104 protein-coding genes, 1 tRNA gene and 1 pseudogene (2 of these 106 cut by a window edge) are annotated in these 113949 nt (G+C 71.3%); 52 read left to right on the top strand and 54 right to left on the bottom strand.

Annotation, left to right across the window (positions count from 1 at the left end; all coding sequences use genetic code 11):
- The 4 genes in view from ACIBF8_RS03040 to ACIBF8_RS03025 are tightly spaced (at most 40 nt apart) and all read left to right on the top strand, a layout consistent with a single transcriptional unit that may run on beyond the window.
- Nucleotides 1–978, top strand: partial view of a LuxR C-terminal-related transcriptional regulator gene (locus ACIBF8_RS03040; protein WP_396780637.1) — the final stretch only. 1701 nt of this gene lie to the left of the window's left edge; only the last 978 of its 2679 coding nucleotides appear in the window; its start codon lies beyond the left edge, outside the window; it ends in the stop codon at nt 976–978.
- Between the two features lie 16 nt (nt 979–994).
- On the top strand, nt 995–2281 hold the full coding sequence (locus tag ACIBF8_RS03035) for a nicotinate phosphoribosyltransferase (protein ID WP_396780636.1): 1287 nt from the start codon (nt 995–997) through the stop codon (nt 2279–2281).
- 37 nt (nt 2282–2318) lie between these two features.
- Complete coding sequence (locus ACIBF8_RS03030; protein ID WP_396780635.1) at nt 2319–2900, top strand: isochorismatase family protein; 582 nt, start codon at nt 2319–2321, stop codon at nt 2898–2900.
- A gap of 40 nt (nt 2901–2940) precedes the next feature.
- On the top strand, nt 2941–4188 hold the full coding sequence (locus ACIBF8_RS03025; protein WP_396780634.1) for an MFS transporter: 1248 nt from the start codon (nt 2941–2943) through the stop codon (nt 4186–4188).
- Nucleotides 4189–4662: 474 nt separating this feature from the next.
- On the opposite strand, the gene ctaD is transcribed toward ACIBF8_RS03025, so the two are convergent.
- Nucleotides 4663–6420 (bottom strand): cytochrome c oxidase subunit I, encoded by a 1758-nt coding sequence (gene ctaD, locus ACIBF8_RS03020; RefSeq protein ID WP_396780633.1) that lies wholly within the window; start codon nt 6418–6420, stop codon nt 4663–4665.
- Between the two features lie 130 nt (nt 6421–6550).
- Nucleotides 6551–7657, bottom strand: coding sequence for an FAD-dependent monooxygenase (locus ACIBF8_RS03015; RefSeq protein ID WP_396780632.1), 1107 nt, complete (start codon nt 7655–7657; stop codon nt 6551–6553).
- A 301-nt stretch (nt 7658–7958) separates the two neighbouring features.
- Between ACIBF8_RS03015 and ACIBF8_RS03010 the strand changes: the two genes are divergently transcribed.
- Nucleotides 7959–9080, top strand: coding sequence for a cellulose binding domain-containing protein (locus ACIBF8_RS03010; protein ID WP_396780631.1), 1122 nt, complete (start codon nt 7959–7961; stop codon nt 9078–9080).
- Between the two features lie 161 nt (nt 9081–9241).
- On the opposite strand, the gene ACIBF8_RS03005 is transcribed toward ACIBF8_RS03010, so the two are convergent.
- From ACIBF8_RS03005 to ACIBF8_RS02995, 3 genes are all read right to left on the bottom strand, one after another.
- On the bottom strand, nt 9242–10207 hold the full coding sequence (locus ACIBF8_RS03005) for an N-acetylmuramoyl-L-alanine amidase (RefSeq protein WP_396780630.1): 966 nt from the start codon (nt 10205–10207) through the stop codon (nt 9242–9244).
- Complete coding sequence (locus ACIBF8_RS03000; protein WP_396780629.1) at nt 10207–10359, bottom strand: hypothetical protein; 153 nt, start codon at nt 10357–10359, stop codon at nt 10207–10209. The genes ACIBF8_RS03005 and ACIBF8_RS03000 overlap by 1 nt, the downstream gene beginning before the upstream one ends.
- Nucleotides 10360–10484: 125 nt before the next feature.
- Entirely contained in the window at nt 10485–11273 is a 789-nt protein-coding gene (locus tag ACIBF8_RS02995) for an aldo/keto reductase (RefSeq protein WP_396780628.1), read from the bottom strand.
- Between the two features lie 94 nt (nt 11274–11367).
- Between ACIBF8_RS02995 and ACIBF8_RS02990 the strand changes: the two genes are divergently transcribed.
- Entirely contained in the window at nt 11368–12408 is a 1041-nt protein-coding gene (locus ACIBF8_RS02990) for a DNA polymerase ligase N-terminal domain-containing protein (protein WP_396780627.1), read from the top strand.
- A 14-nt stretch (nt 12409–12422) separates the two neighbouring features.
- The gene (locus tag ACIBF8_RS02985) at nt 12423–13613 is read left to right on the top strand and encodes a threonine synthase (protein ID WP_396780626.1); all 1191 of its coding nucleotides are present in this window, start codon (nt 12423–12425) and stop codon (nt 13611–13613) included.
- 38 nt (nt 13614–13651) lie between these two features.
- On the opposite strand, the gene ACIBF8_RS02980 is transcribed toward ACIBF8_RS02985, so the two are convergent.
- From ACIBF8_RS02980 to ACIBF8_RS02970, 3 genes are all read right to left on the bottom strand, one after another.
- A complete protein-coding gene (locus ACIBF8_RS02980) occupies nt 13652–15451 on the bottom strand; it encodes a glycoside hydrolase family 15 protein (RefSeq protein ID WP_396780625.1) in 1800 nt (599 codons plus the stop codon).
- A gap of 48 nt (nt 15452–15499) precedes the next feature.
- Entirely contained in the window at nt 15500–15892 is a 393-nt protein-coding gene (locus ACIBF8_RS02975) for a cupin domain-containing protein (RefSeq protein ID WP_396780624.1), read from the bottom strand.
- Between the two features lie 379 nt (nt 15893–16271).
- A complete protein-coding gene (locus tag ACIBF8_RS02970) occupies nt 16272–17150 on the bottom strand; it encodes a sulfotransferase domain-containing protein (RefSeq protein ID WP_396780623.1) in 879 nt (292 codons plus the stop codon).
- A gap of 91 nt (nt 17151–17241) precedes the next feature.
- Here ACIBF8_RS02970 and ACIBF8_RS02965 point away from each other — a divergent pair, with 91 nt between their 5' ends.
- Nucleotides 17242–18306 (top strand): beta family protein, encoded by a 1065-nt coding sequence (locus ACIBF8_RS02965; protein ID WP_396780622.1) that lies wholly within the window; start codon nt 17242–17244, stop codon nt 18304–18306.
- Between the two features lie 9 nt (nt 18307–18315).
- Here the strand turns inward: ACIBF8_RS02965 and ACIBF8_RS02960 are convergent, their stop codons facing one another.
- Nucleotides 18316–18597 carry an adhesin gene (locus ACIBF8_RS02960; protein ID WP_396780621.1) on the bottom strand — a complete coding sequence of 94 codons (282 nt, stop codon included), beginning with the start codon at nt 18595–18597 and terminating at the stop codon, nt 18316–18318.
- Nucleotides 18598–18790: 193 nt separating this feature from the next.
- Nucleotides 18791–19864, bottom strand: coding sequence for an NAD(P)-binding domain-containing protein (locus tag ACIBF8_RS02955; protein WP_396780620.1), 1074 nt, complete (start codon nt 19862–19864; stop codon nt 18791–18793).
- Between the two features lie 139 nt (nt 19865–20003).
- Between ACIBF8_RS02955 and dacB the strand changes: the two genes are divergently transcribed.
- Nucleotides 20004–21587, top strand: coding sequence for a D-alanyl-D-alanine carboxypeptidase/D-alanyl-D-alanine-endopeptidase (gene dacB, locus ACIBF8_RS02950; protein WP_396780619.1), 1584 nt, complete (start codon nt 20004–20006; stop codon nt 21585–21587).
- Between the two features lie 45 nt (nt 21588–21632).
- On the opposite strand, the gene ACIBF8_RS02945 is transcribed toward dacB, so the two are convergent.
- The 3 genes from ACIBF8_RS02945 to ACIBF8_RS02935 all read right to left on the bottom strand — a co-directional run bounded on the left by ACIBF8_RS02945 (nt 21633) and on the right by ACIBF8_RS02935 (nt 23760).
- The gene (locus ACIBF8_RS02945; protein ID WP_396780618.1) at nt 21633–21962 is read right to left on the bottom strand and encodes a hypothetical protein; all 330 of its coding nucleotides are present in this window, start codon (nt 21960–21962) and stop codon (nt 21633–21635) included.
- 113 nt (nt 21963–22075) lie between these two features.
- Nucleotides 22076–23014: a hypothetical protein gene (locus tag ACIBF8_RS02940; protein WP_396780617.1), complete on the bottom strand. Its 939-nt coding sequence runs from the start codon at nt 23012–23014 to the stop codon at nt 22076–22078.
- A gap of 152 nt (nt 23015–23166) precedes the next feature.
- The gene (locus ACIBF8_RS02935; protein ID WP_396780616.1) at nt 23167–23760 is read right to left on the bottom strand and encodes a pentapeptide repeat-containing protein; all 594 of its coding nucleotides are present in this window, start codon (nt 23758–23760) and stop codon (nt 23167–23169) included.
- A gap of 98 nt (nt 23761–23858) precedes the next feature.
- Here ACIBF8_RS02935 and ACIBF8_RS02930 point away from each other — a divergent pair, with 98 nt between their 5' ends.
- Entirely contained in the window at nt 23859–25091 is a 1233-nt protein-coding gene (locus ACIBF8_RS02930) for a serine hydrolase domain-containing protein (RefSeq protein ID WP_396780615.1), read from the top strand.
- A gap of 258 nt (nt 25092–25349) precedes the next feature.
- Here ACIBF8_RS02930 and ACIBF8_RS02925 read toward each other — a convergent pair whose 3' ends face one another.
- Nucleotides 25350–25814 (bottom strand): PPOX class F420-dependent oxidoreductase, encoded by a 465-nt coding sequence (locus tag ACIBF8_RS02925; protein ID WP_396780614.1) that lies wholly within the window; start codon nt 25812–25814, stop codon nt 25350–25352.
- Between the two features lie 42 nt (nt 25815–25856).
- A complete protein-coding gene (locus tag ACIBF8_RS02920; RefSeq protein WP_396780613.1) occupies nt 25857–26495 on the bottom strand; it encodes a DUF6642 family protein in 639 nt (212 codons plus the stop codon).
- Nucleotides 26496–26798: 303 nt separating this feature from the next.
- On the opposite strand from ACIBF8_RS02920, the gene ACIBF8_RS02915 reads away from it, so the two are divergent.
- Entirely contained in the window at nt 26799–27587 is a 789-nt protein-coding gene (locus ACIBF8_RS02915; protein WP_396780612.1) for a D-Ala-D-Ala carboxypeptidase family metallohydrolase, read from the top strand.
- 101 nt (nt 27588–27688) lie between these two features.
- Here the strand turns inward: ACIBF8_RS02915 and ACIBF8_RS02910 are convergent, their stop codons facing one another.
- The 3 genes from ACIBF8_RS02910 to ACIBF8_RS02900 form a co-directional block, all read right to left on the bottom strand.
- The gene (locus tag ACIBF8_RS02910) at nt 27689–28099 is read right to left on the bottom strand and encodes a hypothetical protein (RefSeq protein WP_396780611.1); all 411 of its coding nucleotides are present in this window, start codon (nt 28097–28099) and stop codon (nt 27689–27691) included.
- A 133-nt stretch (nt 28100–28232) separates the two neighbouring features.
- A complete protein-coding gene (locus tag ACIBF8_RS02905) occupies nt 28233–28946 on the bottom strand; it encodes a response regulator (protein WP_396780706.1) in 714 nt (237 codons plus the stop codon).
- Complete coding sequence (locus tag ACIBF8_RS02900) at nt 28925–30172, bottom strand: sensor histidine kinase (protein ID WP_396780610.1); 1248 nt, start codon at nt 30170–30172, stop codon at nt 28925–28927. Before ACIBF8_RS02900 ends, ACIBF8_RS02905 begins: the two co-directional genes overlap by 22 nt.
- Nucleotides 30173–30304: 132 nt before the next feature.
- Between ACIBF8_RS02900 and ACIBF8_RS02895 the strand changes: the two genes are divergently transcribed.
- Genes ACIBF8_RS02895 through ACIBF8_RS02880 form a run of 4 tightly spaced genes read left to right on the top strand, consistent with a single transcriptional unit; the run spans nt 30305 to nt 33343 of the window.
- Nucleotides 30305–31201, top strand: coding sequence for an ABC transporter ATP-binding protein (locus ACIBF8_RS02895; protein ID WP_396780609.1), 897 nt, complete (start codon nt 30305–30307; stop codon nt 31199–31201).
- Nucleotides 31198–31995, top strand: a complete 798-nt coding sequence (locus ACIBF8_RS02890; RefSeq protein WP_396780608.1) for an ABC transporter permease — start codon at nt 31198–31200, stop codon at nt 31993–31995. Before ACIBF8_RS02895 ends, ACIBF8_RS02890 begins: the two co-directional genes overlap by 4 nt.
- A gap of 2 nt (nt 31996–31997) precedes the next feature.
- A complete protein-coding gene (locus tag ACIBF8_RS02885; RefSeq protein WP_396780607.1) occupies nt 31998–32747 on the top strand; it encodes a hypothetical protein in 750 nt (249 codons plus the stop codon).
- Nucleotides 32748–32779: 32 nt separating this feature from the next.
- Nucleotides 32780–33343, top strand: a complete 564-nt coding sequence (locus ACIBF8_RS02880; RefSeq protein WP_396780606.1) for an SOUL family heme-binding protein — start codon at nt 32780–32782, stop codon at nt 33341–33343.
- A 1-nt stretch (nt 33344) separates the two neighbouring features.
- On the opposite strand, the gene ACIBF8_RS02875 is transcribed toward ACIBF8_RS02880, so the two are convergent.
- From ACIBF8_RS02875 to ACIBF8_RS02865, 3 genes are read right to left on the bottom strand one after another with little or no spacing between them, the layout of a single operon-like run.
- A complete protein-coding gene (locus ACIBF8_RS02875; RefSeq protein ID WP_396780605.1) occupies nt 33345–33698 on the bottom strand; it encodes a hypothetical protein in 354 nt (117 codons plus the stop codon).
- Complete coding sequence (locus tag ACIBF8_RS02870; RefSeq protein ID WP_396780604.1) at nt 33695–36124, bottom strand: FtsX-like permease family protein; 2430 nt, start codon at nt 36122–36124, stop codon at nt 33695–33697. The genes ACIBF8_RS02875 and ACIBF8_RS02870 overlap by 4 nt, the downstream gene beginning before the upstream one ends.
- Nucleotides 36118–36879 (bottom strand): ABC transporter ATP-binding protein, encoded by a 762-nt coding sequence (locus ACIBF8_RS02865; protein ID WP_396780603.1) that lies wholly within the window; start codon nt 36877–36879, stop codon nt 36118–36120. The genes ACIBF8_RS02870 and ACIBF8_RS02865 overlap by 7 nt, the downstream gene beginning before the upstream one ends.
- 168 nt (nt 36880–37047) lie before the next feature.
- On the opposite strand from ACIBF8_RS02865, the gene ACIBF8_RS02860 reads away from it, so the two are divergent.
- From ACIBF8_RS02860 to ACIBF8_RS02850, 3 genes are read left to right on the top strand one after another with little or no spacing between them, the layout of a single operon-like run.
- A complete protein-coding gene (locus tag ACIBF8_RS02860; RefSeq protein WP_396780602.1) occupies nt 37048–38205 on the top strand; it encodes a sensor histidine kinase in 1158 nt (385 codons plus the stop codon).
- Nucleotides 38202–38870: a response regulator gene (locus ACIBF8_RS02855; RefSeq protein WP_396780601.1), complete on the top strand. Its 669-nt coding sequence runs from the start codon at nt 38202–38204 to the stop codon at nt 38868–38870. The genes ACIBF8_RS02860 and ACIBF8_RS02855 overlap by 4 nt, the downstream gene beginning before the upstream one ends.
- Nucleotides 38871–38901: 31 nt before the next feature.
- A complete protein-coding gene (locus ACIBF8_RS02850; RefSeq protein WP_396780600.1) occupies nt 38902–39444 on the top strand; it encodes a DUF1697 domain-containing protein in 543 nt (180 codons plus the stop codon).
- A gap of 45 nt (nt 39445–39489) precedes the next feature.
- Here the strand turns inward: ACIBF8_RS02850 and ACIBF8_RS02845 are convergent, their stop codons facing one another.
- Nucleotides 39490–40467 (bottom strand): MBL fold metallo-hydrolase, encoded by a 978-nt coding sequence (locus ACIBF8_RS02845; protein WP_396780599.1) that lies wholly within the window; start codon nt 40465–40467, stop codon nt 39490–39492.
- A 153-nt stretch (nt 40468–40620) separates the two neighbouring features.
- Nucleotides 40621–41535 (bottom strand): serine hydrolase, encoded by a 915-nt coding sequence (locus tag ACIBF8_RS02840; RefSeq protein ID WP_396780598.1) that lies wholly within the window; start codon nt 41533–41535, stop codon nt 40621–40623.
- A gap of 52 nt (nt 41536–41587) precedes the next feature.
- On the opposite strand from ACIBF8_RS02840, the gene ACIBF8_RS02835 reads away from it, so the two are divergent.
- From ACIBF8_RS02835 to ACIBF8_RS02825, 3 genes are all read left to right on the top strand, one after another.
- Complete coding sequence (locus ACIBF8_RS02835) at nt 41588–42553, top strand: LysR family transcriptional regulator (protein ID WP_396780597.1); 966 nt, start codon at nt 41588–41590, stop codon at nt 42551–42553.
- A 100-nt stretch (nt 42554–42653) separates the two neighbouring features.
- Nucleotides 42654–43505: an aldo/keto reductase gene (locus tag ACIBF8_RS02830; RefSeq protein WP_396780596.1), complete on the top strand. Its 852-nt coding sequence runs from the start codon at nt 42654–42656 to the stop codon at nt 43503–43505.
- A 58-nt stretch (nt 43506–43563) separates the two neighbouring features.
- Complete coding sequence (locus ACIBF8_RS02825; RefSeq protein ID WP_396780595.1) at nt 43564–43905, top strand: hypothetical protein; 342 nt, start codon at nt 43564–43566, stop codon at nt 43903–43905.
- A 66-nt stretch (nt 43906–43971) separates the two neighbouring features.
- On the opposite strand, the gene ACIBF8_RS02820 is transcribed toward ACIBF8_RS02825, so the two are convergent.
- On the bottom strand, nt 43972–44502 hold the full coding sequence (locus ACIBF8_RS02820; protein ID WP_396780594.1) for a nuclear transport factor 2 family protein: 531 nt from the start codon (nt 44500–44502) through the stop codon (nt 43972–43974).
- Between the two features lie 130 nt (nt 44503–44632).
- Between ACIBF8_RS02820 and ACIBF8_RS02815 the strand changes: the two genes are divergently transcribed.
- Nucleotides 44633–45667 carry a DUF5937 family protein gene (locus ACIBF8_RS02815; protein ID WP_396780705.1) on the top strand — a complete coding sequence of 345 codons (1035 nt, stop codon included), beginning with the start codon at nt 44633–44635 and terminating at the stop codon, nt 45665–45667.
- A 230-nt stretch (nt 45668–45897) separates the two neighbouring features.
- Nucleotides 45898–46884 (top strand): aldo/keto reductase, encoded by a 987-nt coding sequence (locus tag ACIBF8_RS02810; RefSeq protein WP_396780593.1) that lies wholly within the window; start codon nt 45898–45900, stop codon nt 46882–46884.
- Between the two features lie 25 nt (nt 46885–46909).
- Here the strand turns inward: ACIBF8_RS02810 and ACIBF8_RS02805 are convergent, their stop codons facing one another.
- Nucleotides 46910–47425, bottom strand: coding sequence for a GNAT family N-acetyltransferase (locus ACIBF8_RS02805; protein WP_396780592.1), 516 nt, complete (start codon nt 47423–47425; stop codon nt 46910–46912).
- Nucleotides 47426–47558: 133 nt separating this feature from the next.
- On the opposite strand from ACIBF8_RS02805, the gene ACIBF8_RS02800 reads away from it, so the two are divergent.
- The 3 genes from ACIBF8_RS02800 to ACIBF8_RS02790 are packed head-to-tail and all read left to right on the top strand — an operon-like array spanning nt 47559 to nt 50007.
- Nucleotides 47559–48113, top strand: a complete 555-nt coding sequence (locus tag ACIBF8_RS02800) for an NADPH-dependent FMN reductase (protein ID WP_396780591.1) — start codon at nt 47559–47561, stop codon at nt 48111–48113.
- Nucleotides 48114–48139: 26 nt separating this feature from the next.
- Nucleotides 48140–49153 (top strand): ATP-binding cassette domain-containing protein, encoded by a 1014-nt coding sequence (locus tag ACIBF8_RS02795; RefSeq protein WP_396780590.1) that lies wholly within the window; start codon nt 48140–48142, stop codon nt 49151–49153.
- Nucleotides 49150–50007 (top strand): ABC transporter permease, encoded by an 858-nt coding sequence (locus ACIBF8_RS02790; protein ID WP_396780589.1) that lies wholly within the window; start codon nt 49150–49152, stop codon nt 50005–50007. The genes ACIBF8_RS02795 and ACIBF8_RS02790 overlap by 4 nt, the downstream gene beginning before the upstream one ends.
- Before the next feature lie 170 nt (nt 50008–50177).
- Here the strand turns inward: ACIBF8_RS02790 and ACIBF8_RS02785 are convergent, their stop codons facing one another.
- Nucleotides 50178–53759 carry an AAA family ATPase gene (locus tag ACIBF8_RS02785; protein WP_396780588.1) on the bottom strand — a complete coding sequence of 1194 codons (3582 nt, stop codon included), beginning with the start codon at nt 53757–53759 and terminating at the stop codon, nt 50178–50180.
- 169 nt (nt 53760–53928) lie between these two features.
- On the opposite strand from ACIBF8_RS02785, the gene ACIBF8_RS02780 reads away from it, so the two are divergent.
- From ACIBF8_RS02780 to ACIBF8_RS02765, 4 genes are all read left to right on the top strand, one after another.
- Nucleotides 53929–54381: a helix-turn-helix domain-containing protein gene (locus tag ACIBF8_RS02780; RefSeq protein ID WP_396780587.1), complete on the top strand. Its 453-nt coding sequence runs from the start codon at nt 53929–53931 to the stop codon at nt 54379–54381.
- Nucleotides 54374–54742, top strand: a complete 369-nt coding sequence (locus ACIBF8_RS02775) for a DUF4180 domain-containing protein (RefSeq protein ID WP_396780586.1) — start codon at nt 54374–54376, stop codon at nt 54740–54742. Before ACIBF8_RS02780 ends, ACIBF8_RS02775 begins: the two co-directional genes overlap by 8 nt.
- Nucleotides 54743–54992: 250 nt before the next feature.
- Nucleotides 54993–55775, top strand: a complete 783-nt coding sequence (locus ACIBF8_RS02770) for a hypothetical protein (RefSeq protein WP_396780585.1) — start codon at nt 54993–54995, stop codon at nt 55773–55775.
- Between the two features lie 184 nt (nt 55776–55959).
- A complete protein-coding gene (locus ACIBF8_RS02765; protein WP_396780584.1) occupies nt 55960–56841 on the top strand; it encodes a fibronectin type III domain-containing protein in 882 nt (293 codons plus the stop codon).
- A gap of 196 nt (nt 56842–57037) precedes the next feature.
- Here ACIBF8_RS02765 and ACIBF8_RS02760 read toward each other — a convergent pair whose 3' ends face one another.
- Nucleotides 57038–58144 carry an FAD-binding oxidoreductase gene (locus ACIBF8_RS02760; protein ID WP_396780583.1) on the bottom strand — a complete coding sequence of 369 codons (1107 nt, stop codon included), beginning with the start codon at nt 58142–58144 and terminating at the stop codon, nt 57038–57040.
- 219 nt (nt 58145–58363) lie between these two features.
- On the opposite strand from ACIBF8_RS02760, the gene ACIBF8_RS02755 reads away from it, so the two are divergent.
- From ACIBF8_RS02755 to ACIBF8_RS02725, 7 genes are all read left to right on the top strand, one after another.
- Entirely contained in the window at nt 58364–58882 is a 519-nt protein-coding gene (locus ACIBF8_RS02755; protein ID WP_396780582.1) for a flavoprotein, read from the top strand.
- 121 nt (nt 58883–59003) lie between these two features.
- The gene (locus tag ACIBF8_RS02750; protein ID WP_396780581.1) at nt 59004–60464 is read left to right on the top strand and encodes an XRE family transcriptional regulator; all 1461 of its coding nucleotides are present in this window, start codon (nt 59004–59006) and stop codon (nt 60462–60464) included.
- Between the two features lie 23 nt (nt 60465–60487).
- A complete protein-coding gene (locus ACIBF8_RS02745; RefSeq protein ID WP_396780704.1) occupies nt 60488–61381 on the top strand; it encodes a phosphotransferase family protein in 894 nt (297 codons plus the stop codon).
- A 110-nt stretch (nt 61382–61491) separates the two neighbouring features.
- Entirely contained in the window at nt 61492–62181 is a 690-nt protein-coding gene (locus ACIBF8_RS02740; RefSeq protein ID WP_396780580.1) for a DUF4433 domain-containing protein, read from the top strand.
- The gene (locus ACIBF8_RS02735) at nt 62178–63257 is read left to right on the top strand and encodes a macro domain-containing protein (protein WP_396780579.1); all 1080 of its coding nucleotides are present in this window, start codon (nt 62178–62180) and stop codon (nt 63255–63257) included. The genes ACIBF8_RS02740 and ACIBF8_RS02735 overlap by 4 nt, the downstream gene beginning before the upstream one ends.
- A gap of 103 nt (nt 63258–63360) precedes the next feature.
- Complete coding sequence (locus ACIBF8_RS02730) at nt 63361–66447, top strand: DUF3427 domain-containing protein (protein WP_396780578.1); 3087 nt, start codon at nt 63361–63363, stop codon at nt 66445–66447.
- 181 nt (nt 66448–66628) lie between these two features.
- Entirely contained in the window at nt 66629–67165 is a 537-nt protein-coding gene (locus ACIBF8_RS02725) for a hypothetical protein (RefSeq protein ID WP_396780577.1), read from the top strand.
- 202 nt (nt 67166–67367) lie between these two features.
- On the opposite strand, the gene ACIBF8_RS02720 is transcribed toward ACIBF8_RS02725, so the two are convergent.
- Complete coding sequence (locus ACIBF8_RS02720; protein WP_396780576.1) at nt 67368–67673, bottom strand: multiprotein-bridging factor 1 family protein; 306 nt, start codon at nt 67671–67673, stop codon at nt 67368–67370.
- A 151-nt stretch (nt 67674–67824) separates the two neighbouring features.
- Here ACIBF8_RS02720 and ACIBF8_RS02715 point away from each other — a divergent pair, with 151 nt between their 5' ends.
- A complete protein-coding gene (locus tag ACIBF8_RS02715; RefSeq protein ID WP_396780575.1) occupies nt 67825–68253 on the top strand; it encodes a VOC family protein in 429 nt (142 codons plus the stop codon).
- Nucleotides 68254–68275: 22 nt separating this feature from the next.
- On the opposite strand, the gene ACIBF8_RS02710 is transcribed toward ACIBF8_RS02715, so the two are convergent.
- From ACIBF8_RS02710 to ACIBF8_RS02700, 3 genes are all read right to left on the bottom strand, one after another.
- Nucleotides 68276–69502: a hypothetical protein gene (locus tag ACIBF8_RS02710; RefSeq protein WP_396780574.1), complete on the bottom strand. Its 1227-nt coding sequence runs from the start codon at nt 69500–69502 to the stop codon at nt 68276–68278.
- A 103-nt stretch (nt 69503–69605) separates the two neighbouring features.
- The gene (locus ACIBF8_RS02705; protein WP_396780573.1) at nt 69606–70139 is read right to left on the bottom strand and encodes a hypothetical protein; all 534 of its coding nucleotides are present in this window, start codon (nt 70137–70139) and stop codon (nt 69606–69608) included.
- A gap of 45 nt (nt 70140–70184) precedes the next feature.
- Nucleotides 70185–71336 carry a hypothetical protein gene (locus ACIBF8_RS02700; protein WP_396780572.1) on the bottom strand — a complete coding sequence of 384 codons (1152 nt, stop codon included), beginning with the start codon at nt 71334–71336 and terminating at the stop codon, nt 70185–70187.
- 145 nt (nt 71337–71481) lie between these two features.
- Between ACIBF8_RS02700 and ACIBF8_RS02695 the strand changes: the two genes are divergently transcribed.
- Both ACIBF8_RS02695 and ACIBF8_RS02690 read left to right on the top strand, forming a co-directional pair.
- Complete coding sequence (locus ACIBF8_RS02695; protein WP_396780571.1) at nt 71482–73047, top strand: gluconokinase; 1566 nt, start codon at nt 71482–71484, stop codon at nt 73045–73047.
- Between the two features lie 133 nt (nt 73048–73180).
- A complete protein-coding gene (locus ACIBF8_RS02690) occupies nt 73181–74554 on the top strand; it encodes a serine hydrolase (RefSeq protein WP_396780570.1) in 1374 nt (457 codons plus the stop codon).
- A 6-nt stretch (nt 74555–74560) separates the two neighbouring features.
- On the opposite strand, the gene ACIBF8_RS02685 is transcribed toward ACIBF8_RS02690, so the two are convergent.
- The 7 genes from ACIBF8_RS02685 to ACIBF8_RS02655 all read right to left on the bottom strand — a co-directional run bounded on the left by ACIBF8_RS02685 (nt 74561) and on the right by ACIBF8_RS02655 (nt 82668).
- A complete protein-coding gene (locus ACIBF8_RS02685) occupies nt 74561–75319 on the bottom strand; it encodes a MerR family transcriptional regulator (protein WP_396780569.1) in 759 nt (252 codons plus the stop codon).
- Between the two features lie 49 nt (nt 75320–75368).
- Entirely contained in the window at nt 75369–77624 is a 2256-nt protein-coding gene (locus ACIBF8_RS02680; protein ID WP_396780568.1) for a putative bifunctional diguanylate cyclase/phosphodiesterase, read from the bottom strand.
- Nucleotides 77625–78012: 388 nt separating this feature from the next.
- Complete coding sequence (locus ACIBF8_RS02675) at nt 78013–78246, bottom strand: zinc-ribbon domain-containing protein (protein WP_091393870.1); 234 nt, start codon at nt 78244–78246, stop codon at nt 78013–78015.
- Nucleotides 78247–78409: 163 nt separating this feature from the next.
- Complete coding sequence (locus ACIBF8_RS02670; protein ID WP_396780567.1) at nt 78410–79279, bottom strand: SRPBCC family protein; 870 nt, start codon at nt 79277–79279, stop codon at nt 78410–78412.
- Nucleotides 79272–79829 carry a helix-turn-helix domain-containing protein gene (locus ACIBF8_RS02665; RefSeq protein WP_030490876.1) on the bottom strand — a complete coding sequence of 186 codons (558 nt, stop codon included), beginning with the start codon at nt 79827–79829 and terminating at the stop codon, nt 79272–79274. Before ACIBF8_RS02665 ends, ACIBF8_RS02670 begins: the two co-directional genes overlap by 8 nt.
- 101 nt (nt 79830–79930) lie before the next feature.
- Nucleotides 79931–81274 (bottom strand): class I SAM-dependent methyltransferase, encoded by a 1344-nt coding sequence (locus tag ACIBF8_RS02660; RefSeq protein ID WP_396780566.1) that lies wholly within the window; start codon nt 81272–81274, stop codon nt 79931–79933.
- The gene (locus tag ACIBF8_RS02655; protein ID WP_396780565.1) at nt 81271–82668 is read right to left on the bottom strand and encodes an FAD-binding oxidoreductase; all 1398 of its coding nucleotides are present in this window, start codon (nt 82666–82668) and stop codon (nt 81271–81273) included. Before ACIBF8_RS02655 ends, ACIBF8_RS02660 begins: the two co-directional genes overlap by 4 nt.
- 93 nt (nt 82669–82761) lie before the next feature.
- On the opposite strand from ACIBF8_RS02655, the gene ACIBF8_RS02650 reads away from it, so the two are divergent.
- Nucleotides 82762–83232: an aminoacyl-tRNA deacylase gene (locus ACIBF8_RS02650; RefSeq protein WP_396780564.1), complete on the top strand. Its 471-nt coding sequence runs from the start codon at nt 82762–82764 to the stop codon at nt 83230–83232.
- 65 nt (nt 83233–83297) lie between these two features.
- On the top strand, nt 83298–84029 hold the full coding sequence (locus ACIBF8_RS02645) for an RICIN domain-containing protein (protein WP_396780563.1): 732 nt from the start codon (nt 83298–83300) through the stop codon (nt 84027–84029).
- A 19-nt stretch (nt 84030–84048) separates the two neighbouring features.
- Here ACIBF8_RS02645 and ACIBF8_RS02640 read toward each other — a convergent pair whose 3' ends face one another.
- Nucleotides 84049–85404, bottom strand: a complete 1356-nt coding sequence (locus ACIBF8_RS02640; RefSeq protein ID WP_396780562.1) for an MFS transporter — start codon at nt 85402–85404, stop codon at nt 84049–84051.
- Nucleotides 85405–85423: 19 nt separating this feature from the next.
- Here ACIBF8_RS02640 and ACIBF8_RS02635 point away from each other — a divergent pair, with 19 nt between their 5' ends.
- A complete protein-coding gene (locus ACIBF8_RS02635) occupies nt 85424–86413 on the top strand; it encodes a GlxA family transcriptional regulator (protein ID WP_396780561.1) in 990 nt (329 codons plus the stop codon).
- A gap of 336 nt (nt 86414–86749) precedes the next feature.
- Here ACIBF8_RS02635 and ACIBF8_RS02630 read toward each other — a convergent pair whose 3' ends face one another.
- The 7 genes from ACIBF8_RS02630 to ACIBF8_RS02600 all read right to left on the bottom strand — a co-directional run bounded on the left by ACIBF8_RS02630 (nt 86750) and on the right by ACIBF8_RS02600 (nt 94331).
- Nucleotides 86750–87214 (bottom strand): hypothetical protein, encoded by a 465-nt coding sequence (locus ACIBF8_RS02630; protein WP_396780560.1) that lies wholly within the window; start codon nt 87212–87214, stop codon nt 86750–86752.
- A gap of 28 nt (nt 87215–87242) precedes the next feature.
- Nucleotides 87243–89195 carry a VWA domain-containing protein gene (locus tag ACIBF8_RS02625; protein ID WP_396780559.1) on the bottom strand — a complete coding sequence of 651 codons (1953 nt, stop codon included), beginning with the start codon at nt 89193–89195 and terminating at the stop codon, nt 87243–87245.
- Between the two features lie 2 nt (nt 89196–89197).
- On the bottom strand, nt 89198–90658 hold the full coding sequence (locus tag ACIBF8_RS02620; RefSeq protein ID WP_396780558.1) for a magnesium chelatase: 1461 nt from the start codon (nt 90656–90658) through the stop codon (nt 89198–89200).
- Between the two features lie 242 nt (nt 90659–90900).
- Complete coding sequence (locus tag ACIBF8_RS02615; protein WP_396780557.1) at nt 90901–91551, bottom strand: response regulator transcription factor; 651 nt, start codon at nt 91549–91551, stop codon at nt 90901–90903.
- Entirely contained in the window at nt 91548–92792 is a 1245-nt protein-coding gene (locus ACIBF8_RS02610; RefSeq protein WP_396780556.1) for a sensor histidine kinase, read from the bottom strand. Before ACIBF8_RS02610 ends, ACIBF8_RS02615 begins: the two co-directional genes overlap by 4 nt.
- 55 nt (nt 92793–92847) lie before the next feature.
- Nucleotides 92848–93345 carry a hemerythrin domain-containing protein gene (locus ACIBF8_RS02605; RefSeq protein ID WP_396780555.1) on the bottom strand — a complete coding sequence of 166 codons (498 nt, stop codon included), beginning with the start codon at nt 93343–93345 and terminating at the stop codon, nt 92848–92850.
- A gap of 5 nt (nt 93346–93350) precedes the next feature.
- Nucleotides 93351–94331, bottom strand: coding sequence for an aldo/keto reductase (locus tag ACIBF8_RS02600; RefSeq protein WP_396780554.1), 981 nt, complete (start codon nt 94329–94331; stop codon nt 93351–93353).
- A gap of 70 nt (nt 94332–94401) precedes the next feature.
- On the opposite strand from ACIBF8_RS02600, the pseudogene mgrA reads away from it, so the two are divergent.
- Nucleotides 94402–95396: pseudogene (gene mgrA, locus ACIBF8_RS02595) on the top strand (L-glyceraldehyde 3-phosphate reductase).
- 27 nt (nt 95397–95423) lie between these two features.
- Here mgrA and ACIBF8_RS02590 read toward each other — a convergent pair.
- Entirely contained in the window at nt 95424–96344 is a 921-nt protein-coding gene (locus ACIBF8_RS02590) for a lytic polysaccharide monooxygenase (protein ID WP_396780553.1), read from the bottom strand.
- 124 nt (nt 96345–96468) lie between these two features.
- Here ACIBF8_RS02590 and ACIBF8_RS02585 point away from each other — a divergent pair, with 124 nt between their 5' ends.
- From ACIBF8_RS02585 to ACIBF8_RS02555, 7 genes are all read left to right on the top strand, one after another.
- Complete coding sequence (locus ACIBF8_RS02585) at nt 96469–96591, top strand: 50S ribosomal protein L36 (protein ID WP_030490864.1); 123 nt, start codon at nt 96469–96471, stop codon at nt 96589–96591.
- An 814-nt stretch (nt 96592–97405) separates the two neighbouring features.
- Entirely contained in the window at nt 97406–99154 is a 1749-nt protein-coding gene (locus ACIBF8_RS02580) for a carbamoyltransferase N-terminal domain-containing protein (protein WP_396780552.1), read from the top strand.
- Nucleotides 99144–100469, top strand: a complete 1326-nt coding sequence (locus tag ACIBF8_RS02575) for an MFS transporter (protein WP_396780551.1) — start codon at nt 99144–99146, stop codon at nt 100467–100469. The genes ACIBF8_RS02580 and ACIBF8_RS02575 overlap by 11 nt, the downstream gene beginning before the upstream one ends.
- On the top strand, nt 100459–101679 hold the full coding sequence (locus tag ACIBF8_RS02570; RefSeq protein ID WP_396780550.1) for a hypothetical protein: 1221 nt from the start codon (nt 100459–100461) through the stop codon (nt 101677–101679). The genes ACIBF8_RS02575 and ACIBF8_RS02570 overlap by 11 nt, the downstream gene beginning before the upstream one ends.
- 49 nt (nt 101680–101728) lie before the next feature.
- Nucleotides 101729–102694: a hypothetical protein gene (locus tag ACIBF8_RS02565; RefSeq protein ID WP_396780549.1), complete on the top strand. Its 966-nt coding sequence runs from the start codon at nt 101729–101731 to the stop codon at nt 102692–102694.
- Nucleotides 102687–103991, top strand: a complete 1305-nt coding sequence (locus ACIBF8_RS02560; RefSeq protein ID WP_396780548.1) for an acetyl-CoA carboxylase biotin carboxylase subunit family protein — start codon at nt 102687–102689, stop codon at nt 103989–103991. Before ACIBF8_RS02565 ends, ACIBF8_RS02560 begins: the two co-directional genes overlap by 8 nt.
- A gap of 90 nt (nt 103992–104081) precedes the next feature.
- Nucleotides 104082–104342 (top strand): YciI family protein, encoded by a 261-nt coding sequence (locus ACIBF8_RS02555; RefSeq protein ID WP_396780547.1) that lies wholly within the window; start codon nt 104082–104084, stop codon nt 104340–104342.
- A gap of 97 nt (nt 104343–104439) precedes the next feature.
- On the opposite strand, the gene ACIBF8_RS02550 is transcribed toward ACIBF8_RS02555, so the two are convergent.
- The 6 genes from ACIBF8_RS02550 to ACIBF8_RS02525 form a co-directional block, all read right to left on the bottom strand.
- Nucleotides 104440–104550 carry an LPXTG cell wall anchor domain-containing protein gene (locus ACIBF8_RS02550; RefSeq protein ID WP_396780546.1) on the bottom strand — a complete coding sequence of 37 codons (111 nt, stop codon included), beginning with the start codon at nt 104548–104550 and terminating at the stop codon, nt 104440–104442.
- Nucleotides 104551–104643: 93 nt separating this feature from the next.
- A complete protein-coding gene (locus ACIBF8_RS02545) occupies nt 104644–106566 on the bottom strand; it encodes a DUF5010 domain-containing protein (protein ID WP_396780545.1) in 1923 nt (640 codons plus the stop codon).
- A 204-nt stretch (nt 106567–106770) separates the two neighbouring features.
- On the bottom strand, nt 106771–109935 hold the full coding sequence (locus ACIBF8_RS02540; protein ID WP_396780544.1) for a glycosyl hydrolase family 95 catalytic domain-containing protein: 3165 nt from the start codon (nt 109933–109935) through the stop codon (nt 106771–106773).
- 419 nt (nt 109936–110354) lie between these two features.
- Nucleotides 110355–110981 carry a tyrosine-type recombinase/integrase gene (locus ACIBF8_RS02535; protein ID WP_396780543.1) on the bottom strand — a complete coding sequence of 209 codons (627 nt, stop codon included), beginning with the start codon at nt 110979–110981 and terminating at the stop codon, nt 110355–110357.
- 45 nt (nt 110982–111026) lie between these two features.
- Nucleotides 111027–111099 (bottom strand) — tRNA-Ala (locus ACIBF8_RS02530).
- An 88-nt stretch (nt 111100–111187) separates the two neighbouring features.
- A complete protein-coding gene (locus tag ACIBF8_RS02525; RefSeq protein WP_112582369.1) occupies nt 111188–111778 on the bottom strand; it encodes a YqgE/AlgH family protein in 591 nt (196 codons plus the stop codon).
- 322 nt (nt 111779–112100) lie between these two features.
- Between ACIBF8_RS02525 and mdlC the strand changes: the two genes are divergently transcribed.
- Nucleotides 112101–113696, top strand: a complete 1596-nt coding sequence (gene mdlC / locus ACIBF8_RS02520) for a benzoylformate decarboxylase (protein WP_396780542.1) — start codon at nt 112101–112103, stop codon at nt 113694–113696.
- A gap of 26 nt (nt 113697–113722) precedes the next feature.
- On the opposite strand, the gene ACIBF8_RS02515 is transcribed toward mdlC, so the two are convergent.
- On the bottom strand, nt 113723–113949 hold the final stretch of the coding sequence (locus tag ACIBF8_RS02515; protein WP_396780541.1) for a hypothetical protein. The gene runs 727 nt beyond the window's last position; the window shows 227 of its 954 coding nt (coding positions 728–954); the start codon falls outside the window, past its right edge; its stop codon occupies nt 113723–113725.

Raw genomic sequence — 113949 nt, 5'->3', positions numbered from 1 at the left:
GAGTTCGCCGACCTCGCCGGAGAGGGCGACTTCCGCCTCGGCACCGGCTATCTCGCCATTCTCCAGGCGTACGCGGCCCGGCTGCGGGGGCACAGCGACGCGGCCCTGCGGGCCTCCCTCGGCGCCTGCGCGGTGCTGGCCACGAGTCGGGTCTACGCGGGTCTGGCCCAGGCCGAACGCGCCCAGTCGGCGGCGCTACGCGGTGACGCCGCACAGGCGGCTGCGGCGATGGCCGAAGCCGACCGCACCCACGCGCCGGGCATGGCGGTGCTCTACCCGTGGCTGGAGCAGGCGCGGGGCGCGTCGCTGGCCGCGTCGGGTGACCTGCCGGGCGCGGTCAAACACCTTGGCGACCTGGTGGATCGGCTGCGCTCGGACGGTTTCGCCGGGCACGAGGTGCACGTTCTGCACGACCTCGTCCGACTGGACCAGGCGGGCATGGCGGTCGGGCCCACCTGCTCCGACGGTGGCCGGCGCACGGTCGCGCAGCGCCTCGCCGAGCTCTCGGAGCGGGTCGACGGGGTGCTACCGCCGCTGTTGGCCCGGCACGCCCGCGCCTCGGTGACCGACTCCTCCACCGATCTGCTCGCGGTCGCCGACGACTACGCGGCCCTGGAGTTGACCGTGTACGCCGCCGAGGCCACCTCCCAGGCCGTCCAGCGGTTGCGCCAGCAGCACTCGGCTGCGGCCAACGACGCCCGGGAGCGCCTCGCCGGATTGTTGGGGCGCTGTGACCTGATCCGGACACCGGCGCTACAGGCGGGCGCGCCGGTGCTCACCGAACGGGAGTGGCAGGTGGCCCGGCTGGCGGCGCACGGTGCGCCCAGCCGGGCCATCGCCGAACGGCTCTACCTCTCGGCGCGCACGGTGGAGAACCACCTCCAGCGGATCTACGCCAAGCTCGGCGTGACCGGCCGGGCCGAGCTGTGGGCGGCGTTGCGCTCGATCCCGGGCCACGACGGCGGTGACGCAGGCTGAACCTTAGGCTGGGCCGGTGAGCACCCACCGCCCCGCACTGCTGACCGACCACTACGAGCTGACCATGGTCAGCGCGGCACTGAAGGACGGCACCGCCGACCGCCGCTGTGTCTTCGAGGTGTTCAGCCGCCGGTTGCCGAGCGGCCGCCGGTACGGGGTGGTCGCCGGGACGGCCCGGCTGATCGAGCTGATCCGCGACTTCCGGTTCGACCCCGCCGAGGTCGAGTTCCTGCTGCGGACGGGAGTGGTCGACGAGACGGCGGCGGCGTGGCTCACCGACTACCGCTTCACCGGCGACGTCGACGGGTACGCCGAGGGTGAGCTGTTCTTCCCCGGTTCACCGATCCTCGCCGTCTCCGGCGGCTTCGCCGAGTGCGTGGTGCTGGAGACACTGGTGCTGTCCGTGCTCAACCACGACAGCGCGGTGGCCGCTGCGGCGGCCCGGATGGTGACCGCCGCGCGGGGCCGGGCTCTGATCGAGATGGGCTCGCGTCGGGCGCACGAGGAAGCGGCGGTGGCCGCCGCACGGGCCGCGTACCTGGCCGGGTTCCGGTTCACCTCCAACCTCGCCGCCGGTGCGCGCTACGGCATCCCGACGGCGGGCACGGCGGCGCACGCGTTCACCCTGCTGCACGACGACGAGCGGGCGGCATTCGCCTCGCAGGTCGCCACGCTGGGCAAGGACACCACGCTGCTGGTCGACACGTACGACATCAGCCAGGGCATCCGCAACGCGATCGCGGTGGCCGGACCGGAGCTGCGGGCGGTGCGGATCGACTCGGGCGACCTGGCGGTGATCGCCCAGCAGTCCCGGGAGTTGCTCGACTCGCTGGGCGCCACCGAGACCAAGATCATCGTTTCCGGTGACCTGGACGAGTACGCGATCGCCGCGCTGGCCGCCGAACCGGTGGACATGTACGGCGCTGGCACCGCCGTGGTCACCGGCTCCGGGGCACCGACCGCCGGGCTGGTCTACAAGCTGGTCGAGGTCGAGGGCCGTCCGGTGGTAAAACGCTCCGAGCACAAGGCGACCATCGGCGGCCGGAAGGTCGCGGTCCGCCGGCACAAGCCGACCGGCACCGCCACCGAGGAGATCATCGTTCCGCAGGGCGTTCCGGATCGGCAGCCCAACGACCGCATGCTCCAACACTCGTACGTGGTCGCCGGTGAGCCGGTGGCGCTGCCCACCCTCGACGAGTCACGGGAGCACCTGCGCGAATGCCTGATCTCGATACCGTGGGAGGGGTTGAAGCTCTCGGCCGGCGACCCGGCCGTGCCGGTCACCGTCGTACCCGCCGACTGAGCCTTCCGCCCGATCCGATCCCGAAGGGAGACGCCCGATGGCCAACGCGCTGATCATCGTGGACGTGCAGAACGACTTCTGCGAGGGCGGCTCGCTGGCCGTCGCCGGCGGTGCCGGGGTGGCCGCCGGCATCTCTCGCCTGCTCGCCGCGGAGCCGGACCGGTGGGCGCACGTGGTCGCCACCAAGGACTACCACGTCGATCCGGGTGCCCACTTCGGCGACCCGCCGGACTTCGTGGAGTCCTGGCCCCGGCACTGCGTGGTCGGCACCAGCGGTTCCGAGTTCCACCCGGAACTGGACACCGCCCGGGTCGAGGTGATCTTTCACAAGGGCGAGCACGCCGCGGCGTACTCCGGTTTCGAGGGGCACGCCGACGACGGCGAGTGCCTGGCCGACTGGCTGCGCCGGCACGACGTGGACCGGGTCGACGTGGTCGGCATCGCCACCGACCACTGCGTCCGGGCGACCGCGTTGGACGCCGCCCGGGAGGGTTTCGCCACCACCGTGCTGCTCGAGTTGACCGCCGCCGTCGCCCCAGCGACCACCGACGTGGCCCTCCGGGCGATGGAGGGCGCCGGGGTGATCCTGCACGGTCAGCCTGTGATCAGGGCCGCATGAGGCAATAATTGGTTGGCCAAAGGGCCGCCGCCGGTCAAGGATGTCGCCGGAGGTACGGACCCACGTGAACATGAAGCCTTACCGGCGGGCACTCGCCCTGCCCGGCCTGCGGTCGCTGCTGCTGGTCGCCGTCCTCGCCCGCATCCCGCTCACCGCGACCGGGGTGACGCTGACCTTCCACGTGGTGCTCGACCTTGATCGGGGCTACGGGGCCGCCGGCCTGGTGGGTGCGGCCGTGACTGTGGGCGCGGCAATCGGCGGACCGCTGCTCGGCCGACTGGTGGACCGGCGTGGACTGCGCCCGGTGCTGGTGCTCACCGGGATCGCCGAGGCGATCTTCTGGTCCACCGCGCCCACGCTGACATACCCCGTACTCCTGCCGGCCGCCTTCGTGGCCGGCTCCCTGGCGCTGCCCATCTTCTCCGTGGTCCGTCAGTCGATCGCCGCGCTGGTCCCCGAGGACCAACGCCGCCCGGCGTACGCCCTCGACTCGATGTCGGTGGAGCTCTCTTTCATGATCGGCCCGGCGTTGGCGGTGGCCCTGGTCACCGCGATCTCGGCGCAGACCACCATGTATCTGGTCGGTGGCGGCATCGTCGCCGCCGGGATTGCCCTGTGGCTGGTAAATCCGCCGATCCGCGGGGCCGCCGAGCCCCCTGGCCCGCAGCGCCGGGTGCCGCGCCGGGAGTGGCTGACGCCCCGACTGCTCGCCGTGCTGGCGCTCAGTGCCGCCGCGACACTGGTGCTCGGTGGCACCGACGTGGCGGTGGTCGCCGTCCTGCGGGCCAGCGGCGAGGTCGGCTGGACCGGTGCGGTCCTGGCCATCTGGGCGGTCGCCTCGCTGGCCGGCGGTTTCGCCTACGGGGCGGTGCACCGCTCGTTCTCCCCGCTGGCGCTGACCGCCGCACTGGCCGTGTGCACCATTCCGGTCGGGCTGGGCGGTGCGCACTGGTGGCTGCTGTGCCTGGCGCTGATCCCGGCCGGCGCGCTCTGCGCACCGACCATCGCGGCCGGCTCGGACGCGGTCAGCCGCCTGGTCCCGGCCGAGGTACGCGGTGAGGCGATGGGCCTGCACGGCTCGGCCGTCACCGTCGGTATCGCGGTCGGCGCCCCGCTCGCCGGCGCGGTGATCGACGCCAGCGCGCCACTCTGGGGTTTCGTGGTGACCGGCGCGCTCGGCGCACTGGTCACCCTGGTGGTGCTCCCGATCGAGCTGCGCCGCCGCCGCACCGTCGACGCGGCCACCCCGCCGCCCGTCGAGGCCGACCTGACCCCCGCCGTCCGCTGACGGCCCGCCTACGCGGCGCAAGTGAACGTCGCGTCCACGCCGGTCCCGCGCGGCGCTGTGACCGCGGCGGCGGCACGCCGGAGCGCCCCAGCTCGGGGGAGCAGCCTGCGCCGGCGCGGGCTGCTCTGGACCGGGGTGCTCTGCCCCGAGCGGGCGAAGCGATCTTCCATCGGAGCAGCCGGGCTAGACGGAGCCAGGCCAGGCCAGGCATACCTGCTGATGAGCGACATAGCCCCGAATCCGGGCCGGACCACAATGCCACGCCGGGCCAAGACCGGGCCGGGCCAAGACCGGACCGAGCCCAAGGACGCCGAGCCACACCGGGGCACGCCGCTAAAGCCAGCCGCCGGCACGCGGCGCGTGGAGCGGCCGGGACGAGGCGAGACGCAGGAGTGACAGTGCGCTGGACATGGCGACGGGCGCCGCTCCCGGTGGTCCCGGGGACGGCGCCCGTCGTACTGCTGAGGTCGAGCGTCAGTGCCGGTCGAGGTCGCTGGCGGTGTCCTCGCGGTAGCTGGCGCCGCCGTCCGACTCGCTGGTGAGCGGCTTGGCGCCGCCCTCCGGCGGGCCGGCCAGGCTCTGGCCGGCGGCCAGTTCGGGGAACTTCATGTCGAACGCCGGCCGCTCGGAGCGGATCCGCGGCATCCGGTCGAAGTTGCGCAACGGCGGCGGGCTGCTGGTCGCCCACTCCAGCGAGTTGCCGTGACCCCAGGGGTCGTTCACCTCGACGACCGGGCCGGTCTTGTACGACTTCCAGCAGTTGTAGATGAACGGCAGCGTCGAGATACCGGTGATGAACGCGCCGATCGTGGAGATCGTGTTCAGCGTGGTGAAACCGTCACCGGGCAGGTAGTCGGCGTACCGACGGGGGAAGCCCTCGGCGCCGAGCCAGTGCTGCACCAGGAACGTGGTGTGAAAACCGATCATGGTGAGCCAGAAGTGCACCTTGCCCAGGCGCTCGTCGAGCATCCGGCCGAACATCTTCGGGAACCAGAAGTAGATGCCCGCGAACACCGCGAACACGATGGTGCCGAAGAGCACGTAGTGGAAGTGTGCCACCACGAAGTACGAGTCCGACACGTGGAAGTCGATCGGCGGGCTGGCCAGCAGCACACCGGTGAGACCGCCGAAGAGGAAGGTGACCAGGAAGCCGACCGCCCAGAGCATGGGCGTCTCGAAGCTGATCTGGCCCCGCCACATGGTGCCGATCCAGTTGAAGAACTTCATACCGGTCGGCACGGCGATCAGGTAGCTCAGGAAGCTGAAGAACGGCAGCAGCACCTGGCCGGTGGCGAACATGTGGTGCGCCCAGACGCTCATGGAGAGCGCGGCGATCGCGATGGTCGCGGCGACCAGACCCTTGTAGCCGAAGATCGGCTTGCGGGAGAAGACCGGGATGACCTCGCTGATGATGCCGAAGAACGGCAGCGCCACGATGTACACCTCGGGGTGCCCGAAGAACCAGAAGAGGTGCTGCCAGAGCATCGGCCCGCCGGTTGCCGGGTCGTACACGTGCGCGCCGAGGATGCGGTCCGCGGCGAGCGCGAACAGCGCGGCGGCCAGCAGCGGGAAGACCAGGATCACCAGGAGGCTGGTGACCAGGATGTTCCACGTGAAGATCGGCATCCGGAACATGGTCATGCCGGGCGCGCGCAGGGTCAGCACCGTTGTGATCATGTTCACCGCGCCGAGGATGGTGCCCAGACCGGAGATGGCCAGACCCATGATCCACATGTTGGCGCCGACGCCGGGCGAGTGCTCGACGCTGCTCAGCGGCGCGTACGCGAACCAGCCGAAGTCGGCGGCGCCACCCGGGGTGATGAACCCGGCGGTCGCCATCGTCCCGCCGAACAGGTACAGCCAGTAGGCGAAGCTGTTCAGCCGGGGGAAGGAAACGTCGGGCGCGCCGATCTGGATCGGCACGATGTAGTTCGCGAAGGCGAACACGATCGGCGTCGCGAAGAACAGCAACATGATCGTGCCGTGCATCGTGAAGAGCTGGTTGTACTGCTCCGGCGACAGGAACTGCAGCCCGGGTCGGGCCAGCTCAGCACGCATGACCAGGGCCATCAGGCCACCGATCATGAAGAACACGAACGCGGTGACCATATACATGATCCCGATTTGCTTCGCGTCCGTGGTTCGCAGCAGCCGCGCGATGGCCGACCCCTTGACCGGCTCCCGGACCGGCCAGGGCCGGGTCACGACCGGCTTGGGTGCGACGGTGGTCACGAGTGGCCTCCGGTTCTCGGTTGTCCCGCTCGGCACACGCTGGTTATCGGCGGGCCGTCATCCGCAAGGAGGATAGTCCCCGGCAGGTCGCAGCGCCGCGTGGGGTGGCGTGACACGATCTACAACGGGCCTACAGCGGGCCGAGCAGGAGCCGGTAGTGCTCCCCGAAGATCCGGTCGCCGCGTCCGCGCAGCAGCGGGTCGCGCAGCGCCGGCGGCACGTCCCTGGTCCGGTTGCGGTCCCGGGTCCGGTCGCGCACCCATCGGGTACGCGGACGGCGACGACTCTCGTACGCCACGAGCGCGGCCTCCACGCTGTTCGCGGCGCGCAGCGACTCGGCCAGCACCACGGCGTCCTCCAACGCCATGGCGGCGCCCTGGGACAGCGTGGGCGCGGTGGCGTGCGCGGCGTCGCCGACCAGCAGGATGCGACCCCGGTGCCAGCGGCCCAACTCCACCTCGTCGGTGATCCCGACGTGCACCTCGTCGAGCGCCGCCAGCACCTCGGGCACCGGCCCGCGGTAGTCGGCGAAGAGGTCCCGCAGCCGGGCCAGCGGGTCGGCGGGCTCCTCGGTGCCGGCCTCGTCGGCGTACAGGTGCAGTCGCCCGGCACCGATCGGCACCATCAGGAACCCGGAGCGCTGCCCGAGCAGCGCGGTCCACTCGGTGACCGGTGGGCCGTCGCGCAGGACCGCCCGGTAGACGACCTGCCCGACCGGGCGCGGCGGCCCACCGAGCGCGGCCAGCGCACGGACCGAGGAGCGTGGCCCGTCGGCGCCGATGACCAGGTCGTACTCCGCGGTGGTGCCGTCGGTGAAGGTGACGCCGACCGCGCCCGGGAGCAGGTCCAGGGTGCGGACCTCGGCGCCGTGCCGGACGGCGCCGCCGGCACCACTGAGCAACACCCGGTGCAGGTCGGCCCGGGGTAGTGCCCGACACTCGCCGACGCCGGCCCAGAGGGCGTCGAGGTCGACCTCGCAGAGCTGCGCGCCCGCGGCGTCGAGGAACCGCTGCCGGTGGATCACCTGCCCGATCGGCCGGACCGGGTCGTGCAGGTCGAGCCGGTGCAGTGCCCGGGCGGCGTTGCCGGGCAGGTAGAGACCGGTCTCGGTGGACTCCCCCGGCGGCAGCTTGTCGGTGACGTCGGGCCGGAAGCCCGCCAGGCGCAGCGCCCGAGCCACGGCCAGGCCGGCGATGCCCGCGCCGACGACGAGGATGCGCAGGGGGGAGCCACCCATGGTGGTGTACGCCTCCGGAGGGGGAGCGGAACGCGTTGGAGGCAACACGCTACTCGGAGCTATTGCCCCACGCCAGGCCCCAATCGGCCGTCTCGGCGGCGCTCGTCGGCGTTTCGCGGCGCTTAGCTGGCCGTCGGGTGACAGCCGTCCGGCGGGGGCATGGCAATCCTCACAATTCGCCAGTTTGACGCATGCGGTTGCGCCTTAGTTTCAACCATGTAAATGTGTCGTTGAGCGTGGGAGCGCTCCCGCACCATCCCACCACATCCGGCGCCCGGCACGCGCCGAGTCAAGGAGCGTCATGAAACGTCAACTTCGGGCCCTGGCCGCCGCCGGGCTCCTCCTCACCAGCTCACTGGTGGCCGTGGCCCTCGGCGGCAACGCCTCCGCCGACACCCTGATCTGCGAACAGTACGGCTCGACCACCATCCAGGGCCGGTACGTGGTGCAGAACAACCGCTGGGGCACCACCGCTCAGCAATGCATCAACGTCACCAGCAGCGGCTTCGAGATCACCACCCAGAACGGGAGCAGCCCCACCAACGGGGCGCCCACCGCGTACCCCTCGGTGTTCTTCGGGTGTCACTACACCAACTGCTCCCCCGGCACGAACCTGCCGATCCAGGTGAGCCAGATCAGCAGCGCCACCAGCAGCATCTCCTACCGCTACGTCAGCGGCGCCACCTACAACGCGTCGTACGACATCTGGCTGGACCCGTCGCCCAAGCGGGACGGGGTGAACCAGATGGAGATCATGATCTGGCTCAACCGGCAGGGTCCGATCCAGCCCATCGGCTCGGTGGTCGGCACGACGAATCTGGCCGGCCGCACCTGGGAGGTCTGGCGGGGCAGCAACGGCTCCAACAACGTCATCTCCTACGTCGCGCCGTCGGCGATCTCCAGCCTGAACTTCAGCGTGCTGGACTTCATCAACGACACCCGCAACCGGGGCGCGATCACCAACTCGTGGTACCTGACCAGCATCCAGGCCGGCTTCGAGCCCTGGCAGGGCGGCGTCGGCCTCGCGGTGACCTCGTTCTCGGCCAACGTCAACGGTGGCGGTAACCCCACCACCCCGCCCCCGACCACGCCGCCGCCGGGTGGTGCGGGCTGCGCGGTGAAGTACACGGCGAACTCGTGGAACAACGGCTTCACCGCCGACGTCCAGATCACCAACACCGGCTCCAGCGCGATCAACGGCTGGACGCTGAACTACAGCCTGCCCAGCGGGCAGACCGTCACCAACGCGTGGAACGCCACGGTCAGCCAGAGCGGCTCCGCGGTGACCGCCCGAAACGTGGGTCACAACGGGTCCATCGCACCTGGAGGCACGGCCAGCTTCGGCTACCAGGGGACGCTGAACGGGTCGTACTCGTCCCCGAGCAGCTTCTCGCTCAACGGGGCGACCTGCTCGCGTAACTGAGCTGTCGTGGGGGCGCGACCACACGGTCGCGCCCCCACCACTCAAAAGATCCACTCGGGTTCCTTGAAGTCGGGGCATCCTCGTGCGTGGGACACCCCGACTTCCGGAAAGCCGAGTCGATCAAGCCGGGGCGGCGCGTCGAGCCGGGGCGGGCATCGAGGTCAGACCCGGGTGAGGCGTACGGCGTCGGCGATGACCAGGCCGGTGGTGTTGCTCCACCGGCTCACGCCCACCCGGTTGGCGTCGCCCGCCGGCAGCGTGAACGTGCCGAGGATCCGCCACTGCCCGCCGGTCGCCCGCTGGTCGACGTAGACGGTCTGGTTGCCGCTGCTGGTGGCAACGATGTACGGGGTGGCGCTGTTGTAACCGCTGTTCGCCGGCCACCAGGCCTCGACCCGGTAGCTGGCGGTGGCCGGGACGTTGAACCGGTACCAGGCGACGTCGCTGGCGGCGACCGGGTCGGCGTACCGGTAGTCGGCGCCGTAGCGCTGACTGGAGTACGACGACACCCCCCAGTTGGCGCTGGCGGTGAACCGGCCGGAGGTGGTGTTGTCCACCGTGGAGGACCAGGCGGTGCCGCCGCCGGCCATGCGCGCCGCCACGTCGGCCCGCATCACGTTCAGGTCGATGAAGGACGGGTCGATCTTTCCGGTGGTGCTGGTCTCCCGGTGGCCCCGGGCGTAGCTGCTGTCCCGGCCGAGGCGGGTGAGCACGGCGGCGGTGGCGGCGAGCGACGCGTTGTACTGCGCGGCGGTCATCTCCTGGTTGACGCCGTTGTAGTCGATCTCCCACCCGATCATCAGGGTGTTGCCGTCCCCGGCCGGGATCGGCCCGCTGCCGCCGCTGACCCCGGCGTGGTTGCACCGGCCGGCGGAGATGACGTGGAAGACACCGTTGTAGTCGACGAGTGCCTGGCACAGCGGCCCCGGCAGGTCGGACCGGCCGTTGATGCAGATGCCGAGCGCCGGGTGCGGGTTGCTGGCGCTGGACGTCGAGGCGGTGTGGTGCCAGAGCACCCCGATCGGGTCGAAGGAGCCGGGCCGCATCCGGTTGAGCCAGTCTCCCTCGACGACGACCTGGACCCCGGCGGCGCGCAGCACGTCCACCAGCCAGGGAATCGTGGCCATCAGGCGTCCTGGATCAGGTCGGCGAGGCACTCGGCCTTCGGCGCGGCGCTCGCTGCGGCGGGTCGGGCGACGACGGTCAGCGCGGCGACCATCAGGGCGGGGATGCCGAGCACCCCGCGGCGGCGTAGACGGATGGATGGTGATCGGGTCATGGCGATCCTCCAGCGACGGGGGCACGAACGGATCGACGATCGTGATGACGGGGACGCTATACCGTCACATGCGTCGATGTCGATACCCTTCACCGCCAAGGCAGGTGCTGAAGGATTTCGCCGATTCAGGCGTTGCCGAGCGCGTCTATGTCGCGCATCTCCTCGGCGGTCAGCGAGAAGTGGAAGACGTCGAAGTTGGCGGTGATCCGCTCCGGCGTCACCGACTTCGGGATCGCCACGATCTCGTGGTCGATGTGCCAGCGCAGCACCACCTGCGCGGGCGAGACACCGTGCGCCGCTGCGATCCTGGTCAGCACCGGGTCGCTGAGGTCGCTGGTCTTGAACGGGCTGTAGCCCTCCAGCACCACTCCCCGGTCGCGGTGCTCGACGTGCCGCTGCCGGTCGTACAACGCCGGGCTCCACTCGATCTGGTTGACCGCCGGGTTCTCCTCGGTCGACTGGATCAGCTCGTCGATCTGCCCGGTGCTGTAGTTGCTGACGCCGACCGCCCGGGTCAGGTTCTCGTCGCGGGCGGCCAGCAACTCGCGCCACAGCGGGATGCTGTCCGTCGGCGACGACGGCGGCCAGTGGATCAACCAGAGGTCCACGTGGTCGACACCGAGCGCCTCCAGGCTGGCCTCCAACGTCGCGCGCTCCTGGCCCACCCGGTTTGGCGGGAGCTTGGTGGTGATGAAGACGTCCTCGCGGCGCAGACCGCTCTCCCGCACCGCCCGGCCGACCTCCCGCTCGTTGCCGTACACGGTGGCGGTGTCGATGTGCCGGTAGCCGGTGTCGAGCGCGGCCAGCACGGCGTCGTAGCCGGCCCGGCCGGTGGCCTGCCAGGTGCCGAAGCCGAGCAGGGGCATCCGCACGTCACCGGGGAGCAGGACGGCGGGCTGGTCGGTGAGGTCCATGTGCTCCGTTCTACCCCGCCGAGCCTGCTGCCGCCGAGCGAACCGGACACCCCGGCGCCCTGCGCGATGGTCCGGTTTGCCGGAGAATGCGGGTGTGACCGACCGGCTGGAGGAGTACCGCCGACGACGGGACGCGGCCCGGACACCCGAGCCGGTGCCGGAGGGTCCTCCGGCGGCCGGCCCCGACGCCGCCCGCTTCGTCATCCAGCAGCACCACGCCCGCAGCCTGCACTGGGACCTGCGCCTGGAGCGCGAGGGTGTGCTCGCGTCCTGGGCCGTGCCACGCGGGCTGCCGCGCGACCCGGGCCGCAACCACCTCGCCGTGCACACCGAGGACCACCCGATGGAATACCTCGACTTCGCCGGCGAGATCCCCGCCGGCGAGTACGGCGGCGGCCGGATGATGATCCACGACCGGGGCACCTATCGGTGCGAGAAGTGGCGCGACGACGAGGTGATCGTGACGCTCTCCGGTGAGCGCACCGCCGGCCGCTACGTCCTCTTCGCCACCGGCGGGCGGGACTGGATGGTCCGGCGTATCGACCCCGCGCCGCCGGACTGGACACCGATGCCCGACCTGGTCCGACCGATGCACGCCACGCCCGCCGCCCGGCTTCCCCGCGATCGCGCGGAATGGGGGTATGAGCTGCGCTGGGACGGGGTCCGGGCGATGGCGTACGTCTCCGGCGGGCGGCTGCGGCTGCTCTCCGAGACCGACGAGGAGATCACCGGCGGGTACCCGTGGCTGCGCGCGATGGCCGAGGCGCTCGCGCCCACCGAGGCGGTGCTCGACGGTGTGCTGGTCCGCATCGACGCGACCGGGCGGGTCCGCCCGATCCGCCCGGCCAGCGGCAGCCGGGTTCCCACCGGCGCCCAGTACCTGGTCGTCGACCTGCTCTGGCTCGAGGGCGTGAGCAGCGCCGATGTGCCGTACGCGCAACGCCGGGAGCTACTGGATGGGCTGGCCTTGGCCGGTGGGCACTGGCAGACTCCGCCGTGGTTCCCGGGCGCGGGCGACGAGGCCCTGCGTGCCGGGCAGGAACAGGGCCTGCCGGGCGTGGTCGCCAAGCGACTGGACTCGGTCTACGAGCCAGGGCGGCGCAGCCGGCACTGGCTGAGCATCGACGCGGTCTGACGGCGAGGAGCGACGTGTACCTGACCCACCTGGACTGCCCGCGCTGCGGCAAGGAGTACGCGGCCGATCGGTTACAGAACCTGTGCGAGTGCGGGTCTCCGCTGTTGGCCCGCTACGACCTGCCGGCCGTGGCGAAGGCGGTCACCCCGGAACGTTTTCCGTTGCGCCCGGCCGACCTGTGGCGTTACCGGGAGTTGCTGCCGGTCGCCGACCCTCGGCACGTCACCACGCTGGGCGAGGGCTGGACGCCGCTGCTGCGCGCCCCGGCGTACGGCGCCGAGATCGGCATCGCGGACCTGATGGTCAAGGACGAGGGGCTGATCCCGACCGGCTCGTTCAAGGCCCGGGGCGCGGCGGTCGGCGTGAGCCGGGCCCGTGAGCTGGGCGTCGAGCGCATCGCGATGCCCACCAACGGCAACGCCGGGTCGGCCTGGGCCACCTACGCCGCGCGGGCGGGGATGGGCGCGACCATCGTGATGCCGTTGGCGGCACCGAGCATCTGCCGACGCGAGTGCGTCGCCGCCGGGGCCGACCTGCGTCTGATCGACGGGCTGATCGGCGACGCCGGGCGGCGGGTGGCCGAGCTGATCGCGGAGTCGAACGGGGCGATCTTCGACGCCGGCACGCTGCGCGAGCCCTACCGGCTGGAGGGCAAGAAGACGATGGGGTACGAGATCGTCGAGCAGCTCGGCTGGCAGGTGCCCGACGTGATCATTTACCCGACCGGCGGTGGGGTCGGCCTGATTGGCATCCACAAGGCGTTGCACGAGCTGCGTGAGCTGGGCTGGGTCGGCGACAAGCTGCCCCGGCTGGTGGCGGTGCAGTCCACCGGCTGCGCGCCGATCGTGCGGGCGTTCGCCGCCGGTGAGGATCGGGCGCAGCCGTGGTCGGACGCGCACACGGTGGCGTTCGGCATCACCGTGCCGGCGCCGCTGGGCGACGAGCTGATCCTGACGGCGCTGCGGGAGTCCTCCGGCACGGCCGTGGCCGTCGACGACGCGGACATCCTGGCCGACCTGCGGGACTTCGCCGCCCGGGAGGGGCTGCTGCTCTGCCCGGAGGGGGCGGCCTGCCTCACCGCGGCACGGCAGCTGCGCGCGGGCGGGTGGATCCGGGCCGGCGAGCGGGTGGTGGTGCTCAACACCGGCGCCGGTCTGAAATATCCGGACACCATCGACGTCTCCGACGTACCCCTGGTGAGGTGAGACGGCACCCCCCCGGCCCGGGACGGTCCGCCGAGCAATCAGTAGCTGTCCGGCTCGGTGATCCGCCAGGCCGCGTTGATCAGCCCGATGTGCGAGAGCGCCTGCGGCATGTTGCCGAGCTGCGTCCCGGTGGACAGGTCGATCTGCTCGCTGAACAACCCCAGGTCGTTGGCGTACCCGACGACCTGCTCGAACAGCGCCTCGGCCCGCTGCTGCTCACCCGTCATCACCAGGCACTCCACCAGCCAGAACGAGCACAGCAGGAAGCCGGCCGGATCGGTCGTCCACCGCCGCAGCAGCCCACCCTCGGTGCCCAGCTCGCGTTCGACCATCGCGATGGTCGAACGCATCCGCGGGTCGGTGGCCGGGAGGAAGTGCGTGACCGGCAGGGCGAGCACCGAGGCGTCCAACTCCGCGGACCCGAACGCGCCGGTGAACGCCCCGATCCGGTCGTTCCACCCCTCGCGCAGCACGGTGTCGCGAATCTCGTCGCGGATCCCGGCCCAGCGGCGCGGGTCGGCCCGATCGCCGAGCCGGTCGGCGAGCCCCACCGCCCGATCCATGGTGAGCCAGCACGCCACCTTGGACGACACGTAGTGGCGCTCCTCGTCCCGGGTCTCCCAGATACCGCGGTCGGGCAGGCGCCACGTCGAGGCCACCTGCTCGGTCAGCCCGAGCACCATCTCCCGCAACTCGTCCTCGAACCGCGCGCCGAGGTAGTCGCGCAGCCGCCACACCGCCGACATCACCTCACCCGGCACGTCGAGCTGTCGCTGCCGCCAGGCGTCGTTTCCGACCCGCACGGGCCTGCTGTCGCGATAGCCGCGCAGGTGGTCGCAGTGGTGCTCGGAGACGTCGCGCTCGCCCTCCAGCCCGAAGAGCACCGGGACGGGCTCATCGCCGAACCGGCCGATCGAACGGGTCGCCCAGGCGAACAGCCGGGACGCCTCGTCCGGGCAGGCCGCCACCCAGAGCGCCCGCATCGTCAACGAGAAGTCCCGCAGCCACGAGTAGCGGTAGTCGTAGTTACGGTCGCCGCCGATCCGCTCGGGCAGCGAGGAGGTCAGCGCCGCCGCGACCGCGCCACTGCGGGCGTACGTGAGGCCGGTCAGCACCGTCGAGCTGTGTTTGACGAGTTCGGGATAGCGGCCGGAATACCCGTGCGCCTCCCGGAACGCCTGCCACGCCTGTGTCGTCTCGGCGAGGGTGGTCAGCGGGTCCATCCGGGCCGGAGGGTCGCCGTACGCCTCGCCGAAGGCCAGGTCCATCCCGATCACCTGACCGGCGGAGACCTCGAACTCGTGGGTCACCCGGTCGGTGCCCGCCCGCAGGTGCAGGCCCCCGGCGCGCAACATCAGCACGATCGGACCGGCACCGGCCAGCACCCCGCCGTCGGGCTGCTCGTGCAGGTACGGCGTGAGCAGGCCGTACTCCGGGCGGGGCGCGAAGTCCAGTGCCATCCGCACCCGCCCGGACAGCCCCTCGACCACCCGGATCAGCACGGCGGGTGAGTTCTTGCCCAACTCGTGGGCACGGGCGCCGACCTCGGCGGCGAGGGCATCGACGACCGCCACGCTGCCGTGCGGGGTGTGGTGCACCGTCCGCAACACCAACGTGTCCGGCAGGTACGCCCGCTTCACCCGGTAACCCGGGCCACCGACCCCGACCGGCGCCAGCCGGAAGTGCCCAGCACCCGGGTCGAGCAACCGCGCGAACACCGACGCCCCGTCGAACCGGTGCGGGCACCACCAGTCGACCGAGCCGTCCTTGCCGACCAACGCCCCTGAACGGGAGTCCGAAAGGAACCCGTAGTCGGAGATCGGCGGCTGCTGCTCCACCCGCCGGGGGTACCCGCATCGGCCCGGATCAGGCCGCCGCCGAACGGATCACTCGGTCGGCGGCTCGTCCTCGCCCGCCGCCTCGGCCGCGTCGGCCTCCTCCTTGGTCCGGTGCACGGCCTGGTCGGCATGCTCCGGAGGGCCGTAGACGGTGTACAACACCAGCGGATTGGGGCCGGTGTTCACGAAGTTGTGCTTGGTGCCCGCCGGCACCACGACCAGGTCACCCGCGGCGACCTTCCGCTTCGCACCAGCGACCCGGGCCTCGCCGACGCCACTGACGAAGGTCAGGATCTGGTCGATGTCCTCGTGCACCTCCTCGCCGATCTCGCCGTCGGCGGGGATGGTCATGATGACCAACTGGGTGTGCTCGCCGGTCCACAGCACCCGCCGGAAATCCGGGCTCTTCTCGGCGACAGTCGCGATAGTGAAATGCTCCATGCCCACGTTCATACCCCGTTCGGCAGCGCGCCACGCCGGGCCGGCAGTCGGTGCGGCATGACGCCGGGACTCGCGAATGGTGGAATTCCTCACGGTCGGTGGGTTTGGATCCGCCCCGGCCGGGGATCGAGAACACGGACCGGCACGAAGGGCCGGTCGAGCCAGGTCCCCGCCGGCGTACCGCCGAACGGCTGCGATGGTGGGAGACGGCCAGAGCGCGGCGACGTTCCGACCACTGTCGAAACGGCGCCGCGCGCTCGTGTGGACCGGGCCGGCGGCAACGCCCACGCCGCGATCTTGCACTTCCTGTCCTGAAATAAGGGGCATCTCACGCGTATCGGCAACCGAAGCTGCAAGATCGGCGCGAACGGTTGGGTTGCTAGCGGTGTAGCCAGGTGAGCAGGTCTGGGGGCGCCAGAGTCGCTGTCCGCGCCTCGTAGCGGGCTCGGGCGGCCCCATCCAGCAGGTCGCGGCCCTGGCCGGAGGCACCCTGGCGAAAGAACGCCTGCCGGTCACGGAACACGCCGAGCGTGTCCGGGGCGAGCCGGTCGGCGCGCTCCCGCATCCGACCGAAGGTGGCCGCCTCCACCAACTCCGACCCCGGGGCCGGGAGCCCCCACCGGTCGGCGAGTCGGCGCATCTCCCCGCCCAGATCGGCCAGCAGGTCGTCATAGTGCACCAGCTCGACGTTCGGCTCGTGCCGACGGGTCCACGCGTCACTCAGGTGCATCAGCACCCCTGGTAGCGAATCCAGCTCGGCGCGCGGGTCCACCTCCCGGTCGACCCAGCTCGACAGCCAGCGCTCGACCGGAGGGCGCGCACGGGGCGGCCCGGCCGGGGCGGGTTGTCCGGTCAGTTCGGCGAGGCGGGCCCGGTCCAGGTTGGCGGCCTGGTGATAGAGGGAGACCGCCAGGTCCAGCGGGTGCCGGGCCACCACCACGTAGTGCACCCGGGGATCGATCGGCACTCCGTCCAGCGGGGTATGTGTCTTGATGAACCGCCGGTGTGGCTGTGCGGCCAGCCGGCCGTACACCGCGTCCCGCGACTCGACCAACCAGTCCAGCCACGGCGACAGCTCGGTCAGCGGCGCCGGCAGCTCAGGGGTACGCAGCACCAGCAGCGCACAGATCATCTGCATCCAGGTGGTGCCGCTCTTGGACCGGGTGCTGATCACGATGTCGCCGGCCCGGAACGGGAACCCGGTCCACCGGGCGCTGTCCTCGTCGTCGGATCGGTAGCGGTGAACTGGCGTGCGCATCGAAGGATGGTAGTCACCGAGCCGACAGTCGAGCAGCCAAATTCCGACCTACATTCCTGTGACACATGCACATGCCTGGCTAGATTGAAGTATGGTGCCCGCCCACGGGGGCCGGGCGGAACCGGTCTACCGCCCCATCCTCGCCAGCCGACGGGGCGAGCTGGAGGCCCTGAGCCACCTCGACCCCGCGTACGCCGCACTGGTCGCCCCGGTACTGGAGATCAAGGCGTTCGATCGATCCACACTGGACGCTGTCCGTCGCCTGCCAGCCGGGCTGCTGCCCGCCGTCGACGTCAGCGCGCTGCCCGACGCCCCCGAGGCGGAGCTGACCCGCTGGGGCGTACCGGTGGTGCCGGTGATCGGGCTCGCGGAGAGCGACCACCGGCTGATCGTGCACGGCGCGGCAGCGCGGGCGTACGGCCGGCGGGCGCTCATCCGGCTGCGGGCCGGCCTGGACCGGGCGGGGCCGGACGCGAGCACCACCGCCGTGGAACGCATCTGGCGGTTCACCGACCTCGCCCCGGAGGAGTGCGACCTGCTGGTCGACGCGGGGGACGTGTGCTGCCCGGCCGACGTGCGGGCCGCCGAGCCCCGGGTGCGCCATCTGCTGGACTGGGCCCGCCGGCACGCCTGGCGATCGGTGACGGTGGCGGCGGGCGGGATGCCGCCCACGCTGTCCCGGCTGCCCACCGACGAGCCGATCCAGCTGGATCGGTGGGACTGGCAGCTGTGGCGACGACTCGCCGACGCCGGGGTCGACTATGGCGACTACGGCGTCCATCCGGCCGCGCCCGGCACGGGTGACCCCGGGGACCGGTTGCCGACCGTGCGGTACACCGACGACGGACGTTGGTGGGTCTACCGGTGGGCGCGACGCGGCGGCCGGGGCGACGACCGGTTCGCCGACCTGTGTCGAACGCTGGTGTCGGCACCGCACTGGCCGAGCGCCGGGGCGGCTTTCTCCTGGGGTGACCACGAGTTGCTGCGCCGGGCCCGCCGGGGCGCCGGCGCAGGCTCGGCCGCCAACTGGACGGCGTGGAGCACCTCGCACCACCTGGCGTACGTGCTGGCCACGCTGCTGCATCCGAGCGGCGGTGGCACGCCGAGGTGGCACCCCGGGCAGGGTCCGCCGCAGCGGGGGCGATCGCTGCGGTGAGCCCGTGGGCTACTGCTTCTCGGTGAAGCCGAACTGGATGATGCCCTCGTCGTCGACGGTGGCGTCCACCGAGGCGTCGCCGAGCAACTCGGCGGCGTCCTCGTCCAGGAAGATCCGGGCGCCCTGGTTGTCGACCACCCGATCGCCCTGCACCGGCTCGGGCACCAACTCCACGGTGAGCGAGCCGGCCTCGGCGTCGGCGGCGATGCGCACCCCGCCGTCCTGGGCGACGTCCTGCTGGTTGGCGAGGTCACGGATGACGAGCACGGCGTTATCGGTCATGGTGAGCATCGGTGGAACTCCTCGTGGATTCTCGGCTCGCGGTCGGATACCGCACGGACCGGACAGTCGGCCCGCGTATGAGCACACGTGGGAGGCGACAGGAGGGGCGAACGGTCATCGCCGTCGCATCGAATCGGGGCAGCTGACAGCCCCGTCACCTCCACCGTGCCCGCTGGCGGACCATCCGTCAAATAGATCCAGGTCAGTGGAGAGCGGCGGCCGGGGCCAGCCAGGCGCGAATCTCGTTGACCGCCGCGCGGCCGGCCCGGTTGGCACCGATCGTGCTGGCCGACGGGCCGTACCCGACCAGGTGAATCCGCTCGTCGGCGACCACGCGGGTGCCATCCATCGTGATACCGCCGCCCGGCGCGCGCAGGCCCAACGGGGCGAGATGGTCGATGGCCGCTCGGAAACCGGTGCACCAGAGGATCACGTCCGCCGGCACGAACCGCCCGTCCGCCCAGGCCACCCCGTCGGGTGTAATCCGGTCGAACATGGGTAGCCGGTCGAGGACGCCACGCTCGCGCAGTCGGCGTACCTCCGGGGTGACCGGCAGGCCGGTGACCCCCACCACGCTGCCCGGCGGGCGGCCGGCCCGGACCACCTCGTCCACCCGGGCCACCGCGGCGCGGCCCAGTTCCGGGCCGAGCTTCGCTTCGGTGAACGTCGGCGGCCGGCGGGTCACCCAGGCGGTGGCCGCCGCGACGGTGGAGACCTCGCCGAGCAGTTGCACGGCCGAGGTGCCGCCACCGACGACCACCACCCGCAGGCCGGCGAACTCGGCGGGCCCCCGGTAGTCGGCGGTGTGCAGCTGCCGTCCCCGAAACGTGGACCGGCCCGGATAGTGCGGCCAGAACGGCCGCGTCCAGGTGCCGGTGGCGTTGATCAGGGCACGGGCCGTCCAGGTGCCCTGGTCGGTGTGCACATCCAGCCGCCCGTCGGGGCGCGAGCGGACCGCGCGGACCCGCACCGGCCGCCGCACCGGCAGGTCGAAGGTTTTCTCGTACGCGGCGAAGTAGGCGCTGACCTGCTCGGCGGCCGGGCGTTGTGGATCGGCGGGCGAGAGTGGCAGCCCGGGCAGGTCGTGGAAGCCGTGCACCCGGTCGAAGACCAGCGTCGGCCAGCGGTGCTGCCAGGCGCCGCCGGGCCCGACGTCGCCGTCGAGGATGACGAAGCCGGTGCCGGGGAGGAAGCCGGTGCGGCGCAGGTGATAGCCGGCGCTCAGGCCGGCCTGCCCGGCACCGATCACCACGACGTCCGCGGAGTGGGTTTCCACGTGGGGTGCAACGCCCCGGAGGTGGCCGGTGTGCCCGTCCCCGACCGTCGCGCCGATCACACGCAGCGGCTGGCCGCGACGGCAATATCTTTCGTCCGAGGATCTTCTCTGGCGAATATCTCCGTGGCAGCATCAGCACATGCATCGCCGTCACTTTCCCCGAGCCCTCGCGCTGCTCGCACTGGTCGCCACCGCGGCCACCGCCGGCGCGCCCGGTGCCACGGCCGAGTCGCCCACCCCCGCGACGACCCAGCTGCACGCCACCATCGACACCATCCTCGCCGACACCCGGCTGGCCGGCGCGCAGGCGTCGGTGGTCGTGGTCGACACCGGTACGGGACAGACGCTCTACGACCGCAACGGTGACCGCCGCCTGGTCCCGGCCTCCAACACGAAGCTGCTGACCTCGACGGCGGCCCTTGAGCTACTCGGCCCGGGGCACCGCTTCACCACCGACGTACGCGCCAGTGGCAAACGCCGCGCCAGCCTGCTCTCCGGCAACCTCTACCTGCGGGGTGGAGGTGACCCGACCATGCTCGCCGCCGACTACGACGCGCTCGCCGCACAGGTCGCCGCCGACGGCGTACGGGTGGTCACCGGAAATCTGATCGCCGACGACACCCGCTACGACCCCACCCGTCTGGGCCCGGACTGGACGTGGGACGACGAGCCCTACTACTACGCCGCACAGGTCTCCGCGCTGACCGTTGCCCCGGACACCGACTACGACGCGGGCACCGTGATCGTGCACGCGACCCCGGCCGATCGGGCCGGTGCCCCGCCGGTGGTCAGCACCACCCCACCCACCGGATACGTCCGCATCGACAACCGCGCCCAGACGGTCAGCGAGGGTGAGACCTCGATCTCGATCGAGCGCGAACACGGTGGCAACACCGTCGTGGTGACCGGCCAGATCGCCATCGGCGACGAACCCGCTAGCGACTGGGTGACCGTCTGGGAACCCACCGGTTACGCGGCCGACGTGTTCCGGGCGGCGCTGCACCGACACGGCGTCCGGGTGCTCGGCCGGACCGTGCTCGGCCAGCCCACCCCCGAGACGGCCCACCCGGTCGCCCGGCACGACTCGATGAGCCTGGGCGAGCTGATGACGCCATTCCTCAAGCTCTCCAACAACGGGCACGCCGAGGTGTTGACCAAGGAGATCGGCCGGGTGCTCTCCGGATCGGGCACCTGGACGGCCGGGCTCACCGCGATCAGCGAGTACGTCGCCGACACCGGCATGGACACCGGGAGGCTGCGCCAGCGGGACGGCTCGGGGCTGTCCCGACGCAACCTGATTCCGGCGGCGGAGTTCGTCGACCTGCTGAGCGCCGTCCGCACCGAACCGTGGTTCGCCACCTGGTACGCGGCGCTGCCGATCGCCGGGCAACCCGAGCGGTTCGTCGGTGGCACCCTGCGCAGCCGGATGGCCGGCACACCGGCGGCGGGCAACGTGCACGCCAAGACCGGCAGCCTGACCGGTGTCTCCGGGCTCTCCGGCTACGTCACCAGCGCCGATGGTCGCCTGCTGGCCTTCTCCATCCTGCTGAACAACTACCTCACCGCGTCGGTCAAGTCGCTGGAGGACCAGATCGCCGTGGCCCTGGCGGGGTACCGGGAGGGCGGCGCGTCGACGGCGCGGTTGGCACCGCCGGCCGTACCGGAGACGCCGCGCACTCCGGAGGGCGTCGAATGCTCCTGGGTCAAGCCGATCACCTGCTGAGTGGGGGCCGGGAGGCGCGGTTGCGCCTCCCGGCCCGGCGGGCGTCTAGGCCGGACGGTCCGGTGGGGGGACCACCGCCGTCGGGTCGCCACGCTCGATGAGCGCGGCGATCTCAGCGGCCCGCAGCCCGCGTAGCGCCAGCACCCGCGTGCCCCAGCGGTGCAGGCGACACGGGTGCGGGCTGGCATCGTTGCGGCAGACCACTCCCCCGGACCACCGTCGGGGGGCGTGCACCACCACCGCCCGCACGGCGAACTGGGTGTCCTCGCCCGTGACGTAGGGCGGCAGAGGGATGTCGCGAAGACCCTCCCCAGACGCTTCACCGACGCCGGACGAAGCGGCACGACGGACGCGGTGGACGGTGCTGCTACTCATCTCCGCTGCCTCCACACTGGATGGTCGGATGGGGACAGCAGAAAGTTACGACGCCTTCGGCCCTCCGCGACGGACAAACTGTCCCGCTGTGCGGGCACGCAGCGATCGGTCGGTCAGCGCACCGTCACGGCCTGGAGCCCGACGTTGCCGCAGTGCGGCGTGAAGACCTTCTCAACGGTCCACTTCAGCAGCAGCCGGGCACCCTTCGGCAGGGTGAAACGGATCGTGAACTGGGCACTCTGACTCGTGTAGGGGTCTTCCAGTCGAGCGGTGCTGGCCGGCCCACCGGTGGACAGCCGCGCCTCCAGGAGGCCCCGAGCCATCCAGATGCCACCGTAGAGCTGGACGGTGCGCGGCGCGCCGCTGCCGGCGATGGCAAGACTGAACCCGTTGCCGGCACCGCAGGTGTAGACCCCGTTGGAGCTGCCGTGCGTCGACCGCTCCGGTGCGCCGTCGGACCAGCGGACGTACTCCTGGTTGCCGTCCCAGGCGACGCGCTTGCCGGCGCCACCCCCGTCGATGATCTCCCCGGAACCGGCGCGCTTGCGGATCGTCGATCTGCCGCCCCGCTCCCCCCAGTGCACCCAGTCCCGGGTGCCGACGGCGGTGAGATCGACGGCGGCGGGCATCTCGCCCCGGGTCACCGACAGCGCCGGGGAAGCGGGCTTGACCGGCGGCGGTGCGGGTGCGCTGGTCGACGGCGTCGGGTCCGGCGAGGGCGGGCGCTGGCGCGGACGCAGGCCGGGCGTAGCCGGCCCCGCCTCGCCGGTGCGCCCATCTGCGGCCGGGAGAGCGGGGGTACGGGCGGCCTCGGCGGGCGCGCCGCCCGGACCCGCCTGGTCGTCGCCGGGCTCGGGACCGGACCGGGTGCTGAGGTACGAGATCAACACCACCAGGCAGGCGAGTACGGCGACGCCCTCCACCGCCCAGCGTCGCCGCTGTCGGGAACGCGCGACGCGGCGCAGCACGCTGCGGGTCTTCCCGGCGGTGATGGCACGCGGACGGTGCCTCGGCTGCGCATCGCCAGCCCGCGCGCGGTCTTCGTCCGCCACCGACCCCTCCAACTCCACCGCCCGGCCGTCATGGACCGACGCGGAGCGCAACGTCCACTGTGGTCCGATTCACGTTCGCACGGGCTGGACGACACGCTAGATCCGGACTGCCGGACGTGTCCAGCCCGCAACCGGACGCCGCGTCTCTCGTCTCAGCCGATCCGGAAACCGAGCAACTGCGCGATGACCACGGCCTGCTCGACGTCGATGACGGCACCGGCCCGCTCGACGACCGTCGGGTCGAGTGCGGTGAGATCGCTGCCCCGCAGGTCGGCGCCGCCGAGCCGGACGTTGGTCAGCTGCGCGCCGGAAAGATCGACGCCGGTGACGGTAGCGCCCGTCAGGTTGGCCCGGGTCAGGTCCACCTCGCGCATGCGTACCCCGGTCAGTCGGACGCCGCGCAGGTCGGCACCGGGCAGCGCGGCGAACGACCAGTCGCCGCCGTCCACCGTCAGCGGGCGCAGGTCGCACTCGCTGAAGGTGCTGCCGACCAGCTTGCAGCCGGTGAACTCGGCCTCGAAAAAGTTGCACCGCCGAAAGACGCAACGGGTGAAGGCGGAATCGACGTGCCGGGAGGCGTTGAACGCCACGTTGCCGAACGTGCACCCGGTGAAGACCGCCCCTCTGCTCACCGCCTCGGTCAGGTCCACCCCGAAGAACTCGCAACCCACGAAGTGCCGGTCGGTCAGCTCCTCGCCGTACCAGTCCTCGTCGCGGAAGGTCGCATCCTCGGTCAGCTCCGGCATCCGGCCAGGCTAGTGGGCGCCGCCGACACCCGGCGGCCGGTGGGGCCGGCGCCCAGCCCTCTTCCGGTAGCGGAGTACCGGCGAGTAGGTTCGGCGGCGTGAGTGTGGCTCGAAGCAAGGACCCGGATCAGATCGGTTTCGACCCGGCGCGGCTGGCGCGGATCGACGAGCACTTCGGCCGGTACGTCGACGGCGGCCGGCTGGCCGGCTGGCAGGTGGTGGTCACCCGTCGCGGCGAGGTGGCGCACTCCTCGACGTACGGGCTGCGCGACCGGGAGTCGGGCGCACCGGTCGAGGCGGACACGCTCTGGCGGATCTACTCGATGACCAAGCCGGTCACCTCGGTCGCGGCGATGATGCTGTGGGAGGAGGGCCGGTTCGAGCTGACCGACGAGATCAGCCGCTGGTTGCCGGAGTTCGCCGACCTGCGGGTCTACTCCAAGGGGTCCGCGCTCAAGCCGTACACGGTGCCGGCGGTCGAGCCGATCCGGATCTGGCACCTACTCACCCACACGGCCGGCCTGACGTACGGCTTCATGCAGACCTCGGTGGTCGATGGGCTGTACCGGGCCGCCGGCTACGACCTGTACCCGCCCGCGAACGTCGACCTGGCCGGTGCCTGCGCGGCCTTCGGCGAGCTGCCGTTGCTGTTCCAGCCCGGGTCGGCGTGGGGCTACTCCGTCGCCACCGACGTGCTCGGCCGGCTCGTCGAGGTGATCTCCGGGCAGAGCCTCGACGCGTTCTTCGCCGACCGGATCTTCGGCCCGCTGGGCATGACCGACACCCGCTGGTGGGTGGAGGGCGACGAGGCCGACCGGCTGGCCGCGCTCTACGTGCCGGACCCGCGCAGCGGGCGGGCCGTCCGCTACGACAGCCTCGGGGCGCTCGCATTCAGCAAGCCGGCGTTGCTCTCCGGCGGCGGTGGTCTGATCTCCAGCGCCGCCGACTACCACCGCTTCACCCAGCTACTGCTGGGCGGCGGCGAGGTGGACGGCATCCGGCTGCTCGGGCCGCGCACGGTGCGGTTCATGACCCGCAACCACCTGCCCGGTGGTCAGGACCTGGGCACCCTGTCCACCGGCGGCTTCGCCGAGACCACCCTGGACGGGATCGGTTTCGGCCTCGGCTTCGCGGTGGTCGACGACCCGGTCCCCAGCCGGGTGCCGAGCAGCGTCGGCGAGTACTACTGGGGTGGGGTGGCCAGCACCGCGTTCTGGGTGGACCCGGCCGAGGAGATCACCGCGCTGCTGTTCACCCAGCTGATGCCGTCCAGCACGTACCCGCTCCGCTCCCAGCTGCGCCAACTGGTCTACGCCGCCCTGGTCGACTGACCGGACGGAGGAGCTGCGGCAGCCATTCACCTGCCCTCGCTGTAGACCTGCCCCAGATGTGGGGCAGTCCGGCGCCACTGACCGGACTCCACCTGGCGGGCGACTCTCCACCACCGGCCGCCCCATGTCTGGGGCAGCTCTACAGCACGCCGGGCAGCAGGATGCCCCAAGCACGTTCCGCTGCTTCGGGGTCACCGCACCTGGAGCTTCAACCGCTGTCGGCCAGGAGCGGGCGGCGGTGATCCAGCGGACGCACGGTCAGTCGGCGAGGCGGGCCGGGAAGCCGCCGGTGGCGATCGGACCCCAGGCGTCGATGGTGACCCGGATCAGCGACTTGCCCTGGCGCACCATCGCCGCCCGGTAGTCGTCCCAGTCCGGGTGCTCACCGGAGATGCTGCGGAAGTAGTCGACCAGCGGCTCCAGAGCCTCGGGCAGGTCCAGCACCTCGGCGGTGCCGTCGAGCTGCACCCAGGGCCCGTTCCAGTCGTCGCTGAGCACGCACGCCGAGACCCGGGGGTCGCGGCGGATGTTGGTCACCTTGGCCCGCTCGGGGTAGGTGGAGATGACCAGCCGCCCCTGCCCGTCGACCCCGGCGGAGACCGGGGAGGACTGCGGGCGCCCGTCGGCCCGGGTGGTCATCAGGACGACGCGGTGTCGCGGCCGGAGGAATTCGAGCAGGCCGTCCCGGTCGACCCGGGTGTTCCTTGCGATGCTGCGTGCCATTCCCCGTTCCTACCAGGGCGCGGGAGCAGCGGCGGCGGCGGGTCAGCGGGCTCGGGCCGCGGAGCGGCGCACCGCCTGGGTGGGCACCCGGGGGCGGCCGGGCGGACGCCAGGCCCGACCGTTGGCGTAGATCACCCGAAAACCGAGGTACGACGCGAGCGGCGCCCAGTGCGCGGAGCCCATCCGCAACTCGGCGGCGTTGTGCCGCTGGCCGTTGGCGAGCACGTCGAGGAGAACGGTTTCGAAGGCTGCCGATTCGACCCAGTCGACCTCTCGGGTAAAACCGCAGATCAGAGCGGCTCCGGTGACCTCCAGGAACTCGCGCAGCACCGCGTCCGAGGCGCGCAGCACGGAGCAGCTGCCGAAGTAGAGTCGCCGCCCCTCGGCACGGCCGGCCATCAGCTCGGCCACCTCGGTCAACTCCACCGACTGCCAGTCGGTGAGGCAGAGCCGGCTCGGCTCGCCGTGCATGGCGAAGAAGCCGACCCGGTGGTCGGCGTACTGCTTGAGCAGCCAACGGTCCAGAAAGTAGAACAGCTCGTCGCGGGTGGCCGCGTCCTTGTGGATGAAGCGGATCTTGCCCAGCCGTTCGAGCAGCTCCAGGGTGGGTAGCACGGAGCCTCGCTCGTTGAGGTCGCGGTGCCACTGACCCTCGACACAGAAGACGCCACCCCGTGCCACGCGCACCTCCGCCAGTCCGCCGCCCGGACTGACGTTACCGGCTGCCACTGACCCGGGAACATCACCCTGGGTGTGGCAGATTGCGACGTTCGGTGTGCTTGAGCACCGGAGGGCCGATCGGCAGGAAATGGCTGTTTCGCAAATCAGCCGAATTCCCAGTCAATACCCAGGAACCGCAGATTGTGAGGACGATTCTCGTTAATCACCTCCAACCGCACGGATCAGTGTCAGGGTGGGAATCACGGGACTTCTCGGTCGATGTCCCGGAGCCACCCCATTCGCTCTCCTATCGGGAGGACTTCTGTGCGCGTAAACACCTTGAAGCGAGTCGCCGTCGCATTCGCCCTGGCACTGCCCGGGGCGGCAATCGCCACGGTGATCGCCGCACCGGCGGCGCACGCGGACGGCTGTTACACCTGGAACCGCACCCTGACCCAGGGGCGCTCCGGCGACGACGTCCGCCAGTTGCAGATCCGGGTCGCCGGGTGGGCCGGCTACCGGGACATCGTGGAGAACGACGGGCGCTACGGGCCGAAGACCGCCGCCGCGGTCAAGCGGTTCCAGCAGGCGTACGGGCTACGCGCCGACGGCATCGCCGGCCCACAGACCTTCGCCAAGCTGTACCAGCTCCAGGACAACGACTGCACGCCCGCGCACTTCAGCTACAGCGAGCTGGACAACGGGTGCGGGGGAAGCGGGTGGAGCGGCGGCCCGCTGTCGGCCAACCAGACCAAGCAGAACGCGCTGCGCACCATGTGGAAGCTGGAGGCGCTGCGCAAGGGCCTCGGTGACAAGCCGCTCTACGTGTCGAGTGGATTCCGCAGTCGGGCCTGCAACAACCAGGTCGGCGGCGCGTCCGACAGCCAGCACCTGTACGGCAACGCGGCCGACGTGACCTCACGGACGTCCTCGCTGTGCCAGGTCGCCCGTGGTGCCCGTAACAACGGCTTCAGTGGGATCTACGGGCCGGGCTATCCCGACCACGACGACCACGTGCACGTGGACTCGCGGCGGGAGAACAACAGCGACAGCAGCTCGAACACGACCAACTGGTCCGCCCCGGATTGCGGGATCGGGGCCGGCAACGACTGAGCCGGCCGGTCAGAGCGACGTCGGCCCGACGCGGAGGGGGAACTTCCGCGCCGGGCCGACGTCGTGTCGCCCCGGGTCAGGTGGGCGGAGGGGTAGCGCGCTCAGCTCGCCCGGGGCCAGCGCGGCGCGGTGACGGGGGGAGTCACCGGCCGGCCAGCAGCGGTGGGCCGGATCCCCTGGGGGACGGCCCGCGCGGCCTGCTGCCGCGACGGCCCAGTAGCCGTGAACGGGAAGGGCACGTGCACAAACGGATTGCCATGCCGGATCAACGCCTCGATCTGACGCTCGTTGAGCCCGTGTGTCTCCAACACCCGTCGCCCCCAGCGGTGCAGCCGGCACGGGTAGGACGCGCCGTCGTTGCGGCACAGCGGCCCGGTGGGCCACTCCTCGGCGGTGTGCACGACCACCGCCCGGACCGCGAGCCGGACATCCTCGGGGGTCAACGGTGCCGGCATTGGCACCTCACCCAGCACCTGATCGATGGGATCCGTCGACTGCTCACCAACTCGCACGGCAGGCCTCCCGCAGTTCGGCAGCGGTACGGCGGACCCACCGCACCGACATCCTCGGCCATGGGTACGGCGGACACCGGACGAAAGTTCAATTCCGGTACGCGGTAAGCAGATCCTCCCGAGCGGTGGAACCTCAGACCAGGCCGGCGTCGTGCACGAGCAGCGCCACCTGGACCCGGTTGTTCAGCTCCAGCCGGGTCAGCAGCCGGGAGACGTACGCCTTCACCGTCGCCACGCTCATGAACAACTCCCCCGCGATCTCCGCGTTGGTGTGGCCCCGACCCAGCGCGACCGCCACCTGCCGCTCCCGCTCACTGAGCCCGGTGAGCAACCGCAGCGCGCGCTCCCGGCGCGGGTCCGGGCCGACCGGGCCGGGGGCGGAGGCGGTCACGTGGGCGATCAGCGTCCGGGTCACCGTCGGGGAGAGCGTCGCCTCACCGGCCGCGACCCGGCGTACGGCGTGCACGATCTCCGCCGGTGGGGTGTCCTTGAGCAGGAAGCCGGCCGCACCGGCGCGCAGCGCCCGCAGCACCTGCTCGTCGGCATCGAAAGTGGTCAGCACCAGCACCTCCGGCGGGTGCGGCTGGGCCCGCAGGGCCTCGGTGGCGGTGAGCCCGTCGACCCGGGGCATCCGGATGTCCATCAGCACCACGTCCGGGGCGTACGCGGCGACGGCTGCCGGCACCTCGCCACCGTCGGCCGCCTCGCCGACCACGGTCAGATCCGGCAGGCCGCCGAGGATCATCGAGAGCCCGGCCCGGACCAGCGCGTCGTCGTCCACGATCAGTACGCGCACCGGCGGCTTGGCTGCGCCGGCAGGGTTGGTCACGCCGGCCACGGCAGCCAGGCGGCCAGCCGGAAGTCGCCGGTGTCGTCCCGCCCGTAGGCGAGCCGACCGCCAGCGAGGGTGACCCGTTCGCTGATGCCGACCAGGCCGGTGCCCGCGCCCGGCAGGGTGCCGCCCTCCGGTGTGCCGACCGGCCACCGGTTGCCGATCACCACGGTCAGGCCGGTGCCCGGCCCGCCGGCCACGTCCACGGTGACCGCCGCGCCGGCCGCGTGCTTGCGGGCGTTGGTCAGCCCCTCCTGCACGATCCGGTACGCGGCCCGGCCCAGCGCCGCCGGCACCTGCTCCGGTGTGGCGACGCTGTCGCTGACGTTGACCCGTACCCCGGCCGACCGCGACTCGGCGATCAGCGCCGGCAGGTCGGCGAGGGTGGGTTGTGGCGGCTCCGGGGCGCCGCCGCCGTCCTCGGCCCGGAGCACCCCGATCACCTCCCGCAGGTCCTGAAGGGCGGCGTGCGCGCTGCCCCGGATCACCCCGGCGGCGCGGGCCACCTCGTCGGCCGGCGCGTCCGGACGGAACTCCAACGCACCCGCGTGCAGGCTGAGCAGCGAGATCCGGTGGGCCAGGACGTCGTGCATCTCCCGGGCGATCCGGGTGCGTTCGAGGTGGCGGGCCTGCGCGACCCGCAGTTGCTGCTCCGCCTCGGCCCGCTCGGCCCGCTCGCGCAACGACACGATCAACTGCCGCCGGGCCCGGACGAACATCCCCCAGGCCAGCACAACGAGGCTGATCACCACGCCCCACGACGCGGCTTCCCAGTACGACATCTTCGGGTCCGGACGCAACCACGTGAAGACCATGTTGGTGACGAGGCCGGCACCGGTGATCGCGATCGCAACGGCGGTCCGCCGGTGCACCACCACCGTGAAATATAAGATCAGCAGCGGGACGGCGGCGGCCAACGAGAACAGGGTCAGCGGTGTCGTCGCCACGGCCAGCCCGAGCGGCCAGCGGCGGCGCCACCAGAGCAGCACAGAACAGACCAGCCCGATCAGGGCGTCGGCGCCGGCCATCCAGTCGTGCGGGAGCGCGGTGCTCATCGCCGGGTCGGGCGACAGGGCGTCGGCGGTGGCGAACAGCACCCAGAGCAGGGAGACCAGGAACGCGAGGCTGTCCACGATCCAGTCGCGGGTGGTGCGGCGCGGACGCGGACGCCCCCGGTCGGCCGGCACCACCAGCTCCCCCGGCAACAGCCAGGGGTGCTCCGGGACGGCGAGGCTGGTCACGACGCCATGCTAGGCAACCGACGGGCGACACGACCAGCTACCAAAGTCGAGACCCGCCGGTCGACCAAGGTCGACGCGACAGCGACCGGTGGCCGCAGCGGATGGCCGGGCGGCGCGGGCAGGCTCGACGACATGATCACCGTGGAGAACCTCACCAAGCGATACGGGCCACATCCGGCCGTGGACGACGTGTCGTTCCAGTGCGAGCCGGGCACCGTCACCGGCTTCCTCGGCCCCAACGGCGCCGGCAAGTCGACGACCATGCGCATGATCTGTGGGCTCACCACGCCGACCGCCGGCCGGGCCACCGTCTCCGGGCACCCGTACCAGGAGCTGCCCAACCCGGGGCGGGAGGTCGGAGTGCTGCTGGACGCCTCCGCCCAGCACGCCGGGCGCACCGGCCGCGAGGCGTTGACGCTGTCCGCGTACACCATGGGTCTGGACCGGCGCGAGGTCGCCGCGAAGCTGGACCTGGTCGGGTTGAACGCGGTGGCCGCGAAGCGCCGGGTGCGGGCGTACTCGTTGGGCATGCGCCAGCGGCTCGGGCTGGCGCACGCGCTGCTCGGCGACCCCCGGGTGCTGATCCTCGACGAGCCGGCCAACGGGCTGGACCCGGAGGGGATCTTCTGGATGCGCGGCCTGCTGCGTGACTTCGCCGACCGGGGCGGCACCGTGCTGCTCTCCTCCCACCTGCTGCGCGAGGTGGAGGCGGTCGCGGACCGGCTGGTGGTGATCGGGGGCGGCCGGATCGTGGCCCAGGGCGACAAGAACGAACTGCTGGCCGGTGGCGGCACGGTGGTCCGGGCCCGCGACGACGCGGCGCTGCGCCGGGCGCTGGACGCGGCCAACCTGACCGCCGCCGACAGCTCGGAGGGGCTGCTCGTGCAGGCCGACGCCGAGGCGGTCGGCCAGGCCGCCGCCGATGCCGGCGTCGCGCTGGCCGAACTGCGCCCCGCCAGCGGCGGTGGCCTCGAACAGCTCTTCCTCACCCTGACCGCCGGCGAATCCACCAAGGAGGCCGTCCGATGACCACCACCACCGCGCCCGCCGCCGGCGCCGTCGCGCCCCGGCACCATGCCCCGGTACGCCGACCGTCGCTGCTCCGGCTCACCGTCGTGGAGTTGCGCAAGCTCGTCGACACCCGAGCCGGGCGCTGGCTGCTGATCACCATCGGCCTGGTCACCGCCGCGATCGTCACCCTGCAACTGATCTACGCCAAGGACGCCGACCAGACCTTCACCAACTTCTTCGTCCCCGCGCTGCTGCCGGTGTCGGTGCTGTTGCCGGTGCTGGGCATCCTGTCGATCACCAGCGAATGGTCGCAACGCACCGCCCTCACCACGTACGCCCTGGTGCCCCGCCGGGAGCGGGTGGTCGGCGCGAAGCTGATCGCCGTATCACTGACCGCGCTCGCCTCGGTGCTGGCCAGCCTCGCCGTCGCCGCCGTCGGCACGCTGCTGGCGTCCGCCACCGGGGGCGCGGGCACCTGGCAGCTCGACGGGTCGCTGATCGTGAACGCGGCGATCCTCCAGGTCACCAGCGTGTTGATGGGTGCCGCCTTCGGTCTGCTGCTGCTCAACCCGCCGCTGGCGATCGTCGGTTACCTGCTGCTGCCCACCCTGTGGGGGGTGCTCGGCGAGATGGTCAAGCCCCTGCGTGGTCCATCCGAATGGTTGGACACCAGCAAGACCATGGAACCGTTGTTCAGCACCGACGCCGTCACCGGCGACCAGTGGGGGCGGATAGCGGTGTCCCTGCTCGTCTGGATGGTCCTTCCGCTGGCCGCCGGCCTGTTCCGGACGTTGCGCCGCGAGGTGTCCTGACCATGGACGTGGCCGGGTACCGTCCGCGCACCGTGGTCAGCGGCGGCCCGCTGGAGCTGGCCGTCCTGTGGGGTGGCTTCCCACTGCTCGGCGCGGGCGCCGGATGGCTCCTCGCGGCGACGACGGGCTGGCTGGCCCGGCTCCCCTGGGTGCCGTTCAGCGACCTGATCGAGTGGCTGGACCGGCTGCCCGAGCCGCAGGCCACCGGCGGCACCATCGCGGTCGGCGTGCTGGCCGGCCTGGTCATCGCCGGGATCGGCACCGCCGAACGGCTGATCGTCACCGTCGACACGGCGCAGGTCCGGCTGCGCCGCTCCGACCAGGACCGGGCGGTCGCTCGGGCCGACGCCCGGGTGGTCTTCCTCGCCGACAAGCACCTGGTGCTGCTCGACGCCGACGGCGCGGAACTGGTCCGGGAGCCGACCGACCTGTCGGCCGCCCAACTGGCGGCGGCGTTCCGGGCGCACGGTTGGGGTTGGGCGGACGACGACCCACACCGGTCGGCGTACCGGCTGTGGGTGCCCGACCTGCCCGGGTTGCCGGCTGGGGCGGACGCCCTGCTGCGCGCCCGGGAACGGGCGATCCAGCGGGACCGCCGTGACGACGCCCGGGAGTTGCGCCGGGAACTGGGCCTGCTCGGGGTGGTGACGCGCGACGAGGGCAAACGGCAGTACTGGCGGCTGACCGCCCGCGCTGTCGCACCCGGACCGGAGCAGCCGACTTCGGCCGAGCGGAAGGCCGACGGGCGGTAGCGTCTGTCCCAGCAGACCCTGGGAGCCGCGCGATGACCGAACAGCAGCCGTACCGGGTGGTGTCCCGACACCCCGGCTTCGAGCTGCGTCGGTACCCCGCCCACCTGGTGGCCGAGATGCAGATCCAGGCGTCGTTCACCCGGGCGCCGATCGAGGCGTTCCGGCCGCTGGCCGCGTACCTCGGCGGGGCCAACCGGGCCCGGCACCCGATCGGCCCGGCCGCGCCGACGACGACGGCGGCCAGCGGCTCGGAGAAGATCGCCATGACCGTGCCGGTGGTCCAGATCGAGGGCGAGTGGCCGGGCGCGTACCTGATCCAGTTCGTCATGCCGGCCACCTTCACCACCGCCACCCTGCCCGAGCCGGTGGACGCCCGGGTGCGGATCCGCGAGGTTCCGGCACGGCTGGCGGCGGCGATGCGGTTCTCCGGGCGATGGACGGAGCAGTCGTTCAGCCAACGGGCCACCATGCTCGGCCGCGCGGTGACCGCGGCCGGGCTGCAACCCACCGGCGCCATCCGGTACGCGCGCTTCGACCCACCGTGGAAGCCCTGGTTCCTGCGCCGCAACGAGGTCGTGCTGCCGGTCGTCGAGTGAGCTACCGGCGGTTCTCGGCGGTCGGCCAGGCCAGCAGCAGGGCCATCCCGAGCCCGGAGAGCAGCCCGCACAGCGAGACCAACAGATCGGAGTCGGCGGCGTTGATCGGGCTGTTGCCGGCCAGCGCGGTGAACGTCGCCCCGATCGGCAGCAGGGTCAGCATGGGGATGGCCGTGACCAGCAGGAACGCCAGCGGGCCGGCCAGCGCGGCGAGGGCGGCCAGAGCGTGGTGCCGCCAGATGGGTTGACCGCCCGGCCAGTCCAGCGCGCGGCGGAGAGGAGCAGCCCGACCGGGCGCGCGGATCGCATCCGTGGACGGTAGCGGCCCGAACGCCCACGCAGGGGGCGCGGTCATCCGACGAGGCCGAGCGGCGACCGCGCGGGACGATGCCGCAAGGACCGCCACGTCGGCAGCACGCTGGACAGCACCGCGAGCAGCAGACACAACCCCACCACCCCGGCGACCACCGGCCAGGGCACCACCAGATCGACCGGGGCGCCGACCTGCTCGGCGAGGCCGGCACGGATGCTGAGCAGGCCGACGAACGCGACAGCCCCACCCAGCAGGGCGCCGATCAGGACCACCAGCGCCGACTCGGCCGTGACCAGCCAGATGACCTGCCGTCGGGTCGCCCCGGCCAACCGGATCAGCCGCAGGTCCCCGGCGCGGCCGGCGGCGGCCAGCAACAGCGTGTTGGCCACCGCGATGGCCCCGTAACCGGCGGACACACCGATCAGCAGCACCGTGAAGAGCCAGACGAGGCGGTCCTCCGCGGCGTCCGCCTCGGCCGCCCAGGCTGGGATGTCGAGGATCCGCGCGCCGACGGGAGGATCGATCCGGTCCCGGACGTACACCGTGGACGTCAGCGCGGACGGGTCGTGGGCGCGGATCACGGCCCGGGGCAGGAGCAGGTCACCGGGGATGGAGGTGTCGGTGACCACGGCGACGACGCGCAGCGACACCAGCGTGCCGTCCGCGAAGACCACCGGGTACGGCTCGGACGGCAGCCGGTTCGCCGAGGCGGTGACCACCACCGTGTCGTCTCCGGTCAGGTCGTTGAGCGAGCCGGCGACGACGGTGAGCACCCGGTTCGCGGCGGCGAACCCCGCCGGCTCCACGCCGAGCGCGGTCATCGGCCGGTTCGGCGGGGACGTGCCGGGCTCCGTGCGGTAGACGGTGGTCGGCAGGAGGGCGGTGCCACCGGTCGCCGCGACGGCCCGGTCGGACAGACCGGGTGCCCGGTCGGGCACGACGATCCAGCCGGCGTTCACGTTGTCGGCCCGACCTGCCGCGTACGCGGCGCTGGTGGTGCGCACCATTCCGGACACCAGCACCGCGAACGCGACCGTGAGCAGCACCGGCGCGGCGATGGCGGCGGTCCGCCGGGTGGCGGTCAACGCCGCGCCCCGGACCAGCATCCCGATCGCGCCACCGGGCCGACGCACCGGCCAGCGCAGCAGCCGCACCAGCGGCCCGACCACCGCCGGAGCCAGCACGGTGGCACCGGCCACCAGCGCCATCACTGCGTAGAGCGCGTACTGCGCGGCAACCCGGGCCTCGTCGGCGGTCGCCGTCCCCACACTGAGAGCGACGCCCGCCGCGACGAGCAGCGCCCCGAAGCCAGTCCGCAGCCGCCCGATCGGTCGCTGCTCCACCGCCGCCTCGCGCAACACCTCCAACGGGCGGACCCGGGCCGCTCGGCGCGACGCCGACCAGACGGCCAGCAACGCGATCACCGGCCCGGCGGCGAGCGAGACCGCCACCGGCCAGAGTTCGTAGCGGACCCGGAAGGTCGACGGTTCGTAGCCGAAGTCGACGAGCAGCCGACCCAGCAGCGGGGCGAGCACCGCGCCCACCAGCACGCCGACGAGCCCCGCCGAGACACCGACGATGAGCGCCTCCGCGCACACCATGCGGCGGATCTGGCGACCGGTGGCGCCGACGGCGCGCAGCAGGCCCAGCTCACGGCGGCGCTGCGCGACGGTGAACGCGAACGTGGAGGCGACCACGAACACCGTGACGAAGCCGGCGAGGGCCGCCGTGGCGGTGAGCACCTGCATACCGATCCAGCGGGTGCGGGCGTCACCGCGCGGCTCCAGCGCACCCCGGGCGGCACCGGTCAGCACCCGCCCGTCGCCACCGACGATTCCGCGCGCCGCCGTGGCGACCCGCTCCGCATCAGCTCCCGGCGCGAGCAGCAGCCCGATGGCCCGGACGCCGGGCGCGAGCGCGGCCGCGACCTCGTCCGCGACATGGACACCAGGCCCGTCGACCAGACCGGTGACGGTGTACGGCTCCGGGCCCGCCGCGGTGAGCAGGGTGACCAGCACCCCGGTGCGCAGCCCGAGCGCGCGGTCGACCACCACCTCGCCGGGCCCACGGGGCGGCTCGCCGGCGCTGAGCCGCACCCCGCCCAGTCGGGCGCTGGACCAGCCGTGCCCCTGGTAGGCGTCCTCCCGCCGGGTGTCGGCCACCGACGGCCGACCGTCGACGAGCGGCTGGGCGTAGAAGGTCCGGTCCGGCACCGCCGCCACGACGCCCGCTAGACCGGCCAGCCTGCCGACGAGGTCCGCCGCCGTGCTGGCGGACCAGGGCCGGGTCGGCACGAACTGGTCAGCCGACGCACTCGCCTCCGGGCTCTGCACCACGACCGCCGCCCGCGCCAACCGGTCCGGCACCTGCGGACGCCCGGAAGCGAGCAGCAGGGTGGCCGCCGCGACCAGCGTGACCCCGATGGCGACGGCCACGAACGCGCTGGCCGACCGCCGGACGCTCAACACGACTGCTCCACGGTCTGCGCCGGCTCGGTCTCCCGCTCGGCGATCCGGGCGGCGACGGCTGCGGCGCTGATCCCGCCGGTCAGCTCGTCGACGACACGGCCGTCGTCCAGCAGGAGGACCCGATCGGCGTACCCGGCGGCGGCCGGATCGTGGGTCACCATCACCACGGTCTGCCCGTGGTCGTCGACCAGCCCCCGCAGCAGCCGAAGCACCTGGCGGGACGCCGCGCTGTCCAGCGCCCCGGTCGGCTCATCGGCGAAGACGACCGTCGGACGGGTGATCAGCGCTCGGGCCACGGCGACTCGCTGCTGCTCACCGCCGGACAGCTCGCTCGGCCGATGCCCGGCCCGGTCGGCGAGTCCGACGGCGGCGAGGGCGGCGGCGACGTCTCCGGCCGGCGGGCGGCGGCGGGCCAGGCGCGACGGCAACTCGACGTTCTGCGCGGCGGTCAGCGTGGACACCAGGTTGAACGCCTGGAACACGAAGCCGATCCGGTCCCGCCGCAGCCGGGTCAGCTCGTCCTCACCGAGGTCGTTGAGGCAGGTGCCGTCGATCGTGACGGTCCCCTCGGTCGGGCGGTCCAGCCCTGCCGCGCAGTGCAGCAGGGTGGACTTTCCCGAACCCGAGGGGCCCATCACCGCCGTGAACGTGCCACTCGCGAAGCTGGTGGTCACACCGTCGAGCGCCGCCACCCGCCGAGTTCCGGTGCCGTACACCGTGCGTAGCCCCGTCAGGGTCACCGTGTGCGTGGTCATGACCGTTACGGTCCCGAATCGGGAGCTGCGGCGCGTCGGGCCGGGGCGGGCACTTTCCGGCCCGCCCCGGGGTGGAGTCGGAGGCCCGGAAGCGCCGGCACATCGTCCTCCGGGATGACCACCCGCAGGGGGACGCGGTCGACCCGACCGGCCGATAGCGTTCGACGGGTGACCGCTCTTCTGTTGACCCGACGGATGCGGCCGGTGGACTTGTACACCGTGGACGCCCTGCTGGCGGTGGCCGTCGGCGGGCTGCTCTGCCCGTACGCGGCGCTGGAGTCGCCGCTGCACGGTGGCGTACGCGAGCCGTTCTGGGTGTCCGTGCTGGTCGGGATGGCGCTGGGGCTGCCGTTGGCCATCCGGCGGCGGTGGCCGATGACGGTGGCCGTCGTGATCAGCTCCGTCGCCACCGTCGCCTTGATCACTGGGGTGATACCCAACTTCGCCGCAGCCGCCCCGGCGTTCGCCATCGGCCTGTCCTTCTACACGGTGGCCGTGGCGACGCCCACCCGCCGGTCGATGCTCTGCGCGGCCGGTTGTCTCGCCCTGGTGAGCGTCGCGCTGGTGCTGACCGCCGGTGACCTCTGGTCGCGGACCGGCGCGGTGGTCTACGCCGCCGTCATGGTCGCGCCCGCCTGGGTAATCGGCTGGCTGATCCGGGAGCGACGCGCCCTCGCCACCCGGCAGAGTGACCAGCTGGTCCGTCAGGCCGCCACCGAGGAGCGGTTACGGGTGGCGCGCGAGTTGCACGACGTGGTGGCGCACACGTTGAGCCTCATCGTGGTGAAGGCAGCCGTCGCCAATCACGTCGCGGAGGCCGACCCCCGCGAGGCGGGTGCCGCGCTACGGGTGATCGAGGAGACCGGTCGCAACGCGCTGACCGACGTGCGTCGGGTGCTCGGCGTCCTGCGCGAGGACGCCCCGTACGCGCCGACGCCCGGGCTGGACGAGTTGCCCGTCCTCGCCCGGCAGGCGGCGATCGGCGGCGTCGACGTCCAGCTCGCTGTCCGGCGGGAGGAGCCGGCCGGCGCGGTGCCGGAGTCGGTGGGCCTCACGGTGTACCGGATCGTGCAGGAGGCGGTGACCAATGTGGTGAAGCACGCGGCGCCGGCCGCCTGCCGGGCGACGGTGACCGTCCTGCCCGACGAGGTGCGGGTGGAGGTGACCGATGACGGCCAGCGGCCGGTCCTGATCGGCGAGGAGGGGCACGGGTTGATCGGCATGCGGGAACGGGTGGCGCTGCACGGCGGGGAGTTCCGCGCCGGCCCACGCTCCGCCGGTGGCTTCGCGGTGACGGCCAGCCTCCCCTACCGGGTGGCCGCGTGATCCGCGTACTGATCGCCGACGATCAGGCGCTGTTGCGCGGCAGCTTCCGGCTGCTGGTCGACCTCAGCCCGGACTGCACCACGGTCGGTGAGGCGGGCACCGGCGTGCAGGCCGTCGCGTTGACCGAGCAGCACCGGCCGGACGTGGTGCTGATGGACGTCCGGATGCCGGAGATGGACGGCATCGAGGCGACCAGACGGATCTGCGCCGACCCGGCGACGGCCGGCACCCGGGTCATCATCCTGACCACGTTCGACCTCGACGAGTACGTCTACGGGGCGTTGCGCGCCGGGGCCAGCGGGTTCCTGCTCAAGGACACCCCACCGGCGGATCTGCTGACCGGGATCCGGGTGGTCGCCGCCGGTGAGGGGCTGCTCGCGCCGACGGTGACCCGCCGGCTGATCGACGAGTTCGCCCGGCAGCCGGAGCCGGCCCGGCCGCTGCCCCGACAGCTCGACGGGGTGACCGAACGGGAACGGGAGGTGCTCGCGTTGATCGCCCGGGGCCTGTCCAACGCGGAGCTGGCCGCGCACCTCAACCTCAGCCAGGCCACGGTCAAGACGCACGTCGGGCGGCTGCTGACCAAGCTGGCGGTTCGCGACCGGGCGCAACTGGTCATCGTGGCGTACGAGACGGGCCTGGTGGGGCCGGGCGGCCTACGCTGAACCAATTCGGCCCGCACCCGACGGAGGAGCCATGACCCGGTACGTCGCCCTGCTGCGCGGGGTCAACGTCGGCGCCACCACCCGGCTGTCGATGGCCGACCTGCGCCGGATCGTCACCGACCTCGGCCACGAGGACGTCAAGACGTACCTGCAGAGTGGCAACGTGGTCTTCGGCAGCACCGTGCGTGACGCGGAGAAGCTGGCCGTCGGGATCGAGCGGGCGCTCACCGACGAGTTGGCGTTGACCGTTCCGGTGTTGGTGCGCAGCGGCCGGGAGTTGGCGGCGGTGGCCGGCGGCAACCCGTACGCCGACCGGGAGGACGACCCGACGCGACTGCTGGTGGCCTTCCTCGCGGCCGCACCGAAGAAGTCCATGCTGGACGCGCTCGCCGTGCCCGGTGCGGAGAACGTGTCGTTCACGGTGACCGGCCGGGAGGTGTTCCTGCACTACGTCGACGGTGGTTACGGGCGGTCGAAGTTCACCAACGCGTACCTGGAGAAGAAGCTCGGCGTGGTGGCCACCACGCGCAACTGGAAGTCGGTGCGCGCCCTGGCCGAGCTGACCGCCGCCTGACCCCGGGTGCGGGGTCGCGGCCTGCGACCCCCACACCGGCGCCGGTCAGAAGTGGTACGCGGTCTCGTACTCGGGCACGAGGACCCGGCTGCGCGGCGAGATCCGGCGGATCGCCGCGATCATCTCGTTAAGCCGGGTGCGGTCGGTCGGTGCGACCACCGGCGGGTTCTGCAACGGGGTCTCGAAGTTGTCGTAGTGCACCGGCACCACGACCTTCGGGTACTCCAGGCCGGTCAGCAGTCGGGGCAGGTAGTCGCCGGTGGTGGTGGCGCTCTGCATGGCCACCATCGCCACGTCGGGCGCCAGGCCGGTGAGGTTCCGCTCGGCGACGTCGCTGGCGCCGGTGAAGTACACCGACGGGCCGTCGTCGACGCGAAGCAGGTAGCCCAGCGTGTCCCCCTCCGGCAGGTCACCGACGGTCGCCGGCAGCGCCGGCTGACTCACCCGCACCCCCGGGAAGGCCACCGAGTACGCCGCGTTGCGGCTGTGCAACGAGCTGACCACCTCGATGCTGTGGTCGCCGAAGTCGAGCACCTCGCCACCCTTGACGGCGCTGAGCTGGGCCGACGGCACCCCGTAGGCCAACCCGAGGTGGTATGCGGTGAGCGTGCCGAACACCCGCGCGCCGGTACGGCCGGCGATGTACGGCACGTCCATGAAGTGGTCCCAGTGGGTGTGCGTGACCAGCACCGTCGTGGCCCGGTCGACGCGCTGGTCGATCACGTCGGTGCGCACGGTCAACGGGGTGGCGGTGTTGAAGGCGCCGGTGAACAGGCCGGTGTCGATCCGGCTGAGGAAGGGGTCGACGAGCACCGTCCGATCCCCGATGTCGATGCGCCAGCCGGCTGTACCCCACCAGCGGAAGCTGACCGCGCCCTTGCGGCGAGCGGTCGGCGTGGGTGCGGCGGCCGTCGGCGCGGCCTGGGCCGGGGCGGCGCCGCCGACGGCGAGGCCGCCAGCGGAGACCAGGGCGGTGGTGGCGGCGGCGTCGCGCAGGAAGCGGCGGCGGTCGAGGTTGGGCATGCGGATCTACTCCCCGTGGTCGGGTGATCGGTCGACACGAGCCAATCAGCGCCACCCCGCCCGGGTCCAAGATCAAAGGCCGTCGACTCCGATACGCCGCCGCATATCGGACCTGCTCAGTGGCGGTGCGCCGACGATCGGACGGGCGTGAAATCAATTGCCGCGCAGCGCCTCGACAGCCGTCCGGGCGGCCTCCCCCATCGCCAGGTCCACGTCGATGCGGCGCGGGGTCAACTGGTCGGCACGGGCGAAGACAGCGATGGCGTACCGGCCACCGTCGGGGTACTCGGCGACGCCGGCCTCCAGGTGCAGCCCGGGCAGGGTGCCGGTCTTTCCGGCCACCCGGACGCCGGGCGGAAAACCGGCGGCCAGCCGGGTCCAGAAGATCTGCCGGGCCATCCAGGTGCGGACCATCGCGCACGCCTCGGGCGGCCCGGCCTCGTCCCGCCAGATCAGCGTGAGCAGCCGGGTGATCTCCCGGGCCGTGCTGGACGTGGTGCGCGACGGATCGAAGACCCGCATGGCCCGGACCCGCTCCGCCGGCAGGGTGGGAAAGATCCTGGCGAACTCCGCGTCGGTGCGGGCGCCCACGTCGGCGAGCATCGCCTCGACGAGGTCCCGGGGACCGCCGAGGACGCGGGTGCGGGTCAACCCCAGCTCAGCGGCGAGCATCGGCAGCAGGTCCGGGCCGACCCGGCGCAGCAGCAGATCGGCGGCGGTGTTGTCGCTGACCGACATGGCGAAGTAGGCGAGGTCGCGCAGCGACACCTCGGCGTCGTCGGTGCAGCCGGCCAGACCCCACCCGCCGAGCCGGTCGGCGGCGGTGACCAGGACCCGCTCGGTCGGGTCCAGCTGACCGGCCTCGACCTGGCGGGCGAACTCCAGCACCAGGAGGATCTTGAAGATCGAGGCGATCACGACCTGCTCGTCGGCCCGTACCCCGACCTCCGGACCACTGCCGGTCGGGCCGTCGAGGGCCAGGCCCACGGCGTCGAGGTCGACGGCATGCATGCTGGCCGTCACCCCGGCGGCGGCGAAGATGGCCTCGATACGTTCCTCCACGTCCACGCAGGCACGGTATCCAGCGGCCCGGTGCCGGCGCTGGCGTAGGGTCCGGGCCGTGGACCTGCTCCGGCACCTGCGACACTTCGTGGTCGTCGCCCACGAGCTGCACTTCGGGCGGGCCGCGGAGCTGCTCGGGATGGCTCAACCGCCGCTGAGCCAGTCGATCCAGCGGCTGGAGCGGGAGCTGACGGTCGAGCTGTTCGACCGGTCCCGCCGCCAGGTACGCCTCACCACCGCCGGTGAGCTGCTGCTCGGCGAGGCGGAGGAGCTGCTGGCCGGCGAGGGTCGACTGCGCAGCCTGATGGGGCAGATTCGTGCCGGTGAGCTGGGCGTACTCCGGGCCGGGGTGCCACCGGAGACGCCCGCCGTGACGCTGCGTTCGCTGCTGGACGGGCTCACCACCCGGGCGCCCGGCCTGGACGTGGAGCTGCACGAGTTGACCACCGCCGAGCAGGTGCGGATGCTCGGCGAGCGAACCCTGGACGTGGGGCTGGTGCACCACCCGGTGGCGGCGGACGGGCTGCGCTTCGGCGCCCCGGTCGACGTACCCCTGGGGGTGCTGCTGCCGCGCACCTCGCCGCTGGCCCGCGACCGTGCGGTGACGTTGGCGTCGCTGGCCGGCCTGGATCTGGTGGCCGCGCCCCGCGCCACCGCGCCCGGCTGGCACGACCACCTGCTGGCGGTGTGCCGACAGCACGGTTGGCACCCGGCGCGGGTGCGCCCGGCCCGCAACCCGGAGTTCCTCTTCGGCCTGGTCTTGGCCGGCGGCGGGGTGGCCGTGGAACCGGCGGCGGTGGCCCGCCGGGAACCGCGGATGGCCTGGCGGCCGATCACCGACGCGCCACTGGCCAAGCGCACCTCGGCGGCCTGGCCGGACCGGTCGGCGCACCCGGCGGCGGCGATGTTCGGTCAACTCGCCGCGGAGGTGCTGGCCGACGCCCAGCCCACCACGCCCGCGCCGGCCGCGCCGTCGGTGCCGGCGGCACGGCCCTGGCCGGTGCTGTTCGACTCGACCGGGTGAACCGGTCCCGCGTTGCGCTCGTCACCCCGCAATGTGCGGTGATTCGGCCTGCCGTCCGGGTATGGATGACAGGCAACGACGATGACGCGAAGGAGCCGCAATGGCGAACGCCATTCCCGACATCAGCCTGAACGACGGCACCACCATTCCGCAGCTCGGCTTCGGGGTGTTTCAGATCGAGCCGAAGGACACCGTGGCAGCGGTGACCACCGCGCTCGAGGTGGGCTACCGGCACATCGACACCGCCGAGATGTACGGCAACGAGGCCGAGGTCGGCGAGGCGGTACGCGTGTCCGGCCTCGACCGGGGCTCGGTCTACGTGACCAGCAAGCTGAACAACGGCTTCCACCGCCCCGACGACGCCCGCAAGGCGTTCGACTCGACGCTCGCGGCGCTGAAGATGGACTACATCGACCTGTTCCTGATCCACTGGCCGCTGCCGACCCTGTACGACGGCGACTACGTCTCGACCTGGAAGGTGCTGGAGGAGTTCCAGCGCGACGGCCGGGCCCGCTCGATCGGCGTGTCGAACTTCCAGGTGTCGCACCTGGAGCGGCTGGCCGCCGAGGCGAGCGTCGTGCCGGCGGTCAACCAGATCGAGGCGCACCCGTACTTCACCAACGACAAGGTCCGCGCCTACGGTCGCGAGCACAACATCCTCACCGAGGCGTGGTCGCCGATCGCCCAGGGCAAGGTGCTCGACGACCCGACGGTAATCGACATCGCCGAGCAGCTCGACCGGAGCCCGGCGCAGGTGGTGCTCCGCTGGCACGTGCAGCGCGGCGACATCATCTTCCCGAAGTCGACCACCCCGAAGCGGATCGAGGAGAACACCCGGATCTTCGACTTCGAGCTGGACGACGCGGCGATGGAGCGGATTACCGCGCTGGACAAGGGCGAGGCCGGGCGGCAGGGCCCGGACCCGGACACCTTCGCCTACCTGCCGGCGTAACGCGACGGCCGGTTTCGGCGCAGCTAGAGAAGGGGGCCCAGGCGGGCCCCCTTCTCGTGTGTGTGAGCCGCGCCCGGCGCCCACCTCCGGCGCCGAGGTCCGCACCAGGGTGACCGGGGCGATGCTGAACCTGGACGCGAAGTTCCACCCGGAGACCGCCCAGCACACCGAGGAGAACACCGAGGCGTGGAAGCTGATCTCCCTGTGCCGGGTGAGCCTGCCGTCGGACATCAAACGCACCGCCTACCGGGAGCGGGTGTGGGACGGCGAGAACGTGTGGATCCGGCAGTACATGGTCGGCTACCTGAAGGTGCCCGGCCGCGGTGACCTGGCGGCCGGCACCGCGCTGGTCGGGAAGATCGTGCCGCTGGCGGTGGCCGCCCTCGAAAAGGCCGTCTGACCGCCGCCGCGGGGCGGGTGCCACAGCTGCCGCGCCCGCCCGGCCCCCCGACGGGCGCCCCCCTGGTCAGATCCGGCCCACGGAGTCCTGGTTCTGCAACACCAGCCACCGGCCATGCTGGTAGGTGTAGCTGACCCCGATCAGCAGCGGCACCCTGGTGCCGGTGGCCGGCACCGCGTAGACGGAGTCGAACAGCACGAAGCCGGTCCGGCAGCCCACCACGGTCTGCTTCGCCACGCTGAAGGACTGGGTCCACGAGTCGTCGGCGAAGAACCCGCGCAGCCAGTCCACGGTGGCCCGTTTGCCGTCGAGCACCTCACCGTCGGAGGCGAAGACGGAGGTGACCTCCGGGTGCAGCAACGCGGCGAAGCCGTCCAGGTCGCGCCGTTCGGTGGTCTCCACGTACGCGCGGACGGCGCGGTCGAAGGCGCGCTCGCAGCCACGGGCCATCGCGTCGCCGGTTGTCGTGTCGGCCGGACCCGGAGTGCCGGCCGACACCGCGGCAGGAGCCGCTGCCAGCAGACCGGCCGTGAGCCCGAGCAGGGCGATCGTGCGGCCGAGCCGGCCGGCGGGACGGGCGGAGGCAGGGAGGCGCATCGGTTTCTCCTCAGGGCGAGTGGTGTTGCCGTCGCAGCCAACCCGACCCGCCGCCCCGCCGGGTACTGATTCGAACCAGTTCGAATGCCGACCGCACATCGACGCCACCGCTTGTACGATCCGGGCTGTGATGGTCGCGCATCTGGACGGCCCGAGCCTCGCCCGGCTTCGGTTGGCGATCTCGCCGGCGTCGGAGGTGACGTCCTGGCTGCGGGCCGCGCTGTCGCGCTTCGGGCACCCGGTGCACGGCGATCCCGGTCCGGCCGCCCGCGCCGCGCTGCGGCACCCCGACGTGGCCCTGGTCGCGGAGCTGATGACGCCGCCCGGCCGGCTCGGCTACACGCCGGATCTGCTCACGCCGAAGCCGCCGCTGGGCCCGCTCGACGCGGCCTTCGAGCAGCAGTTGGCGGCCACGGCCGCGACGCCCGCCGACGAGGTGGCGGTGCAGGTGAACGAGCGGTTTCCGGCGGGCAGGATCCCGGCGCGGGTCCGCACGGCGGTGGAGGACGGCACCCTGGCCCGGCGCGTGACCAACGGGCTGCGCCACTTCTGGCGGGCCGCGCTCGCCGAGCAGTGGCCAGCGGTGCGAACCGCGCTGGAGGCCGAGCTGGCCCTGCGGGCCACCACGATGGCCACTGCCGGAGTGGGCAGCATGCTGAACAGTCTGCACCCGAAGGTCGGCTGGACCGGCAGTTCGTTGACCGTCGACAGCTCGTACCGGATCACCACCGCGCTGACCGGCGCGGAGCTGGTGCTCGCGCCGTCGGCGCTGGCCTGGCCTCAGCTCTCCACTCAGCTCTGCGACGAGGGCAACGCCGTGCTCGTCTACCCGGTCGGCGCCGGGCCGACGGGTCAGCGTCGGGCGGATCGGCTCGGTGACCTGGTCGGGGTGAGCCGGGCGGCGATCCTGGCGGACCTGGACGTTCCCCGGTCCACCGGGCAGCTCAGCGAGCGGCACCGGTTGGCCCCGGCCACCGTCTCGTATCACCTGGGGGTGCTGCTGCGCTCCGGCCTGGTGGTGCGCACCCGGGAGCGCCACAGCGTGCTCTATCGGCGGTCCGATCACGGGGACGGGCTGGTCGGCCGCCGGTCAGGTCAGGAGCCGACGCGTTCGGCGATCCGGCGGAACACGGCCTGGGTCGGCGAGCCGGGCTCGGGCACGTAGACGATCAGCCGCTGCTCGGTCTCCGGCACCAGCAACACCCGGCACTCGAACTCCAACAGCCCCAGTTGGCGACCCTGCCGGCCGACGGGCCGAACGGGCTGCTCTGGGGCTTCCAGATGGACGCCGGCGGCGGATACGGCGTACTCCCCTGGTGAGCTTGACCTGGAGCGCGCTCCAGGCGGCAGGGTGACCGGTGCGCCCACCGGTAGGGCGCCCGAGAGGAGACCCCCATGCGGTACCGCACGATCGGCACCGACCCGGCGACCCGGCGCGAGGTCAGCGTGCTCAGCCTCGGCGCGATGCTCTTCGGCAGCGCCACCGACGAGGCCACCTCGTACGCGATCCTCGACCGGTACGTCGAGGCCGGCGGCACGTTCATCGACACGTCCGACAACTACGCGTTCTGGGTGGACGGCGGGCAGGGCGGGCAGAGCGAGGAACTGCTCGGCCGGTGGCGGCGCAGCCGGGGCGTCGGCGCCGAGATCGTCATCGCCACCAAGCTGGGCGCCCGGCCGTTGGCCCCGGGGACCAGCTACCTGGACAACGCCGAGGGCCTCTCTGCCAAGGTGATCCGCGAGTCGGCGGAGCGTAGCCGGGAACGGCTCGGTGTGCAGCGGCTGGACCTGCTCTACGCGCACATCGAGGACCGGACCGTGCCGATCCAGGAGACCGTGGAGGGCTTCGCCGAGCTCGTCGCCGAGGGGACGGTGGGCCTGCTGGGCGCCAGCAACCACCGGGCCTGGCGGGTGGAGCGGGCCCGCGCGTTGGCCGCCGCCGCCGGCCTGCCCGGGTACGAGGTGCTCCAGTACCACCGCAGTTACCTGCCGAACCGCACCGACCTGATCAGCGAACTGGACCCGGACGGCGAGCCGGGCGGCGTCGGCGGTGACCTGCTCAGCTACCTGCGTGCCGAGCCCGAGCTGACCCTGGTGGCGTACTCGCCGCTGCTCAAGGGGGCGTTCACCCGGGCGGACAAGCCGCTCAGCTCGGCCTACGACCTGCCGAGCGCGCCCCGGCGACTGGCCGCGCTGCGGGAGGTGGCCGGGCAGACCGGCGCGACGGTCAACCAGGTGGTGCTGGCCTGGTTGCTGGGCGGCGAACTGCCGTCCATTCCGCTGGTGGGCGCCTCCTCGGTGGCGCAACTGGAGGAGAGCCTGGGAGCGGTCGACCTGGAGCTGACCGCCGAGCAGCGGCACCGCCTCGACACCACCTGGTGACCTGCCACCAGCCGCCCCGCCGACCTCAGCTTTCGGTCGGTGGGGCGGTCAGGTCGAGCTGCCAGTCGTTGGCCCGCATCAGCTGCCCCGGAGGGTATTCGAAACCGGTCTCACCGAGCAGCGTGAAGCCCGCCTTGCGGCACACCGCGTTCGAGGCGGGATTGTCGACCGAGGGGTAGGCGTGGGCGAAGTGCCGGTCCCGCCGGGCGCGAGCCACGTCCACCACCGCGCGCACCGCCGCCGTGGCCAGCCCCTGCCCCCGGTACGCGGGCAGCACCGCCCAGCCCAGCTCGTACACCGGTTGATCGCGCCACTCACGGGCCCAGTAGCCGACGCTGCCCGCCCGCACCCCATCTGGCAGCACCAGCGTGAACATGCAACCCTGCCCAGTGTCGGCAAAGTGCACGTACCGGTCGTGCCGGGCGAGCACCTGCTCGTCGGTCTCCGGGCCGCCGGTGTGCCTGCGGGTGTCCGGTGAGTTGAGCTGCCGCAGCAGGTCGAGGTCGTCCTCGTGCCACGGCTCGATGCGTACCTGCGCCATCCCGCTCCCCCGTTTCGTCGACCCCAGTCAAGCCGATCCCACCGACATTCCGCCCCGAAACCGCGCCCGCTAGATCGGATCTAGCGGGCGCCTGTCGTCACCTCGCGCCTTCAGGATGGAAGGGGGGTGAGCCATGACGCCGTTGCGGATCGCCGTGATCGTCGGCAGCACCCGGGAGGGGCGGGTCGGCGACCGGGTCGCCCACTGGTTCGTCGAGCAGGCCATCCGGCACGACGACCTGGCGGTGACCGTCGTTGACCTGACCGAGTACGACTTCCCGGCCACCTACCCCGCCGAGCCGACCACGTCCATCCGGGCGTTCGTCCGCGAGGTGGGCCGGGCGGACGCGTTCGTCGTGGTCACCCCCGAGTACAACCACAGCTTCCCGGCACCCTTGAAACAAGCCATCGACTACGCGTACGACGAGTGGCAGGCCAAACCGGTCGGCTTCGTGTCGTACGGCTGTCGGTCCACCGGCCTGCACGCGGTCGACCAGCTACGTACCGTCTTCACCGCCTTGCACGCGATGACGGTGCGCGACGTCGTCGGGATCGACCTGCTGGCCGGCGAGCCGACCGCGCAGTGCACGGACGAGCTGCACCGCGATGTCGGCGTCCTGCTCGACCAGCTGCGCTGGTGGGGCCTGGCGCTGCGCGACGGCCGGGCAGCTCGACCCTACGTCTCCTGAACACGCCCACACGAAAGGTAAAGATCATGAGTAGACGCACCACCGGCCTGGCCATCGAGGCCGAGGGGCTCACCCGCTCGTTCGGGAACACCCGGGCGCTGGCCGGCATCGACCTGCGGGTGCCCGCCGGCACCGTCTACGGCCTGCTCGGCCCGAACGGCGCGGGCAAGACCACCGCGGTCCGGGTGCTCGCCACGCTGCTGCGGCCCGACGGCGGCTCGGCCCGGGTCTTCGGGCACGACGTGGTCACCGAGGCCGACAAGGTCCGTTCCCGGGTCAGCCTCACCGGCCAGTACGCCTCGGTCGACGAGGACCTGACCGGTACGGAGAACCTGGTGCTCCTGGCCCGCCTGCTCGGCCTGCGCAAGCCGGCCGCTCGGGAGCGCGCGGCGGCCCTGCTCGCCGCGTTCGGCCTGACCGAGGCGAGCGACCGCCAGGTGAAGAAGTACTCCGGCGGTATGCGGCGGCGCATCGACATCGCCGCCAGCATCCTGAACACCCCGGATCTGCTCTTCCTCGACGAGCCGACGACCGGTCTCGACCCGCGCAGCCGCAACCAGGTGTGGGAGATCGTCCGGGCGGTGGTGTCACACGGCACGACGGTGCTGCTGACCACCCAGTACCTCGACGAGGCCGACCAACTCGCCGGGCGGATCGCGGTCGTCGACCACGGCCGGGTGATCGCGGAGGGCACCCCGGGTGAGTTGAAGTCGTCGATCGGCTCCGGCACCGTCCACCTGCGACTACGCGATCCCGGCCAGCGGCCCGAGGCGGAGCGGGTGCTTCGGGAGGCACTCGACGTGCCGGTGCAGCTCGCCGCCGATCCGGTGGCGTTGACCGCCCGCGTCGGCGAGGCCGGCACCGACCTCGACGCCAGCGCCCAGGCTGCCCGGGTGCTCAGCGACCTGGCCCGGGCCGGCATCGCGGTCGACAACTTCTCCCTCGGCCAACCGAGCCTGGACGAGGTCTTCCTGGCCCTGACCGATCATCCCGCCGTGCCGGCCGACGAGCGCGACGACGAGCTGGAGGCAGCCCGATGAGCGACACCACGACCACCACGACCGAACGGGCGCCGTCCGTCTACGTTCCGTCCGCCGAGGCACTGGCGACCGTGCTCGCGCCCGGTGCCCGACCGCCCCGACCGAGCGCGCTGGGCGCGTCGCTCACGTTCGGCTGGCGGGCCATGCTGAAGATCAAGCATGTGCCGGAGCAGCTCTTCGACGTGACCGCGTTCCCGATCATCATGGTGCTGATGTTCACGTACCTGTTCGGTGGCGCCCTCGCCGGCAGCCCGCGCGACTACCTGCAGTTCTTCCTGCCCGGCATCATGGTGACCAGCGTCGTCATGATCACCATGTACACCGGTATCGGCCTCAACACCGACATCGAGAAGGGCATCTTCGACCGGTTCCGGACGCTGCCCGTCTGGCGCCCGGCCGCCCTGGTCGGCATGATCTTCGGCGACGTGCTGCGCTACATCCTCGCCGCCCTGGTGATCCTGGGCCTCGGGCTGGTGCTCGGCTTCCGGCCCGCAGGCGGGGTGGTCGGTGTCGCCGCCGGGATCGGGCTGCTGGTGGTCTTCTCGTTCGCGTTCTCCTGGGTGTGGACGTTCTTCGGGCTGATCCTGCGCAGCGAGAAGTCGGTGATGGGGGTCAGCATGATGGTGCTGTTCCCGCTGACGTTCCTGAGCAACGTCTTCGTCGAGCCGAGCACCATGCCCGGCTGGCTCCAGGCGTTCGTGAAGGTCAACCCGGTGACCCAGCTGGTGGCCGCGATCCGGGGAGCGATGAGCGGCGAGTCGGACCCGTCGGCCACGATGTGGCTGCTGCTGTGGAGCGCCGGCTTCGTCCTCGTCTTCGGCACCCTGACCATGTACAAGTACAACCGCCGCTAACTCCCCGCTCCCGCTCCCCGCTCCCGCTCCCCGCTCCCGGCTCCCGGCTCCCGCGATCTTGCACTTGCTGTCCCGACAAGCGTGGCAAATCCACCCGAAGCGGCGACCGAAAGTGCAAGATCGCGGCGGGCGGGGGTAGGGGTGCGGCGGGCGGGGGTGGGGGTGCGGGCTCAGAGCCGCCAGGGCAGGGGGGTGGGCGGTAGGTAGCGGCAGGTGGTGCCGGTGGAGACGGAGTCGCGCAGGTGGCTCGCCAGTGCCGGGTGTCGGTCGTCGAGCTTGCGGAGCGTGTCGCGGATTCGAGCGGTCACCGTCTTGCGGGCCCGCTCGGCCTCGTCGCCCAGTCGGCGGCTCCGGCCGGCGAGGCCCGCCGCGGCACGCAGCTCGTCGAGCAACGCACCCCGCTCGGCGTCCAGCTTGGACACCTTCCGGTCGTCGTCGCGTGCGGCGGCCCGGTCGATTTCCTCGTCGAGGCGGGCCAGGTGCCGTCGGTAGCGGGCCTTCGCCTCGTCGTCGAGGACCGGGTCGGCCCCCATGCGCCGGGCGGCCACCAGCTCCGGCCCGGCCGCCGGGTCGAGCAGTTCGACCGCCGGTATGTCACTGCCCGGACGGCTCAGCAGCAGGTGCAGGTCGTGCAACCCTTTGGCGTCGGGCAGGTGCACCACGACACCGTCGTACCCGAGCTGCCAGACCGGTCCGTCGCGCCGAAACTCGTACCCCTCGATCGCGGGCGCGACCGGCACGGCCTGGCCGGGCGCGACCGGCACGGCCTGGCCGGGCGCGACCGGCACGGCCCGGCCGGGCGCGACCGGCACGGCCCGGCCGGGCGCGACGGCCGGACCGGGCGAAACGGCCTGGCCGGGCGCGACCGGCACGGCCTGGCCGGGCGCGACCGGCACGGCCCGGCCGGGCGCGACCGGCACGGCCTGGCCGGGCGCGACGGCCGGACCGGGCGAAACGGCCTGGCCCGGCGCGACGGCCAGACCGGGCGAAACGGCCTGGCCCGGCGCGACGGCCAGACCGGACGAAACGGCCTGGCCGGGCGCGACGGCCGGACCGGGCGAAACGGCCTGACCCGGCGCGGCAGCCTGGCCCGGCGCGACGGTCTGGTCTGGGCGGTTGGCGTCGGTGGGGGTCGGGACGCCGAGCCGGTGCAGCACCTGCGTCATGCCGAGCGCGGTCGCCTCCTGCACGGTGGCGGCGCGAAGCGCGGTCAGCGTCGCGGTGTCGCCCGGGTGCCCACGACCCGCGAGGGCGTTCGCGAGGCCGGTGCGGGCGAGCAGCGACCAGGGTCGGGAGCCCAGCCGATCGGCGGAGTCACGGGCGGCGGTGAAGCCGGCGATGGCGTCGTCCCAGCGTTCCTGGGCGGCGTCGATCAGTGCCAGCCAGTGGTCGACCGGGCCGCTGATGTCGCAGCCGAACAGCCCCACCGTCCACTCTCCACGGTGTGGGGCGAGCGCGGCCCGCGCGGCGCCGCGGCGCTGTGGGTCGGCGGACACGGCGGCAGCCTGTGCGCGTAGCCGTAGCCAGAGCGGTGACACCGGACGCGGGTACCTGATGGCGGCGGCCTCGATGCCGGCGGTCAGCCGGAGCGCCGTCTCGCCGTCGCCGCGCTCCGCCGCAGTGATCGCCCGCAGCAACTCCCGGTAGGGGTAGTCGACCGGGGCCAGCCCGTCCAAAAGAGCGTCGGCCTCGGCGAACCGGCCCTGGAGCAGCAGTCGGGACCAGCGCAGATGGTGGCCCATGAAGCCGAACTCGGTGTGGCCCGGGTCGGCGTGGTCGCCGAGCACGGCGAACCGCTCGTCGGCCGTGGCGAAGTCGCCCCGGAACGCCGCGATGATCCCGCTGTCGACGGTCGCGGCCATCCGGTGCCGGGCGAAGTCACCCTGCCGGTCGGCGGCGACGAAGGTGGTGAACTCCTCGGCGAAGCCCGGGTCGCCCAACTCCAGCAGCGCCACCCAGCGCAGCGAGGTGGCCCACAGCTCGGTCTCCCGGTCGCCAGTTCGACGGGCCACGTCCCGGATCTCGGCCGTGAGCGCGGCTCGGGTGGCGGCGGTGCCCAGACCCCAGGTCGTGTCGTGGCGGGCCCAGAGGCTGAAGGTGAGCGCCTCGTCGTCCTGCCCGCGACGAGCGATCGTCTCGGTGGCGGTGATCAGGTCGGCGACCAGGACGCCGACCGTCGCGGTGGAGTCCGGTTCGCCGATCAGCCGCCGGTACGCCTCGCGCACCAACTCTGCCGCCTCGATCGAGTGGACGGTCTCCACCTGGCGGGAGCGGTTCACGGTGAGCGCGACCCGGGCCAGCAGCACCGGGTCGTCGAGGGAACGGGCCAGCCGGGCGGCCTCGGTCAGCAGCCGTACAGTCTCTTCCCGGCCGGCGTGGTGGTAGTGCGACTCGGCGAACTCGACGAGGATGCGTACCCGTTGCGCCTGGTCCTCGACGACCTCCAGGGCCCGGCGGAAATGCACCGCCGCCTCGTCACCGGCCAGCCGGGCGAACGCGTCCCGCCCGGCGGCGACCAGCAGCGTGGCCACCCGGGCCCGGTCGAGCGCGGGGCCCGCGAGGTACGCGTGGCGGGCCAGGTCGGCCGGGATCAGTCGATCGGTGAGCTCGCGCAGGTCGTCGACCGCCCGGACGACCGCGGCGTGCCGGGCCCGTCGCTCATCGTCGGTCAGCCCGTCGTAGAGCGTCTCCCGGACCAGGTCGTGGGCGAAGGCGAAGCGGCCCCCACCCCGGGCGATCACCAGCCGGGCGGTCACCGCCCGGTCGAGCAGCCGGTCGACCTGCGCCGCCGGGGCGGCCACGCAGGCCGCGAGGACCTGACGGTGGAACTCGCGACCGAGCACGGCGGCGACGGTGAGCGCCTCGACCACGGCGGCGGGAAGTTGGGCCAGCCGGCGGCGCACCGCCTCTCGTACGCCGGGTGCGATCGCGCCGACCGCGTCGTCGGCGTGCCACAGCCGCGCGGTCTGCTCGACGAAGAACGGGTTGCCCCCGGTGCGCCGGTGCACCTCGTCGACGAGGCCGGCATCGGGCTCCCGCCCGGCGGTCCGAGCCATCAACGCGGCCACCTCATCGCGGGAGAGACCGGTGAGGGTGATCGTGGTGGCCTTCGCGACCAGCGGCATCAACAGCGGACGCAGCGGATGCTCCCCCGACTCGACCTCGGCGTCGCGGTATGTGCCGATCAGCAGGAGCCGCTCGAACCAGGTGTGCTGGGCGGCGAAGCTCAACAACCGCAGTGAGGCCGGGTCGGCCCAGTGCAGGTCGTCGAGGACGACCACGACCGGCCGGTGCTGGGAGACGGCGACCAGCGCGGCGGTCACCGCGTCGTAGAGCGCGAACGCCTCCTGGTCGGCGGCGTCCGGGCCCGGGTCGACACCGGCCCAGCCAGCGAGCCGGCCGGCCTGCTCGCTGCTGGTGTCGGACTGGCCGAGCAGGGCGGTGAGTGCCGGCTCCGCGGACTGCCGCGCCACTGCCCAGTCGTCGGCGGAGCGTCGCAGCCCGCGCAGCACCTGTAGCCACGGCCAGTAGCCCGGGGCGCTGTCAGAATCCCAGCAGGCGGCACCGAGCACCAGCGCGCCTCGCCGCCGAGCCTCCCGGGCCACCGACGTGACGAGGGTGGTCTTGCCGATGCCCGGCTCGCCGGTGACCAGCGCGAGGCCGCCGTGGCTGGTGGTGGCGCGGTCCAACTCGGCGCGCAGCAGGCTCGCGGGGTGATCCCGCCCGATGATGGCGTCGCCGAGCGCGTCCATGGTCCCCAGACGGTACTGGAACCGTCCGACAGCGCGGGCAGGTTAATCAGCCAAACGTGTCGCGTGGGCCGCACCGTCCAGGCAGGGTTCAGGTCCTTTGGAGCTGATGTCGCCAACGCATCGGACTCATCACTCCCTAACCTTCCCTGTGTGAGTATCATAGGGAACGATGATGGCAGAAATGTACTCGGTTGAGCAGGTGGCCGAACGGCTCAACCTGCACGTACGCACCGTGCGCGGCTACATCCGCTCGGGCCGGCTCCGGGCGGTGCGAATCGGCAAGCAGTACCGGATCGCCGCCAGCGATCTCGACGCCCTCACCGGGCAGGCTCCGGCCGCCAGCCCGAGCAGAGGGCAGGCGGAGGTGTCGAGCATCGTCCAGATCGACGGTGTCGACCGGTCTGCCGCCGACCGACTCGGCACGCTCGTGCTCACCAGCGCCAACACCGCCCACGACCAGGCGCACCCGCTGCGGGTGCAGACGGTGCACGACGAGGAACGCCACCGCATGAAGATCATCATTCTGGGTGACCCCGCCGCCACCGCCGAACTGCTGCACCTGCTCGATGCCGTCCTCAACGCCGACAACGGCCTGCTCAACCGGGAGGTACGCGATGTCTGACGAGATCCAGGAACGCGCCGGAGTGCCGGTGCTGGTCTGCGACCCGGCGGGGCCGCCGGTGGCCACCGAGCAGGACGCGCTGGACCTGATCGGCGCGGCGTTTCTCGGTGCCCAGGTGGTGGCCGTGCCAGCCAACCGGCTCGACGAACGCTTCTTCTCGTTGGGCACCCGCTTCGCCGGCGACGTGATGCAGAAGTTCGTCAACTATCGGGTGCGGCTGGCCGTGGTCGGCGACATCTCGGCGCAGCTCGCAAAGAGTTCCGCGTTGCGCGCACTGGTGCACGAGTCGAACCAGGGTGGGCAGATCTGGTTCGTCCCCGACCTCGACGCGCTCGACGCCCGCCTGCGCGGCAACCGATAGCGACGTCACCGGTCGGGCACGGCCGCCATCTCCACCGCGTCCGGCTCCACGCCCGCTCCTGGTCGTCTGCATGGTCGCCTCCCACGGATCCCGTCCTCGGTCCGGACGCTACGACCGAGGCAATCCCGCCGACCGACCGCTGACGCCATATCGCGGTATCGACCGCTCACCTACCCCGCCGCATCGGTGGCGCTGCACGGTCGGCGAGTCGAACGCATCGCCTCGCGGAGAGACAGGCAAGCTGTTCGGCATGGGGCCAGAAATCGTCATCGCGGTGGTGTCCGCAGCTGTGGCGCTGATCAGCGTGGCGGTGACCTACCGGACCGCTCTCGTCACCCACCGACTGCAAGACGAGGCACGCAACCGCGAGAAGGTGGAAATCGCGGAGGACCTCTTCCGCCGTTACCGGGTGCCACTGCTGTCGTCAGCCGAGTCGCTGCAATCTCGGCTGCACAATGTGCTCAGCCGAAACTTTCTGCGCGCGTACCTGCACTCCGGCGACAGCGAGACCCAGCACTACGTCCGCCACAACACCGTGTACGTCCTCGCCGAGCACCTGGCCTGGCTGGAGGTGCTCCGCCGGGAACAGCGCTTCCTCGACCTCGACTCGGTGAAGAGCACCAAGGAACTGTTCGCCGCGATCCAGCGGATCCATCATCCGCTGGCTAACGACGGACTGCCCGGCCCGTTCCGCGTGTTCAGGGGACACCAGCGCGCCATCGGCGAAGTCATGCTGCATCGGGTGGAGTCGTCCGAGGGCCCGGTGACGGACGTGCTGGGATACGCCGCCTTCTGCCAACGCCTCGAAACCGACCCGGGGTTCGCATCCTGGTTCACCCGCCTCCTTGCGGAGGTGGACGACGTGGACGCGCAAGGCCGCCGTGGGAATGAGCGGCTGGTGCTCCTGCAGAACGCCCTCGTCGAACTCATCGAACTGCTCGATCCCGAGGGCGAATGGCTCCCGCTGAAGCACCGCGAGCGGTTGCCAAGAGCGGAACTGGTTCTGCCCACCACGCGGACGCCCAACGGCTGACGGTCCCGGCCGGCAGGGCGGCACGGTCACGACGGATCTGCGGTGTGGCCGCCCCGCGCCGGGGCGGGACGGCCACGCCGGATCAGCATTACGGCGTGGCGCAGATGGCGTACGCCGTCTCGTTCGGCGGCACTGGACCGACGGACGATGCATGAACATCGATGCCTGTGTCTACCATTCGGTCATGCCTGCTCGCCGCGTCACCGCCACCATCGCCCTCGCCGCGCTGGCGAGCCTGCTCGCCGTCAACGCCGCCCGGGCCGACAGCCCGGCGATCAGCACCCCCGGTAGTCCCATAGTGGTAGCCAACCAACCACATCAGCTCACGCTTAGCTGGACGCCCTCCGCCTGGGTCGAGCCCGGCACGGAACAGCCCATCAACTACGAGGTGCAGGTGCCGCTGGGGCCCAACACGTACCGCTTCCTCGGCTCCACCACCGACACCACGATCACGCTGACCGACCTCGCACCCGGCACGACGTACCGGATCGCGATCGCCGCCCGCGCGCTCGGCGGCTATTCGGACACCTCGCCCACCACCACCGTGCGCACCGCGGCCGGCCGCGCGACGGTCAGCTACCTCAACCTGGACTGGTCCCCGACGAACAGCCAGATCCAGCACCTGCTTCGGGTCACCAACACCGGCACCGGGCCGCTCGACCTCAGCTCGGTGCAGGTGCGCTACCACCTGCGCTTCGAGGGCGGCAACACCTCACTGGTGCCGAACTGCGACTGGGCCGCGCTGGGCTGCAACCGGATCCGGCAGACCGTGCAGTTCTTCATCCCGCCAGGCGGGCCGCCCGGTGGGATGACCACGCCAGCGCCGCCGTACCCGGTCCCGGGAACGCCGGTCCCCGGCTGGGTGGAGCTGACCTTCACCGACGGCACGCTCGCGCCGGGCCAGTCGACCGGGCCGATCCAGCTACGGCACCACCGGCACAACTGGAGCGCCATCGACGAGCGCGACGACCCGAGCTGGCTCGCCGCCACCGGCCAGTGGACCGAGAACGACCGGATCACGCTGGACGTCGACGGGGTACGCGAGTTCGGCGACACCTACTCCTGAACGCGCGCCTGGTGGTCGCGGCGCGTGCGGGCGTCCAGCCGGACTTGTCCTGACGAGCGTGATGCCTGTGAGTCATATTGATGCCTCACAGGCATCACGCTTTGCCGCGAACTACTCCCGACCGCCGGGCGCTGGTGCTGAGCCGTTGGCTCGCCGCCGAACCGGCGCGGTGACCCCATCGCCAAGTGGACAGCCATCAGTGGGTGAAGCCTCTGGGCAGGTGGATGCGGAAGGCGGGGATGCCGAGGGCGAGGAGCCGTGGCCGCGCATCGGCCAGCATCGCGGGTGGGCCGCAGAGGTAGATGTCCTGGCCGGGCTGGTGGTGGTCGACGGCGATGGTCAGGGCGTCGCCCTGCTCGGCCGGCTCCGCGCCGGGGTCGTCGGAGAGTGCCGGCACGATGGTCAGCCAGTCGTGGGCGCATTGCAGCTTGTCGAGGGTGATCGCGTCATACAGGTCGGTGAAGGTGCGCGCGCCGACGATCAGCGTCACCCGCCGGCCGTCGGGTGCGGCGGCGACCTGCTCGACCAGGGCGCGCAGCGGCGCCAGGCCAGTGCCACCGGCAACGAGCAGCAGATCGTTCGTGCTCGCCGGGTCGAGGCTCAGCCCGGTGTCGACGGGTGGGCCGAGCCAGAGCAGTTCGCCGGGGCGTACCTGATGAACCAGGCGGTGGGAGACGGTGCCGGCGGGTACGGCGCGGACGTGCACCTCGACGGTGCCGTCCGCGCGTGGGACGTTGGCCGGGGAGAGCCAGCGCCAGTGTCCGGGCAGGCGCGGCGTGCAGACCGGCACGGCCTGACCTGGCTGGAAGGGCAGTCGCCGCCAGGGACGTACCGTCAGGGTGGCGATGTCGGGCGACGGCCGGTCATGGCCGATCACCTGGACGTGCCACCAGGCCGGGCCGTCGCCGGCCAGCGCGGCGGCGCGGCGGATCGCGTGCGTGGCGTGGCGCAGGGCGCGCTCGGCGGCCATGGTGAGCTGCGGTGTCCACGGTGGGTGCGCGTGGCGGGCCACGGTGGCGAGTAGCGCGTCGCCGATGGTGGTGGCGTGCGGGAGCAGGTCGAAATGACGGTACGCGCGGCCGAGCACCCGGAGCAGCGCCGCTCGGTTCGCCGGGTCGTCGCCGCCGGCCATGAGGCGGCCCAGCGCGGTGAAGAACAGCGGCGCGTCACGGTGTGGGAGCAGCCCGGGTCGACGGTCTTCGAGGGCGCACCAGAAGTCGCCGGCGGCCCGCACGTCGACTGACTCCCAGGCGGCGGCCAGGCTCGCCCGAGCCGGGTGGTTGCCGTCGATCACGATGGGCATGCCGCCTCCCGGACGTTGACTCATGGGGTGGCGCCGGGGCGGGCGGGGCGGAGCTGCGCCGTTGAGGGCCGGCGCAGCTCCGGGACAAGGACCCGCCCCGGGCCACACGTCGACTGTCGCGGCTGACCAGGTACGACGGCATGTCAGGGTGATCGTTGGCGGCATACCCGTTCGGTATCCGCTCGACCTCGCGACGACCGAATCGGGCAGACTGCGGGCATGACGGAACGTCCGGTGCTGTACCTGGTCGTCTGTGCCGCGGGTCCGGCGGAACACATCGACGAGCTGGTCGACCTCCTGATCGTCGACGGGTGGCAGGTCTGCATGATCGTCAGCCCCACCGCCGCGCGGTGGCTCGACCGTCAGGCGCTGCAAGACAAGACCGGCTATCTCGTACGCGTGGAGTGGCGGATGCCCGGCGACCCCGAGCCGCACCCGCCGGCCGATCTGGTGCTGGCCGCGCCGGTCACCTTCAACACGGTGACAAAGTGGGCGCTGGGCATCAACGACACGTTGGCGCTCGGCGTCCTCAACGAGTCGCTTGGCGCGGGGCTGCCGATCATCGCGTTTCCGCACACCAAGGCCGAACTGGCCGCCCATCCGGCGTACGCCGGCCACCTGGCGGTGCTGCGTTCTGCCGGCGTCGCCGTCGCGGACGGGAAGCCGCTGGAGTCGGTGAACGGGCCGGGGCGTTGGAGCGTGGTCGTCGAGGCGCTGCGGGCGGCGCGCCCGTTCTGAGTAGTTGTGGTCCGCTCGCTTGTCCGGCGGTCCTTTGAAGATATGCGTTGTGCGTATACCAGCGCTCCACGCAGCGTGTTCAATGGATAGGCTCGGTGAGGCGAGATGGACGGAGCCGCCGGTGACACACGCGAACTGCCCTCGGTGCGGCGGACGGCTGGCCCGGGACAACGACAGCGGACGGTGCGCGCCGTGCCAGGCCGCCGAACGGGACCGGTTGAGCGTGCCGCCCGTGGTCCCGGCGAGCTTCTGGGAGCACGAGCCGGTGCGACACGCGCTCGCCGAGCGGCATCTGGGGCGGGTGATCAGGGCGTATCGGTGCCATCCGTACCACGGACGGGTCGCCTTGCCGCAGTCCGTGGTGGCGGGGTGGCTGGGGATCACGCAGGCGCAGCTCAGCCGGGTGGAGAACGGCCCGCCGCTGGTGCACTTGGACCGACTGGCGCACTGGGCACGGCTTCTCCGGATACCCGCAACCTGTCTCTGGTTCGCCCTTCCTGGCCAGCCTCAGCGATCCGCCGAGAAGGCCGGAAGCGCCCGCGCCTCAACCGACGCACATGGTGCTGGCCCGGACGAGGGTCGGCGGGCCTTGTTGGCGGGGATCGCCGCTGTCGCTGCGGGCGCGGGTCTACTTGGCGGCAGCGAGCTTGTCCAGCCTCGGCGAATTGGCGCGGCGGATATCGCCCGACTGAACGCGGTGCTGGAGCTGTACCGGTCGGTGGACCGGGAATCCGGTGGTGGTCTGCTGTATCGGGAGGTTGCCCGGTTCGCGGAATCGGTATATCGGATGCTTGATTGGTCGCACCCGGCCGGGCTCACACCGCCCCTCATCACGGCGGTGGCGACAGCTCGGCAACTCGCCGGCTGGACTGCGCTCGACGCGGGCAGACACGACGACGCGCAACGGCACTTCGTCGCCGGGGAGCGTGCCGCGTTGACTGCGGATAACGCGCCGCTGGTCGCGATGATTCGGTACGCGCAGGCCAAGCAGCTTCAACACCTTCGGCACAACCGGGACGCCTTCGCGACGCTACAACTCACCTTGGCGCAGCTCGGAAAGCACGCCACGCCGGCGGCAAAAGCCCTGCTCTGGGGCGCGCAAGCAGCCTCAGTCGCGGCACTGGGCGACCAGCAGACCGCCGTGAGAACCCTCGGGAAGGCGAGCGACCAGTTCGAGCGCATCAACAAGGACCGTGAGCCGGCCTGGATGGGCTTCTACGACCGCGGCGAGTTGTTGGCTCAGTACGGACGCGTGTACCGGGACATGGCACGGCGAGACCGGAAGCACGCGTCCGAGGCGGTGCGCTGGGGCAGGGATTCCATCGCGGCGTTCGGCTCGGCGAACGTGCGCAGCACCGTGCTTAACGAGGTCGGGCTGTGCAGCGCGCTGTTCTTGGCGGATGAGCCCGAGCAGGCGCTCGTCGTCGGGGTGCGGGTGCTGAAGCAGGCGCAGGCGATGAGCTCCAGGCGGGTAATCGATCGGGTGGTGAATCTGCGTCGGGATCTCGCTCGGCATCGGGCGCTTCCGGAGGTCGCCGCATTCGAGCGGGTCCTCACGGCCCAGGCTGCGATGGCCGCGTGAGCGGGCGGTTCTCCGAGGAGGCAATGACGACGGCCATGCGGGACATCGCCGCGACCCTGGACGTCCCGGCCCACGATGCCCAGTTGCTGCGGTTTACCAACAACGCGGTCTTCGCCCTGCCCAACGCCGGCATCGTCATCCGGATCGCGCGAACCCATCAGCTGCGGGACAGGGTTACCAAGGTGGTTCAGCTGGGCCGGTGGTTCGCCGACATCGACGCACCGACGATCCGCCTAGCGCGCGACGTCGAACAGCCAATCGAAGTCGGGGAACTGGTCGCCTCGGTGTGGCAATTCGTTCCACCGCATCCACCTGCCCCGACCGTCGGAGACCTCGGCACGGCGTTGCGGGAATTTCATGCTCTTGGTGTGCCCCCCTTCGCTCTGCCCCTTTGGGACCCAATCGGCGACGCACGACGGCGGCTCGCCGACGCTGACGGGCTCGGCAAGCCCGACCGGGACTTTCTGGTCGACTGGTGTGACCGCCTACAGCCGGAAGTCGCGACCCTCGTCAAACGCGGGACGCAGACACTGATCCACGGGGACGCCTACGCCGGCAACCTTCTCCGAGAGTCGTCGGGCCGGACAGTTATGTGTGACTTCGACGCCACGTGCGTCGGCCCGTGGCAGGTCGACCTAGCAGCGGTCGCGGTCGGCGAGGCAAGGTTCGGAGGAACAGGACGGCATCGTTCGTTGGTCACCGCCTACGGCATCGACATCACCGCCGAGCCGTCATGGCCAATACTGCGAGATGCTCGCGAGTTGAAGATGATCGCAGCTGCCGTACCACTGCTAACTACATCGCCGAACGTCGCTGACGAGTTCACGATCCGCCTCCGTTCGGTACGGCACAATGATCCGACAGCCCGTTGGACGCCCTTCGCCGATCTTGCCGTCCCGAGAAAGGACCGCCGGTGACCCAAGCGAACTGCCCTCCATGCGGTGAACGGCTGGACCGCCGGCCTGAGACGAGGCTGTACCTCAATGCGTTGGTGTTGACGTCGGCCTCATCGACGCCGAGTTGATCGATGGCGGAAACAGCCACGCGGCCAACACCGACCCGAGTTTTCCATTTCACTCATATCGACAACTTGGCGAGGATTGCGAAGACCGGCCGGCTACTCGCGGACAACGCCGTAGGCGCACAGCTCGCCGTGAACGTGGGAGCAGTCGAAATCAAAGCGCGCCGACGGGAACGACTCGTGCCGTGCCCTCCCGGTGGTGTCGTAGCCGACTACGTGCCGTTCTACTTCGCTCCACGCTCACCCATTATGTACCGAATTGCTTGCGACCATCGGGACGGCAGGTCGGGGTGCTACCCCGGAGGGGATGATCCTCTCGTCTACCTGGTGAGTTCCGTGGAACGAGTAGACGAGTCTGGGCGCAGCTGGGCAGCAAGCGACGGGAATTGCGCGGTCGGCCTGACCAGGTTCACGGCCGATCTGGCCGAGCTCGGAGCCTTGGTCGATTGGCCCTTGCTGGAGGCCCAGATCTGGAAGGACGTTCCCGACGACATGGACCGCATGCGTCGTCGGGCGGCGGAGTTCCTGGTACACCGTGAGTTTCCTCTCGACCTGCTCGCCGGTTACGCCGTACGGACGAAGGACCGACAGGAACAGGTGAGGCAGGTGTTCCGCGACGCTGGCATGATCGAGCCGTACGTTGGTGTCAGACCGGCCTGGTACTACGGGTACACACGGGGGGAGGTGCGCGAGTGATCATCATCAGTCATGGCAACCTGCTGACAGCCGAGGCGGATGCACTGGTCAATACCGTTAATACGGTGGGGGTCATGGGCAAGGGCATCGCTCTCCAGTTCAAGCGCGCCTACCCAGCCAACTACGCGGCCTACCGCACAGCATGCAGTGAGAACCAGGTCAATCTAGGGCGAGTGTTCGTTTTCGACTCGGCGCGACTTGGCCCGCGCAGATATGTGATCAACTTCCCCACCAAGGGACACTGGCGGTCCGACTCAAAGCTGGCCGACATCGAGGCCGGGCTGGTCGATCTCGTCCGCGTGGTTCGCGAGCGGAAGATCACATCAGTGGCGATGCCTGCTTTGGGCTGCGGCAACGGTGGACTCAGCTGGGACGACGTCCGGCCCCTCATCGAGGGCGCTTTCGCCGAGATCCCCGAGGTGCGAGTCCTGCTCTTCCCTCCGGAGGGAGCACCCGACCCGGCCGATATGCCGGTAGCAACTGAGACACCACCGCTGACCCCTGGACGCGTTACTCTCATCCAGGCCGTTGACTCCTACCTGAGCCGAGCACGGAGACTTGAGCCACGCGATGGCGTCACCGTCCTGGAGATTCAGAAGATCGCTTATTTTCTTCAGGTGCTGGGGCAGCCGCTGCGCTTGCAGTTCACCCGCGGCAGATATGGCCCGTATGCGGACAGCCTCAACCATGTTCTCGACCGGCTCGAAGGTCACTACCTGACTGGCTTCGGCGATCGTTCCGCACGTGTCGAAGAGTTGCAGCCCATCAGGCTGACTGCTGGCGCCGCCGACGCCGTTGCGGCTTGGTCCCGAACTCACGGCGAAGCAGCGACCGAGACATTGGAGCAGCTAGCCCTGCTGACCGATGGATTCGAGGCACCGTACAGCCTAGAACTTCTGGCCACCGTGCACTACGCCGCCACATCGCATCCGCCAACCGACGATCTAGACGAGCTAACCGAGCGGGTTCGGTCTTGGAGTGGCCGCAAAGCACGTCTCTTCACGCCCGCGCATATCGAGCTAGCGTACGACCGGTTGCAATCAGTCGGCCTGCTGCCCTCATTGCGCGTTGCCTGAGACCTGACTCGGATAAGGCATCCTCGGCCTTCCTGCGGGATTTGCCCGAAGAGCCGGTCGCGGCAGCCCGGTTGAGGGCGGGGCGTGTGGTTAGGTTGCTCGAATGACGGATCTTGAGCGGGGTGTTTACGAGCACCTGATCACTCGCGAGCTGGCCACCCGCCTTCAGCACGTCGATCCCGCCCTGATCCAGCACCACAAACTCGACCCGGCCGACGCCCACAACGCCCTCGCCCGCCACATCGCCACCCTGGCCGCCCGCGCCCTCCATTCCGTCCCCAGCGGCGACGACAAGCTCCACCACCAGATCGCAATGGCGAATCAGATCGCCGAAGCCATCGCCGCCCTGAGCCCGAAGGCAGCGACCGATCAGGACCACGTAACCGACGCCAAGCACCTGCTCCACGCCATCGCCGCGCCACCAACCCCACCAGCGGAGCCCACCTTCCCGCAGCGGCCCACCACTCCCCTCTCGACCGGCGCGCTACTGGTCAACGGCCGCCACCAGCCCCGCATCGGCCACGAGGTCAACCACGAGATGGCCTCCGCCGAAAGCGTCGACCTGCTCTGCGCGTTCATCAAGTGGTACGGCCTGCGCATCGTCGAGCCGGCCATCCGCGAGCTGATCGCCCGAGGCGGCAAGGTCCGCGTCATCACCACCACCTACCTCGGCGCGACCGACCAGCGGGCGCTGGACCGACTCGTTGAGCTGGGCGCCGAGATCAAGGTGTCCTACGAGACGCGGACCACCCGCCTGCACGCCAAGGCGTGGCTGTTCCGCCGGGCCAATGGCACCACCACCGCGTACGTCGGCTCGTCGAACCTGTCGAAGACCGCGCTGGTGGACGGCGTGGAGTGGAACGTCCGCATATCGAACATCGAACAGCCGCACGTCATCGACACGTTCACGGCGACGTTCGAGGACTACTGGAACGATCCGGCGTTCGAGACGTACGACGCGGCCAGGGACGCCGAACGGCTGCGGCACGCGTTGAGCGGTGAACGCCGCGACCAGGCACCGACCGAAATCTCGAACCTGGACGTGCGCCCGTACCCGTATCAGGCGGAGATCCTGGCCGACCTGGACGCCGAGCGTTTGGTGCACGGGCGGTGGCGCAACCTGGTGGTGATGGCGACGGGCACGGGCAAGACCGTGGTCGCAGCGCTGGACTACCGCCGGCTGCACCGCAACAACAGGGTGGACTCGCTGCTCTTCGTCGCTCATCAGGAGCAGATCCTGCGGCAGAGCCTGTCGACGTTCCGGCAGGTCATGGGGGACGGCAGCTTCGGCGAGAGCCTGGTCGCGGGCGAGAGGCCGAACGGCTGGAAGCACGTCTTCGCCTCCATCCAGTCGCTGCACCGGCGGGAGGTCGACCCCGAGGCGTACGACATGGTGATCGTGGACGAGTTCCACCACGCCGAGGCACCGACGTACGCGCGGCTGTTGGAGCGGCTGCGTCCCCGCGTACTCCTGGGCCTGACCGCGACACCCGACCGGACCGACGGCGGCGACGTGCGTCGGTGGTTCGACGGGCGCGCGGCCGTTGAGCTGCACCTGTGGGAGGCGTTGGAGCGGCAGTTGCTGGCGCCGTTTCAGTATTTCGGGCTACACGACGACGTGGATTTGTCGCACGTCACCTGGAAGCGCGGCCAGGGCTACGACCCGACTCAGCTGGACGGCCTCTACACCGGCAACCACGCAAGGGCGCGGGCGGTGCTGCGTGCAGTGCGCGACAAGGTGGACGTCGGGCGAATGCGGGCACTCGGGTTCTGCGTGAGCATCGGGCACGCGAAGTTCATGGCCGATTGGTTCAGGCAGCACGGCGTCGAAGCCGCGGCGGTGACGTCGGGAGTGGACCGCTCGACACAAAAGGGGCTGCTGGGGGACTTCAAGGCCGGCAAACTGCGGGTGCTCTTCACCGTGGATCTGTTCAACGAGGGCGTTGACCTGCCGATGGTCGACACGATCCTGATGCTGCGACCCACCGAGAGCGCCACGATCTTCCTGCAACAGCTCGGCCGTGGCCTGCGCCTCGACGACGACAAGCCCTGCCTCACGGTGCTCGACTTCATCGGCGGCCAGCACGCCAACTTCCGCTTCGACCTGCGCTGGCGCGCCCTCACCGGGGTGAGCCGACGGGCGATCACCGAGGCGGTCCGCGACGACTTCCCGAGCCTGCCGAGCGGCTGTCATGTCGAACTGGACCGGGTGGCGAAGGAGGTGGTGCTCGCCAACCTGCGATCGGCGCTGCCCACCTCGAAGGCCGGTCTGGTGTCCGAGCTGCGGCACCTCGGCGACGTCAGCCTGGCCACGTTCCTCCGCGAGACCGGCCTGGAGATCGAGGACGTGTATCGGTCTGCCAGCATCGGCGGCTGGACCGGGCTGCGGCGGCTCGCCGGCATCGAAACGTCCGCGCCCGGCCCCGATGACCGCGATCTGGGCCGGGCCGTCGGTCGCATGCTGCACACCGATGACGTCGACCGGCTGGAGTTGCTGACCCGGGTCGCGGCCGGACCGCCCGCGCCGGGCCAGCAGGTGTACGCGGGCAACAGCCGACTGCTGGACATGCTGCACTTCAGCCTCTGGGGGCCGAGCTCACCGCTGTCGACGCGGGACGAACGGCTCGCACGTCTCTGGAAGGAGCCGGCGCGCTGCGCCGAGTTGCGGCAGGTCGCCGAGGTGCTGCGGGAACGCATCCACCGGGTTACGCCGAGCGCCGCTCCGGGTGCGGTGCCGCTGCGGGTGCACGCCCGGTACAGCCGCAACGAAGCATGTGCCGCCTTCGGGATGACCAACCCGGGGTCGCTGCGCGAGGGGGTGAAGTGGCTGCCTGACGCCCAAGCCGACCTGTTCTTCGTCACCCTGGTCAAGTCGGAGGCGCACTACTCCCCCACCACCATGTACGCCGACCGGGCCATCACCGACACCCTGTTCCAGTGGGAGTCGCAGAGCACCACGTCGGCGGCGTCGACGACTGGGCAGCGCTACACGTCGGGTGGCTCGGCCGTGCACCTTTTCGTTCGGGAGACCCGCATCGCCGACCGTGACCTGGGCGCACCGCCGTACCTCTACGCCGGCACCATGACGTACGACTCGCACACCGGCGACCGACCCATGCGCATCCTGTGGCAGCTCCACCACGCCCTACCCGCGGACGTGTACGCCACCGCCCGGGCGATCGCCGCCTGACCCCGGGCCTCGGCCGCGGTCGGGAAGCCGGGCGGTGCTTCGGCGGGCGTTCGGAACTGTTCCGTACGGTCTGATGGCTTGTTGCCCAGTTCATGCCTTGCTCAGATCGAGGTGCGGCGTTCGACGGGCCCCGAGGGGGCGGGTCCGTCGCCGCGGTCACCTCAGAGGAAGGAAGAGAAGTATGCAGAGGACACGTCGTCACCTGACGGCCAGCATCATCGCGGTCCTGGCCATGGTTGGCTCGGTGTTGTTCTTCCCGAACAGCGCTCAGGCGTACAGCCCCAACCCCACGGTCCGTTGGGCCCAGGTCGACACGGACAACTGCCAGCGCCTCGCTGGCAACCTGACCGTGGTCGCCCAGAGCGACGGGTGCCGCATCAACGACTCCTTTGACGGCACCTTCTTCCGTAAGGACCCGAACGGCGTGGCGATCAAGGTGGAGCTGTACGTCGGCTCGACCCTCGTCGCGAAGTCGGAATTCCACCCGTACGGCGAGGTGCTCTGGGTGTACGACACCCGCGACGACCGCGACACCATCTACACGACTCTGCGGGTCAGGGAGACCGGCCCGCTCTACGGCCCGTACCGGGGTCCGGTGAACGGGGGCGACTTGTACAACCTTTCCATCGCCGACGGCAGCACCGTCACGATGGCGGTCAACGACAACAACGACTCCAGCAACCTTGACCAGCTCATCTCCCTTCAGGCGACCGCGTAGTGACAGCCGTCCCGGGCTGACGGACGGGCGAGGTGGCGGGTCGTGCCGGGGCGCGACCCGCCCGCGTCCGTGCCCGATCAGATCCCGGCAAGGAGTGAGTCAGGAAAGAACTCCCGCACGAGCAGGAATGCTAGATCAACGACGGTCGGCTCCCGTTATGCGGACGCGTCTGCCGTCTGATCGCGATCGGCACGGGAGGCGGTCAGGCTGCGTCCACATTCGTGGTGAACCTGACGTCCAGCCTTCGGTCGAGGGCTCGGGCTAGGCGCTCCAGGATCGGCAGGGTCGGCACCGTCCCACCGGCCTCAAAGCGGGCAACCGCAGACTGAGTCATGCCGGCGGCTCGCGCCAGCTGGCTCTGACTCCAGCCGTGCCCTTCGCGCAGGTGGCGCACCTCCTGGCCAAGCTCGAAGGCGATCCGGGTAGCCTCGTAGGTTTCGGCCGCTCCCGGCTCCGCCATCCGGCGCTCACGCAGGTCGTTCCAGTCCAGGCCGCTACCCCAACTCATAGCATCGATGCTATGGGTTGGTCTTTCCCAGCGAACTTCATCGAACGCGTGTCGTCGATGACTTCGACGCTGCCCTTGCCGCGACCCGGACGGCAACGACGTCGACCCGCCTGCCGCGCACCCCGGCTGACCGGGCGTTAGGTTGAAGGCCATGGAGCAGCGGATCAGCCTGATCACTCTGGGAGTCGCGGACGTGGCTCGCGCGAAGGCGTTCTACGAGCAGCTCGGCTGGCCGGGCCAGGAGGTCGAGGAGACGGTCTTCTTCCAGGCCGGCGGTTTGGCGCTCGTCCTGTGGGGCCGCGACAAGCTCGCCGCCGACGCGGGCATCGAAGAGCTGGGCACGGGCGCGATGACCCTGGCCCAGAACGTCCGCTCCCGGGCCGAGGTCGACGAGGTGATCGGTGCGGCAGAAGCCGCCGGTGCCACGGTGACCAAGCCGGCCCGGGACACCTTCTACGGCGGCTACGCCGGCTACTTCGCCGACCCGGACGGTCACCTCTGGGAGATCGCCTGGAACCCGGGCTTCACCCTCGCCACGGACGGCACCCTCACCGTCCCCGATTTCAGCGCCATCGACTGAGCCCCGCCGGCACGGACGCTGATCAGGGCGCCGGAGACGGGCAGAGCAGCGGGTCTAGCAACGGCAGTTGAAGCGGGTCCAGACAGATCGCCAGCAGCCCTGGATCCGGTGGAGGCGTCGCGTTCGGGGTCGCATTGGGCGTCGGCGAGGGCGGCGCGACGGGCGGCGTCGGCAGGGCTGGCGCGGGCGGGTCGGTGGTGGGGACCGGTCCCGGCGTCGGCACCGAACTGGCCGATGGGACCGGGGCGGCGGATGGTGCGGCGGCCGGCGGCAGGGCCACCGCGACAGCGGGCGCCACCACTGTGGAGACGGCGGCCGCAGCCGGCGGTCGGACGGCTGGGGCGTACGGCCAGCTCGATACGGCGCTGTCGACCGAGCCGATTCGCGACGTGGGCGTCACCGGCGCGACGGGACCGATCGGAACGAGGACCGCCCCAGCCCTCGGGACGTCCATGGCGACGACCTCCACCGAGGGCACCGGCCGGCGGGGATCCCACGCGTCCGAACCCAGAGCACCGGGACCGAGGGCGCCCGGGCCGAGCGTCACGAACACCACGGCCGCGACGGCGGCAGCGCCGAGCGCCCGGCGGTCGGGGCGTATCGCGGTCAGCGGTGCGTCATCGGGGCGCACCACAGGAGAAGGCACCGGCCGGGCGGCCCGGTGCGCGGCCCGCAGCGCGTCGACCTGCGCGAGGACGGCAGCGCGGTCGTCGGAAGCCGCGAGGGTGAGGTAGAAGCGGAAGTTCACCGCGGCGTTGGCCGGGACCAGCAGCCCGGCGAGTCGAGCGCGGTCGGGCAGCAGGGTGACCGGGACGTCGGGGTGGTGGGCGGGGCCGATCAGGTCGGCGTACCGCCACTCGCGTCGGTGCTCGCGACCGCCGAAGGCCACCCGCCGACTGGTCACCACGGCCATGCCGGCGTCGACGGCCCGCAGGCCCGCCGGCAGCGGCCGATCCGCAGTCTCGGTGAAATCACACAAGCCCGGGGTGGGCAGGCCGGGGACGTGCCGCGCCTCGGCCTCGACGAGCGTGGCGACGGGGAGGACGCGGAAGACGAGTTCGTCGTCGTCGAGGTCCACCGGTAGGCCGGTGCGGGGCTGCGTACACCCGAGGAAGCTGGCGGCTTCGATGCGGAGTCGGGCCAGGTGGTCGTCACGGCGGTGCCAGGCGTCGGTGGCGTCGCGGTACGCGCGCTGCCGCCGCTCGTTCTCGCGCTCGGCCCAGGCGGTCCGCCAGGGGGCACAGGCCACAGAGGTCACGGTCACACGCGGTACAACCGCTCACGTACGTGACAGGGAACGCGACCGGGATCGATGTGTCCCGTTGTGCCCGGAAGGAGAGAGTTACAGGTGATCAGCCGGCGCGGCGCCGGTCGGTCAGCGGGTCACGGACCGGAAACCGCGACGGGGTACGCGGTGGGTACGCCTCGCAGTGCTCGGCCCAGTGCTCGGCGGCGGTGGCCAGGGCATCCGCGGAGACGGTGAGGATCAGCGGGTAGATCGCGGTGGACGGGCGGCGCATCCACGGTGGCAGCGACTCGGCGGAGAACTCCACGATCAGCTCCAGCCGGCGGCGGCGCAGCACCCGGCTGCGCAGGGCCAGGTTGGGTTCGGTGAAGCGGACCATCGCCGGTGGCGCGCTCAGCGCGAGGGCGGCGATGGCCTGCCCGTGCAGCCAGCCGCCGAGCGCGCGGGCCTCCTCGACCATCAGGCTCGGGTAGTGGTGCGACCAGGTCTGACCGTCGGCGGTGCGGGCGTCCACCTCGATGAGCAGCCAGTCGTGCCAGCCGGGCGCGGCCCCGTCGGGATCGTCGGGCGGGTCGATGCCGGGCTGGTAGCCGACGGGGCGTATCCGCACCCGAGCGCCATCGTCAGACCGGATCTCCACTCGATCATTCTGGCCGAGCGAAGCGGACTTTTGGTCCCGAATCGGTCACTTGGTGATGGTTCGCCGCACGCCCCGGTGCTCCGCACAGGCGTTGGACCGGCCGCCGGCCAGGCTGACCGAACCGTCTCGGCACTGCACGAGGTATCCGCGACCGGCCCAGAACTGCGGCGCGCAGTCGAACCAGTCACACACCTCGGCGGCCGGCTTGCGGATTCGCGTGCCGCCGCAGAAGTCGTACCCCAGTGGGTTCTCCGGCGCCCCGCAGCGCGGGCCCTGGGTGGCGCTGGGCGATGGGTGGGGGGACTTTGTCGGCGTCCGCGGCCGGCTGTTCAGCGCGAGCGCCGGGCCGGCCGGGCGGATCAGCGCGGGGGCCACGCTGGCGGTGGGCGCCGGGGTGGCGGCGACGGCGACCTCCGGGCCACCGGTCGGGTCGGACGGGTTCGACTCGATCAGCGCCGCCGGCACCAGCAGCCCGATGGCCGCCGCCACCGCGATGGTCCGACGGCCACCGGGCACGAACGACGACAACCGGGCCTGCCCCGGGGTGGCCACCGCCGGCCGGAACGGCTTGAGCTGGGCGTGCTCGTCGATCAGCTCGTCGAGCTGGGCGAGCACCGCGGCGCGCTGTTCGATCGCGTCGGCGAAGGCCAGGGTGAGCTTGAACCGGAAGTCCGGCGCGGCGTCGGTGGGCAGCAGCAACCCGGAGGTACGCCGCCGGTCCAGCACCTGGATCAGGGTCACCGGCGCCGCTGGGTCGTGGGCCAGCCCGGTCATCCGGCCGTACGCCCAGTCGCGCCGGCCTCGTCCACCGAGCAGCACGAGCCGGCGACTGGTGATCACGGCCATGCCGGCGTCGGTGACGCGTACGCCGTCCGGGCGGCGCGGGCGCAGCGTCCCGGTTCGCGGGGCGACCGTGAGGTCCGGCGCGGGCAGCACGCTGGTGTGCCGCACCTCGACCAGTTGCGCGGCGGGCAGTGCCCAGAGCACCACCTCGTCGGCGGCCAATTCCATCGGTAGACCGGCACCGGCGGCCGCCGAGCCCTGGAAGTCGGCGGCCAGGGCCCGCAGCCGCCGTAACTCGTCGTCGCGTCGCCGCCACGCCGCCTCGGCGCCGCGGTACGTGCTGACCCGCCGCACGTTCTGCCGGTGCGCCCACCGGTACCGCCAGGTGGAACCCGTCGAATCAGTCTTTGCCACGCCGACTCCTTCGCCGCGCTGGCCACCAATCTGGGGTGTCACGAGGTTTAACAGGTCCGGCGCGGCGCCCGGACACGCCGAAACGGGCGAAATACCCGATCGGTGGAGCAACTAGCACGATAGGGCGATACTCTTGCGTCGATTCATGTTCTCCGAGGGGGTGACCGTCGTGCCGGCAGTCACGCTGCCCGGAGTCGTGATCGGGGTCGACATCGGCACCACCAGCACCAAGGCGGTCGCGTACGACACTGGCGGACGGCAGCTCGGCAGCCACCTGGTCGGCTACCCGCTGGACAACCCGCAGCCCGGCTACGCCGAGCAGGACCCGCACCTGATTCTCGAAGCGGTGCTCAAGTCGATCAGCATGGTCGTGGCCGAGCTGGTCCAACCGGTGTCCGGCCTGTCATTCGGTTCCGCCATGCACAGCCTGATCGGGCTGGACCCGGACGGCACTCCGCTCACCCCGTCGGTGACCTGGGCCGATTCGCGGTCCACCCGGCAGGCCGAACGGTTGCGGGCGGTGCCGTCGGGTCTGGCCCTGCACCGACGTACCGGCACGCCGATGCATCCGATGTCGCCGCTGCCCAAGCTGCTCTGGTTCGCCGAGCAGGAGCCAAAGCTCTTCGAGCGGGTGGCGCACTGGGTGGGCATCAAGGACTGGGTGCTGCTGCGACTCTGCGGCGCGCTGGTCACCGACCACTCGATCGCCTCGGCCACCGGCCTGTTGGACATTCACAAGCTGGAGTGGGACCAGGAGGCGCTGAGCATCGCCGGCATCACCGAGGAACAGCTCCCGCAGCTGGTCGCCACCACCGCCGTGTTGCCCAACCTCACCCCGCAGGCCGCGGCCGAGACCGGCCTGCCGGAGCGCACCCCGGTGGTGGTCGGCGCGGGCGACGGACCGTTGGCGAACCTGGGCTTGGGCGCGGTGCACCCCGGCATGGTGGCCTGCTCGATCGGCACCAGCGGCGCGATGCGGGTGATGGTGGAACGGCCCGGCGTGGACCCGCTCGGCGGGGTGTTCTGTTACGCGCTGACCGAGCAGCGCTGGGCGGTCGGTGGCGCGATCAACAACGGCGGCATCGTGCTGAAGTGGGCCGGCGCGGCGCTCGCCCCGGATCTGGGCGAGCGCTCCGAGGAGGACCTGGTCGCCCTGGCCGCCCGCGCGCCGGTCGGCTCGGGTGGGCTCATCATGCTGCCGTACCTGCACAGCGAACGGGCACCACACTGGAGCGCCCTGCCGCGCGGCGCGTACGTGGGGTTAACCTACGGGCACCGCCGCGAGCATCTGGTGCGGGCCGCGCTGGAAGGCGTCTGCCAGCAGCTCGCGCTGGTGCTCAGCTCGGTGCGCGCGGCCGGCAACGAGGTCCGCGAGATCCGGGCCGGCGGCGGCTTCGCCCGCAGCGGCCTGTGGCGGCAGATGCTCGCCGACGTGCTCGGCATGCCGGTGAGCTTCCCGGCCGCGCACGAGGGGTCGAGCTTCGGCGCGGCGCTGCTCGGCATGCAGGCGCTCGGGCTGATCCCCAGCATCGACGTCGCCGCCGACCTGGTGCGGATCGAGGAGACGGTCCGTCCCGACCCGGCCGCCGCCGCCACCTACGCGGCGCTGCTGCCGCTCTTCGCCGAGCTGTACGACGCCCTGACGCCCACCTTCACCTCGATCCGCCGGATGGCACCCGGCCTGCCCACCGGCCCCGAACCACCGGCGTGACCGCCGCTGGCCATCGGTGAGCGGGTCAGTTTTATACCTCTGAGTCATGACGCTCACCGGGACATTGCCGCCCGGACGGGTGACACCAGTTCCGCTGGTCTCGACCGCCCCGCGAACTTCATATCGTGCAAACGTGAGAAAAAGCGACAAGAGGCGCTCATCTTCCCTGCTGGGGGACTCTGCCCGCGTACCCCTGAAATGGCTGTCGGCGGCGATCGCGCTCGCGGTGCTCGCGACGACCGGGCCAGCCACCGCGGATGGCCCGGGCCGCGAGCCCGTCGCGGACCCGGCGCAGACGACCGAGCCGGGGTACGGGGTTGAGCCGGGAACCGGTAACGGGCAGAGCCACGAGCCGGGGGTGGACCCGGCACCGGAGCGGGCGCCGACCAGCGAGGTGTCCTGGTTGTCCTTCCCCGGTGGGGCGTTCGCGGTCGACTCGCTCGGGCACACCGTGCGCTACCGCGCCTGTGACGGGGACACCGGTCGGGTCGCCGACCCGACCATGCGGGTCGCCGCCGGGGTGGCCAGCGGCGCGGTCGTGGTCGGGGGCACCGCCTACCGCTACCGGGTGCCGCTGGTCGGGCGGACCGAAGGCACCCTGGAGGTGATCCAACGGCACCGCCCGCCCACGACGCTGACCGGCGTGGTGGTCACCAGCCCGCAGCCGCCCACCGACCCGGTCGCCGGGGCCCGGCTGTTCCCGCTCAGCGGGCAGCTCGCCCGGGTGGTCGCCGACGCGAGCCTCAACCCGGCCGGGGTCACCGTCCGCGACCTGTCCGGCCGCTACGGCGACCAGCAGATCGCCGTCAACGGCGCGCTGCGCCCCAAGGCGGCCAGCGTGATCAAGCTGTGGATCCTCGTCGAGCTGCTGCGCCGGGTCGACTGTGGACAGGTCTCGCTTCGCGACGGGGTGCTGGTCACCCCGGACGACGTGGTCGGCGGCACCGGTCAGCTCCAGTTCGAGACGTTCCCGCAGGTGGTCACGCTACATCGGCTCGCCCAATATCTGATCAAGTACAGCGACAACGTGGCCGCGAACGTGCTGATCACCTACCTCGGCGGGTTCGCCCCGGTCAACGCGTTGATCGACTCGATGAACCAACGCTCCACCATCCTGGCCCGCCGGATGCTCGACAGCGCGGCCGCGCAACGCGGCGAGGAGAACTACACCAGCCCGGACGACGTGGTGTCCCTGCTCGGCGCCGTCTGGGACGGCGAGATCCTCACCCCCGCCTCCCGCGACCTGATGATCGGGTTCATGCGGGAGCAGACCCTGAACACGAAGATCCCGGCGGCGTTGCCACCCGGGGTGCCGGTCGCCCACAAGACCGGTGACCTGGCGGACGCGTCACACGACGTCGGCTACTACCTGATCCCCGGCAGCGAGACCGCCGTCGCGTTCCTCACCGCCGGGCCGATGGCCACCGGTGACGAGACGGTCCGGCGGATGGCCCGGACCGTCTACGACTTCCTGGTCACCCCGGTCGCCGGGGCCGTCGAGGAGTGAGCGCCGTCAGGCCCGGTTGATCGCGTTGGCGTGGATCGCCTCGTGCAGATACGCGGCCAGCCCCGGGGCGATGTTCTCGTAGTACGCGGTGAACCGCTCGTCGGCCAGGTACATGTCGGCCAAACCGGTCTGCATCTCGTACGAGCACTCGTAGAACCAGCGGCTGATGATCTGCCGGTGCTCCTCGGCCAGCTCCATCGCCTCCGGGCCGTCGGCCGGCGCGCCCGAGCCCATCAGCGTGACGATCCGCCGACCCCAGTCCTCGTTCTCCGCCTTGATCCGCAGCCAGTCCTCCTTGCGGTAGCGGGAGGCCCGGCGGTTCGACTCCCGGTACGCGTCGGTGTCACCCCACCGCTGCTCCGTCTCGGCCTCGTGCTCTTCCGGGTTGAAGTCACCGAAGACCTCGAACCGCTCCTCCGGCGTGAGTTGGATGTTCATCTTGCTCGCCTCCATCGCGAACTCGATCGCCGCGACCATCTCCTGCAACCGCTTGAGCCGTACCGTCAGCAACTCGTGCTGCCGGCGCAGGTGCGCGGCCGGATCGGCTGCCGGGTCGTCGATGATCGCGGTGATCTCCTCAAGTGGGAAACCCAGCTCCCGGTAGTACAGGACGAGTTGCAGCCGTTGCAGGTCCGCGTCGTCGTAGCGGCGGTAACCCGCCGAGGTTCGCCCGCTGGGCGAGAGCAGCCCGATCTCGTCGTAGTGGTGCAGCGTCCGCACCGTCACGCCGGCGAGCTTCGCCACCTGCCCCACCGTGTACGCCATGGTTCCCTCCCTTCCGGGAACCAGGCTCCCGCCTGCCGTTACGTGAGAGTCAACTCCGATTCTGGCCCACCATGGCCGGGCCGTCCGGCCGCCCGTACAGGTAGCCCTGGCCGCGGGGGCAGCCGATCGCGGTGACCGCGTCGTGCTGCCGCTCGGTCTCCACCCCCTCGGCGACCACCGCCAGGTCGAACGCGCCGGCCAGTCGGGCGACCATCTCCACCGTGGCGTACGCCCGGTCGTCGGTGCCGAGTCGGGCCACGAACGAGCGGTCGATCTTCAGCTCGGTGGCCGGGATGCGGTGCAGGTAGCTCAACGACGAGTAGCCGGTGCCGAAGTCGTCGATGGCGATCCTGATGCCCAACTCCCGGAGCTGGTGCAGCCGTTCCAGCACCGCGTCGGTGCCCTCGATCAGCGCCGACTCGGTCAACTCCAACGTCAGCGCCCGTGGTGCCAGCCCGGCGGCGCTGGTGGCCGCGGTCACCGTGGCGATCAGGTCCGGTCGGCGCAGGTGCGCCGCGGCGATATTCACCGCGACGGTCGCCTCCGGCACCCGGCCCCGCCAGGTCGCAGCGGCCCGGCACGCCTCGTGGATCACCCAGCGGTCGATCGGCAGGATCAGCCCGGTCTCCTCGGCCAACGGCAGGAACTTCGCCGGCGGCAGCATCCCCAGCCGGGGGTGCCGCCAGCGCACCAGCGCCTCGGCACTGCGTACCGCACCCGTGGTCAGGTCGACGATGGGCTGGAACTGAAGGTGCAGCTGGTCCTCGTCGACCGCGCGACGCAGGTCGGCAATCAGCTCGGCGCGAGAGACAGCCGACTCACGCAGCGCCGGAGTGCACGTCCGATACGCGGACTTCCCGGCCGCCTTGGCCGCGTACATGGCGATGTCGGCGTCGCGCAGCAGGTCGGTGTGGGAGGCGTGCTGCGGGCCGAACTCGGCGATGCCGATGCTCGCCGACGGGTGCACCCCCACGTCCTCCTCGTCGTCGGAGGGCCGCAACGCGTCCAGCAGCCGCTCGGCCAGCCGTTCGGGTGACACCGGTCGGTCGCCGTCGACCAGCACCGCGAACTCGTCACCGCCGAGCCGGGCGATCGTGCCGTCGCCGTCGACGGCAGTGTGCATCCGGGCCGCGAGCCCGGTCAGCAGGGTGTCACCGGTGGCGTGCCCGAACCGGTCGTTGACCTGCTTGAACCCGTCCAGGTCGAGCAGCAGGACAGCCACCGGTCGGCCGTCGCGCAGGGCGGTGCGCAGCCGTCGGTTGAACAGCAGCCGGTTGGGCAACCCGGTGAGCTGGTCCCCGTACGCGAGCCGGCGCAGCCGGGCCACCAAGCGGAGGTTCTCGTTGGCGGCCAACCCCTGCCGTATGGCGAGGGCCCCGAGCAACACCATCATGGTCACGAAGACCAACTGCGGGGTCTGCCCGGTGGGCCGACGGGCCAACACCACCGCGATGATCGCCCCACCCACCGGCAGGTACGGCAACGCCACCCGCCACCAGGGCGGCAGCGGCGACTCGGCGGTGTCGTCGGTGCCGTCGCAGTCCGGTGGCGGCGGCCGCCGGGTGGCCAGGCCGATGAGCAGGTAGCTCAACGGCCAGCACAGGTCGATCAGGTGACCGGCGGCGTAGTCGGCGCGGGCGACCAGCGACACGTACCCGACGTCGGCGACGACCCGCAGGGTGAGGCTCGCCGCCAGGATGCTCATCGGCCGCCACATCGGCCGGGCCGGGCCGGAGACCGCGACGAGGATGGTGAGCTGCATCAGGTCGAACATCGGGAAGAGCAGCCCCAGCGTGCGCGCCGGATCGGCCAGATCGGCAGCGGCGACCCCACGGAAGACCAGCACCCAACCGATCGGCACCAGGGCCAGTGCGACGATCACCCCGTCCAGCAACGTACGGGCCCGCCCGACCGCCGTCCGCGGCGCGGACGGTGCGCTGAGCAGCGCGGCGGTGCCGGTGAGGATGCCGGCGGTGAAGACCACCCCGACCACGGGCGTGTGCGGCAGGTCACCGCCGACGAGCCGTTGCACCGTCCAGATCGCCCGGCCGAACGCGGCGAGCGCCATGGTGACGGCGAGCAGTGTCCAGAACCGGCGCAGCGGCGCCGGATGCCGACGGGCCACCCCGACGCACGCGAGCGTCGCCCAGCCGGCGACCAGCATCGCGCCGAGGTCGCTGACCAGCGCGGCACCGGGCAACCCGGCGACCAGCCAGCCCGCCTCCAGCAGGATGACCGCAGCCGCGACGAGCGCACCAGCGGGGTTGAGCGCCCCCGCAGCCTGCTTTCCGTCCTGTCGGGACACGGTCGCTCCGGCTCTTTCGTCGTGCGTGCACCCTCGGGACGACCGGTCCACGGCAAACCCCGAAAGCCTAACCAGCGCCCAGATGAGCCGCCAGGGCCGAACGTGCACCCCGCCAAGCCACGATGAATTGTCGAGGCCGAGCGACCATCCCTACCGGACGCCGCTGTTGACCTGCCCCGTTCTCGGGGCAGATGCACCCCCCGGTCAGCGGCCGGCGGACCGGTTCCAGGGTGAGCGGGGCAGCGAAGTACCGGCCAACGGGCGGCGTGCGCGGCGGCGTTTGCGCCGGCCGGGGGTGCAGGGCAGGCGGGCAGCGGTGTGCACGGCCACGTCGACCGAGGACGTTGGTCGACCGATCAGCCAGCAGAGGAAGCGTTCCATCGTCGGATCAGCCGACCGGGAGGCGCTCGGCGTCGGACTTGGCGATCTCGTACTCGGCCCCGCAGAACGTGCACTGCTGCGCGTACCGGGTGCGGATCGGAATGAGCGGGATGAAGAAGAGGGTAAATTTCGTCGAACGGCGGGTGATCACCTGGGCGGCCTGGTTGCCGCAGTGGCGGCAGACCTGCTGCACGACACCGGACCGGTCGACCTTGGTACGCAGACCAAAGATGAAGAACATCGCCCGCCAGTACCCACTCGACCGCGAAAAGTCACCAGATCCCGCCACCGGATCAGCAAAACCGTCCCGCCCCGCACGAGATCGTGCTCGATCCGGGATGTAGTGGTCTCCGGGACGAACGAGGCCACTACATCCGTGATCGAGCACGATCAAGGCGAGACGGTCAGCTGGCCGGCGAGGGCTCCAGGCCGGGGATCTCCTCGGAGAGCCAGATCGGCTGCCAGTTCGGCACCTCGTGGAAGCGGCGCAGCTCGTACAGCCCGGCAACCGACCCACTCCAGGCCCCGTACGGCGGGTTGGCCTCGTCGAAGCCGCTCTGCACGAAGGTCAGCGTGGTCCGGCCACCAGACTCGGCCAGCTCCCAGTTCGTCACGCCGGTCGGGCCCCAGTCGATGGACATCCGCCGACCGGGCTCCAGGTCGATGACCTTGGCCGCGTAGCCGTTCTCGAAGCCGCCCATGGCGTACCGGCCGCCGACCCAGGGCTCGATGCCGATCGGGTAGCCGAACCAGGCGCTGGCCTGCTCGGAGTCGGTGAGCGACTCCCACACCTTGTCGGCGGGGGCGGCGATGACCAGCTCACCGCGCAGGTCGGCGGAGGTGAAGTCGGTGCGCGGCAGCAGTGGCTTGCCCTCCAGGTGGGCGGCGAGGTTGGCGATCGCCAGCGCCCAGAACGTCTGGAGCACGCCCCGGATGCTGGAGCCGCTCATCGCCTCGGCGAAGTCGAAGTGGCTCTGGGTCAACGTCAGCACGGTGCTGTCGGCGCCCTCGGCGGTCAGCTGGAACTCGGTGGTGGTCTCCACCCCGTCGAGCAGCCAGCCGAAGCGCAGCGTGTCGTCGTCGGCGTGCAGCAGCCGCTGGTGCGGGGCGTCGCCCTCGGGCGTGTAGCGGCCCCAGAACTCGTACCGCTGGGGCAGCTCGACCTCGGCGTGCTCGGCCAACCAGAGACGCAGCTCGGCCGGGTCGGTCAGGGCCTGGCGGACACGCCCGACGGGCGCGGAGAGACGGGCCTGGACCCTCATTGGCTCACTCATTGTCGTTCCCTTTCGGATAGCAGGCGACGGCCAGCTTGAAGGCATCTCCTTCGCTGCCGCCGTAGCGGGTGAACAGGTCCTGAAGTGCGGTTTGCAGGTCGTGCAGGAACTGCTGGCGCTGCTCGGCCGGCACCCGGATCTCGCCGGAGACCCCGATCGAGGGCAGCTCGGGTGCCGCCCGGTCCAGGCCGGCGATGTCGGCCTGCACCTCCTCCATCAGGTCGAGCAGGTAGCCCAGGCTCAGCTCGTCGCGGGCCCGACGCAGGCCGATCCGGCCGACGAGCCGGGGGGACAACCAGTAGGACCGGGCGGCGGCCTGGTAGATGCCTTCGGTGATGCCGCGGACCTTGCGCTCGTTGACCAGCTCGACGAGGCCGGCCGCGACGAGCTGCTTGACGTGGTAGTAGACGCGCTGTGGCGTCTGGTCGAGTCGGGCCGCGACCTCGGTGCAGGTGCGCGGCTCGGCCAGTTGCCGCAGCACCTCCACGCGCTGCGGCTTGAGCAGGACTTCAGCCTGCTCAATCTGCTCCAGGTACAGGACATCTCTCATGGCAAAACCAGTTTGTACGTACAAAACTTCTTTGTCAATCGCTTCGCGAGAAGCCGCGCCGACTTTTCTCGGCGCGGCTTCAGGCAGCGGTCAGCGAGTGATCAGGGCAACCAGTCCGGCCGCAACGGGTAACCGTTCACGCCATCCGGGCCGTTGTGCGTGGCCAACACCTGGTGCAGCTGGATGCCGTTGCGCTCGAACGCCATCCGCGACCCGGCCATGTACAGCCCCCACACCCGGGCGGTGCCCGCACCCACCTCGGAGACGCAGAAGTCCCAGTGCTCCACCAGATTGCGGCACCAGGCAGCCAGCGTCAGCGCGTAGTGCTGGCGCAGGTTCTCCTCGTGGTGCACCTCCAGCCCGGCATCGTGCACCTCACTGATCAGTCGGCCCGGACCGGCCAGCTCACCATCCGGGAAGACGTACCGGTCGATGAACGCACCCGAGCGGTGCGGCGCCCGGTTGTCCGCGCGGGTGATGCAGTGGTTGAGCAGCCGCCCGCCCTGCCGCAGCCGGCTGCGCAGCGCCCCGAAGTAGGCCGGGTAGTTACGCACCCCGATGTGCTCGGTCAACCCGATCGAGGAGATCGCGTCGAACTGCTCGGCCGGCGCGTCCCGGTAGTCCAGGTGCCGCACCTCCGCCAGCTCGGTCAACCCCTCCCGCTCGATCGCGGCCTGCGCCCACTGCGCCTGCGCCTTCGACAGGGTCACCCCGAGCGCCTTGACGCCGTACTCGCGGGCGGCGTGGCGCACCATGCCACCCCAGCCGCACCCCACATCCAGCAGCCGCATCCCCTTCTTGAGCGCCAGCTTGCCGGCGACCAGGTCGTACTTCGCCGCCTGGGCCTGCTCCAAGGTGTCGCCCGGAGACCGGAAAACCGCGCAGGTGTACGTCATCGACGGGCCGAGCACCTTCTCGTAGAAGGCGTTGGACACGTCGTAGTGGTGCGAGATGGCTGTGCTGTCGCGCACCCGCGAGTGCCGCAGCCCGTTCATCACCCGCTTCCAGCGGGGCTGCGCCTCCTGCGGCGGTGCCGGCGGCGGCATCAGCCGCTCCCAACCCAGCCCACGGACCAGCGCCAGCCCCTCGGCCAGCGACGGTGGGCGCAACCGCAGCTCGTCCTTGAGCACCCGCAACGCCTCGTACGGGTCACCCGGGTGCACCCCCTGCAACGCCAGGTCGCCGCTCACGTACGCGCGGGCCATGCCCAGGTCGCCGGGCGCGGTGAGCAGGTACGACAGCCCACGCTCGGAACGGATCGCCAGGGTGATGCCGGCATCGGACGGGCCGACGGCGCTGCCGTCGTACCCGGTGATCCGCACCGGCAACGGCCCCGTGGTGACCGCGCGGACGACATCCGCGACGGTCGGACCCGTGTGCCGGCCCCCCGCCGGCGGGGTGGCGGGGACGCTCGCCGCCCCCTGATCTCTGTCGGTCAGGCTCATGCTCGTGCTACCGCCTTTTCGTACAGTCCCGTCAGCCGGTGGTCCGGGTCGTAGCGGTCTTTCACCGCGCGCCACGTGTCGCCGCCGTAGAGGCGATCGAAGGCGTCCCGGTCGTAGTACGCGTCGGAGTAGAGCGACTTGTGCCCGCCCGACTCCGACACCCTGCGTTCGATCGTGCGGTTGACGTCGCCGTCGGCGGCGCCCGGCGCGATCGGCACGCTCCCCCAGAACCCAATGTTGACGTAGTCCTGCCCCGGCCGGAGTGGATACAGCGGCCAGGACCGCGCCGAACCGGGCCCCGCCGGCTCACGCAGTCGCAACGGACAGAGCCACACCGGGTTCATCCCCACCGCGCCGGCGAACCAGCGCAGGAAGTCGGCAGTACGGTCCAGCGGGATCTCCACGTCCTGCACGACCCGCTCGCGGGCCGGTTGCCCGCGCAGCCGGTCGATCCGGGCCGCCACCTGATGGCGGTGCTCCAACCGGACCAGTCGGTGGTAGAAGTCGCTGCGCCGGTAACGCGCCGGCCAGAGCCTGCGCACGACCGGGTGCTGCGCGCCGAACGCCGCCGAGCACCAGAACCAGTCGGTGTCCCAGCGCCACAGATAGTCGTACGCGGTGAGCACGTCGCGGGTGCGCTGGCGCAGCGACCGGTAGTAGATCGCCTGACCGGTGTAGTCGCTGGGCGGGTCGGCCGCGTCGGTGAACGTGGCGAAGACCAGGTACGCCTCGCCGGGGCTGAACATCACCCCGTCCATCGCGTCGACCGGCTCGCCGGCCCAGGACCGGGTCGCGCTCACCTCCGCGATCGCGTCGGTCAGCGCCTCCAGCTGGGTGAACCGGACGTTGCGTAACGCCACGTACCGACCGATCGGTTGCAGCTCGATGCGCAGCCGGGTGGCGTAGCCGAGGCTGCCCAGCGAGTTGGGGAACGCGGTGAACAGGTCGGCGTGCTCGCCGTCGGGCCGGGCGGTGACGATCTCACCGGAGCCGGTGAGCACGTCCAGCTCCCGGACCGACTCGTGCGGCAGGCCGTTGCGGAACGAGGTCGACTCGATCCCGAGGCCGGTGACCGCGCCGCCCAGCGTGATGGTGCGCAACTGCGGCACCACCAGCGGCATCAGCCCGTGCGGCAGCGTCGCGTCGACCAGGTCCTCATAGGTGCACATGCCCTGCACGTCGGCGGTGCGGCCGGTCGGGTCGACCGACAGCACGCCGTTCAGGCCACTCACGTCGAGCCCTGGAGTCCGGGGAGCGGACCGGGGGCGGAACAGGTTGGAGGTGCGTTTGGCCAGCCGGACAGGCTCGCCCGTGGGCACCGCGGCGTACGACCGCCGCAGCGTGTCCACCGCTTGATCATGGTCAATCGGGTGATCCACACGCTCAGCGCGCATGTGATCACCTTACGCTCGCCGCTCGGAAACCGTGGGATGTCAGCGGTGGCAGTTTCCCGCCCGGTGGCAGGCCCGCCGGTTACCGTGGCGGGCATGCCATCGCCAGCGATCGCCGCCCTGGACGCCGCCCAACTGCCGTATCGGCTGGTCAGCCATGGTGCGGTCGGCAGTCTCGCGGAGGCCGCCGCCGCCCGGGGAGTGGCCGTCCCCGATGTGGTCAAGACGATCGTGGTCCGTCGGAGTGCTGACGATCACCTGTTCGTGCTCACCCCCGGCGACCGAGTCATCTCCTGGCCCAAGCTGCGCGCCCTGCTCGGGGTGCAGCGGCTCTCCATGCCGGACGCGGCGGGCGCCCTGGCCGCCACCGGCTACGAACGCGGCACCATCACCCCGTTCGGCGCGAGCACGGCCTGGCCGGTGATCGCCGACGAGCGGCTGCGCGGCCGGGAGATCACCCTGGGTGCCGGCGAACGCGGTCTCGCTATCGCGATCGACGCCGACGCCGCCATCGCCGCCCTCGACGCCACCGTGGCCGACGTCACCGATCCACAGCCCACCCGCTGAACCCCGGACACCCACCGCACAGCCGGGCTGGCCCCGGCGCGACGTCGTGGGCGAGGATGGCGCGTATGTCCGCGCCCGAGGAACGCCCCGACCCCGCCGGCACCGTCTACGGCGGTCGCCCGGCATCCCGCCCCGGGCCGCTGGCTGATCCGCTGCTGCGGGTGGCGGCGGTGGTCGGGGTCATCGGCGTACTCCTGGGGGTCGTCTTCGCCACCGGGCTGCTCGACGGTGACGACGAGCCGGCCGTGCCGGCGTCGGTCGGTACGCCCTCCAGCGCGCCCCAGCCCAGCGACCCGGCCGGCGAGCCGAGCCCGACCGCACCGGCCGCGCCGTCACCGACCCCGTCGGCCAGCACCCCGGCCACCCCCGCCGCCCCGGCCGGCCCGCCCACCGGGCCCCGGGTGCTGCGGGCCGCCTCGGGTCTCTGCCTGGGCCTCGACGGCGACGGGGAGAAGGCCGAGGCCGAGCTGGCCGTGTGCACCGGCGGCCCGGAGCAGCAGTGGGTGGTCAGCCCGGCCGGCGCGGACGTGCTGACGTTGACCAATGGCGCGTACGGGCAGTGCCTCGACGTCGAGGGCGGCAGCGGGGACGACGGCGCGCGGTTGCAGCAGTTCCCGTGCCACGGCGAGGCCAACCAGCAGTGGCGGTTCGGCGGGACCGGCACCAGCGCGGTGCTGTTGGTAGCCGCCCACAGCGGCAAGTGCGCCCAGGCCGACGACGACGCTGTCGACGCCGGCGAAGACATCCGGCAGCGCCCCTGCGACGGCCGGCCAGCCCAGCAGTGGACCCTGGGCTGACCGGCCGACACGTCGTGGTTCAGCCCCGGAAGCTCCACGCCTTGGGCGCGGTCGCGGCGACCAGCACGGCCTCCGGCACCGGTCGGCCCGGCCGTCGACGCAGCAGCAACGACAGCCCCGCGGCGCCGATCGACAGCGCGCCGGCCACGTACCAGGCCATGGCGTAGTCGCCGAGCCGATCCCGGACCAGCCCCGCGCCGGTCGCGGCGATCGCCGCGCCGAACTGGTGCGCGGCGAACACCCAGCCGAACACCACCGCGCCGGCCCCACCGAAGTACTCCCGGCACAGCGCCACCGTCGGCGGCACGGTGGCCACCCAGTCCAGGCCGTAGAACACGATGAACACCAACATGCTCGGCTCGGCGGTGCCGGCGAACAGGCTCGGCAGCACCAGCAGGGATGCCCCGCGCAGCGCGTAGTACATGCCGAGCAACACCCGGCTGTCCACCCGGTCGGTGAGCCAGCCGGAGGCGATCGTGCCGACGATGTCGAAGAGCCCCACCAGCGCGAGCAAGCTGGCCGCGGTGGTCTGCGGCATGCCGTGGTCGTGCGCGGCCGGCACGAAGTGCGTACCGACCAGGCCGTTGGTGGTCGCCCCGCAGATCGCGAACCCTCCGGCCAGCAGCCAGAACGGCCGGGTCCGGGCCGCGGTGGCCAACGCGCCGAGCGCCCGGGCCGCCGCCCCGCCGGTGGCCGGCGGCGCCGCGACGACCTCGGTCGCCCCGTAGGCGGGGAGGCCGAGATCCGCCGGGTGCTCGCGCAGCAGCCACACCACCAGGGGTACGACCGCCAGCGCCGCCCCGGCCACCACGAGTGCGGCGGTACGCCAGCCGTGGTCGCGGACCAGGATGGCGATCAGTGGCAGGAACACCAGCTGTCCGGCCGCGCCACCAGCGGTCAGCACACCGGTGACCAGGCCCCGTCGGCGGACGAACCAACGCCCGGTGACGGTGGCCACGAACGCCAACGCCATCGAGCCGGTGCCCAACCCCACCAGTACGCCCCAGCACAGCAGGAGTTGCCAGCTGGCGGTCATGAAGACCGTCAACCCGCTGCCCGCGGCGACCAGCAGCAGCGCCACCGAGACCACCCGGCGGATGCCGAACCGGTCCATCAGGGCGGCCGCGAACGGCGCGGTGAGCCCGTAGAGCAACAGGTTGACTGAGACAGCCGCGGAGATCGTGGCCAGGGGCCAGCCGAACTCCTCGTGCAGCGGGTGCAGCAGCACCGACGGGGTGGCGCGGAAGCCGGCCGCGCCGACCAGCGCCACGAAGGCGACGGCAGCGACCAGCCAGGCGGGATGCAGACGGCGGTTCTTGGTCACGCGACAAGTCTGGGCCGGGCCGTTCACCTCGACGAGTGGCCGGAAAGCCATCATGCGCAATAATCGGGCCATGAGCGTTCGCCCGCACCGGATCGCCGTACTCGCCCTGCACCAGGCAGTTGGCCTGGACCTCGGCACTCCGTCCCAGGTCTTCAGCACCGCCCGGGCCGCCGACGGGACACCCTTCTACGACGTCCGGGTGTGCACTCCGGGCGGCCAGCCGGTCCGCAGCACCGCCGGCTTCCAGGTGGTCCCCGACCATGGCCTGGAGCTGCTCGACACCGCCGACACGGTGATCGTCCCGGGCATCCACGGCGGCAGCCCGTTGACCTCGGGGACCGTCGAGCCGGAGGTGACCGGGGCGCTGCGGGCGGCGTACGAGCGGGGTGCCCGGATCATGTCGATCTGCACCGGGGCGTTCGTGCTGGCCGCCGCCGGGCTGCTCGACGGACGTCGGGCGACCACCCACTGGGCGTACGCCGAGCGGTTCCGCGACCTGCACGACCGGGTGGACCTCGACCCGGACGTGCTCTTCATCGCCGACGACCGGGTGCTCACCTCGGCCGGCGTCGCCGCCGGTATCGACCTGTGCCTGCACGTCATCCGCCTCGACCACGGCAGCGAGGTGGCCAACCGGGCGGCCCGCCGCTGCGTGATGCCGCCGTGGCGCGACGGCGGCCAGGCGCAGTACATCGAGCAGCCGGTGCCGAAGGCCACCGACACCAGCACGGCGGGCGCCCGGGAGTGGGCGCGGCAGCGCCTGCACGAGCCGATCGCGCTCCGCGACCTGGCCGAGCAGGCGCGGATGAGCGTCCGTACCTTCACCCGACGCTTCCGGTCCGAGACCGGCCTGAGCCCCGCACAGTGGCTGCTGCAGCAGCGCACCGACCACGCGAGACTGCTGCTGGAGACGACCGACCTCAGCGTCGACCAGATCGCCCACCGCTCGGGTTTCGGCACCACCGCCGCCCTACGCCAGCAACTCCACCAACGCATCGGGGTGGCCCCGTCCACCTACCGCCGCACCTTCCACCCCCGCCCCGAGCCAATCAAAACCTGACCACCCCGCACCCCGCACCCGCCCCGCCCCCGCCCCCGGCCCCAGCCCCGGCCCCGGCCCCGGCCCCGGCCCCGGCCCCGGCCCCGGCCCCGGCCCCGGCGATCTTGCATTTGATGTCGTCGACATGCCACATATGCTGCTTTTGTCGGGACAGTAAGTGCAAGATCGCGGAAAGCAGGGGTGGGACGGGGAGGTGGGGTGGGGATCGGTTTGGTCGGGGCACTGCGCGCCCTTGATGCCTGTGAGGCATCTTGATGACTCCCCGGCATCAGGCTCAACAGACCAGGGCGCTCCTGCGTGCGCCACGCTGACCGGCCGACGCACGACCGCCGCTGTTCAGGCGCGCAGCAGGTGCAGTTGGGACTGGTGTTTGGGCAGGTGGACCCGGGTGTGCAGGTCCAGGGTCCGGGACCAGGGCAGCGGCTCGTCGACGACGAGGTCGAAGCCCTCGCGTAGGTGCGTCTCGACCGGGGTCTCCGCCGCCAGGCCGAGCTGGTCGACCAACCCGCACAGCCGGTCGCTGGTGCCGTGCAGCAGCGCGGTCAGGCCACGCAGACCACCCTGCTCGGCGGCGAGCGCGTCGAGCTGCGGGCGGTGGATGTCCTCCTCCAACTCGTAGTAGGCGAACGGCGACCCGGCCAGCAACGCCTCGGTGGCCTGAATCATCAGCTCGTCGTTGGCCACCAAATGCGCGACGATCTGCTCGGCACTGAGCTGCCCCTCCGGTGCCGGGCCGAACCCGCCAGCGTCGACCTCCGCGAACAGGGCGCCGTACGCCCGCCGCAATCCTCCGCTCTCCATCCCCCCAGTCAACCCGCACCGACGGACGTTAGCGGCGGGATTGGCGGGAGCGGAGGTAGTCGCTGACCACGTACTCGCCCAGGTCGTCGGTGTCCGGGGTGAACATGCGGCCCCGGCTGCGGCGGGCGACCGCGTCCACGAAGCGCCGCAGGCCCGGGTCGTCGCCGAGCATGAACAGGTTGAGCGTGGCTCCGTAGCGACTCAGCCGGTCCACCTCGCGGACCGTCGCCTCGATCGTCTCCGGCAGCGGCGGCCAGTGGAACAGCGCCTCCCCGTCGTCCGGGTCCAGGTGGGCGGTCGGTTCGCCGTCGGTGACCACCAGCACCACCGGCTCGGCGTCCGGGTGCCGGCGCAGGTGCCGACCCGCCAACCGCAACGCGTGCTGGAGATTGGTGCCCTGTTCCAGGTCCGGCTCCACGGCCGCCAACTCCTGCTGGGTGAGCGTCATCGCCTCCCGGCCGAAACCCACGATCTGCAGGGCGTCCTGCGGGAAGCGCGTCTCCATGAGGTGGGCCAGCGCCAGCGCCGTCTGCTTCATCGGACCCCAACGACCCTGCGAGATCATCGAGTACGACAGGTCGACGCAGAGCACCACGGCGGCCGAGGCCCGCCTCTCGGTCTCCACCACCTCGAAGTCGTCGACCGAGAGCTGCACCGGAACCGTGGGCCCGGCCCGACTGACCGCCCGGGTCAGCGTTCGGACCACGTCCAACGGCTGCTCGTCGCCGTACTGCCAGGGTCGGGACGCGCCGCTCACCTCGCCCGCCGCACCGGCCGAGCGCAGGTCGTGCTGGCCGCGCGGCCCGGCGGTCAGCTCGGCGAAGACCCGCCGCAGCGCGGTCCCACCGAGCCGGCGCAGCGCCTTCGGGCTCAGCGTGAGCCCCTCCGCGTCCCGGCTCACCCAACCCTGGCGGCGTAGCTCCCGCTCCAGGTCGCGCAGCCGGCGAACGTCGTCGGCCGCGTCCCGGCCCAGCGTGCGGGCCACCGCCTCGACGTCCACGTCGTCGAGGGTCGCCCCCGGGTGTTCCTGGTCGAGCTGGTCCAGCAGGTCGTCCAGCTCGCCGATCTCACCTAGCGCACCGGCCGCGTCGGCGTAGTCCAGCGGCTGTTCGCCGCGGATCCGCTCGCCCCGACCCCAGCGCAGATCGGGTCGCAGCGACCGCAGGTTCGCGTCGAGCACCGACAACTCCCCCGCGAGGCGGTCGCCGAGCGACTGCTGCATCAGGCCGGCCAGTTCCTGGCGCTGCCGGTCGGAGAGCGAGTTCATCAGCCGCTCGCCGGCCGCGGCGCGGCGGGCCAGCACGTCGATCAGCTCGTCGACGGTCTCCGGCTTCTCCGGAAAGAACTCGCCGTGTCGGCGCATGAACTCGGCGAACGCGTCGGTGGTGTCCTCCGCGCGACCGTGCCGGGCCAGCAGGTCGTTCAGGTCGCCCATCATCTCGGCGAGCCGTTGCTGGGCGGCCGGGTCGGCGGAGGCGCGCACCGCGTCCCGCAGTCCGGCGAAGCGCTGACCGAGCACGTCGTCGCGGAGTTGGTCGAGGATCTGCTGGTACGAGCGGCGGGCGTCGTCGCTGGCCCACTGGTAGCCGGACAGCTCCTCCACCGCCCGCGCGGTCGAGCGGGGCAGATTGTCCAGCACCGCCTCGGCGAACCGCGCGCCGTCGTCGTCGCGACCCCGCAGCTCGTCCCGCTCGGCGGCGAGGGCCTGGTCGAGCAGGGCCTGCGCCCTGGTCACCGCGCCGTCGAGGTCGCCCCTGCGCATCGCCTCGCGGCGTAGCCGCCGAGCCCGGGCGGCCAGGTCGTCCAGGCCACCCCTGCCCTGCGGGCCACGGCGCAACAGGTCGCGGAGCGCCTCCCGCAGGCTGCCGCCGGCCAGCACCTCGGCACCGACCGCGTCCACCGCCTCGCGCACGTCGTACGGGGGTGCGAGCGGGTCGGGCCCGCCGTTCCACTGCCCGTAACGGAACCGGTTGCCGGCCACGGTCAGCCCCGGCCGCCGTAGACGGTGCGCCCCGAGTCGGTGACGTCCTTGCCGAGCCGTCGGGTCAGGTGCAGCCCTTCCAGCACGAACTCGACGGCGGCGGCGGCCTCCTCCGAGGTGGGCGCATCGCCCAGGCCGAGCCGGTCGAGGACCTTCGCCAACCCGGGCACGGTGCCGACCTGGCGCAGCAGCTCGGCGGCGCTGACCAACTCGCCGGTTTCGATCGCGGTGCCGTCCTCCACCAGGGCGGTGAACCCGGACAGGTCCAGCCCGGCGAGGTGGGCCCGGAACGTCTCGGCGGTCGCGGTACGCAGCAGATGCGCGAGGATCTCGGTCTCCCGGCCCTCCTCGCCGCTCTCGAACTCGACCTTGCCGCGCAGGGTGCTGGTCACCGACACCGCGTCGCCGACGCGGGCGACGGCGGCCTCGGGGCGTCCCTCCGGAGTGCCGGAGGCGGCGAGCAGGCCGGCGCGACGCAGCGCGGCACCGGCTACCGTCTCGGCGGCGGCGATGGCGAATCGGGCGGAGACACCGGAGCGCGGGTCCACCGACGGCGACTCCCGAACGGCGCGGGCGAACCGGGCCAGCACCTCCAGCACGTGCTCCGGCACGTCGGCGACCAGGTCGGCCTCCTGGCGGATCAGCGCCAGCTCCAGCTCCAGGTCGACCGGGTAGTGGGTGCGGATCTCCGCACCGAACCGGTCTTTCAGGGGAGTGATGATCCGGCCCCGGTTGGTGTAGTCCTCCGGGTTGGCGCTGGCCACCAGCAGCAGGTCCAGCGGAAGCCGCAGCTGGTAGCCGCGCACCTGGATGTCCCGCTCCTCCAACACGTTGAGCAGCGCCACCTGGATGCGCTCGGCCAGGTCGGGCAGCTCGTTGACGGCGAAGATGCCCCGGTTGGTGCGCGGCACCAACCCGAAGTGGATGGTCTCCGGGTCGCCGAGGGTACGACCCTGGGCGATCCGGATCGGGTCGACGTCACCGATCAGGTCGCCGACGCTGGTGTCCGGGGTGGCCAACTTCTCGCCGTAGCGCATCGAGCGGTGCAGCCAGCCAACGGGCAACTGGTCGCCGGCCTCGGCGACCTGGGCGCGAGACGCCGGGGTGAGCGGGTGCAGGGGGTGCTCGTTGAGCACCGAGCCGGGCAGAACGGGGGTCCACTCGTCGAGCAACGCGCCCAGCGAACGGATCAGCCGGGTCTTGCCCTGGCCGCGCTCGCCGAGCAGCACCATGTCGTGCCCGGCGAGCAGCGCCCGCTCGACCTCGGGCAGCACGGTGTCGTCGTAGCCGACGATGCCGGGGAAACGGGTCTCGCCGGAGCGCATCCGGGCGAAGAGGTTGTCACGAAGTTCCTGCTTGACGGTGCGGTACTGGTGACCGGCCGCCCGTAGCGCGCCGAGCGTGCCGGGCAGGTCGGCCGGTGGAACCGGGATTACCGGGGTAGGCGCAGTCACCCGACCCACGCTAGCTCACATTCGCGGGGGTGCCCCGAGCATCAGGGGAGCACCCCCGCTACCCCCTCAGGCCCGGTCGCACCGCCGGCAGGCACCCCGGCGGTACGGCGCTGCCAGGCGAGCATGGCCCCGGCCAGCAGCAGCCCGCCGGCCAGCGCCGCGAACCGGGCGAACAGCTCTCAGCCTCGACCGGCATCCGGTCGATTCCCTCCCGGGCGGCGGTGAACCGGTTCCCCCGAACGCGGGACCGGTCAGCCGGACGGGGTGACGAAGCCGGACTCGTAGGCGGCGATGACCGCCTGCGTACGGTCGCGGACGCCCAGCTTGGCCAGCACATTGCCGACGTGCGTCTTCACCGTCTCCACCCCGACGACCAGGTGCGCGGCGATCTCCGGGTTGGATCGGCCGGTGGTCATCAACCGCAGCACCTCGGCCTCCCGTTCGGTGAGCCGGGCGGTGCGCAGCTGGTCACCGCCGGCCGGCCCGTACGCCCCGACGAGCTGGCGGATCGCGGCCGGGAAGAGCAGCGACTCGCCCGCCGCGACCACCCGGACCGCCTCCACCACCTCGGCGGGCCGGGCCCGTTTGAGCAGGAAGCCGGAGGCGCCGGCGCGCAGCGCCTCGTAGACGTACTCGTCGTTGGCGAACGTGGTGACCACCAGCACCCGGGGCGGGTCGGCGGAGGTGGCCAGCAGGTGCCGGGTGGCCTGGATGCCGTCGATGCCGGGCATCCGCACGTCCATCAGCACCACGTCGGGCCGGTGCCGGGCGACCAGTGGCGGCACCTCGGCCCCGTCGGCGGCCTCGGCGAGCACGCTCAGGTCGGGCTGGGCGTCGATGATGGCCCGCAGCCCGACCCGGATCAGCTCGTCGTCGTCGACGATGAGCACGCCGGTGGTCATCGTGTCTCCTGATAGGGCAGGCGGGCTCGGATCAGCCAGCGGTCGCCGTCCGGGCCCATGGTGAGTCGTCCGCCGAGCAGCAGCACCCGCTCCCGCATGCCGTCCAGACCTCGACCGCCCCGCCCCAGCCGAGCCCGGTCGGGGTGGCGCACCGCGTTGATCAGCTCCAGTTCCAGCGCGTCCGGGTGCAGGTCCAGGCGTACCGTCACCGGCCCGTGGCCGTGCCGGGCCGCGTTGGTGAGTCCTTCCTGGACGATCCGGTAGCCCTCCCGGGACACCGCCGCCGGCACCCGCGCCGGGTCACCGGCGCGATGCGCCCGCACCGCCAGGCCGGCCGCGCGGGCGTCGGTGACCAACCGGTCCAGGTCGGCGAGGGTACGCTGCGGCGCCACCACGGGCACAGAGCGCCCGTTCTCCCGGAGCAGCCCGAGCACGTGGTCGAGGTCGTCCATCGCGGTCCGCCCGACGTCCTCGATCGCGGTGAGCGCCCGCCGGACGAACTCCGGGTCGGTGTCGAGGACCTCGCGGGCCGCCCCGGCCTGGAGGGTGGCCACGGTCAGCGCGTGGCCGACCGAATCGTGCAGCTCCCGGGCCAGCCGGTTGCGTTCGGCGAGCCGGGTGGCCTGTGCCTCGAGGGTGGCGATCCGTTCCGCCTGGGCCGGACCGAGCAGCACCGGCGCCATCGACCCGGCGAGCGCGCCGAGCCCGGCGACGGCGTAGCCGAGGCCGACCAGCAGGAGCACCCCGGTCAGGGTCAGCCAACCGCTGTCCCGCCCGTCCAACGGTCCGAAGCGTTCTTGGCTGGTCAGCTCGGCGCCGATGCCGAATTGCTGGGCGATGAACGCCAACGCCATCGGTACGGCGCTGATCAGCGCGATCATCACCAGGGCGCCGACGATGAGGTGGGTGGCGATCCAGAGCGCGCTGCGCAGCCGGGTCTCCCGGTCGCCGTGGTGCCCCGGCGCGGGTTCGGGCAGGTCCACACCGAGCAGCGCCCGAACCGCGGCGATCTCCAAGGCCCGGCTGCCGTCCAGCAGTAACGGGACCACGGCGATCAACAGGGCGACGACCAGCAGGACGTAGACCAGTGGGCGCGGGATCGTCGAGTCGGCGAGCAGTTGGGCGAAGGTCACCGCGAGGAGCCCGTACGGCAGCGCCAGCACCCCGCCGAGCAGCAGGAACACGCCGCGTCGCCAGGTGCTGCCGGCGACCAGCGGGGCCAGTGCCGCGCGGAGGGTCACCCCGTCATTCTGCTGCCGTGACCGGTCCCGGCGGCTCCCCCGTGCCGGGGAGATCTCAGCGGTGGTCGGCGACGTACTGCTGCGGGTCCTTGTCGCGGAACGGGAGGTTGCGACCGTTCTTGTGTTCGCCGTAAAAGGTCAGCCAGCGTTGACCCAGCTCGGCGCGGAGTTCGGTGCTGGCGTGCCGGCGGAAGTCGGGCAGCGCCTCGTCCTCCTCTTCGGCCAGGTGCTCGCTGTTCTCCCGGCGAGCCGTGCCGACCGCCGCCCACCACTGATCCGACCCGACCGGGTGCAGCTTCGCCTCGGCGATGGCGTCGCGGATCTTGTTGTGGTCGCCGATCGCGTCGGCGGTCTCGTCCTCGCCGTCGTCGCCGTGCTTCACCAGGTGCGGGTAGAGGATCGCCTCCTCCGCCTCGGCGTGAATGTCCAGGTGCAGGGCGAGGGCGTCCCAGATGGCGAGCATCTCCTGCTCGTCACGGGCGTCGTCGAGACGGGCGAAGCCGCGCCGGAAGGCGGCGTGGTCGTCCAGGATCAGTGCGGTGATGTCGTCCACAGTGCTCACTTTCCCGTTGGGCTGGCGAACCGGGCACGCAGCATGGCGGGCATCGCGGCGAGTCCGGTGATCGGGCGGAAGCGTTTCGCGGCCTCGGCCAGTGCGGCGTACTCGTCGTCGGCGAGGTCGATGTCCGCCGCGGCGGCGTTGCGTTCCATCTGCTCGACCCCGGACGCGCCGGGGATGGCGAGCACGTTCGGGTGGCGCAGCAGGTAGGCCAGCGCGATCTGGCTGGGGGTGGCGTCATGGGCGTCGGCGACCTGGCGCAGGGTGTCGATCAGCGCGGTGCCCCGTTCCAGGTTTTCCGGCAGGAAGTACGGGTTGGCGCGCCGGACCGCGCCAGTGGGCGGGTGCTTCGCGTCGTAGCGGCCGGAGAGGAAGCCCTGCGCCAGCGGGCTGTACGCGATGACCACCCGACCGGCCTGCCGCGCGTACGGCAGCAGGTCCTGCTCGGGGGCCCGGTCGAGCATGCTGTAGCGGACCTGGTTGCTGATCACCCGCCGGCCGAGAGCTGCTTCGGCGACCTGCCAGCGGCGCAGCCCGTAGTTGCTCACGCCGACCTCGCCGACGAGCCCGACGTCCTGCAGGGTCCGCATGCCGCGCATGGTGGTGTGGTCGGCGACGAGCGGGTTGGGCTGGTGCACCTGGTAGAGGTCGATGCTGGTGACGCCGAGCCGGGCCGCCGAGGCGACCGCCCGCTGTTGCACCACCGCGGCCACCGGCAGCACGGGCAGGATCTTGCTGGCGACCACCACCTTGGGCCGGTCGTCGCCGAGGGCCGCGCCGAGGATGCGTTCGCTGCGCCCGAAGCCGTAGATCTCCGCGCTGTCGAAGACCGTCACGCCCAGCTCGACGGCCCGCCGGACGATCTGCGCCGCCTGCCGCTCGAAGTCCGGGCCGTATCCCCATTCCCGGGAGCCGAACTGCCAGGTGCCCAACCCGATCTTGGACAGCGGTTTGGGGGTGTCGAGCGCAATGAAACGCATGGCGTCGAAACTACCCCGATGTCCCGGTTTCCACGCCCGATCCGCGCCACGCTGGGCCGGAGCTAGGCTCATGATCGTGACCTACCTCGCCGCGGATGACCGCTACGACACCATGACCTATCGGCGCAGCGGACGCAGTGGCCTGCGGCTGCCCGCCGTCTCGCTCGGGCTGTGGCACAACTTCGGTCCGGACCGCCCGTTCGAACGGCAGCGCGACATCGTGCGCCGCGCCTTCGACCTGGGTGTCACCCACTTCGACCTGGCCAACAACTACGGCCCACCACCCGGTTCGGCGGAGGAGAACTTCGGCCGGATGCTCGCCACCGACCTGAAGCCGTACCGGGACGAGTTGATCATCTCCAGCAAGGCCGGGTACCTGATGTGGCCCGGCCCGTACGGCGAGTGGGGTTCGCGCAAGAACCTGATCTCGTCGCTGGACCAGTCGCTGGGCCGGATGGGGTTGGACTACGTCGACATCTTCTACTCGCACCGGTTCGACCCGGACACCCCGCTGGAGGAGACGATGGGGGCGCTCGACGCCATCGTCCGCTCCGGCAAGGCGCTCTACGTCGGCATCTCGAACTACAACTCGGAGCAGACCACGCGGGCGGCCGCGATCCTGCGCGAGCTGGGCACGCCGCTGCTGATCAACCAGCCGTCGTATTGATGCTCAACCGGTGGACCGAGTCCGACGGCCTGCTCGACACGCTCGAGCAGGTCGGCGCGGGCTGCATCGCGTACAGCCCGTTGGCCCAGGGCCTGCTGACCGACCGCTACCTGGGTGGCATCCCGGCCGACTCGCGGGTCCGGACCAGCGTCTTCCTCAACGAGAGCGACCTCAGCGAGGAGAAGATGGCAACCATCCGTGGGCTCGGCACGGTCGCCGAGGGGCGTGGCCAGTCGCTGGCCCAACTCGCGCTGGCCTGGGCGCTGCGCGACCCGCGAATGACCAGCCTGATCATCGGGGCGAGCAGCGTGGAGCAGTTGGAGACGAACATCGCCGCGCTGGACAACCTCGACTTCAGCGCCGAGGAGTTGGCCGAGATCGAGCGACACCTGGGCTGACCGCCGCCGGGCCCCGGGCGGGTCGGGTCACCAGATCCGGCGCCGCCCGGCCCGGTGGTTGCGGACCTCGCACTGCCGGCCCACCGGTGCGACAGCGCTGCGGCGTCGACGTCCGGCACCGACCAGCAGCACCAGGACCAGCACGACGGCCGCGCCGGCCAGCACCGGCCACCGGCCGCCGAGGTCGGTCACCGACGCCACCGGCACGCCGGGGTCGGCCGCCGTCGCCAGCGCCGGCTCGGTGGCGGCCGGCCCACTCACGGCGGTACGCGGAGCCGCCGCCGCGCTCTTCGTGGCGGCGGCCTTCGCCGGGGTCGCGGTGGCCTTGGCACCCCGGAACACCACGTCCGAGCAGGAGTAGTAGGTGTCCGGGGTGTTGGAGTTCTGCCAGATCGTGTAAATCAGGTGTCGGCCGCTGCGCCCCGCCGGCAGCCGGCCCGCCAACTGGTACGCCCCGGCCCGCACCGGCGGATCGGTCAGCGTCAGAAACGGGCGCGACTCCAGATCCGCCCAGGTCAGCTTCTTGCGGGGGTCGTAGTCCGGGGTGGTGACGTAGAGCCGGAAGGTGCCCCGGTGCTCGATGGTGGTCCGGTACCGGAAGGTGAACTTCGCGCCGGTGGTCAGCTCGGTGCTCGGCCAGTCGGTGCGGGGCAGGTCCAGCCCCCGGTACGCGGACAGCCCGCCACTGCACAACTCACCGTCCGGGATCCGCTCCCGGTCTCGCCCGTTGATCGCGGCGACGCGTACATTGTCCCATTCGCGGACCGCCGCGCCGGCCTGGATCGCCGCCCGGCAGGCGCTGGTGGCCGCGTACCGGCCCTCGGGCCCGCAGGCCGCCGCGCGGCTGACCGGGTCGGTCGGGGCACCGTGGGCAGCGGCGGGGGTTGCGGCCAGCGGCACGGTCGCGGCAGCGACCAGCACCGTGGCAAGGAGCCGACGTACGGGCATGAGGATGACCTCCGCCCACTGGTACGGCCGAAAGGCGGCAAAGGTTCGACGCCGGCCGGGCGGGAATCCGGCGGGTGGGCGCGGCGTTTCGATACTCGGAACCGCTTGCACCGAGGAGGCAGAGATGAAGGTACGTAGCTCGTTGCGTGCACTGAAGCAGAAGCCGGGTTCGGTGGTGGTCCGCCGTCGCGGCCGGGTGGTCGTGGTGAACCGCGCCAACCCGCAGTGGAAGAGCCGCCAGGGCTGATCAAGCCCTTAACGGACATAGAGTCGCCAACGCCCTGACCGGGTCATCCGGTCAGGGCGTTTTCGCGTGCCCGTCGGTGGCCATCGGGCCAAGTTAGGGGACGGACCGAACGCCAGGGCAATGGAAAGTAAACCCCGGTCGAGTGCTACACCTCAGCGACTTGTCAGCTTGCACCCGCAGGTCGCGCAGGCCCGATGACTGACCGCTCAATCACGCTCATTCATTGTCGCCGCAACGGCCCGATGAACCGCCTGGGCAATTGCCAGATCGGAGAATTTGGCTCTCGCGACGCGCTCGGCGCGACGTAATTCCGAGCCGAGCCGGAGCGGATGCGTCGATTGCAGGATATCGCATATCCATCGCTCAAGATCCGCTTCGCTGACCGGGAGGCTCCCGGGCCGCGCCGCACCCCTGGTCGAAGATAGACGCCAACTGGCCTCATCGCCACTCATTAATCCCCCATGCACCTGACAGCCATGCGGAGCTGCCGAAACGTCACACAGGACGGCGCCTCGGCGATCCAGCTCGACACCAACCCTGGCAGCCGACCTCGCGGCGTTACCAACTCGTAACGCTCGAATTTCAGATGACGGAAAATCCATATCCCAGTACGCCGATAGGCATTGCGGTATCTCGGAGAGGTCCTGGACAACCCCTTCCTGGCATTACATCAAGGACCCGTCACATCGAAGGGCGCCACTCCACCGGGCGCGGTCGACGGGTGCCTTGCGCGGCGACGGCATTGACCGAGGGTTGACTTGCCAGCGGAACATCGATAGGACTTTGAGGTCGCCGAAAACGGGGAGAGACATCTATGCGTATTACGTGCGGAGTAAAGCTCACACAGAGCGGCGGCGTCGCTCTCTTCCAGGACGACGTGTTGGAGTTCAACGTCGAGGCGCAAAAGCTGGAGAACAACCGCCGATACAGCGACGTGGACGATCTCACGCTGATCGCTCGCATCCTGGGCGACTTCGGGTACAAGGTCTCCGACGTCGACCAGTGGGCACTGGACGGCTGGGACGGCGCGATTCACGGGCAAGCCCACCGACTCAACAACGGCAGCCCGGTCGACGTCCTGCTGGCGCCCTACCGGGAGACCGAGCGGGTGCCCGATCCGGCCCAGCCGGGCCACCGTGGCGAGTTGCCCATCGGCGACGCCACCGTGCCGTACGTCAGTCACGTGCACGTGGCCAGCCACCTCGCCGCCGCGTACAGCACCAGCCCCTTCGCCCGACGGGGCGAACCCAGCCTCGTCCTGGTCTGGGACGGTGGTTGCTTCCCCCGGCTCTACTCGGTGGACAAGGACGGCCGCATCGAGCCCGGCGGCGAGGTCTTCCCGCTGATCGGGCACTTCTACTCGATGGCCTCGCAGCACTTCGGGCCGTACCGCCGGGACAAGCTGTCCCGCAACGTAGACGACCTCTCCGTGGCCGGGAAGCTGATGGCTTACATCGCCCTCGGCACCGCCCGGGAGCCGGTCAAGCAGGTCCTCGGAGAGCTGTTCCACGAGCACTTCGAGGCCAACACCCCGGCAGTCCGCAAGTACCGGGAGGAGATCATCGGCTGCGGCAGCACCGGCGAGCCCTCCCACGCCTACGTGCACGCCTACCTGGAAGACGTCCGTCGGCGCACCGACCAACTGGGCGTCTCCGACGACGATGTGCTCGCCAGCGTGCACGAGTTCATCGAGGAGTTGCTGGTCGAGCGGCTCGTGGCCAAGGCCGAGTCCTGGAAGGGCGACGGTCCATGGAACCTCTGCTTCGCCGGCGGCTGCGCGCTCAACATCAAATGGAACAGCGCCATGCGGGCGCACAAGGCCATCCGCGAGATGTGGGTGCCGCCCTTCCCGGACGACTCGGGTTCGGCCGTCGGCACCGGCGCCATCCTGGTCAGTGGTGAGCAGCGGTTGACGCCGATCTCGTGGAACGTCTTCACCGGCCCCGACCTGGTGCACAACTCACACGTCCCGGCGGGCTGGACGGTGGCGCCGTGTCGGCCGGAGGAACTGGCCCGGCTGCTGCACCGCACCGGCAAGCCGGTGGTGGTCCTCCACGGCCGCGCCGAGCTGGGCCCTCGCGCGCTCGGCGCGCGCAGCATCCTCGCCCCGGCGGTGGACCCGGCGATGAAGGACGAGCTCAACCGGATGAAGCGTCGGGAGAGCTTCCGACCGGTCGCACCGATTTGCCTGACCGATCACGCTCCGACGGTCTTCGACCCGGGCACCCCCGACCCGTACATGCTCTTCGACCACCGGGTGCGCCCCGACTGGGTCGACCGGATCCCGGCGGCGATCCACCTCGACGGCACCGCCCGGTTGCAGACGGTCAGCGCCGAGGACAACCCGATGCTCGCGGCCCTCCTGCGCGAGTACCACAAGTGGAGCGGGATCCCGGTGCTCTGCAACACCAGCGCGAACTACAACGGCCGCAGCTTCTTCCCCGACGTGGTGTCGGCCATGGAGTGGGGCCAGGTCGACCTCATCTGGAGCGAGAACGCGCTGTACCGCAGGGTCACCTCATCGGACGCGTCAACGAGCGTCACCGGCACCGGTGTCAGCTGATCTCCGGCGCCGGCCGGAAGGTACGGACGTCGGCGCTCCACCGCGCCCGCCGCTGCGGGAGCCGGCGTTCCGTACCCTCTGGCTGGGCGACCTGGCCGCCCGGTCGGCGCATCAGATCACCGCCTTCGGGCTGCCCCTGCTGGTCGTGACGCTGCTCGCCGGCAGCGGCACCCAGGTGGGGTTGATCGGCGCGGCCCAATTCGTGCCGGTGCTGGCGTTCTCCCTGCTGGTGGGGACCTGGACCGCCCGTGCCTCGTTGCGCTGGATCCTGGTCACCGGCAACGCGGCGCGCGGCGTCGTGCTGTTCGGCATCGGGGCCCTGGCCGCGACCGACCGGCTGGTCTTCGCGGCGCTGCTGGTGGGCGCGTTCCTCATCGGCTCGGCAGCGGTGCTGCACGACATCGGGTCCCAGGTCACCGCGCCCCGCTTGCTGGACGGCGACCGGCTGGTCGCCGGCAACGGCCTGTTGCAGGCGACCACCTCGGTGACCCAGATGGCCGGGCCGGCGGCGGCGGGGTTTCTCGTCCAGGCCACCGGTGCCTCCTGGGCCGCGGTGGTCACCGGGGCACTGTTCTGCGCGGCGGCGATGGCGATGGCGGCCCTGCCGGCTCGCGCCCTGCGGCCGGCGACCGACCGGGGCGACGCACCCACGATCCGGGCCGGGCTGGCCTACGTCTGGCGGACCCGACCGATCCGGGACCTGTGCGTGCAGTCGGCCCTCTTCAATCTGCACGAGCAGGCCTTCGCGACGGTCTTCCTGGTGTACGGGGTTCGGACCCTCGGGCTCTCCGGTGGCCTGATCGGGCTGGTCATCGGGCTCGGCAGCGTCGGCGCGCTCGTCGGCTCCCTCGTCGCCGGACGGATCGGGGCCCGACTGCACCTCGGACGGGCTCTGACCATCTCGATCACGGTCGCCGCGCTCGGGCTGCTGCTGGTGCCCGGGATCGCCGTCACCGGCACAGCGACCGTGCTGCTCGGTGCGGGTTTCGTGATCAACGGGGCGGCTCTGGCGGTCTACAACGTCCTGGCGGTCACCGTACGCCAGCAGGTTCCACCTCCCGTCCTGCTCGGCGCGGTGACCGCGAGCTACCGCATCGCCGCCTTCGGCTCGCTGCCGGTCGGGGCGTTGCTCGGTGGCGTGTTGGCCGACCTGGCCGGGCCGACTGCGGCGGTCTGGGCGGTGGCGGTCTCGCTCACCGTCTCCTCGCTGCTGCTGTACGCCTCTCCGCTGCGTACGGCGGCCCAGATCGCCGAGGTGCAAGCCATTGCGGCCCCGACGACTCGAAAGGAACGGTCCACCCGTCATGGCGACTGAGGTGACCGACGGCATCGGCACCGTCGACGAGGAGACCTGGGCCCGGCTGACCGCCGACGCCGAACCCGACGCCGCCCGCGGCTACCTGCTGTTCCGGGAACGGCTGGAGCCGGGCGACGCGCTGGTGGTCATCGCCGCCGACGAGCAGGGGCCGGTGGCGGGGATCCACGCGGTGACCGCCGTGGCCGGGACGGGCCTGTTCAGTCACCCGTGGAAACTCCTCACCGACGAACAGTTCCTCCGGCTCACCCCGGACGACGACGCGACCCAAATCCGCGCCGAGCACCGCGCGCTGATCGGTGCGCTCGGCCCGGACGCACCGGAGTCGGGCGATCTCGCGGACTGGCTCACCACCGCCGTCGGGGAGCCCCTGGTCGTCCGGACCTACGACCGCAGCCCGCTGTTCACCGCCGGCGACGTCGACAGCGCCCGGCAGCGACAGGCCGGTCGGGAGGTCGTGGCCACCCTGCAGGATCTGGTTCGGCAGGGTCGGGCGGGGGCGGTGGTCCTCCCGTACGTGGCCGCCGACGACGAGTTGCTGCGGGACCTGCTGGTGGCCGCCGGCTTCGTCCGGGGCTCGGTCACCGCCGCGTCCGCGCTGCACCTGGCGGGCTACCCCACCTACCAGGCGTTCCTGGATGGGCAGAACGCCGAGACACGTCGCAACTACCGGCTGGCCGAGCGCGAGGTGACCCGGGCCGGGCTCCGGGTCCGCGAAGTGCCGCTGGCCGAGCATGTCGACCGAGTCGTGGACCTGGAGGCGCGCACCGGCGAGCGCAACGGCTCGGCACCGAACCGACCCCAGCTACGGGCGGCCCGCGCGTACCTGGCGGAGGTGCTCCCCGGGGCGATCCGGGTGGCCGTGGCGGGCCGTTCCGACGCCGAAGTCCTCGCGTGCACCGTGCAGATGTACGGCCGGCACGGCTGCTGCACCCTCGGCTACGGCAGCGACTACGACGTCACCGGTACGAGCGTCGCCTACCACCATCTGGTGTTCGGCCAGCCGGTCGAGTCGTGCATCCGGGCCGGCGTACCCCGGTACCGCCTCGGGTTCGAGGCGTTCGCTCCGAAGTTCCGCCGGGGCGCCCGGGTCTCCAAACGGGAGTTGTGGCTGTGGACGCCCGATGAGCGGCGGCGGGAGTCGTTCGCCCGGCTCCTTGGATTCCTCGACGAACGCACCACCGGCCACCTGGCTGCCTACGTCCGCTGATCCCCTCCAATCCGCGTCGCAACCGACGCCCGACCACCGGGAGACCGACATGCCGCTGGCCCCTCGTGCCATGGTGATCTCGCTGCAGAAGACCGGAACCCACCTCATGCAGGGCCTGATGACCAATCTGGGGTACAAGATGGCCGGGGTGCCTCGGCCGACCCCCCGCAACACTCCGGAATTCACCGACGCGCAGCGGCGTCAGATCGCCGCGCTCACCCTGTCCAAGACCGACTACGACGAGCTGCTGGAGTTGGAGGGCACGGAGGAGTATCTGCTCCGCACCCAGGAGGCCTGGTCCGCACTGGGCTGGCACTGGCAGCGCCGGCTGGGCCAGCACGTCGTCAACCGGTACGGGCAGACCCGGTTCGACTTCGCCGACTCGGTGATCACCAACCCGCATCTGCCGTACTCCCGGTTCGCGGACACCCCGGCCGGGCTCTGCTGGATCTTCCACGAGCTGGACATCAGCAAGGTGGACGGGTCCTTCTTCGCCGAGTGGGTGGAGACCGCCACCCCGCCGCTGGTCTACAACTACCGCGACCCTCGCGACGCCCTGGTGTCCATGGTCAACTTCTTGGAGGGCCGGACCCGCGAGGGGTACGGCAACTTCTACGAGTTCGACATCTTCCACCGCATCCTGACCTCCCTGCCGACCTGGGAGGAGAAGCTCGACTACGCGATGCGGGACACGTCCTTCCTCGGTCGCGACCAGTTCGAGAGAGGGCTGTGGCTGCTGCGCCACCCCGACGTGTGCAAGGTCAGCTACGAGGATCTCGTCGGAGAGCGTGGCGGCGGGTCCCGGCAACGCCAGCTGGAGGCCGTGGACCGGTTGCTGAGGCACGTCGGGTCCACCGCGGACGCCGAGGAGGTCGCCGGCAAGGTCTACGACCAGAGTTCCTGGAGCTTCTTCCGGGGCACCACGGGCACCTGGCGGGAGCGGTTCACCAAGCGGAACGAGGCCCGCTTCACCGAGCTGTTCGGTGACATCCTGGAGCAGTACGGGTATGCGTGAGGCCCGCGCCTTCCTGCTGCTCGGCGGCTACCGGGTCATCGCCCGCAACTGGGGTTTCCTCGCCGACCTCACCGGTCGCGGGCTGCGCATCCTGCTGATCACCTCGGAGCAGTGGCGGGCCGACACGACGGCCGCGATGGCCCGGGGCGAGGGCCCGGGGACCTACCTCACGGACGCGGCCTTCGTCACCGGCGAGGTCGGCATCGAGGGGAGTTTCACCTCCGGTGTGGTCGCCCACGTCCAGCACTGGCAGCAGGAGTACGACATCGTCGGGGTCTACGCGGCGGGCGAGATGCTCGTCGAGCAGACCGGAATCGTCGCGGACGCCCTCGGCCTACCCGGGCCGGGGGTACGCGCCGCCCGGGTGTGTCGCAACAAGTACCTGCAACGGTTCTACCTGTCGCGGTGGAGCCCCCGGCTGGTCGTCGTCCCACCGCAAGGGCGCGCCGGGCTCGACGTGGGTTCGGTGCGGTTCCCGGCGGTGCTGAAGCCCTCGGGCCGGCGGTCGAGCTCCGGGGTCCGGGCGGTGCACGATCCCGAAGCCCTGCCCGCGCTGCTCACCGAATATCCGGCGGCGGAGACCCTGCTGGTCGAGGAGTACGTCAGGGGCGCTGAATACTCGGTGGAGGCGGTCGTCCAGCACGGCCGGATCGTCTTCGAGTCGGCGACCCAGAAGCGGACCACCGAGGACGGCTCCGACTGGTTCGTCGAGATGGCCCACACCGTGCCCGCACCTCCCGGCGCGGAGCACGAGACCCTGCTCGCCGCCAATCGCGACATCGTGGGCCGGCTCGGCCTCGTCGCCGGCATCGTCCACACCGAACTGCGCCTCGACCGCGACGGTCGACCCGTCCTGATGGAGGTGGCGGCCCGCACCCCGGGTGACGGCATCATGCCGCTCTACCACCTGGCGACCGGTCGGGCGCTGGAGCAGACGATCATGGAAGTGGCGCTCGACGAGCCGGCGGCACACCCCCCACCCCGGCGGTACGCCCGCCAGGTCTATCTGCCCCAGCCCACCGGAACGTTGCAGGACGTGAAGCTGCGCTGGCCCGGCGTCGAGCCGCAGTGGGTGCCGGAGGGGCAACCGTGGCCGGTCATCACGCCGGGCGAAGCCGACGACCCGCCGGCCCTGCGGCACGTCATCGTGCTCAAGGAACGTGGGGCACGCCTCGGTGAGCTGCGGGAATCCGGCGACCGCGGGGTGACGTTCCTGATCGACGCCCCGACCCTCGACGACCTCGACGACCTGGAGCGGCAGGTGAGCGCGGCGATCGACATCATCGTCGATCCGTGACCACCTCCGGCGGCCGTTCACCAGGAGACGGTGGTGGCCCGCCGGATCGACTAGGGTGCTTCGAGAGACCGCCCCGATGAGGAGGAACCGGTGTTCATCTTGGAGCTGTCCTTCGGCGACGATCCCGACCGGCTCGCCGCCCGACCGGCGCACCGGGAGCGTCTCCAGGCCCTGCACCAGGAGGGCCGGCTGGTCATGGCCGGGCCGTTCGCCGACGACTCCGGAGCGCTACTGATCTTCGACGTCCCGGACGCCGAGGCGTTCGCCGCGATCGTCGAGGCGGACCCCTACTACCGCACCCCCGGGGTGACGATCGCCAGCCAGCGGGAGTGGTCGCCGATCGTGCGGTAGCGCCTGCGGAGACACCCGAAACGCAGCCCGGCCTGACGGCAACGACGAGCGGCCCGGTTGATGGTCATCAACCGGGCCGCTACCCCACGTCCGGGAGCTATGCCACGAAGCGGGTACGGCGGCGGCGGGCGATCAGATAGCCGGCACCACCGAGGAGCAGGAGCGCTGCCCCCAGGCCGGCCAGGGTCGTGGTGCCGGTGCCGGTCACGGGCAGCCCGCCGCCCCAGGACGTACCGTCACGGCCACGACGGCCGCCGGGAGCTCTCCCCGGCGGCCGTCGGGTGCTGGCCGTTGTCCGGTGTTACGTGGTCGGCAGGACCCACTGCTGGTTGGCGCTGCCCGCGCAGTCCCAGATCTGCAGCCGGGTGCCGTTGGCGGAGCTGGGGCCGGTCGCGTCGAGGCATCGCCCGGACTGCGGGTTGACCAGTCGGTTGTTGGCGCCCGCCTGCCACTTCTGGGCGCCGGTGCCGTTGCAGTCGTACAGCTGGACCTTGCTGCCGTTGGAGGTGCCGGCGGCGGCGACGTCCAGGCACTTGCCGAGGCTCCGGATGGTGCCGTCAGCCATCACCGTCCATTGCTGTGCGTCGCTGCCGTTGCAGTCGTAGAGCTGGATGGCGGTGCCGTTGGCCGGGTTTCCGCCCGCGATGTGCACGCACTTGCCGCCGTACCCGACGATCTGGCCGGTGGGCGGGCCTTGGGTGGTAGGCGGGCTCTGGGTGATGGCCTGCCAGTAGTTCACGTTGAACGAGCCGCCGAGGAACTCCAACCGGACGGTGTGGTAGCGCCCAGCGGGGAGCGAGAACGTACCGGCGTCGACCGTCTGGTAGGTCTGCCAGTCACCGGTGTTCGGCGCGGTGATGCTCGGTCCCGCGACGCCGTCGATGACGAACCGGAGCTTGGTGCCCGTGTTCGGGGTGGCGACTCGGGCCTTCAGCGTGAGCGTGTTCTGGAGCGGCACGTCCTGCCACTGCAACCACTCACCGTTGGCGAGGGAACCGACGTTCCAACCGCCGCCAGCGTCCGGCGTCGCCTGGACGTCGATGTCGCCGGACCGGTACGCGCCGTACAGGTTGCCCGCCGTGGTGTCGCTGTAGCTGTCCGCGGACTCCGCCTCGACCCGCAGGTCGGCCGGGAACGGGTTCCTGGAGTAGCGCCGCAGGGTGTTGAGCATCTGGTTGGGGTAGTCGGCACGGCGCTCGGTGTACGTCCCGGCGGCCATCCGCCAGACGGCCGCGTTCTCCGCCCAGTCGGTGAACCCCTCAACCAGAGTCGCCGCCGCACCGGCGTTCACGGTGGCGTTGAGGTTGTTGGCGAACGTCTGGCCGTGGTTGGGGTCGATCACCATGTTGGTGGCGTCCCGCACCACGTAGAAACCGGGTACGGCCACGCCGTAGCTACGGCCGTTGAAGGTGACGAGCGAGCGCCCGCCGTTGGGCATGTTGAACCAGCCGTTCATGCCGTTCGCGACGGTGTTCACCGCCGGGTCCATCGACATCCAGGTGTTGTCGAGGTTGAAGAACGGGTCGGCCCCGAACTCCGCCTTCGCGCGGTCGCGGACGTACTGCAGCATCCGCGCGGCGTTGCCATTGCCCTGGTTGACGAAGAAGCTGCTGCTCAACGACCACTCATAGACCACCGGCCTCCCGTCGATCTTGAATCGCAGGTTGTCCGGTACGGCGGCGAAGAAGGCGCGCAGGTTGTTGTCCCAGATGTACTGGTACCCGCCCTCACCGGTGCCGGCGGTGTCGGCGAGGTCGAACGGCGGGTCGTAGCCGCCGCGTTTGTGCACGGCCAGGTTCTTCTTGTCCGTCATCGAGGCCGGGGTGTCGTCGAACGCGGCGATCCTGAGCCGATCGGCGACCCCCCGGCGGTTGATCGCCTCGACCAGTTCGGTCAGCAACCGCGGGTCCCCGCCGCCGTTCGGCACCGCGCTGCCCGGGGCGTACCCGCGCAGGACCGGAGCGACGAAGTCGACGCCGGAGCTCACCAGTTCCTCGACGTAGTTGTCCCAGAACCTGGCTCGATCCGTGCCGCTGGCCAGGTACATCGGGAGATTGAAGATTGTGCTGCCGTTGCCGGAGTAAGGGCCACCGTTCAGGCTGCCTCCATTCATCCCGAACGCCACGCCGACCGGCCCGGTCGCGGTGGCCGTCCGACCGGGCAGGCTGACACCACCGGTCACGCTCACCGGGGCGTCCGCCGCGGCGGCAGCCGTCGTGGTCACACCTACGGTGCCAACGGGAAAGACCATGACGAGGCCCAGTGTGAGTAGGGCGCGGCGGAGATTCTTCCGAGTGGATCGGCTGTGCCCATCTGCCATTTTATTTCCTTCTGATTTGCTAGAGCGGTCAGCGAAATGCCCAAACAGGTCTACCGGCGGACCCGACACGGGCGGTGTCAGCCGCCCGCACCGGGTCCACAGTGCACGTCAGAGGTTGACCAGGCTGAACTTCTCCCAGGTTCCGATCGCGTCGCGGTTGGCGATCAGCGGCTCGGCACCGGCGTTCACGGCACTCACGTACTTGCCGTTCACCTTCGCCCGCAGGCTGACCGTACCGTCCGGATTCCTCACCATCGCGAACGTCTCCCACCCGCCGGCGGTCGCCCGGTTCGCGATCAACGGGTTCGCTCCGTTGTTGTCCGCGCAGACGTACTGGTTGTTCACCTGCGCCCGCAGCGCGACGTTGCCGCCGCCCAGGTCCACCAGGTCGAAGCGCTCCCACGGACCGATCGCGGCGGCACCCGCGATCAGGGGGGCCGCGCCGGCGCTCGCCGCGCCGACGTACTTGCCGTTGGCCGCAGCACGCAGGGCGATGACGCTGGCCGGCAGCGTCGGCGCCGGGTCAGGAGTCGGGGCGCCGACGCCCGTCACGATCCGCAGCGCGTCGACCATGCCGATCCCGGCACTGCTCTTGTTGACGATACGGATGGTGTGCGTGCCGTTGGGTAGCCCGTACCGGCTGAACACCACCTGCCGGACTTGGCGCCCGGTGGTGACGTGCAGGTTGACGTTGCTCTGGAAGACGTCGTCGAGGTAGACGTCGACGTTACCCATGTCGCCATTACGTTCGGTGAGGTAATCCACGCCGGTACCGACAAAGGTGTAGGACGCGACCGCGCCGACCACCGAGCTGTAGTGAGCGTCGTCGTTGTAGTCGCCCACCCCACGCTTCGTGGTGAGACGCCAGTCCGAGTCGTAGGTCAGCATGGCGTCGTTGACCATCGAACCGTTCGTGTCGAGGCCGAGCGTCGCGGCGGTACCCGCCAGGGTTTTCTCACCCTGGTTGACCGCGCCCCGCAGGGTGGTGGTCGAGTATCCCGACAGCGGCTTGGCGGTGCGCTCGACGACGTAGGCCGTGTTCGCCGCGGTGGCGAAGCTGAGCTCGGCGGCCGAGCTGGTGACCAGGATGGCGTTGTCCGAGGTACGGCGCACCCGCACCTGCTGGCCGCTCCACGGGTTCACCACCCGGGCCGGCTTGCCGTACTGGCTCTTGATTCCGACGTACTTGACCTCGCCGGCCTCCCGCTCCGAGCTGACCAGGAAGCCGTCCTTGGCCAGCAGCGTGAACTTGCCGACGAAGCTGGCGTCCGTCGGTACGGCGGGGAAGACCCGGATCTTGTCGTTGTACGACTGCAGCAACGACTCGTTCATCGCCATCAGATGGATGCCGAGGTACTCGAAGACGCCGTTGTCGTTGGCGGTCAGTCCGTTCGGGTAGTTCTGGTACTTCTGCAGCATCAACTTCATGCCCTGGAACGCCTCGTTGCCCAGTCCCAGCCGAGCGGCGTGCACGTGGTCGTTGGCCCACACGTTGTCGTACGGGTGCGGACGCGTGTTCCAGGTGTTGATCGCGGTCTGTTGGTCGGGGTAGCCGATACCGGTCTGGTCGTTGGGCCAGACCAGCTCCAACGCGACGTTCTCGCCGTTGCGGTTCTGCGAGGTCGGCGGGTCGTACGGCAGGTACGCGCCGTTCTGCACCTGGTACGGCGCGAGCTTGTTCACGATCGTCTGCCAGTTGGTCCGCAACCCGGCGTCGAGGCCGAGCTGCTGGCTGGTCTGGATGGTGAGCGGGAAGAGCAGCCGCACGGCGGCCAGGTCGCTGATGGCGTTGCGGACGTCCCAGTACGTCTCGCGGGCGTTGGAGCTGGCCATGTAGTACTGATCGGCCGTGGCGTCGTAGGAGAGGACGTCCTCGTAGAACTTCACCACCTCCCGCATGAACGGGTAGGCGGTGTCGCGCAGGTACGCCTCGTCGTTCGTGTACCGGTACTGCAGGTACATCTGATAGGCGGCCTCGGGGCCGGTCGAGTAGATGTCGTTGACGAAGTCACTGTTGACGGTGCCGCGGGCGTTGCCGTCCCAGCCCATCGTCTCCGGCACCCAGAGCCCGTCACTGCCGTACCGGGTCGTCGTGTACGCCTTCAGCACGTTGTAGTTGCGGCTCCACAGCCGGTTGGAGGTGGCGGCCAGGTCGACGTGGTTGCTGGCGAGGAACGAGTTGTAGATGTCGCGCTGGTTCCAGTGCCAGTACGCGTTGCTCCACTTCGACCGGTCCTGGGTCGCCCGGAACACACCGTTCATGAAGTGGAACGGATAGTTGCCGTAGCCACCCGCCGCGATCATGTACGTCGCCAGGTAATAGACGTTTTCCAGGTAGTCCGCGTCGCCGCCCGCGTTCGAGTACTGGACGAACGACTTCGCCCAGAAGTCGTGCCACCAGGCGCGGTAGTTGTTCAGCGTGCTGGCGTAACCGGTGGTCTTGACCGCGTTGAGCTGGTTGCGTGCCTGGGCGGCCGAGTCGAAGCCGGGAGAGTTGATCCGACTGGCAGCGGTGAACCAGATGGTGTAGTTGGTGGTGGGCGTGATGTTGAGCCGGACCCGGGTACCGTCGACCACCTGGGTGGTGAAGCCGGCCCCCTCGACGGTCGCGGCGAGGGTGTACCCGAAGTGGTTCGGGTCGCCCTGGCCACGGCTGAGGCCGGCACCGGCCGCGTCGGCAAAGGTCGAGACGGTGCGCCAGGTCTGCAGGTCGGGCACATCGGCGATGTTCTGGACCGTGTTCGGGTCCCACATGCTCAGGTCCAGGCCGATGCTGGTGACCCCGGGCCTGGCGTCGTCGACGTGGATGCCCATCACTTCCGAGTTCGGCGAACCCATGATCGTCACCGTGCGGTTGTTGTCGTACCGCGTGGTGAGTGTCCCGTCGTAGAGCGAGAGCCGCTGCTGGAACGTGGTGTATCCGGTATCGAACCGCGGGTTGCTGAACAGGTTGACGTTACCCGCGGCGTAGGTGGACTGCTCGGCGAGATCCACGCCGGAGACCTGCATCGAGAGGCCGTTCTCACTCCAGACCATCGCGCCGGTCCGCCCATTACCGACGGTGAGGCCGTGCAGCGGATTGGTGTTCGGTCGGCTGTAGACGACGTCGTGCTTGGCCAGGTAGCTGGCGTAGTCGACGTTGAGTGTCCCGGTACCGGAGTTGAACGCGGTGTCCGTCGCTGCCGCCGGTGCCGGTTCAGGTGGTGCGGTGGCCACCAAGCCACCCGCGAGCAGAGCCGCTGTCGCGATGCGCAGCGGCGTGCCGAACCTCATTGACATGATCCTTCCTGGTGCTCCACCGGGGATTCCATACGTCGTCATTGACGGATCCAGGTGGCTGCGGCGGCCGTCATGGCCGAGCGATGTCGCGTCACGCGGTCGTCTGGCAGGTCCGCCAGTCACGGATGTTCGGTGCGGTGATGGCAGTCCGGCGAAGCCGTCGACAAGGCTGGTCGTTGATCATCCTCTGCCGCCGCCTGATTGGTCCCGCTCGATGGCCCGTGGGAGCCGCGGTGCCCACATGGCGAACCTCGTACCGCGCCCCTAGGTCCAGGGGCGTGCTCGGCGAACAGAGAAGCCATTATTACTAAAATATCATCGGTCATCCCGGCGGCGGCCATGGGCCTGGCCAGCCGGGGTACGTCGCGAGCCGGCCCGCCAGGTCGGAGCAAGGCGGCGTGCTGCTCCGACCGCTAAAACGGTGCTGGATCCATGTGATGTCCACGTGGCCGGGGCAGGATCGTCTGCTCCATGATTTGCGCCGCACGATGCTCGGCCTCGGGCAGTACGTCCACACAGAAGTCGTTCGTGGTGCGGTGCTGGGCGTGCCCGAGGCGCTTCTGCATGATGTGGTGGGGAACGCCGTGGTCGGCACCTACCGTCGCGTTGGAGGCCCGGCCGTCGTGCAGGACGATGACGGGCACCTTAGATTCGACGCAGAGCGCCCGGAAGCGGTCGGTGAAGCACTTGGGGTGGTAAGGGGTGCCGTCTTCCTTGCAGAAGACGTAGTCGCCCCGGTGGTACACGATCCCGGCTTCGGTCCGCTCGCGTTCCTGCTGTGTGAGGTGCTGCCGGAGAATCCCGACGAGGACGTCCCCGATGGCGATGGCCCGGCAATTGCCCAGGGTGGTGACGGCAAGATCGAGCTCCCGCTCGGCCAGCCAGTTCCTCAGCTCCGCGGCCATCGTGCCGTCGGCCGCCAGGTCGGTCCGGCCGAACTGCTCGAGGGCGCGTCGCTCTTCCTTGATCGCGATTGCCTCAGTCTGGAAGCCGCGCCGGAACATCTGGTGTCGCTTGCCGTCGTATACAGACGACGGCATAGCCGATAATCACTCGACTATGCCGCCTGAACTGCGGTTGCAAGGTGGAGCCGAGGGGACTCGAACCCCTGACCCCCACACTGCCAGTGTGGTGCGCTACCAGCTGCGCCACGGCCCCTTGCTGTCGTCCCGGTTGCCCGGGCACTGGGAAACTATACACAGACCGGCTCGCATGGTCATCTCGCGGGGTCCCCCGCCGAGCCGGGTCAGTTGAGCGCCACATCCGGCGGGAAGTGTGCGACGGCGGCCATCATCCCGCCCTGCCGGCGCAGCACCATCGGCCACAGGTCGTCGGGCCGGTCGACGAAGGCGTCCCCGGGCAGCCCGTCCAGCACGAACCAGGACCCGTCGGCGATCTCCTGCTCCAACTGGCCGCTGCCCCAGCCGGAGTAGCCGGCGAACACGCGGATGCCGCCGATGCTCTCCCGCAGCCGCTCCGGGTCGACCGAGAGGTCGATCGTGCCGACCGCCCCGGAAACCTGGTGGAAGCCCTTCACCCGGCGCATCGGGTGCCGCATGCGGGCGAGGCAGATGGCCGAGTCGGGTTGCACCGGGCCGCCCTCGAAGAGCACGGCAGGGTGGCGGGCCAGGTCGCTCCAGTCACCGAGCACCTCGGCCACCGGCACCTCGGTGGCCCGGTTCAGCACCACGCCGAGCGCGCCGCCCGGCTCGTGGGCGACCAGCAGCACCACCGTACGGTCGAAGTTGGGGTCCTTGAGCGCCGGAGTCGCGACCAGCAGCCGCCCGGTCATCGACTCCATCGCTCGTCCGCCGATCGCCTGGCCCTCTCCCTGCATGCCACACACCCGTCAACCGTGAGCCCGCGCCGGGGGCCGGTCATCGACCGGATCCGCCCGGCGCATCGGGTTCAGCCACGCTGTCAACGCCATGCCTGGCACCATAGCCTGCGTCCCGGGTGCTGGCTAAGGTCTGACCGGCGGGTGATCGGACAGTTAAGACGAAGGGCCGATGCCGCCGGCCGCAGACCTCCCGGTGATCGACGGATCAGGGCCACCGGCGGCTGAGAAACGCCCGAAAGGTCCGTCACATCCCGATAGATTCGGCTGATCGGGAGGGCGACCGCGGTTGCCCCTGCCCGCGACACGGAGGCGGGTGGCGATGGCAACGGTCCGAGACGCGACATACGACGTGCTCCGCACCCTCGGCATGACCACCGTCTTCGGCAACCCCGGTTCCACCGAGGAGCCGTTCCTGCAGGACTTCCCCGCCGACTTCCACTACGTCCACGCGCTGCACGAGGCGACGGCGGTCGCGATGGCCGATGGGTACGCCCAGGCCAGCGGGACGCCCGCCCACGTCAACCTGCACACCGCCCCGGGCACCGGCAACGGCATGGGCAACCTGGTCACCGCCTGGCACAACAAGACCCCGCTGATCGTCACCGCCGGGCAGCAGACCCGGGAGATGCTGCTGCTCGAACCTCGACTGGCCAGCCGTCGACCCACCGAACTTCCGCAGCCCTACGTGAAGTGGGCCTACGAGCCGGCCCGCGCGCAGGACATCCCGGCGGCGGTGCTGCGGGCGTACGCGACGGCGGTGCAGCCACCGGCCGGGCCGGTCTTTCTCTCCCTGCCGATGGACGACTGGGCCCAGCCAGCCGACCCGCCGCCCGCGCCGCGAACGGTGGCCACCCGGTTCGCACCGGACCCCCAGCGGTTGGACGAGTTCGTCCGGGTGCTGGCCGGCAGCCGCAACCCGGTGCTGGTGTACGGGCCGGGGGTGGACCGCTCCGTGAGCTGGTCGAGCGCGGTCGCGCTGGCCGAGCGACTGGCCGCGCCGGTCTGGTCGGCCCCCGCCCCCGAGCGGGCCGTGTTCCCCGAGGACCACCCGCACTTCCACGGCGTGCTGCCGTACGCGATCGGTCCGCTGGCCGAGGCGCTGCGCGGACACGACACGGTGCTGGTCATCGGCGCTCCGGTGTTCCGCTACTACCCGTACGTGCCGGGCGGGCACCTGCCCGACGGCGCCCGGCTGCTGCACATCACGGACGACCCGGACGAGGCCGCGCGAGCCCCGGTTGGTGACAGCCTGCTCAGTGACCCGGGGCTGGCCCTGGCCGCGCTGGTCGAGCGGGTGCCGGCGAGCGGCCGGCCACCACCGGCGCGACGGGACACCCCGCCGCCGCCAGAGATCACCATCCCACTGAGCGCCGACGCCATGTTCGCCGCGCTGGCCGCGCACTGGCCGGCCGACGGCGTGCTGGTCCAGGAGTCACCATCCAACCTGTCCGCGCTGCGTCGTCAGCTGCGGATCGCCCGCCCGGCGTCGTACTTCACGATGGCCAGCGGCGGCCTCGGCTACGGCCTGCCGGCGGCGGTCGGCGTCGCGCTGGCCGAGCGGGACACCGGGCGCGGTCGCCCGGTGGTGGCGGTGGTCGGTGACGGCTCGTTCCACTACTCGGTGCAGGCGCTCTGGACGGCCGCGCGCCTCGCCCTGCCCGTGGTGATCGTCGTCCCGGTCAACCAGCAGTACGCGATCCTCAAGGCGTTCGCCGAGCTGAAGCACACTCCCGGGGTGCCCGGCCTGGACCTGCCGGGTTTGGACATCGTCGCGATCGCGGCCGGCTACGGCTGCGCCACCGAGGTGGTGGAGACCCCGGACCAGCTCGGCGCGGCGCTCGCCACCGGGCTGCGCGCCGACCGTCCCACGGTGGTGCCGGTGCCGATCAGCACCGACGTGCCCAGCATCCTCTGAGCCGGCCTCGACCTCTACGGTCCTTCTCAGCGCGGTGCGATCGACAGCGGGGCGCCGGTGAAGACGTCCAGCACCGGTCGGGCGCCCAACGGCGCCGCGAGGGTCACCGTGACCGGCTCCAGCTTCAGCACGTCCGGACAGACGCCGGTGGCCTGGGTGACGCCGCCACCGACCACCACCACGTCCGGCCGTTCCCACACCAACGGCCTGATCCCGGTGTCGCACGCGCCGACGCCGAGCCGCACGGTCAACC

This window comes from Micromonospora sp. NPDC050276 (assembly GCF_044459545.1).
Classification (GTDB): Bacteria; Actinomycetota; Actinomycetes; order Mycobacteriales; family Micromonosporaceae; genus Micromonospora.
The sequence above is the reverse complement of the archived record's forward strand: the minus strand, read 5'-3'. Positions and strand labels throughout refer to the sequence as shown.

Bases quoted from the DNA above. Each gene is read 5' to 3' on its own strand.
- ACIBF8_RS03030 (WP_396780635.1), top strand. From the start codon at position 2,319: ATGGCCAACGCGCTGATCATCGTGGACGTGCAGAACGACTTCTGCGAG.
- ACIBF8_RS03025 (WP_396780634.1), top strand. From the start codon at position 2,941: ATGTCGCCGGAGGTACGGACCCACGTGAACATGAAGCCTTACCGGCGG.
- ACIBF8_RS03015 (WP_396780632.1), bottom strand. From the start codon at position 7,657: ATGGGTGGCTCCCCCCTGCGCATCCTCGTCGTCGGCGCGGGCATCGCC.
- ACIBF8_RS03010 (WP_396780631.1), top strand. From the start codon at position 7,959: ATGAAACGTCAACTTCGGGCCCTGGCCGCCGCCGGGCTCCTCCTCACC.
- ACIBF8_RS03005 (WP_396780630.1), bottom strand. From the start codon at position 10,207: ATGGCCACGATTCCCTGGCTGGTGGACGTGCTGCGCGCCGCCGGGGTC.
- ACIBF8_RS03000 (WP_396780629.1), bottom strand. From the start codon at position 10,359: ATGACCCGATCACCATCCATCCGTCTACGCCGCCGCGGGGTGCTCGGC.
- ACIBF8_RS02995 (WP_396780628.1), bottom strand. From the start codon at position 11,273: ATGGACCTCACCGACCAGCCCGCCGTCCTGCTCCCCGGTGACGTGCGG.
- ACIBF8_RS02975 (WP_396780624.1), bottom strand. From the start codon at position 15,892: ATGGAGCATTTCACTATCGCGACTGTCGCCGAGAAGAGCCCGGATTTC.
- ACIBF8_RS02970 (WP_396780623.1), bottom strand. From the start codon at position 17,150: ATGCGCACGCCAGTTCACCGCTACCGATCCGACGACGAGGACAGCGCC.
- ACIBF8_RS02965 (WP_396780622.1), top strand. From the start codon at position 17,242: ATGGTGCCCGCCCACGGGGGCCGGGCGGAACCGGTCTACCGCCCCATC.
- ACIBF8_RS02960 (WP_396780621.1), bottom strand. From the start codon at position 18,597: ATGCTCACCATGACCGATAACGCCGTGCTCGTCATCCGTGACCTCGCC.
- dacB (WP_396780619.1), top strand. From the start codon at position 20,004: ATGCATCGCCGTCACTTTCCCCGAGCCCTCGCGCTGCTCGCACTGGTC.
- ACIBF8_RS02945 (WP_396780618.1), bottom strand. From the start codon at position 21,962: ATGAGTAGCAGCACCGTCCACCGCGTCCGTCGTGCCGCTTCGTCCGGC.
- ACIBF8_RS02935 (WP_396780616.1), bottom strand. From the start codon at position 23,760: ATGCCGGAGCTGACCGAGGATGCGACCTTCCGCGACGAGGACTGGTAC.
- ACIBF8_RS02925 (WP_396780614.1), bottom strand. From the start codon at position 25,814: ATGGCACGCAGCATCGCAAGGAACACCCGGGTCGACCGGGACGGCCTG.
- ACIBF8_RS02895 (WP_396780609.1), top strand. From the start codon at position 30,305: ATGATCACCGTGGAGAACCTCACCAAGCGATACGGGCCACATCCGGCC.
- ACIBF8_RS02890 (WP_396780608.1), top strand. From the start codon at position 31,198: ATGACCACCACCACCGCGCCCGCCGCCGGCGCCGTCGCGCCCCGGCAC.
- ACIBF8_RS02885 (WP_396780607.1), top strand. From the start codon at position 31,998: ATGGACGTGGCCGGGTACCGTCCGCGCACCGTGGTCAGCGGCGGCCCG.
- ACIBF8_RS02880 (WP_396780606.1), top strand. From the start codon at position 32,780: ATGACCGAACAGCAGCCGTACCGGGTGGTGTCCCGACACCCCGGCTTC.
- ACIBF8_RS02875 (WP_396780605.1), bottom strand. From the start codon at position 33,698: ATGACCGCGCCCCCTGCGTGGGCGTTCGGGCCGCTACCGTCCACGGAT.
- ACIBF8_RS02865 (WP_396780603.1), bottom strand. From the start codon at position 36,879: ATGACCACGCACACGGTGACCCTGACGGGGCTACGCACGGTGTACGGC.
- ACIBF8_RS02850 (WP_396780600.1), top strand. From the start codon at position 38,902: ATGACCCGGTACGTCGCCCTGCTGCGCGGGGTCAACGTCGGCGCCACC.
- ACIBF8_RS02845 (WP_396780599.1), bottom strand. From the start codon at position 40,467: ATGCCCAACCTCGACCGCCGCCGCTTCCTGCGCGACGCCGCCGCCACC.
- ACIBF8_RS02830 (WP_396780596.1), top strand. From the start codon at position 42,654: ATGGCGAACGCCATTCCCGACATCAGCCTGAACGACGGCACCACCATT.
- ACIBF8_RS02820 (WP_396780594.1), bottom strand. From the start codon at position 44,502: ATGCGCCTCCCTGCCTCCGCCCGTCCCGCCGGCCGGCTCGGCCGCACG.
- ACIBF8_RS02815 (WP_396780705.1), top strand. From the start codon at position 44,633: ATGGTCGCGCATCTGGACGGCCCGAGCCTCGCCCGGCTTCGGTTGGCG.
- ACIBF8_RS02810 (WP_396780593.1), top strand. From the start codon at position 45,898: ATGCGGTACCGCACGATCGGCACCGACCCGGCGACCCGGCGCGAGGTC.
- ACIBF8_RS02805 (WP_396780592.1), bottom strand. From the start codon at position 47,425: ATGGCGCAGGTACGCATCGAGCCGTGGCACGAGGACGACCTCGACCTG.
- ACIBF8_RS02800 (WP_396780591.1), top strand. From the start codon at position 47,559: ATGACGCCGTTGCGGATCGCCGTGATCGTCGGCAGCACCCGGGAGGGG.
- ACIBF8_RS02795 (WP_396780590.1), top strand. From the start codon at position 48,140: ATGAGTAGACGCACCACCGGCCTGGCCATCGAGGCCGAGGGGCTCACC.
- ACIBF8_RS02790 (WP_396780589.1), top strand. From the start codon at position 49,150: ATGAGCGACACCACGACCACCACGACCGAACGGGCGCCGTCCGTCTAC.
- ACIBF8_RS02785 (WP_396780588.1), bottom strand. From the start codon at position 53,759: ATGGACGCGCTCGGCGACGCCATCATCGGGCGGGATCACCCCGCGAGC.
- ACIBF8_RS02780 (WP_396780587.1), top strand. From the start codon at position 53,929: ATGATGGCAGAAATGTACTCGGTTGAGCAGGTGGCCGAACGGCTCAAC.
- ACIBF8_RS02775 (WP_396780586.1), top strand. From the start codon at position 54,374: ATGTCTGACGAGATCCAGGAACGCGCCGGAGTGCCGGTGCTGGTCTGC.
- ACIBF8_RS02770 (WP_396780585.1), top strand. From the start codon at position 54,993: ATGGGGCCAGAAATCGTCATCGCGGTGGTGTCCGCAGCTGTGGCGCTG.
- ACIBF8_RS02765 (WP_396780584.1), top strand. From the start codon at position 55,960: ATGCCTGCTCGCCGCGTCACCGCCACCATCGCCCTCGCCGCGCTGGCG.
- ACIBF8_RS02760 (WP_396780583.1), bottom strand. From the start codon at position 58,144: ATGCCCATCGTGATCGACGGCAACCACCCGGCTCGGGCGAGCCTGGCC.
- ACIBF8_RS02755 (WP_396780582.1), top strand. From the start codon at position 58,364: ATGACGGAACGTCCGGTGCTGTACCTGGTCGTCTGTGCCGCGGGTCCG.
- ACIBF8_RS02745 (WP_396780704.1), top strand. From the start codon at position 60,488: ATGACGACGGCCATGCGGGACATCGCCGCGACCCTGGACGTCCCGGCC.
- ACIBF8_RS02740 (WP_396780580.1), top strand. From the start codon at position 61,492: ATGGCGGAAACAGCCACGCGGCCAACACCGACCCGAGTTTTCCATTTC.
- ACIBF8_RS02730 (WP_396780578.1), top strand. From the start codon at position 63,361: ATGACGGATCTTGAGCGGGGTGTTTACGAGCACCTGATCACTCGCGAG.
- ACIBF8_RS02725 (WP_396780577.1), top strand. From the start codon at position 66,629: ATGCAGAGGACACGTCGTCACCTGACGGCCAGCATCATCGCGGTCCTG.
- ACIBF8_RS02720 (WP_396780576.1), bottom strand. From the start codon at position 67,673: ATGAGTTGGGGTAGCGGCCTGGACTGGAACGACCTGCGTGAGCGCCGG.
- ACIBF8_RS02715 (WP_396780575.1), top strand. From the start codon at position 67,825: ATGGAGCAGCGGATCAGCCTGATCACTCTGGGAGTCGCGGACGTGGCT.
- ACIBF8_RS02695 (WP_396780571.1), top strand. From the start codon at position 71,482: ATGTTCTCCGAGGGGGTGACCGTCGTGCCGGCAGTCACGCTGCCCGGA.
- ACIBF8_RS02685 (WP_396780569.1), bottom strand. From the start codon at position 75,319: ATGGCGTACACGGTGGGGCAGGTGGCGAAGCTCGCCGGCGTGACGGTG.
- ACIBF8_RS02675 (WP_091393870.1), bottom strand. From the start codon at position 78,246: ATGTTCTTCATCTTTGGTCTGCGTACCAAGGTCGACCGGTCCGGTGTC.
- ACIBF8_RS02670 (WP_396780567.1), bottom strand. From the start codon at position 79,279: ATGAGTGAGCCAATGAGGGTCCAGGCCCGTCTCTCCGCGCCCGTCGGG.
- ACIBF8_RS02665 (WP_030490876.1), bottom strand. From the start codon at position 79,829: ATGAGAGATGTCCTGTACCTGGAGCAGATTGAGCAGGCTGAAGTCCTG.
- ACIBF8_RS02660 (WP_396780566.1), bottom strand. From the start codon at position 81,274: ATGAGCCTGACCGACAGAGATCAGGGGGCGGCGAGCGTCCCCGCCACC.
- ACIBF8_RS02655 (WP_396780565.1), bottom strand. From the start codon at position 82,668: ATGCGCGCTGAGCGTGTGGATCACCCGATTGACCATGATCAAGCGGTG.
- ACIBF8_RS02650 (WP_396780564.1), top strand. From the start codon at position 82,762: ATGCCATCGCCAGCGATCGCCGCCCTGGACGCCGCCCAACTGCCGTAT.
- ACIBF8_RS02645 (WP_396780563.1), top strand. From the start codon at position 83,298: ATGTCCGCGCCCGAGGAACGCCCCGACCCCGCCGGCACCGTCTACGGC.
- ACIBF8_RS02640 (WP_396780562.1), bottom strand. From the start codon at position 85,404: ATGGCTTTCCGGCCACTCGTCGAGGTGAACGGCCCGGCCCAGACTTGT.
- ACIBF8_RS02635 (WP_396780561.1), top strand. From the start codon at position 85,424: ATGAGCGTTCGCCCGCACCGGATCGCCGTACTCGCCCTGCACCAGGCA.
- ACIBF8_RS02630 (WP_396780560.1), bottom strand. From the start codon at position 87,214: ATGGAGAGCGGAGGATTGCGGCGGGCGTACGGCGCCCTGTTCGCGGAG.
- ACIBF8_RS02615 (WP_396780557.1), bottom strand. From the start codon at position 91,551: ATGACCACCGGCGTGCTCATCGTCGACGACGACGAGCTGATCCGGGTC.
- ACIBF8_RS02600 (WP_396780554.1), bottom strand. From the start codon at position 94,331: ATGCGTTTCATTGCGCTCGACACCCCCAAACCGCTGTCCAAGATCGGG.
- ACIBF8_RS02590 (WP_396780553.1), bottom strand. From the start codon at position 96,344: ATGCCCGTACGTCGGCTCCTTGCCACGGTGCTGGTCGCTGCCGCGACC.
- ACIBF8_RS02585 (WP_030490864.1), top strand. From the start codon at position 96,469: ATGAAGGTACGTAGCTCGTTGCGTGCACTGAAGCAGAAGCCGGGTTCG.
- ACIBF8_RS02580 (WP_396780552.1), top strand. From the start codon at position 97,406: ATGCGTATTACGTGCGGAGTAAAGCTCACACAGAGCGGCGGCGTCGCT.
- ACIBF8_RS02570 (WP_396780550.1), top strand. From the start codon at position 100,459: ATGGCGACTGAGGTGACCGACGGCATCGGCACCGTCGACGAGGAGACC.
- ACIBF8_RS02565 (WP_396780549.1), top strand. From the start codon at position 101,729: ATGCCGCTGGCCCCTCGTGCCATGGTGATCTCGCTGCAGAAGACCGGA.
- ACIBF8_RS02560 (WP_396780548.1), top strand. From the start codon at position 102,687: ATGCGTGAGGCCCGCGCCTTCCTGCTGCTCGGCGGCTACCGGGTCATC.
- ACIBF8_RS02540 (WP_396780544.1), bottom strand. From the start codon at position 109,935: ATGAGGTTCGGCACGCCGCTGCGCATCGCGACAGCGGCTCTGCTCGCG.
- ACIBF8_RS02535 (WP_396780543.1), bottom strand. From the start codon at position 110,981: ATGCCGTCGTCTGTATACGACGGCAAGCGACACCAGATGTTCCGGCGC.
- ACIBF8_RS02525 (WP_112582369.1), bottom strand. From the start codon at position 111,778: ATGCAGGGAGAGGGCCAGGCGATCGGCGGACGAGCGATGGAGTCGATG.
- mdlC (WP_396780542.1), top strand. From the start codon at position 112,101: ATGGCAACGGTCCGAGACGCGACATACGACGTGCTCCGCACCCTCGGC.